111 protein-coding genes, 1 other RNA gene and 1 pseudogene (2 of these 113 running past the window's edge) are annotated in these 113841 nt (G+C 55.2%); 81 read left to right on the top strand and 32 right to left on the bottom strand.

Annotation, left to right across the window (positions count from 1 at the left end; genetic code table 11):
* The 5 genes from ABNP46_RS12695 to ABNP46_RS12675 form a co-directional block, all read left to right on the top strand.
* Positions 1–176 carry the end of a hypothetical protein gene (locus tag ABNP46_RS12695; protein ID WP_349918234.1) on the top strand. 313 nt of this gene lie to the left of the window's left edge, so 176 of the gene's 489 nt are visible here — the last part of the coding sequence; its start codon lies off the left edge, out of view; its stop codon occupies positions 174–176.
* Positions 177–330: 154 nt separating this feature from the next.
* The gene (locus tag ABNP46_RS12690) at positions 331–792 is read left to right on the top strand and encodes a hotdog fold thioesterase (protein ID WP_349918232.1); all 462 of its coding nucleotides are present in this window, start codon (positions 331–333) and stop codon (positions 790–792) included.
* A gap of 179 nt (positions 793–971) precedes the next feature.
* Entirely contained in the window at positions 972–2867 is a 1896-nt protein-coding gene (locus tag ABNP46_RS12685) for a DEAD/DEAH box helicase (RefSeq protein WP_349918230.1), read from the top strand.
* A gap of 188 nt (positions 2868–3055) precedes the next feature.
* A complete protein-coding gene (locus tag ABNP46_RS12680) occupies positions 3056–3973 on the top strand; it encodes a LysR family transcriptional regulator (protein ID WP_349918229.1) in 918 nt (305 codons plus the stop codon).
* A gap of 102 nt (positions 3974–4075) precedes the next feature.
* Positions 4076–5287 carry an MFS transporter gene (locus ABNP46_RS12675; RefSeq protein ID WP_349918228.1) on the top strand — a complete coding sequence of 404 codons (1212 nt, stop codon included), beginning with the start codon at positions 4076–4078 and terminating at the stop codon, positions 5285–5287.
* A gap of 75 nt (positions 5288–5362) precedes the next feature.
* On the opposite strand, the gene ABNP46_RS12670 is transcribed toward ABNP46_RS12675, so the two are convergent.
* Positions 5363–6685, bottom strand: a complete 1323-nt coding sequence (locus tag ABNP46_RS12670; RefSeq protein ID WP_349918227.1) for a Na+/H+ antiporter family protein — start codon at positions 6683–6685, stop codon at positions 5363–5365.
* Between the two features lie 268 nt (positions 6686–6953).
* Positions 6954–7610, bottom strand: coding sequence for a ribonuclease T (gene rnt / locus ABNP46_RS12665; protein WP_349918226.1), 657 nt, complete (start codon positions 7608–7610; stop codon positions 6954–6956).
* Positions 7611–7811: 201 nt separating this feature from the next.
* Here rnt and ABNP46_RS12660 point away from each other — a divergent pair, with 201 nt between their 5' ends.
* Positions 7812–8687 (top strand): flagellar protein MotY, encoded by an 876-nt coding sequence (locus tag ABNP46_RS12660; protein ID WP_349918225.1) that lies wholly within the window; start codon positions 7812–7814, stop codon positions 8685–8687.
* 206 nt (positions 8688–8893) lie between these two features.
* Here ABNP46_RS12660 and suhB read toward each other — a convergent pair whose 3' ends face one another.
* Entirely contained in the window at positions 8894–9697 is an 804-nt protein-coding gene (gene suhB / locus ABNP46_RS12655; RefSeq protein ID WP_349918224.1) for an inositol-1-monophosphatase, read from the bottom strand.
* Positions 9698–9896: 199 nt separating this feature from the next.
* On the opposite strand from suhB, the gene ABNP46_RS12650 reads away from it, so the two are divergent.
* Together ABNP46_RS12650 and ABNP46_RS12645 are read left to right on the top strand one after the other, a co-directional pair.
* On the top strand, positions 9897–10358 hold the full coding sequence (locus tag ABNP46_RS12650) for a hypothetical protein (protein ID WP_349918223.1): 462 nt from the start codon (positions 9897–9899) through the stop codon (positions 10356–10358).
* Between the two features lie 186 nt (positions 10359–10544).
* Positions 10545–10805 carry a hypothetical protein gene (locus ABNP46_RS12645; RefSeq protein ID WP_349918221.1) on the top strand — a complete coding sequence of 87 codons (261 nt, stop codon included), beginning with the start codon at positions 10545–10547 and terminating at the stop codon, positions 10803–10805.
* 25 nt (positions 10806–10830) lie between these two features.
* Here ABNP46_RS12645 and ABNP46_RS12640 read toward each other — a convergent pair whose 3' ends face one another.
* The 5 genes from ABNP46_RS12640 to ABNP46_RS12620 all read right to left on the bottom strand — a co-directional run bounded on the left by ABNP46_RS12640 (position 10831) and on the right by ABNP46_RS12620 (position 15517).
* Positions 10831–11142: a hypothetical protein gene (locus ABNP46_RS12640; protein ID WP_349918220.1), complete on the bottom strand. Its 312-nt coding sequence runs from the start codon at positions 11140–11142 to the stop codon at positions 10831–10833.
* A 5-nt stretch (positions 11143–11147) separates the two neighbouring features.
* Entirely contained in the window at positions 11148–11423 is a 276-nt protein-coding gene (locus tag ABNP46_RS12635) for a hypothetical protein (protein WP_349918218.1), read from the bottom strand.
* Between the two features lie 548 nt (positions 11424–11971).
* Positions 11972–14671 carry a tail fiber domain-containing protein gene (locus tag ABNP46_RS12630; RefSeq protein ID WP_349918216.1) on the bottom strand — a complete coding sequence of 900 codons (2700 nt, stop codon included), beginning with the start codon at positions 14669–14671 and terminating at the stop codon, positions 11972–11974.
* A 167-nt stretch (positions 14672–14838) separates the two neighbouring features.
* The gene (locus tag ABNP46_RS12625) at positions 14839–14973 is read right to left on the bottom strand and encodes a hypothetical protein (RefSeq protein WP_349918214.1); all 135 of its coding nucleotides are present in this window, start codon (positions 14971–14973) and stop codon (positions 14839–14841) included.
* A gap of 34 nt (positions 14974–15007) precedes the next feature.
* Positions 15008–15517, bottom strand: coding sequence for a glycoside hydrolase family protein (locus tag ABNP46_RS12620; protein WP_349918213.1), 510 nt, complete (start codon positions 15515–15517; stop codon positions 15008–15010).
* Positions 15518–15562: 45 nt separating this feature from the next.
* Here ABNP46_RS12620 and ABNP46_RS12615 point away from each other — a divergent pair, with 45 nt between their 5' ends.
* Entirely contained in the window at positions 15563–15967 is a 405-nt protein-coding gene (locus ABNP46_RS12615; RefSeq protein ID WP_349918212.1) for a hypothetical protein, read from the top strand.
* Here the strand turns inward: ABNP46_RS12615 and ABNP46_RS12610 are convergent.
* Positions 15964–16218, bottom strand: coding sequence for a hypothetical protein (locus ABNP46_RS12610; protein WP_349918211.1), 255 nt, complete (start codon positions 16216–16218; stop codon positions 15964–15966). The two genes, ABNP46_RS12615 and ABNP46_RS12610, sit on opposite strands and share 4 nt — an antisense overlap.
* 149 nt (positions 16219–16367) lie before the next feature.
* Here ABNP46_RS12610 and ABNP46_RS12605 point away from each other — a divergent pair, with 149 nt between their 5' ends.
* The gene (locus ABNP46_RS12605) at positions 16368–17600 is read left to right on the top strand and encodes a HEPN/Toprim-associated domain-containing protein (RefSeq protein ID WP_349918210.1); all 1233 of its coding nucleotides are present in this window, start codon (positions 16368–16370) and stop codon (positions 17598–17600) included.
* 67 nt (positions 17601–17667) lie between these two features.
* On the opposite strand, the gene ABNP46_RS12600 is transcribed toward ABNP46_RS12605, so the two are convergent.
* On the bottom strand, positions 17668–18462 hold the full coding sequence (locus ABNP46_RS12600; RefSeq protein ID WP_349918209.1) for a toll/interleukin-1 receptor domain-containing protein: 795 nt from the start codon (positions 18460–18462) through the stop codon (positions 17668–17670).
* Between the two features lie 1125 nt (positions 18463–19587).
* On the opposite strand from ABNP46_RS12600, the gene ABNP46_RS12595 reads away from it, so the two are divergent.
* The 15 genes from ABNP46_RS12595 (at position 19588) to ABNP46_RS12525 (ending at position 32063) form a co-directional block, all read left to right on the top strand.
* Complete coding sequence (locus ABNP46_RS12595; RefSeq protein ID WP_349918207.1) at positions 19588–19986, top strand: P27 family phage terminase small subunit; 399 nt, start codon at positions 19588–19590, stop codon at positions 19984–19986.
* Positions 19987–20018: 32 nt separating this feature from the next.
* The gene (locus tag ABNP46_RS12590) at positions 20019–21767 is read left to right on the top strand and encodes a terminase large subunit (protein WP_349918206.1); all 1749 of its coding nucleotides are present in this window, start codon (positions 20019–20021) and stop codon (positions 21765–21767) included.
* Positions 21768–21807: 40 nt separating this feature from the next.
* Positions 21808–22959 carry a phage portal protein gene (locus ABNP46_RS12585; protein WP_349918204.1) on the top strand — a complete coding sequence of 384 codons (1152 nt, stop codon included), beginning with the start codon at positions 21808–21810 and terminating at the stop codon, positions 22957–22959.
* Between the two features lie 26 nt (positions 22960–22985).
* Complete coding sequence (locus ABNP46_RS12580) at positions 22986–23582, top strand: HK97 family phage prohead protease (protein WP_349918202.1); 597 nt, start codon at positions 22986–22988, stop codon at positions 23580–23582.
* 40 nt (positions 23583–23622) lie between these two features.
* The gene (locus ABNP46_RS12575) at positions 23623–24861 is read left to right on the top strand and encodes a phage major capsid protein (RefSeq protein WP_349918201.1); all 1239 of its coding nucleotides are present in this window, start codon (positions 23623–23625) and stop codon (positions 24859–24861) included.
* A 213-nt stretch (positions 24862–25074) separates the two neighbouring features.
* On the top strand, positions 25075–25611 hold the full coding sequence (locus tag ABNP46_RS12570; RefSeq protein WP_349918199.1) for a hypothetical protein: 537 nt from the start codon (positions 25075–25077) through the stop codon (positions 25609–25611).
* Positions 25611–25943, top strand: a complete 333-nt coding sequence (locus ABNP46_RS12565) for a phage head completion protein (protein ID WP_349918198.1) — start codon at positions 25611–25613, stop codon at positions 25941–25943. The genes ABNP46_RS12570 and ABNP46_RS12565 overlap by 1 nt, the downstream gene beginning before the upstream one ends.
* A 2-nt stretch (positions 25944–25945) precedes the next feature.
* Positions 25946–26512, top strand: coding sequence for a hypothetical protein (locus ABNP46_RS12560; protein ID WP_349918196.1), 567 nt, complete (start codon positions 25946–25948; stop codon positions 26510–26512).
* Complete coding sequence (locus ABNP46_RS12555) at positions 26509–26880, top strand: hypothetical protein (RefSeq protein ID WP_349918195.1); 372 nt, start codon at positions 26509–26511, stop codon at positions 26878–26880. Before ABNP46_RS12560 ends, ABNP46_RS12555 begins: the two co-directional genes overlap by 4 nt.
* A 42-nt stretch (positions 26881–26922) precedes the next feature.
* Positions 26923–27351 carry a hypothetical protein gene (locus ABNP46_RS12550; protein ID WP_349918193.1) on the top strand — a complete coding sequence of 143 codons (429 nt, stop codon included), beginning with the start codon at positions 26923–26925 and terminating at the stop codon, positions 27349–27351.
* A gap of 96 nt (positions 27352–27447) precedes the next feature.
* Complete coding sequence (locus ABNP46_RS12545; protein WP_349918192.1) at positions 27448–27777, top strand: hypothetical protein; 330 nt, start codon at positions 27448–27450, stop codon at positions 27775–27777.
* Positions 27778–27794: 17 nt separating this feature from the next.
* Entirely contained in the window at positions 27795–28232 is a 438-nt protein-coding gene (locus ABNP46_RS12540; RefSeq protein ID WP_349918190.1) for a hypothetical protein, read from the top strand.
* Positions 28232–30775, top strand: coding sequence for a hypothetical protein (locus tag ABNP46_RS12535; protein ID WP_349918188.1), 2544 nt, complete (start codon positions 28232–28234; stop codon positions 30773–30775). Before ABNP46_RS12540 ends, ABNP46_RS12535 begins: the two co-directional genes overlap by 1 nt.
* A gap of 67 nt (positions 30776–30842) precedes the next feature.
* Positions 30843–31661, top strand: a complete 819-nt coding sequence (locus ABNP46_RS12530; protein ID WP_349918186.1) for a DUF2971 domain-containing protein — start codon at positions 30843–30845, stop codon at positions 31659–31661.
* A gap of 21 nt (positions 31662–31682) precedes the next feature.
* A complete protein-coding gene (locus ABNP46_RS12525; protein ID WP_349918184.1) occupies positions 31683–32063 on the top strand; it encodes a hypothetical protein in 381 nt (126 codons plus the stop codon).
* 102 nt (positions 32064–32165) lie between these two features.
* On the opposite strand, the gene ABNP46_RS12520 is transcribed toward ABNP46_RS12525, so the two are convergent.
* Positions 32166–32750: a hypothetical protein gene (locus ABNP46_RS12520; protein WP_349918183.1), complete on the bottom strand. Its 585-nt coding sequence runs from the start codon at positions 32748–32750 to the stop codon at positions 32166–32168.
* A gap of 626 nt (positions 32751–33376) precedes the next feature.
* Here ABNP46_RS12520 and ABNP46_RS12515 point away from each other — a divergent pair.
* From ABNP46_RS12515 to ABNP46_RS12505, 3 genes are all read left to right on the top strand, one after another.
* Positions 33377–33523, top strand: a complete 147-nt coding sequence (locus ABNP46_RS12515; protein ID WP_349918181.1) for a hypothetical protein — start codon at positions 33377–33379, stop codon at positions 33521–33523.
* A gap of 183 nt (positions 33524–33706) precedes the next feature.
* Positions 33707–35107 (top strand): hypothetical protein, encoded by a 1401-nt coding sequence (locus tag ABNP46_RS12510; RefSeq protein WP_349918180.1) that lies wholly within the window; start codon positions 33707–33709, stop codon positions 35105–35107.
* Between the two features lie 682 nt (positions 35108–35789).
* The gene (locus ABNP46_RS12505; RefSeq protein ID WP_349918178.1) at positions 35790–36125 is read left to right on the top strand and encodes a hypothetical protein; all 336 of its coding nucleotides are present in this window, start codon (positions 35790–35792) and stop codon (positions 36123–36125) included.
* An 8-nt stretch (positions 36126–36133) separates the two neighbouring features.
* Here the strand turns inward: ABNP46_RS12505 and ABNP46_RS12500 are convergent, their stop codons facing one another.
* On the bottom strand, positions 36134–36520 hold the full coding sequence (locus ABNP46_RS12500) for a hypothetical protein (protein ID WP_349918177.1): 387 nt from the start codon (positions 36518–36520) through the stop codon (positions 36134–36136).
* Positions 36521–36738: 218 nt separating this feature from the next.
* Between ABNP46_RS12500 and ABNP46_RS12495 the strand changes: the two genes are divergently transcribed.
* The 4 genes from ABNP46_RS12495 to ABNP46_RS12480 all read left to right on the top strand — a co-directional run bounded on the left by ABNP46_RS12495 (position 36739) and on the right by ABNP46_RS12480 (position 38267).
* Complete coding sequence (locus ABNP46_RS12495) at positions 36739–37209, top strand: HNH endonuclease signature motif containing protein (protein WP_349918175.1); 471 nt, start codon at positions 36739–36741, stop codon at positions 37207–37209.
* Positions 37210–37231: 22 nt separating this feature from the next.
* A complete protein-coding gene (locus ABNP46_RS12490) occupies positions 37232–37438 on the top strand; it encodes a hypothetical protein (RefSeq protein WP_349918174.1) in 207 nt (68 codons plus the stop codon).
* On the top strand, positions 37435–37821 hold the full coding sequence (locus ABNP46_RS12485; protein ID WP_349918172.1) for a hypothetical protein: 387 nt from the start codon (positions 37435–37437) through the stop codon (positions 37819–37821). Before ABNP46_RS12490 ends, ABNP46_RS12485 begins: the two co-directional genes overlap by 4 nt.
* Positions 37822–37910: 89 nt before the next feature.
* Positions 37911–38267 (top strand): hypothetical protein, encoded by a 357-nt coding sequence (locus tag ABNP46_RS12480; protein ID WP_349918170.1) that lies wholly within the window; start codon positions 37911–37913, stop codon positions 38265–38267.
* A gap of 46 nt (positions 38268–38313) precedes the next feature.
* Here ABNP46_RS12480 and ABNP46_RS12475 read toward each other — a convergent pair whose 3' ends face one another.
* Positions 38314–39015 carry a hypothetical protein gene (locus ABNP46_RS12475; RefSeq protein ID WP_349918169.1) on the bottom strand — a complete coding sequence of 234 codons (702 nt, stop codon included), beginning with the start codon at positions 39013–39015 and terminating at the stop codon, positions 38314–38316.
* Between the two features lie 142 nt (positions 39016–39157).
* Between ABNP46_RS12475 and ABNP46_RS12470 the strand changes: the two genes are divergently transcribed.
* Genes ABNP46_RS12470 through ABNP46_RS12455 form a run of 4 tightly spaced genes read left to right on the top strand, consistent with a single transcriptional unit; the run spans position 39158 to position 44345 of the window.
* A complete protein-coding gene (locus ABNP46_RS12470; protein WP_349918167.1) occupies positions 39158–39730 on the top strand; it encodes a hypothetical protein in 573 nt (190 codons plus the stop codon).
* 2 nt (positions 39731–39732) lie between these two features.
* Entirely contained in the window at positions 39733–40269 is a 537-nt protein-coding gene (locus ABNP46_RS12465) for a hypothetical protein (protein ID WP_349918165.1), read from the top strand.
* Between the two features lie 2 nt (positions 40270–40271).
* On the top strand, positions 40272–40700 hold the full coding sequence (locus ABNP46_RS12460; RefSeq protein ID WP_349918163.1) for a DUF6950 family protein: 429 nt from the start codon (positions 40272–40274) through the stop codon (positions 40698–40700).
* A gap of 27 nt (positions 40701–40727) precedes the next feature.
* On the top strand, positions 40728–44345 hold the full coding sequence (locus ABNP46_RS12455; RefSeq protein ID WP_349918161.1) for a fibronectin type III domain-containing protein: 3618 nt from the start codon (positions 40728–40730) through the stop codon (positions 44343–44345).
* A 1226-nt stretch (positions 44346–45571) separates the two neighbouring features.
* On the opposite strand, the pseudogene ABNP46_RS12450 reads toward ABNP46_RS12455, so the two are convergent.
* Positions 45572–45844 (bottom strand): annotated as a pseudogene (locus tag ABNP46_RS12450) (type VI secretion system PAAR protein); the annotation flags it as partial.
* Between the two features lie 82 nt (positions 45845–45926).
* A complete protein-coding gene (locus ABNP46_RS12445) occupies positions 45927–47690 on the bottom strand; it encodes a recombinase family protein (RefSeq protein ID WP_349918159.1) in 1764 nt (587 codons plus the stop codon).
* A gap of 125 nt (positions 47691–47815) precedes the next feature.
* On the opposite strand from ABNP46_RS12445, the gene ABNP46_RS12440 reads away from it, so the two are divergent.
* Entirely contained in the window at positions 47816–48424 is a 609-nt protein-coding gene (locus ABNP46_RS12440; RefSeq protein WP_349918157.1) for a glutathione S-transferase family protein, read from the top strand.
* A gap of 47 nt (positions 48425–48471) precedes the next feature.
* The gene (locus ABNP46_RS12435) at positions 48472–49137 is read left to right on the top strand and encodes a glutathione S-transferase family protein (protein ID WP_349918156.1); all 666 of its coding nucleotides are present in this window, start codon (positions 48472–48474) and stop codon (positions 49135–49137) included.
* 109 nt (positions 49138–49246) lie between these two features.
* On the opposite strand, the gene ABNP46_RS12430 is transcribed toward ABNP46_RS12435, so the two are convergent.
* The 6 genes from ABNP46_RS12430 to ABNP46_RS12405 all read right to left on the bottom strand — a co-directional run bounded on the left by ABNP46_RS12430 (position 49247) and on the right by ABNP46_RS12405 (position 56131).
* Positions 49247–50392, bottom strand: a complete 1146-nt coding sequence (locus ABNP46_RS12430) for a Gfo/Idh/MocA family protein (RefSeq protein ID WP_349918154.1) — start codon at positions 50390–50392, stop codon at positions 49247–49249.
* Positions 50389–51471: a sugar phosphate isomerase/epimerase family protein gene (locus ABNP46_RS12425; RefSeq protein WP_349918153.1), complete on the bottom strand. Its 1083-nt coding sequence runs from the start codon at positions 51469–51471 to the stop codon at positions 50389–50391. The genes ABNP46_RS12430 and ABNP46_RS12425 overlap by 4 nt, the downstream gene beginning before the upstream one ends.
* 82 nt (positions 51472–51553) lie before the next feature.
* On the bottom strand, positions 51554–52534 hold the full coding sequence (locus ABNP46_RS12420) for a substrate-binding domain-containing protein (RefSeq protein ID WP_349918152.1): 981 nt from the start codon (positions 52532–52534) through the stop codon (positions 51554–51556).
* A gap of 70 nt (positions 52535–52604) precedes the next feature.
* Positions 52605–53597: an ABC transporter permease gene (locus tag ABNP46_RS12415; protein WP_349918150.1), complete on the bottom strand. Its 993-nt coding sequence runs from the start codon at positions 53595–53597 to the stop codon at positions 52605–52607.
* Positions 53578–55065 (bottom strand): sugar ABC transporter ATP-binding protein, encoded by a 1488-nt coding sequence (locus ABNP46_RS12410; RefSeq protein WP_349918148.1) that lies wholly within the window; start codon positions 55063–55065, stop codon positions 53578–53580. Before ABNP46_RS12410 ends, ABNP46_RS12415 begins: the two co-directional genes overlap by 20 nt.
* A 49-nt stretch (positions 55066–55114) precedes the next feature.
* Positions 55115–56131 (bottom strand): LacI family DNA-binding transcriptional regulator, encoded by a 1017-nt coding sequence (locus ABNP46_RS12405; protein ID WP_349918146.1) that lies wholly within the window; start codon positions 56129–56131, stop codon positions 55115–55117.
* 729 nt (positions 56132–56860) lie between these two features.
* Between ABNP46_RS12405 and ABNP46_RS12400 the strand changes: the two genes are divergently transcribed.
* The 5 genes from ABNP46_RS12400 (at position 56861) to emrD (ending at position 63087) form a co-directional block, all read left to right on the top strand.
* Positions 56861–58387: an ABC transporter substrate-binding protein gene (locus ABNP46_RS12400; protein ID WP_349918144.1), complete on the top strand. Its 1527-nt coding sequence runs from the start codon at positions 56861–56863 to the stop codon at positions 58385–58387.
* Positions 58384–59346 (top strand): ABC transporter permease, encoded by a 963-nt coding sequence (locus ABNP46_RS12395; protein ID WP_349918142.1) that lies wholly within the window; start codon positions 58384–58386, stop codon positions 59344–59346. The genes ABNP46_RS12400 and ABNP46_RS12395 overlap by 4 nt, the downstream gene beginning before the upstream one ends.
* Before the next feature lie 2 nt (positions 59347–59348).
* Positions 59349–60185, top strand: coding sequence for an ABC transporter permease (locus ABNP46_RS12390; protein ID WP_349918141.1), 837 nt, complete (start codon positions 59349–59351; stop codon positions 60183–60185).
* The gene (locus ABNP46_RS12385; protein ID WP_349918139.1) at positions 60182–61609 is read left to right on the top strand and encodes an ABC transporter ATP-binding protein; all 1428 of its coding nucleotides are present in this window, start codon (positions 60182–60184) and stop codon (positions 61607–61609) included. Before ABNP46_RS12390 ends, ABNP46_RS12385 begins: the two co-directional genes overlap by 4 nt.
* Positions 61610–61887: 278 nt before the next feature.
* Entirely contained in the window at positions 61888–63087 is a 1200-nt protein-coding gene (gene emrD, locus ABNP46_RS12380; RefSeq protein WP_349918137.1) for a multidrug efflux MFS transporter EmrD, read from the top strand.
* A gap of 226 nt (positions 63088–63313) precedes the next feature.
* Here the strand turns inward: emrD and ssrS are convergent.
* Positions 63314–63495: non-coding RNA, 6S RNA (gene ssrS / locus ABNP46_RS12375), on the bottom strand.
* A 16-nt stretch (positions 63496–63511) separates the two neighbouring features.
* Positions 63512–63844, bottom strand: coding sequence for a cell division protein ZapA (zapA, locus tag ABNP46_RS12370; protein WP_349918136.1), 333 nt, complete (start codon positions 63842–63844; stop codon positions 63512–63514).
* Positions 63845–64017: 173 nt separating this feature from the next.
* On the opposite strand from zapA, the gene ABNP46_RS12365 reads away from it, so the two are divergent.
* The 7 genes from ABNP46_RS12365 (at position 64018) to ABNP46_RS12335 (ending at position 72798) form a co-directional block, all read left to right on the top strand.
* Positions 64018–64587 carry a UPF0149 family protein gene (locus ABNP46_RS12365; RefSeq protein ID WP_349918134.1) on the top strand — a complete coding sequence of 190 codons (570 nt, stop codon included), beginning with the start codon at positions 64018–64020 and terminating at the stop codon, positions 64585–64587.
* 196 nt (positions 64588–64783) lie between these two features.
* On the top strand, positions 64784–66004 hold the full coding sequence (gene ubiH, locus ABNP46_RS12360) for a 2-octaprenyl-6-methoxyphenyl hydroxylase (RefSeq protein WP_349918132.1): 1221 nt from the start codon (positions 64784–64786) through the stop codon (positions 66002–66004).
* Between the two features lie 84 nt (positions 66005–66088).
* Entirely contained in the window at positions 66089–67321 is a 1233-nt protein-coding gene (locus ABNP46_RS12355) for an FAD-dependent 2-octaprenylphenol hydroxylase (RefSeq protein ID WP_349918131.1), read from the top strand.
* 401 nt (positions 67322–67722) lie between these two features.
* The gene (gcvT, locus tag ABNP46_RS12350) at positions 67723–68820 is read left to right on the top strand and encodes a glycine cleavage system aminomethyltransferase GcvT (protein WP_349918129.1); all 1098 of its coding nucleotides are present in this window, start codon (positions 67723–67725) and stop codon (positions 68818–68820) included.
* Between the two features lie 81 nt (positions 68821–68901).
* A complete protein-coding gene (gene gcvH, locus ABNP46_RS12345; protein WP_349918127.1) occupies positions 68902–69291 on the top strand; it encodes a glycine cleavage system protein GcvH in 390 nt (129 codons plus the stop codon).
* A gap of 278 nt (positions 69292–69569) precedes the next feature.
* A complete protein-coding gene (gcvP, locus tag ABNP46_RS12340) occupies positions 69570–72446 on the top strand; it encodes an aminomethyl-transferring glycine dehydrogenase (RefSeq protein WP_349918125.1) in 2877 nt (958 codons plus the stop codon).
* Between the two features lie 145 nt (positions 72447–72591).
* A complete protein-coding gene (locus ABNP46_RS12335; RefSeq protein ID WP_349918123.1) occupies positions 72592–72798 on the top strand; it encodes a hypothetical protein in 207 nt (68 codons plus the stop codon).
* Between the two features lie 285 nt (positions 72799–73083).
* On the opposite strand, the gene ABNP46_RS12330 is transcribed toward ABNP46_RS12335, so the two are convergent.
* The gene (locus ABNP46_RS12330; RefSeq protein ID WP_349918121.1) at positions 73084–73566 is read right to left on the bottom strand and encodes a VOC family protein; all 483 of its coding nucleotides are present in this window, start codon (positions 73564–73566) and stop codon (positions 73084–73086) included.
* A 312-nt stretch (positions 73567–73878) separates the two neighbouring features.
* Between ABNP46_RS12330 and ABNP46_RS12325 the strand changes: the two genes are divergently transcribed.
* A complete protein-coding gene (locus tag ABNP46_RS12325; protein WP_349918120.1) occupies positions 73879–74628 on the top strand; it encodes a class I SAM-dependent methyltransferase in 750 nt (249 codons plus the stop codon).
* A gap of 135 nt (positions 74629–74763) precedes the next feature.
* Here the strand turns inward: ABNP46_RS12325 and ABNP46_RS12320 are convergent, their stop codons facing one another.
* Positions 74764–75009: a hypothetical protein gene (locus ABNP46_RS12320; RefSeq protein ID WP_349918118.1), complete on the bottom strand. Its 246-nt coding sequence runs from the start codon at positions 75007–75009 to the stop codon at positions 74764–74766.
* A 120-nt stretch (positions 75010–75129) separates the two neighbouring features.
* Between ABNP46_RS12320 and ABNP46_RS12315 the strand changes: the two genes are divergently transcribed.
* Positions 75130–76425, top strand: a complete 1296-nt coding sequence (locus ABNP46_RS12315; RefSeq protein WP_349918116.1) for an MFS transporter — start codon at positions 75130–75132, stop codon at positions 76423–76425.
* 87 nt (positions 76426–76512) lie between these two features.
* On the opposite strand, the gene ahpF is transcribed toward ABNP46_RS12315, so the two are convergent.
* From ahpF to ABNP46_RS12300, 3 genes are all read right to left on the bottom strand, one after another.
* Complete coding sequence (gene ahpF / locus ABNP46_RS12310; RefSeq protein WP_349918114.1) at positions 76513–78099, bottom strand: alkyl hydroperoxide reductase subunit F; 1587 nt, start codon at positions 78097–78099, stop codon at positions 76513–76515.
* A 148-nt stretch (positions 78100–78247) separates the two neighbouring features.
* A complete protein-coding gene (gene ahpC, locus ABNP46_RS12305; RefSeq protein WP_349918113.1) occupies positions 78248–78814 on the bottom strand; it encodes an alkyl hydroperoxide reductase subunit C in 567 nt (188 codons plus the stop codon).
* Positions 78815–79437: 623 nt separating this feature from the next.
* Positions 79438–79884, bottom strand: a complete 447-nt coding sequence (locus ABNP46_RS12300; RefSeq protein WP_349918112.1) for a CBS domain-containing protein — start codon at positions 79882–79884, stop codon at positions 79438–79440.
* A gap of 339 nt (positions 79885–80223) precedes the next feature.
* Between ABNP46_RS12300 and queA the strand changes: the two genes are divergently transcribed.
* From queA to nlpI, 7 genes are all read left to right on the top strand, one after another.
* Positions 80224–81276 carry a tRNA preQ1(34) S-adenosylmethionine ribosyltransferase-isomerase QueA gene (queA, locus tag ABNP46_RS12295; RefSeq protein WP_349918110.1) on the top strand — a complete coding sequence of 351 codons (1053 nt, stop codon included), beginning with the start codon at positions 80224–80226 and terminating at the stop codon, positions 81274–81276.
* A gap of 120 nt (positions 81277–81396) precedes the next feature.
* Complete coding sequence (tgt, locus tag ABNP46_RS12290; RefSeq protein WP_349918108.1) at positions 81397–82533, top strand: tRNA guanosine(34) transglycosylase Tgt; 1137 nt, start codon at positions 81397–81399, stop codon at positions 82531–82533.
* A 51-nt stretch (positions 82534–82584) separates the two neighbouring features.
* Entirely contained in the window at positions 82585–82920 is a 336-nt protein-coding gene (yajC, locus tag ABNP46_RS12285) for a preprotein translocase subunit YajC (RefSeq protein ID WP_100858982.1), read from the top strand.
* An 18-nt stretch (positions 82921–82938) separates the two neighbouring features.
* Positions 82939–84792 carry a protein translocase subunit SecD gene (gene secD, locus ABNP46_RS12280; protein ID WP_349918107.1) on the top strand — a complete coding sequence of 618 codons (1854 nt, stop codon included), beginning with the start codon at positions 82939–82941 and terminating at the stop codon, positions 84790–84792.
* A 9-nt stretch (positions 84793–84801) separates the two neighbouring features.
* Positions 84802–85749, top strand: a complete 948-nt coding sequence (secF, locus tag ABNP46_RS12275; RefSeq protein ID WP_349918105.1) for a protein translocase subunit SecF — start codon at positions 84802–84804, stop codon at positions 85747–85749.
* A gap of 108 nt (positions 85750–85857) precedes the next feature.
* Positions 85858–86226: a rhodanese-like domain-containing protein gene (locus ABNP46_RS12270; protein WP_349918104.1), complete on the top strand. Its 369-nt coding sequence runs from the start codon at positions 85858–85860 to the stop codon at positions 86224–86226.
* An 89-nt stretch (positions 86227–86315) separates the two neighbouring features.
* Positions 86316–87257: a lipoprotein NlpI gene (nlpI, locus tag ABNP46_RS12265; protein ID WP_349918102.1), complete on the top strand. Its 942-nt coding sequence runs from the start codon at positions 86316–86318 to the stop codon at positions 87255–87257.
* A gap of 64 nt (positions 87258–87321) precedes the next feature.
* On the opposite strand, the gene ABNP46_RS12260 is transcribed toward nlpI, so the two are convergent.
* The gene (locus ABNP46_RS12260) at positions 87322–88194 is read right to left on the bottom strand and encodes a U32 family peptidase (RefSeq protein WP_349918100.1); all 873 of its coding nucleotides are present in this window, start codon (positions 88192–88194) and stop codon (positions 87322–87324) included.
* A gap of 79 nt (positions 88195–88273) precedes the next feature.
* On the bottom strand, positions 88274–89269 hold the full coding sequence (gene ubiU / locus ABNP46_RS12255) for a ubiquinone anaerobic biosynthesis protein UbiU (protein ID WP_349918099.1): 996 nt from the start codon (positions 89267–89269) through the stop codon (positions 88274–88276).
* 188 nt (positions 89270–89457) lie between these two features.
* Between ubiU and ubiT the strand changes: the two genes are divergently transcribed.
* The 21 genes from ubiT (at position 89458) to ABNP46_RS12150 (ending at position 109415) form a co-directional block, all read left to right on the top strand.
* Positions 89458–89973: a ubiquinone anaerobic biosynthesis accessory factor UbiT gene (ubiT, locus tag ABNP46_RS12250; RefSeq protein WP_349918097.1), complete on the top strand. Its 516-nt coding sequence runs from the start codon at positions 89458–89460 to the stop codon at positions 89971–89973.
* A gap of 366 nt (positions 89974–90339) precedes the next feature.
* Positions 90340–91065 (top strand): tRNA (cytosine(32)/uridine(32)-2'-O)-methyltransferase TrmJ, encoded by a 726-nt coding sequence (gene trmJ, locus ABNP46_RS12245; RefSeq protein WP_349918095.1) that lies wholly within the window; start codon positions 90340–90342, stop codon positions 91063–91065.
* Between the two features lie 93 nt (positions 91066–91158).
* Positions 91159–91662 carry a Fe-S cluster assembly transcriptional regulator IscR gene (gene iscR, locus ABNP46_RS12240; protein ID WP_349918093.1) on the top strand — a complete coding sequence of 168 codons (504 nt, stop codon included), beginning with the start codon at positions 91159–91161 and terminating at the stop codon, positions 91660–91662.
* A 56-nt stretch (positions 91663–91718) separates the two neighbouring features.
* Complete coding sequence (locus ABNP46_RS12235; RefSeq protein WP_349918092.1) at positions 91719–92933, top strand: IscS subfamily cysteine desulfurase; 1215 nt, start codon at positions 91719–91721, stop codon at positions 92931–92933.
* Positions 92934–92986: 53 nt separating this feature from the next.
* Complete coding sequence (iscU, locus tag ABNP46_RS12230) at positions 92987–93370, top strand: Fe-S cluster assembly scaffold IscU (RefSeq protein WP_005299770.1); 384 nt, start codon at positions 92987–92989, stop codon at positions 93368–93370.
* Positions 93371–93385: 15 nt separating this feature from the next.
* Positions 93386–93709 carry an iron-sulfur cluster assembly protein IscA gene (gene iscA / locus ABNP46_RS12225; protein ID WP_042076614.1) on the top strand — a complete coding sequence of 108 codons (324 nt, stop codon included), beginning with the start codon at positions 93386–93388 and terminating at the stop codon, positions 93707–93709.
* Between the two features lie 86 nt (positions 93710–93795).
* Entirely contained in the window at positions 93796–94314 is a 519-nt protein-coding gene (hscB, locus tag ABNP46_RS12220; RefSeq protein ID WP_349918091.1) for a co-chaperone HscB, read from the top strand.
* 28 nt (positions 94315–94342) lie between these two features.
* Entirely contained in the window at positions 94343–96190 is a 1848-nt protein-coding gene (hscA, locus tag ABNP46_RS12215; protein ID WP_349918090.1) for a Fe-S protein assembly chaperone HscA, read from the top strand.
* Between the two features lies 1 nt (position 96191).
* A complete protein-coding gene (gene fdx / locus ABNP46_RS12210; protein ID WP_349918088.1) occupies positions 96192–96530 on the top strand; it encodes an ISC system 2Fe-2S type ferredoxin in 339 nt (112 codons plus the stop codon).
* Positions 96531–96698: 168 nt separating this feature from the next.
* Complete coding sequence (gene pepB, locus ABNP46_RS12205) at positions 96699–98003, top strand: aminopeptidase PepB (protein ID WP_349918087.1); 1305 nt, start codon at positions 96699–96701, stop codon at positions 98001–98003.
* 100 nt (positions 98004–98103) lie between these two features.
* A complete protein-coding gene (pepB, locus tag ABNP46_RS12200; RefSeq protein WP_349918085.1) occupies positions 98104–99387 on the top strand; it encodes an aminopeptidase PepB in 1284 nt (427 codons plus the stop codon).
* A 279-nt stretch (positions 99388–99666) separates the two neighbouring features.
* Complete coding sequence (gene ndk, locus ABNP46_RS12195) at positions 99667–100095, top strand: nucleoside-diphosphate kinase (protein ID WP_349918083.1); 429 nt, start codon at positions 99667–99669, stop codon at positions 100093–100095.
* A gap of 167 nt (positions 100096–100262) precedes the next feature.
* Complete coding sequence (locus ABNP46_RS12190; RefSeq protein ID WP_349918081.1) at positions 100263–101366, top strand: bifunctional tRNA (adenosine(37)-C2)-methyltransferase TrmG/ribosomal RNA large subunit methyltransferase RlmN; 1104 nt, start codon at positions 100263–100265, stop codon at positions 101364–101366.
* 11 nt (positions 101367–101377) lie between these two features.
* Positions 101378–102169, top strand: a complete 792-nt coding sequence (gene tapF, locus ABNP46_RS12185) for a PilW family type IVa pilus biogenesis/stability lipoprotein TapF (RefSeq protein ID WP_349918079.1) — start codon at positions 101378–101380, stop codon at positions 102167–102169.
* The gene (rodZ, locus tag ABNP46_RS12180) at positions 102159–103118 is read left to right on the top strand and encodes a cytoskeleton protein RodZ (protein WP_349918078.1); all 960 of its coding nucleotides are present in this window, start codon (positions 102159–102161) and stop codon (positions 103116–103118) included. Before tapF ends, rodZ begins: the two co-directional genes overlap by 11 nt.
* 10 nt (positions 103119–103128) lie before the next feature.
* Entirely contained in the window at positions 103129–104244 is a 1116-nt protein-coding gene (gene ispG / locus ABNP46_RS12175; RefSeq protein ID WP_349918077.1) for a flavodoxin-dependent (E)-4-hydroxy-3-methylbut-2-enyl-diphosphate synthase, read from the top strand.
* 152 nt (positions 104245–104396) lie between these two features.
* Complete coding sequence (gene hisS / locus ABNP46_RS12170; RefSeq protein ID WP_349918075.1) at positions 104397–105674, top strand: histidine--tRNA ligase; 1278 nt, start codon at positions 104397–104399, stop codon at positions 105672–105674.
* Between the two features lie 3 nt (positions 105675–105677).
* Positions 105678–106328: a YfgM family protein gene (locus tag ABNP46_RS12165; RefSeq protein WP_349918074.1), complete on the top strand. Its 651-nt coding sequence runs from the start codon at positions 105678–105680 to the stop codon at positions 106326–106328.
* Positions 106321–107505, top strand: a complete 1185-nt coding sequence (gene bamB / locus ABNP46_RS12160; RefSeq protein WP_349918073.1) for an outer membrane protein assembly factor BamB — start codon at positions 106321–106323, stop codon at positions 107503–107505. The genes ABNP46_RS12165 and bamB overlap by 8 nt, the downstream gene beginning before the upstream one ends.
* A gap of 74 nt (positions 107506–107579) precedes the next feature.
* Positions 107580–109088: a ribosome biogenesis GTPase Der gene (gene der / locus ABNP46_RS12155; protein ID WP_349918071.1), complete on the top strand. Its 1509-nt coding sequence runs from the start codon at positions 107580–107582 to the stop codon at positions 109086–109088.
* 96 nt (positions 109089–109184) lie between these two features.
* Positions 109185–109415 carry a zinc ribbon domain-containing protein gene (locus ABNP46_RS12150; protein WP_349918070.1) on the top strand — a complete coding sequence of 77 codons (231 nt, stop codon included), beginning with the start codon at positions 109185–109187 and terminating at the stop codon, positions 109413–109415.
* Positions 109416–109447: 32 nt separating this feature from the next.
* Here the strand turns inward: ABNP46_RS12150 and ABNP46_RS12145 are convergent, their stop codons facing one another.
* Both ABNP46_RS12145 and mltF read right to left on the bottom strand, forming a co-directional pair.
* Positions 109448–109591 carry a hypothetical protein gene (locus ABNP46_RS12145; RefSeq protein WP_349918069.1) on the bottom strand — a complete coding sequence of 48 codons (144 nt, stop codon included), beginning with the start codon at positions 109589–109591 and terminating at the stop codon, positions 109448–109450.
* 166 nt (positions 109592–109757) lie between these two features.
* A complete protein-coding gene (gene mltF / locus ABNP46_RS12140; RefSeq protein WP_349918068.1) occupies positions 109758–111263 on the bottom strand; it encodes a membrane-bound lytic murein transglycosylase MltF in 1506 nt (501 codons plus the stop codon).
* A 149-nt stretch (positions 111264–111412) separates the two neighbouring features.
* On the opposite strand from mltF, the gene purL reads away from it, so the two are divergent.
* Positions 111413–113841, top strand: partial view of a phosphoribosylformylglycinamidine synthase gene (purL, locus tag ABNP46_RS12135; protein ID WP_349918067.1) — the 5' portion only. 1465 nt of this gene lie beyond the right edge of the window; the window shows 2429 of its 3894 coding nt (coding positions 1–2429); its start codon is at positions 111413–111415; its stop codon lies beyond the right edge, outside the window.

The following is a 113841-nucleotide window of genomic DNA, read 5'->3' as shown; positions in this document are numbered from 1 at the left end:
CGGAGGTGGAGGTGGAGATCTTCTTCTGGAAGGTGGCCGGGGCGCCGCTGACCGATGCCGAACTCGAGGACGAGCTGCGCGACTGGCTGGGGAAGGTCTGGCAGTGGCGAGCGCCTTGCCTGCCGGGACGGGAGATCCCCTGGGATGCGTGGCCGGGGGTCACCTACCCTTGGTGAACCCGGGCAGCATCCTGCCGAGTCCTGCCTGTCTCAAGATGCCCCGATAGCGGGGCATTTTGTTGTCCCGCTTTTGCGCTTTACGCGGCAGTTTTGATATCGTCAGTGGCAAGCCATTGATCATGTTCGTTAATTCATAAGGAGTCTGCTTGTCATGAGTCAAGAGAACGCCCCCATCTGGCGCAAGCCCATGAGCCTCGAGGGGCTCAACGCCAGCTCCCGCAATACCCTGATGGCCCACCTCGATATCCACTACACCGCCTTCGGCCCCGACTGGCTGGAAGCCACCATGCCGGTGGATCACCGCACTCATCAGCCGCTCGGCATGCTGCACGGGGGCGCCTCCGTGGTGCTGGCGGAGACGCTGGGATCCTTGGCGGCCAACATGGCGGTGGGGGCGGAGTACTACTGTGTCGGATTGGAGGTCAATGCCAATCATCTGCGGGCCAAGCGGGAAGGGGTGGTGACCGGGCGCTGTTCCCCCCTGCATCTGGGGGCCAGCACCCAGGTGTGGCAGATAGAGATCCGCGACGAGCGTGGTCGTTTATTGTGCACCAGCCGACTCACCATGGCGGCGCTCAGGCACAAGCAGGACAAGGGATCCGGCGAGAAGTGATCGGCAATAACGCACCATGAGCGAAAAATAAGCAAGCCATAGTCGCGAGATCCCTCTATAATTGCCAACGTCTTGAGAGGCTTATCACATTTTTCAAGACAGCAGAACAAAGTGGCGCTATAATCGCCGCCTTTTGCTATTCCGCGGTGTTAGCCGCCTGCCTTAATCTGGAAGAATCTATGTCTGATACCGAACAACTGCCCCTTTTTAGTGAGCTTGGACTGGCCGCGCCTGTATTGAAAGCGCTGCAGGACGTGGGCTATGAGCGCCCGTCTCCCATCCAGGCCGCAGCAATCCCCCACCTGATGGCGGGACACGATCTGCTGGGGCAGGCACAAACCGGTACAGGGAAGACCGCTGCTTTTGCCTTGCCTCTGTTGTCTCGTCTGGAAGCTGGTAACCGTAACACCCAGATCCTGGTGCTGGCGCCGACTCGCGAACTGGCTCTGCAGGTGGCTGAAGCGTGCCAACGCTACGCTCACCACATGCCCGATTTCCACGTGCTGCCCATCTACGGCGGCGCCTCCTACGAAACCCAGACCCGCGCCCTGCGCCGTGGTGCCCAGGTTGTCGTCGGTACCCCGGGCCGCGTGATGGATCTGATCCGTCGCAAGAACCTGGATCTCTCCGGTCTGAAAGCCCTGGTGCTGGATGAAGCGGACGAAATGCTGCGCATGGGCTTCATCGACGACGTGGACTGGATCATGGATCAGTGCCCGGCCGGTCGTCAGGTTGCCCTCTTCTCCGCCACCATGCCGGAGCAGATCCGCCGCGTGGCCCAGAAGCACCTGAAGCAGCCCAAAGAGATCAAGATCGCCTCCAAGACAGCCACTGCCACCACCATCCGTCAGCGTTACTGGCAGGTGACCGGTCTGCACAAGCTGGACGCCATGACCCGCCTGCTGGAAGTGGAGCCATACGAGGCCCTTCTGGTCTTCGTGCGCACCAAGAACGCCGCCGAAGAGCTGGCCGGCAAGCTGGCCGCCCGTGGCCATGCCTGTGAAGCCCTGCACGGCGACATCCCGCAGAAGCTGCGTGAGCGTACCGTCGACAAGCTGCGCCAAGGCCAGCTGGACATCCTGATCGCCACCGACGTGGTCGCCCGTGGTCTGGACGTCGAGCGCATCACCCACGTGGTGAACTACGACATTCCGTACGATACCGAATCCTACGTTCACCGTATCGGCCGTACCGGTCGTGCCGGCCGCAAGGGTGAGGCCATCCTGTTCGTGGCGCCGCGTGAGCGCCGCATGCTGCGTGCCATCGAGCACGCCACTCGTCAGGCCATCGAACCGATGAAGATGCCGAGCACCGAGGACATCAACCAGCACCGTCTGGCCAAGTTCAAGGAGCGCATCCGCGAGACCATGATGGGTGAGGAGCTCGAGATCTACCACAACCTGGTGAACGAGCTGATCCAGGAAGACTCCGCCGATCCGCTGGAACTGGCTGCCGCACTGGCCAAGCTGGTGCAGGGTGACCAACCGCTGCTGCTGGATGACTCCATCCCGGATCCCCTGTTCAGCAACAACAATGATCGCGGCAACTTCGAGCGTCGTGACTTCAACGACCGTGGCCCCCGTGATTTCGGTGACCGTGGCGATCGTCCGGCCCGTCGCATGCCGTCCCTGGAGCCGCGTCCGCTCAAGGACAACCCGGACGTGGAGATGGAGCGCTATCGCGTCGACGTGGGTGCCCATCACGGCGTCAAGCCGGGCCAGATCGTGGGTGCCATCGCCAACGAAGCGAACATCGAGAGCCGTTTCATCGGCAACATCGACATCGCCGATGACTTCTCCACCGTCGATCTGCCCAAGGGCATGAGCGCCGAGGTGCTGGAAGTGATCAAGAAGGCCCGTGTCTGCCAGCGTCCGCTGCAGATCGCGCGCTACACCGAGGTGCCGGCCGGTGGCAACACCAGCAGCCGTCCGCCCCGTGGCGACCGTCCCTTCAACAAGGAGCGCACCTTCAACAAGGATCGCCGCCCCCAGGGTGACCGTCCCTTCAACAAGGATCGCCGTGAAGGTGGCTTCGACAAGGGTCGCAAGTTCGGCGGCAAACGCCGCGACAGCTAAACCCGGATCGCACTGATAAAAGACCGCTCATCGAGCGGTCTTTTTTATGGTCGTCGATCAGGCGAAGTACCCAGCTTCGCTGTGGGCGACAGAGCGGCTTGGCGGCAGGACATTGCGAGCTGGCTTGTGCGGGTGGCACGGTGCTAACGTGTGCCGACATCGTGCAATGGAGTGGTGAAGGGGGACAGATGGACAGACTGGGGGCGATGGAGGTGTTCGTGCTGGCGGTGGAGACGGGCTCCTTTTCGGCGGTCGCAAGGCGTCTGGGGCTCGGCCAGCCGGCCGTGTCCAAGCAGATCGCCCAGCTGGAGGCACGCCTTGGGAGCCCGCTGCTGCTGCGCTCGACCCGCGGCCTGACTCCGACCGAGGCGGGGGAGGCTTACTACCTGAATGCGAAACGCATCCTGGTTGAGGTGGAGGAGGCGGAAGCTCAGGTAGGGCAGTGCCGCACCGGCCTCACTGGGCGCCTGCGCATCTCTGCCCCCGTTACCTTCGCCCGGTTGCACCTCATTCCTCATCTGCCCGCTTTTATGGCGGCGCATCCCGAACTGGAACTCGAGATCCTGCTGGATGATGACAACCTGGATCTCATCGCGGCGGGCATCGATGTGGCCCTGCGGCTCGGCCCCCAACCCGACTCCGCCCTGGTGGCCCGCCACCTCGCGCACTGTGCCCGGGTGGTGGTGGGAACACCCGCCTGTCTCGCCGCGGCGGGTCGGCCGCAGTCTCCCGGTGATCTGCAGGGGCAGGCGCTGGTGATCTACAGTCCGAGGCCCGGTCTTGGGCACTCCTGGTCATTCAGCCGGGGGGATGAGCGGGTCGACATAGCGGCCCGTGGCCGGATCATGGTCTCCGCCGCCGAGGGAATGCGCGCCGCGGTGCTGGCCGGGATTGGGCTTGGCATCAGCTCCGAGTGGATGTTTGCCCCCGAACTGGCCAGCGGGGAGGTGGTGAGACTCTTGCCGGAGTGGCAGTTGCCGAGGCTGGATCTCTGGGCCCTGTTGCCTGCGGGGCGAGGGCCCAGTGCCAAGGCGAGTGCCTGGCTGGCCTTCGTGAGCGGCCTGCCCGGGTTGCAAGCGGCGCGGACCCATTCCCCGGCGGAATAACCGTTATGGCGTGGGGACGGCTACTGCCGTCCCGGCTCCGGGGGTAGTCTCTTCATCCAGCCCGGCCTGTTGCCGGCGCCTTGCATCAATGAGGATGGCATCATGACATCACCGAGCGTCTCCCCAACGGCGGCCCAGCCTGCCAGGGCGCTGACCCCCACATTCATCTTCGCCATGGCGCTCTGCTGCGGTCTGGCGGTCGCCAACATCTATTACAACCAGCCCATGCTGGCGGTGATGGCACGGGATTTCCCCGGCCATTCAGCCATTCCTCTCATCGCCGTACTGACCCAACTCGGCTATGCCCTCGGCCTCTTGCTGCTGGTGCCCCTTGGCGATGTGCTGGTTCGGCGCTGGCTCATCGTCGGGCAGTTCGTCCTCATCGCCCTTGCCTCTTTGCTGGCGGCCCTGGCCCAGGGGACCACCATGTTGATGCTGGCCTCGGTACTGCTCGGCATCGGGGCAACGGCGGCCCAGCAGATTGTGCCCGTCGCGGCGACGCTGGCGGATCCCGCACGGCGCGGCGCCGTGGTGGGCACTGTGATGAGCGGTCTGCTCGGTGGCATCCTGCTCAGCCGCACCCTGGCGGGTGTTGTCACTGCCTATGCGGGCTGGCGCACCATGTTCTGGCTCGGTATTCCGCTGGCGCTGCTGGGGGCCCTGCTGATGGCACGCACCATCCCCCTCCAGTTGCCGCGCGTCACCCTCACCTATGGGGCCTTACTGCGCTCTCTCGTCACCCTCTGGCGGGAGGAGCCGGCTCTGCGCCGTGCCGCGCTGACACAGGGGCTGTTGTTTGGCTCCTTCAGCGCCTTCTGGACCGTGCTGGCGCTCTATCTGGCGCACTCCTCCTATCGGCTCGGAGCACAGTGGGCCGGCCTGTTCGGGGTGATAGGGGTGGTCGGTGTCCTCGCGGCCCCCCTGGCCGGGCGGCTGGCGGATCGGCAGGGGGCCAGGCCCGTGGTGTTGAGCGGGGCCCTGATGGTGGTACTGGCCTGGATAGTGTTCGAAACCTGGCACAGCCTGATCGGATTGGCGGTGGGCGTCATCTTGCTGGATCTGGGGGTGCAGAGCGCGCTCATCGCCCATCAGCAGCTCATCTATGGATTGAGGGAGGTGGCGAGGGGGCGGGTCAATACCCTCTTCATGGGGGCCATGTTCCTTGGGGGGACGCTGGGTTCCAGCCTCGCCATGCTGGCCTGGCAGAAGGGAGAATGGTCCGGGGTGGGGATGGTCGGACTGCTGCTGGCCTTGCTGGCCCTCATCGGCGGGCTGACGGGCCGGGGTCGCCAGCGGGTATCCGAACCTGCCTGAGCATGGCCGAACATGAGAGAGGCGACCCTGGGGTCGCCTCTTGCATTGCATTCATCTGTGTTGCCAATTGCGTGCTTAGAGCACCATGGCGGCAATCCAGCCGAAGATGATGAGCGGGATGTTGTAGTGGATGAAGGTGGGCACCACGCTGTCCCAAATATGATCGTGCTGACCGTCGGCGTTGAGGCCGGAAGTGGGGCCGAGCGTCGAGTCCGAGGCGGGGGAGCCTGCATCCCCCAGGGCACCGGCAGCCCCCACCAGGGCGATGGTCGCCATGGGGGAGAAACCCAGATGGATGCACAGGGGCACATAGATGGTGGCGATGATGGGCACGGTGGAGAAGGAGGAACCAATCCCCATGGTGATGAGCAGCCCCACCAGCAGCATCAGGAAGGCCGCCATCCCCTTGTGGCCGGCCATCATGCCGGAGACCGCCTGCACCAGGCTATCCACCCCGTGGGTCTCCTTCATCACGGCGGCGAAGCCGGCGGCGGAGATCATGATGAAGCCGATGAGGGACATCATGCGCACCCCCTGAGTGAAGGCATCCTGGCTCTCGCGGAACTTGATGACGCCGCCACAGGTGAAGATGACGAAGCCTGCCAGCGCGCCCAACACGATGCTGTTGGTCATCAGCTGCAACCCCAGCGCCACGGCGATGGCCAGCAGGGCGACCCAGATGTGGTTGAGGTTGAGTTGCACGGTTTCCGGCTCGGCGGAGAGGATCTTCTCCAGATCATACTGGCGCGGCTTGCGGTAGGTGAAGAAGACCGCGATGAGCAGGCCGATGAACATGCCAAACACCGGGATCGCCATGGCCATGGGCAGCTGGCTGTGCTCCACCGGAACCCCGTTGTCGATCAGGTTCTTGGCCAGGATGTTGTTCAGGAAGATGCCACCAAAACCCACTGGCAGCAGCATGTAGGTCGCGGTCAGGCCGAAGGTGATGACGCAGGCCACCTGGCGACGGTCAATCTGCATCTGGGCCATGACGTGCAGCAGCGGCGGGATCAGGATGGGGATGAAGGCGATGTGCACCGGGATCAGGTTCTGGGAGGAGATGGATACCCCCAGCACAGAGGCGAGCAGCAGGCTCTTGACCCAGAGGATGCGGGAGGAGCTGGCATCCTTGCCGAGTTGGCTGATCACCTTGCGGGCCAGCAGATCCGTGATGCCGGAGCGGGAGATGGCGACCGCAAAGGCGCCCAGCATGGCGTAGGAGAGGGCGATCTCGGCGCCGCCACCCAGGCCACCGGTGAAGGTGCTGAGGGTCTGCTCGAGTGAGAGGCCGCCGATGAGGCCGCCGACGATGGCACCGATGGCGAGGGAGACCACCACATTGATCCGCAGCAGGCTGAGCACCAGCATCAGCGCTACCGCGATAACAACAGGATTCATTTGCTTTCCTTATGGTATGTGTTGCTGTCTGTCTTCTGAAAGGCCGTTAGTTTGCGAAAAATGTGACAAATGTCGAGAAAAAAATCAGCTAAAACCGCTTGTCGGCAGCATCTTGTGACACAAAGTTGATCGAAACCGGGATTTGTCTCCACCTTGGCACAAGAGCCCTGCCTCGCGGGCTGCTGGCCCAACCAGCCGGGCCGGTACGGGACTGAAAACAATCAGGCTGCCACTGGGCAGCCTGATTGTCTGGATGCATATCCATTCATTACTCGGCGTCGTCCGCCGTGTCATCCACCTCGGCGGGGGGCCAGCCCCCCAGGCTCTTCCAGCGATTGACGATGTAGCAGAAGAGATCCGTGGTGCGCTCGGTGTCATAGAGGGCGGAGTGCGCCTCTTTGTTGTCAAAGGGGATCTTGGCGCTCTGGCATGCCTTGGCCAGCACCGTCTGACCCAGGGCCAGGCCCGAGAGGGCGGCGGTGTCAAAGGTGGCGAAGGGGTGGAATGGATTGCGCTTGAGGCCGGCCCGCTCGGCGGCGGCGGTCACGAAGCCGTGATCGAAAGTGGCGTTGTGGGCCACGATGATGGCACGGCCGCAATCCTGCTCCTTCATGCCCTTGCGCACTCCCTTGAAGATCTCGGTCAACGCCTCTTTCTCGCTGACGGCACCCCGCAGTGGATTGAAGGGATCGATGCCGGTGAACTCCAGCGCGGCCTTTTCCAGATTGGCGCCCTCGAAGGGTTCGACGTGGAAATGGAAGATCTGATCGGGCACCAGCCAGCCTTGCTCATCCATCTTGAGGGTATGAGCGGCTATCTCCAGCAGGGCATCGGTACGGGCATTGAACCCGGCGGTTTCAACATCGATGACGACGGGGTAAAAGCCACGAAAGCGGCCCTTGAGGGTGTGAACGGCGTCGGTCATGGTATCTCGGTCGGCGTGAATGTAAGGGCGCATTATGGCAAAAAAGCCGGCCCTTGTCCCTCCTGAGCAAGGCGTTTCTCCCGGGGCAGCCCGATGAGTGCGGTCGCTTATTGAGCACTCTCTTTGTCCGCTGCGTTTAGTTGCTAAAGCTTGCCTGACCCCTGCCGATAGTTAATCCGAGATCGTATGGAGGACAAGCCGTTGAATGCTTGGGTGTTAGGGTTGGTCAGCATATCCGTGAGTATGCAGTTGCAGGCGGGGGTCACCGAATTTGGTGCCGGCCTGGATCAATCCGTCTGGCGCTTGACCTCCGACTCCCAGGTGGAGTGCCGCCTCGAGCATCCCATACCCCGCTGGGGCACGGGGGCTTTCGTGAGTCGCGCCGGCCGCAAGATCAATCTGGATTTCGAGCTGAAGGGGCAGCGTCCCCAGGCCCGCACCCAGACGGTCTCTCTGGGGATCATGCCACCCAGCTGGCGCCCCGGCGTGGCGGGCAGGCAGATAAGCCAACTGCAGTTTTATCAGCAGTTTGACGGCCTGGTGGCCGGTCAGACCGCCTGGACCATGCTCGATGAGCTCGAAGGGGGCCGCATGCCAACCTTCCAGTATCGAGACTGGTATCGCCAGGACAGGCCGGTGCGGGTCTCTCTCTCTTCGGTCAATTTCCGGGTCAAGTATCAGGCCTTCATGGATTGCCTGACCGGCCTCTTGCCCTACAACTTCAACGACATCGCCTTCAGCGTGCTCTCTTATGACAAGAACAGCGATCAGCTATCGCCCGCATCCAGGCGTCGACTGGCGATGATCAGCGAGTATGTGAAGGCAGACAAGAGCATCGATGTGGTGGTGATCGACGCCTATAGCGATAGCTATGGCGGCCGCTGGCCGAACCAGAAGCTCTCCGAGAAGCGGGCCGATGCCATCAAGCAGGTGTTCGTGGATCTGGGGATTGAGGCGGGCAAGATCTCGGTGGAAGGCCATGGCGAGAAGCAACACGTGGCTTCCAATGAGACGGAAGGGGGCCGGGCCAAGAACCGGCGTGTGGTGATCAACATGGGACGCAATGGCACCATCTGATTGGGCAGTGATTTTCACTGCCTTTTTAAGTCATGGATGTGGGTTGTGCTGTTCTATTCGGCAGGGTGTTGATTCATGCTGCCATTCGGGGCCCAGGACGCGGATCTCGCCATTCGACAAGCGCCATTTGTTCCCACTTCCTGCCGCTGAGACATAAAAAATGCCAGTCGGCGGAACCGACTGGCATTTTTCACAATGGTGCGGGCTTATTTGGCCAGAGATTCCGGCAGGTGCTCGCGGATCTTGCCGAGCATCTCTTTGAGGACGCGCGGGTTGGCGACAACCAGGTTGCCGGAGTTTTCGTAGTTGTGACCACCCACGAAGTCGGTGACGATGGCGCCCGCTTCCTTGGCCAGCAGCTCACCGGCTGCGGTTTCCCACGGCTTCAGACCGATTTCCCAGAAGCCGTCGATGCGACCGGCAGCCACATAGGCCAGATCCAGGGCCGGGGAGCCGGCACGACGGATGTCGGCACACTCGATGAACATGCTCTGGAACATCTTCAGGTAGGGCTCGATGTGGTGCTTCTGCTTGAACGGGAAGCCGGTCGCCAGCACGGTGCCAGCCATCTCGCGGGCCTTGCCCACACGGATGCGGTAGCCGTTCAGCTGGGCGCCGTTACCGCGGGTGGCGGTGAAGAGTTCGTCGCGAATGGGGTCGTAGACCACGGCTTGTTCGGTCTTGCCTTTCACGCGCAGGGCGATGGAAACGGCAAAGTGCGGAATGCCTTTGACCAGGTTGGTCGTGCCATCCAGTGGGTCGATGATCCATTGGTAATCCGGATTGGTACCGGCAATCTCACCAGACTCTTCAGACACGATGCTGTGTTCCGGGTAAGATTTTTTGATGGTATGAATGATGGCCGCTTCGGCGTCGCGGTCAACGTTGGTCACGAAGTCATTGCTGCCTTTTTGCATGGCCTCGATGTTCTCGGGCTGGGAGAAGGCTTTTACTACAACTTGACCGGCGTTGCGCGCAGCGCGCACGGCGATATTCAGCATCGGATGCATAGGTTCACCACTGGATGTTAAAGAACGGGGGATAAAAGGACGCGATATCTTACCAAGATATTCTGGAATGGCAACCATTGCCAACGGCAATCATCAGATTAATAACTGCCAGATCTGGCGGTTCCAATAAAGGCCCGTCATGAGCTAGTCTTATCGCGACAGCCGAACACAGGCTGTGGTGAGCATAGGGAAATGAACCATGAATCTGTCATTAGTCAGTCAAAAACCGTTAGCCGCAACAGCACAGGGAGTGCTGGCCGCATTGCGCGCCTCTAATGGATTTGATCATTACTTCAATGAAGTACGTGTGGCACAACCTGGTCAGTGGCAGCCGGGGGCCCAGGAAGTGGCCATCCTGCTGCTGGAGGAGGGGGACGCGGTCTGGCCCGCATTCAGCTGGCCGGGGGACAGCCATGCCGGCCTCGGACTGCCAGTCTTGCCGCTGCTGGTGCACAAGCGCAGTGAGGGGGCCCCCCTGACCGGACCGGATGTGCGGGATCCGCACCTCTACTTTGTCTCCAACGGCATCATGCTGGATGAAGCCGATCTCGCGGATCCCGCCTGTAGTCGCGTCCTGCAGAGCAAGCTCGAATCCTACTTCCCGCTGCTTGCCCGCCTCAGCCTGCTCCGTCAGCGCCAGCCCCAGGGGCTGTGCAACTGATCTCCCCCTCCTGGTGGACTGTTCAAACGGCGCAATATTTGTCATAAGGAACAGGGAAAGGTTTTAAGACAAAGCTAATGCACAAAACCCCTGTGAGTACTTAGCTCACAGGGGTTTTTTATGCCTGGTGTTGATGTGTGATTCCATATGAGTACAATTGAGAGGGTTCTACAGAAGGGATAAATCATGGTTTACGATAGAAATAGTCCAGAGCGTATTGAAAATGGTTTATATGAAATTGGTGGAGTGCTTTGGTATAGCATCTGGACATTTAAGAATAAGTTAGGAATTGTTCCAAACAACAACAGTGCAAATCTAAAAGATGCAATAGATATATCTAGTGCTTTTAATGATGACCATATAACAATCATTCCTGATATCGGTAACTTCGGACATGTTAAAGGTTTCAGGGAACAGAATCTGAAAGATTTTTACAGAGTGGAATGATTAGCCACTAAAAGAAAAGGCTCCATCAGGAGCCTTCTTTTTTATTCATATTTTCTAAAGTACTAGCAAGACGAACTAAGCTAAGGTTCAGTTCGTTCAAAGTCTGGTTCAACTTCTCTAACTGTCCATCGGTCTTATCTTGTGCTTTTTCTAGTACATCTATCCTAGAATCTACCTTTAGTTCATTCTTCTCTAATGTAATTAGTTTATCTTGGTAGATGTTTAGCCTAATCTCGTGTTGTCCAACTTGGGTATATGCAACATAGCAAGCACCGAAGATGCTTAACACTAAGATGACGGCCTTTAGGTCTAAAAAACCCTTCAATTTCTCAAGCATAGTACTTACCCAATCACCCGAATCCGACCATACACAAGTACAACAGTATCATTGTTACTATCTAGTCCTGTGACTTTGAATTCATGATCACCTTTAGTAAATCCACTAGTGTTAGATATAAGTAGCTCTATGTGTTCATCCGTTGCTGTTACTGTCATTCTGTTTTTACCCGCCCAGAATGAACCATTGTTAGCTATAGTCAGAAAATCTTGTAGGTCTTCCCTTGGTATTCGTTTTCGAAAAGTACCACCACTCACGATGGTGTATGTTTCTTGTTTCATTTATAGTTCCTTTTTAATAATTGTTATTCGACTATATTTGTATTTAGACTATCGAGTTAATGTAAGAAGAAGCTCATATATAACTGCACCACCATTAGTATTTGAGAACTGATAGAGTGCTTGTACTGATGTTCCTGCGGTGTAGTTATAGGCACCCCGCATTGTGGTATCAGGTAGAAACCAAGTACTAGGGGAGCAATTGCTATAACCCACGGCACCAGAACTTGTGATAATCCGGCACCATGGGATCCCCGTGAAGATTTTCTTGTTGTAATATCTCTCTGTTGTTCCAATCTGACCGTTGTAGTGCTGCCACACGGAACCCGCTTCTGATACATGGATCCAAGAGTATGAGTTAGCTATTCGACAGGTGATCGATTGTGTTAGTCCATCAACCCGAGTGATTGCAGAGCGACCAGCTAGATCGCTCATCATACCCGTTGCGGGTAGTCCTGCTGCCGTTCGTATCGCTTGAGCATTTGTAGGAAGAGGCAACCCGTATTCGGCTGCCGCTTGGCTGAAATAAAAGGGAATGTTAGGTACTGCCATTACTCTGTACCTCCCTCTAGCTTCTTCACTCTCGCTGTAAGCTCCTTGATGGCTTCTATGAGCAATGCTGTGAGCTGGTTATGGGAGACGCTAAGATAACCATCAGAATCTTCTCTAACAGCTTCTGGAAGCACTTGTTGAACATCCTGTGCCATAACTCCCGCCTCACGTTGTTCGTTCTTGGTGTAGACATAACCTGTTAGTCTCAGAACTTTGTCTAAAGCATTCTCAAGAACTACAACATCAGACTTCAATCTACGATCAGAAACTACTTGGAAGTTATTTGCTCTAATATCCATATCAGCACGTATACCACCGGTTGTATAAAAACTGTCAGCAACAGCGGCAGCTATGTGAACCTTCTTACCACCATAGGAACGGATCCAGTCAGTATCACTCATCATCCAGCCACCGCCGTAAGTCTCACTATACCAACCAGTGGCCCCCGTAGTTCTTAGCCATCCACCAGTAGTTAAAACATCATTGGAAGTTAAACGGCTAGATAAAGTTAGATTTGCTGAATCCTTGTCAAACTTCTTTGCAAGTTCAGTATCAACATAAGTAAGATCACTTTTTAATACTAAAGCTGCATTGATTTGAGAAGTTGATAGAGTACCAACATCAGTAGCAGTGGGTTTATTGGCTGATGTATAAACTTCTGCGGTGTTATGCAGAAGTTTGCCAGAGCTGTGCAATGTCAGTGGAGCGATGTTTGAGCCAACATTGATTGCACCAGTTGCAACAACACGATAAATCATTTGAGTGTTACCACGTGCACCAGTTTCACCAAGAGTTGAATAGAGGCCATGGTTTGCAGAGCTATCATAGAGATATATTGTCCTTCCATCACGACGAACACCATTCTTTGGTTCTGTATTATCACGTTCAATAAGTAGATCACCGTTATTATCACCAAGTTCACCCATTGTTGGCTTGAAACTAGTGTTATAAACCTTTGCACTTCCATTGTAGAAACCAGAGCCCTTAGTAAAGTTAGCAAGAGTAATGGTTTTTGTATTTCCTGATTCTTGACCGTTAACCTTGTATATTGATGTTCCAGCTTGAATATCTTTACCTGTGCACTCAATGTTAACACCAACAGGAACTTTTAAAGTTATAGGGAAAGCTCGAACCTCTACATAGAAAGCATACGTATTAACAGATTCAGATGGCCCATGGATAGAGTGGATTGCACGTTCTGCCATATCATATGCAGTGAATTGACCGGATGCGTATGAAGTATGATCACCCCATCCAGACGCACGAACAATTCCATCAAATGAACAGTTGTTCATTGGATAGCTTCCACTGTTGCCAGTAGTTGAGATATAAATCTCTGGATTGGTGTATGAGTATTGTCTAATCAAAACTGGGATATAGCCAGTTGTGGGAGAACCAGCCGGAAGATCTATTACTTGAACTTTAGAACCAGTACCGACTTTGATGATTTCAGAATCAACATAATCCTTTCGTGTTAATGCCTCTGGTATGTTCGCTTGTGCCACTGACAATACAGGGTTTTTGTTGAAGATAGTTACACCGTCTTGACGGGTGATCTTTAATGCAGAACCACGAAATGACCCATCATTGTTATAATAGAAAATGTTAAAATCAGAACCACCGTTAGTTGCATTTTCCGCCGTCGCATCACGGGAAATAATCCAACGCATAGAACCCTTATTCAAGAGTCTAACTTGGCTATCAAAACCATTCGAATCAATGGCAAGAATACCAGTTGTGGATTGGTTAGATATGACGATGTTTCCAGATAGAGCACCGCCAGATAGATTTAGTTTCTTACCTAGTTCAGTATTGATCTCAGCAGTTGTCAGAGTCCCAACATCAGATGCGGTAGGTTTATAAGAGGTGGTATAGATCTCAATCCAACTAGCCCATGATCCGTTCACATTCACACGGGTGAAGGTACGGGAAGGATTGCTATGGCTGTAGTAAGTCTGGGTGATCCAATAGCCAGATCCTGTACGTCCATCAGTACTGGAAACGAACATATGACCATAGCCGGGTTTATACCCATCAGTACCAACAGGGCCATTGGTTAGTACTGCCCCGCCTTGATAGTGACCTGGGAGAGTTGCTGTGTTTAGATCTGATACTGCCCCTCTGTTGTGCCAATAGGAGTTGTCGTTGAGGTTAACCCCGTTGAGTTCACCAAGAGTGGGCATGTTCCCACGATGCAGAATGTCATATCTAGAAGAACCCCAAACAACCTTTGGATTCTCACCCTGAGCCATGTTGAGGCGTAGGAGAGAGAGGGGAGTACCAAACCATCCAGACAACATTAGAGATTGGTCAGTGGCAGTTCTATCTGTCTTCCCTGCTTGGAGATATCCAGTACTGCCTGAGAACACCTGACGCATTCCATAACCAGCAGAATCTATTAGTTCTACACTGGAGCCAGTAGTGATCTTGCCTGTACTGGTTAGAGGGCCTTCCATTGTTTGTGGGCCTAGCTTGAGTACAGCTTTCCCAACTTCTGCTTTGGCTTCTGCTGCTGCTGCCTTTGCCTCAACGGCTGCGGCTTTTGCCTCGTTGTATGCAGTACTGCCGATGTTGGTATCTTCTACGACGATTACCTTGGTGGTCTTGCTCCCAATGCTTGCATATTCAGAGACAAGAACTTTAGTACTGTTCAATCCTTGTAAGTTTGAATATTCATTAACTATTACTTTGTATCCCATTTAAAAACCTCTTTTATTATTATGTGTTTGAGGTATTTATCTGGATAAAAGAAAAGGGACGTACCGAAGTACATCCCTTGATTGTTATTTATACTTGTTGCTTGTGAAGGCCCGTAGCATCTCAAGAATGATTGCAAGCCAATCTTTGGAGTTGAATGATACTTTCATCATGCAATGCCAAAGTAAGTTGCAGCACCAATTGCAGCGAACAGAACAAAGACAATTGCACCTTTAGCAATGACATGCATCTTTGACCCTAGTACTTTATCAATCGCACCTTTTAGGAAAACACCTATACCCATGATGGATACCTCTTTAGTAGTTATTATGAAGTATTTATTTAGTGGGGTAGTGTTGAGTTGAACCAGTTCTTAGAGTCTCCATTACACGACGAGCCCTGTTAGGTGTTTGCTTGAACCAAGTACTATCTAGTCCCTGACGATATGCCTCATTCCAATTACCAACTGCAATGGCTGCCCACATCCTCTTGAAGTTAGCAACACCGCGAACACCCATCTGGAATACCATATTCTGGATTGAACCCTTACGTTCAGAATCTAGACCCCTGTAAACCGCATAGAAAGAGCTAGATTCAATTCCTTGCTTAACTGCGGCTAAGTCCTTCTGGAAGAGATAGGATGCCTCAGATGCAGTTATACGCCCATCTGGGGCGATAGGTGATAGTAGTTCTCTAGATAGAATCTCAATGGCTCGTACTTTGGATATTGTATTGTCTCTCACAATCAGATGACCAATACCAACAGTCCAATATCCCTCTGTGTCTCTGTACATCTGCAACTTACAGCCCTCATCGTACTTAAGTTGTTCCTCAATTGTCTTACTCATTTTCATTACCTCATAAATATTCATATGCAAATATTTAGGGGTGCTATGAATAGTCAGAACAAATGGGGAATAGATGAATCAATAATCAGTAACTACATTGGATTCATCTACAAACTAACTAATACAAAAACTGGTGAGTGGTACATAGGTTCAAAGAACTTCTATTCACACAGAAAGGAAACAAAGAAGTCATCACCGAAGTACGGTAAGAAGGTAAAGAAAGAGAGTGATTGGAAGACCTACCAATCATCCTCTGTTGTCGTCTCTCAGTGGCCCTCAGAGGATGTTCTGTGTGAGGTGCTATATCTCTGCATGAGTAAGTATGAAATGGCTTACCGAGAGACGCAGGCACTCATGGAATGTGAGGCCCTGAGAGACAGGCTATCACTGAATGTGATGCTGGGAAGTAAGAGCATTGGGAGATGCCCTGAGTCATTCAAGATAAATTAATATGGATGGAATTTTAGTGCGTCATTAATGATCTCACATGTGCAATCAAAGCTTGGAGATAACTTATCAGAGTTATTTTTCTCAACAGTGCAAAGGACTCCATCCTTATACTGCTCAAAAAGTCCTGTCTCGGCATTTGGCATGAAGTCACCAAAGGTTATTTTTTGTCCATTACATGAGACAGTGACTGAGCCAGAGAGATATGCATCTTCATTTATATGTTCATTCATTTGGTTGTGAGAGTAGTACATTTTACTTTCCTTTTGTTGTTAATGTTTTTAGTTGCTGCTTGCAACTGCATTCATTATACAGTGAGTCAGAGGTGTATTGAATTTTGTTTTTGAGGGGCCTTTCAGTAGTGCTATGATGGGGTAACATTTGGGGCTGAGAGGGTTAGTGGATGAGTAGCTTTTCGGATATTAAAATTAATGGCCATGAATTAGAATGCTGGCAAAATAGTTATTATGAATGGTATTTCAAGAACGCAGATAGAATTCGGGAAATTCGTTCTTTTGTAGATGAAAGCGGTAATGACCGTTTTATTGGATATAGAGCAACTGCCCGTACTATTCGCCGTAGATTGCAACTCGATGGCCACACTTTAGAATCAGCAAAGCAAGACTTTGATCAAACGCGAGAAGTTTGGATCAATGATATGAGGGATTCACTAAATTATTATGAAATAACAAAAGGTGAGGGTTCAAGTAGTAGTGTAGAATTTTATGAGACAATAAAGAGACAGTTGGAGACGGTAAAGAACACCTCTTTTCAAGAGTGGACTGCGAAAATTATAGAGGGCCAATCCAAAAGGATTGAGTATCATAACTATAGTTTTAGCTATGAAGAAGTAGTAATTGAAAATGAACCGCTGCTTTCATTGATGCTGTCGCCTCTATTTGGAGTGACTGATAATAACATGGGTTTCAAGGGCTCTCTTTTCCCTTGTATGGAACTAGAGTCATTTGCAATTGTGCTTCTTGATATGTGTAAAGATGATGATATCTGTGAATTGGATATCACGGATATAGTTGATGGTGGGTGGGTAGACGATTTTGAGGACATTGAGCAAATTCAAGATGGTAAGACATATTTCTATAAGATATTTGAAAACTCATTGATTGAGCTGACTGATATAAATCTCGATGAATCAACACCAGTTCTTCAACGGATGATCTTCTCTAGTGTGATAACTGCAATGGAAGCATATCTATCAGACACTCTAAAGAAGAATGTACTAAACAGAGATGCAATCAAGAAACGATTCGTTAAGAACAGTGAACATTTAAAGAACAGTGGAAAGATATTTCTTAATGATATATTTGATGAGTTAGGTAAGTTAGATGAAAAGATAATTGGTGAGATTGATAAGATATCTTTTCATAACGTAGGTACAGTAATAAATCTTTACAAAAATGTTCTATTATGTAATTTCCCTAATGATAAGAAAGCACAGCTAAGTAAGAGTGTTGAAATTCGTCATGACATAGTACATAGGAATGGTAAAACCACTGATGGTTCAATTATTCACATTGCTAAAGAGGATGTAGAAAATCTAATAATGTTAGTAAGTGATGTAGTAAGTCACATAGACAAACAGATACTAGATGGACTTTTATATACTGGAAATGAATGAACTGCTGTATTAGTATAATATAAAGGAAGCCAGTTAAAGTTTATACTGGCTTCGTTATCGTAAATATTCAATATATCTTTCGTATCTTCAGTGGTAATGCTTTTACAATTTCTCTTAGCATTTCTAAATCTGTACTAGGTTGTTTCCATACGAACGGACGAAGGAGCGGAGGAACTTCAACATCACCAAGTGTGATGGTTATTATTTGAAAGTCATCTTTTTTGGCTCTCTTTTCTTCAATGGCGTAATCAATCTCTGACTCTATGTAGTGCTCATCTTTAAACTCTGGTGTGACAAAAAAGACAACAGCACAAGACTCACTAAAGCCTTTTCTAATAGCTCTTTCAAGTTTATCCCCTGCACTCATGGCATCTTCATCCAGCCATGGATGAAAACCAAGAAGCTCCAATGTCTTCTTAACATCTCTAACTAGCTCTTTGTTCTCACTCTTATGGCTTAAAAAAATCTTTATAGGTTTTATGTTCATAGCGGCTTCATGTTTCTTCAGCAACTGTTCCAGTTCATCATTAAACGAGATAGATGAAGACATAAAGATAACCCCATCTTTATCATTCAGCTCATAATAGGTTTCTAATCGTTCTCTTACTATATCTTTATTTGTCTCATTGATACTATCAAATCCAATAATGTGATGTGGTAATTCACCTAGACCTGCTATCCGAAAGACCATTTGTGAGTTAGTTTTATGCTTAAAGATATCAATTCTACAACCATTATAAGAGGCTGGTTGTACGTTTATATTACCACTCAATAATGGCCAATGATTTATCAGTTTAGAGTGATGTTTAGTGACTAATGCTTTATAACTATTTATTATTGCTTGAAAATATGGGTCTATCATAATCCTACCTATTGTTTTTGAAAAAAGAGCTAATGAATCCCGCTCTTAAATTATTATGATAATCAATCAATAATATTTTTTCTATAAAAATCATTAGAAAAAATGATTTGGTGAAATTTTAGGCTAAGTTGTCAGTCATTATACTTATATGAAATATAAATATATATGGGTGATTTAACATCGAATCTATAAATGGGGGGGGTATCTTCGGCGATCTTCGCCAATATGATACCCAACTCGTCCCACTTTGTACGCCAATTTAATTTATAAACTTTTTCCCGCCATTGACTGAATCACTAAATCACCGCAGTAAACGCCTCCAGGAGCTCCAGTACTAACACCAGAACAAAACGTAAATTACCCCACACGAAAATCATACGAACGCACAGAGAGCGTTACAGAGCGTTTGGTGAGGCATTAGAGAACAACAAGAATTACAGCAATGAAGAAGAAGTGCCTACACAAGACTTGTACGAACATTATCCCATACAAAGATAGATACTGTTCTGAACACATAACAAGAAACAGAACACAACAACCGCTAGAGAAGTTCCCAGAAGAACACAAGTTCTACAACTCCAAAGCTTGGAGAGACTTGTCTAAGCGAACCCGCGAGAAGTATCCCATCTGTCAGAAGTGCAATCACAACCTTTCCGCAGTAGTGGATCACATCTACGAAATCCGATACCCCAACGGGATGAAGTACAACTTACATCCTCATAATGTCATGGCTTTGTGTCATGGCTGTCATAACGTAAAGACGAACGAGGTAGCGAAAACCATAAAACTAATTGGAGATAAAATTGAACTTACTAGAAAAACTTTCCAGTACCTCAAAGGGTATTTGGTTACACATCAACAATTGGATCTCATTGAGAAAATCCAAGATAAGCACGAACAAGAAGAAGAGAGCAGAAGCCAAGGCAGCAGCGAAGATCCAGAAATACAATAAATCTGTCTATTTCACTATGTCTGTATCAAAGGACTCCAATCACATTGTTGTACTTGATAATCAAGCCTATCGTCTTTTCATCACCGAAGAATCAATAGATTGCCTTGATGGTAAGGGCCATGCAGTACAAGATCAAGAATTACTGATACGGATACTGCGAGAGGTTAAGACTAATGGCGTATTCTAACAGTAAAGCGGAAAAGGCATTACTCGCAAAGATCCATAAATCAGGCTCTATAAAAATCAATAAAATTGAAGATGCTCTAGTTGAACTGATTGAGTCTCAAAGAACCATAAACTACACAGACATGATCCTAGTACAGCAACTAGCGGCACAACTCTATGTTAACCAAGAGTGTCTGAAAGATATCATCACTAATGGTTCAACTATTGAAACCACAAGTAGGGGTGAGCAAGTCATTAAGGAAAATCCGAATAGTCGGAACTTTCAGACTAGTTCAACTCAAATACAAAAACTATTCAAACAACTGGGGTTAGATCCAATCCCTGTTGAAAGTACAGAAGATGAAGACACATCTGTTGATGATGCCTTTAAACAAATCAGGAAATAAGCATGGAGTAGTGATTACAGGAAGTAATAGAAGTGAATGACCATAACAATAAAAAATATAGAGACTATCCAACTAAGTTAGAGGATATGAACTTTAAGACAGAGTTCTATCACCAAGGATGGGAAAGTGCATTTCAGTATGTCTATGATGTTCTAAACGGAATCAGGAATGCCAGTAAATCAGAAAAAGAATTCTGCCAACGATTTATCGATGATCTTCAAAGAGAAGACCTAAAACTAAACCTAACCATTTATAACTTTGTGGTGGTGGTTGCAAACAGTCTCAAACATACCAAAGGCCCAATTGGTGGTAAGCCTATTCTTCTAATGCCATGGCAGCACTTTGTCTTACTCAATCTTTTCTGTTGGTACTACAACGATAATGCCCATGAACAGTTACGAGGGTTGAGACGTTTTACAAAGGCTTTTGTGTTCCTTCCCCGAGGTAATGCTAAAACTCAGTTGGCGGCGATTGTTTCTATATGTTCATTGTTACTGACTGAAAACAAGAACCCAGTAGTTACAACTTCTGCCAGTTCCAGAAAGCAAGCCACTATCTGTTTTGATGAGATCAAAGGGCAGATTAAAAGTAGTACTAAAGCTATAAAATCAAAATTCAGCATTAGAGCAAATGACATAGTACTGAAAGTGGGTGGCTCAATCTTCCCAACTTCATCAGAGGCTGATTCCCTTGATGGTCACAGGATTACCACAGCAGTACTTGATGAAGTACATGCCCATAAGAATCGAGACGTTCACGATGCAATTGCATCCTCTCAGAGTAGTTCTAAAGACCCGATCCTATTCATGATCACTACTGCTGGGACTAACGTTAGAAGTTTCTGTAAAGAGATGTACGACTATAGCAAGGGTTTGCTATTCGATGAGTACCAGAATGATCAGTTCCTCTCGATTGTGTATGAGAGCGATATTGAACAACACGATTCCACAGATGGCTTTGAGCAGGCCAACCCCAGCCTAGGCCATGCCGTATCACTGCAATCCCTTCGCTCTAAGGCTCAAGAGGCTGGCATGAGCGAGGCGGCCATGAGTGCCTTCGCAACGAAACACCTCAACAGATGGTACAGCTACGCAGAGAACGGCCTGATCTCTCAGTCCCTCATTGATACCGCATTCCAAGGGCCATTCCCGAACGATGTAGAGCTTTCCACAATGAAGGCGTACATGGGGTGTGATATAGGGGCCACAAGCGACTTAACAAGCCTTGTGAGCGTATTCGTTGGCTCAGACGGCACACTCTATGCCAAGTCCAAGAACTTCATCCCAGAGGCCGCCTATGATGCCTTGCCCAGCAATTACACCGCCCTCTACACCGAGGCCATTAACAGTGGTTCCCTGTTCCTGGCTGGTGAGCTAGTCACTGACCTGGAAGAGGTGGCCGACAACCTGAATCACATGAAGGACACCTTCAAACCCAAAGAGATTGGCATAGACGGGGCGGCGGGCGGTCTCCGATTCGCAGAACAGTTCAGGGCTAAGTACAGAAAAGAGCTATCAGCCGTCCCCCAAGGGTTCGGCCTATCCAGTGCGGCAATCACCTTCATTCGTTTGATGGCAGAGGGGAAGATCAAGTTCAGTCCAAATGACACCCTAATGAAGTGGTGTATCGAAAATGCCCGTGTACGAGAAGGACAGCAAGGGGACATTGCAGTAATCAAAAGCAGCAATCACAACTTAAAGATCGATGCATGTATTGCATTGCTAATTGCACTAACACTAATCCCAGTAGTTGAGAAACAAGTACAAGTCAGAACCCTGTAACACATAAATACAAAAACAATATAGTTACAAGGATAATTAAATGTTTAATAGACCAAGAAAAACAAAAGGGTTCTATCCTAGTTCTAGTGGTGCTCCATTTCAGTTAGATATTCCAAACTGGATCCAAAACAATGAGATACTAAATGAGCCAACAGTTTTAGCTTGTTTAAGATTGATTAGTGGTTCCATTACCTCAATGCCAATCACGGCAAAAACAAGAAATGGTGAGTACTTCGACCGATACAGTAATGTACCAATTCCCCCAGAATTGAAGCTCGTACTAATTTCTCCAAACGATAATGAAACCATCATTCAGTTCTTGAGTAATGTAGTAGGGCAGTTAGTACTATATAACGAGTGCTTCATTCAAGTTCGAAAAGGTGGCATTGGTACTACAGGGACAATCAAAAGTTTTGAATGCATAGAGCATGGACAAGTACAGCGAGTAAAGGATACATCTGGAAAATGGAAATACTATGGTACTGATAACTCCAATCAGGTAGTGATAGATTCAGAGATCCACTATCTCACCACAACTAGGTTTGGATTTGAAACCCTTAGAACCCTAGATAGAGCTAAACAAGTCATTGAACTGGCAAACAACAGTATCAATCACGCCAAGGAATATTACAGTACTGCACCCCGCAATAGTGGATGGTTCACTTCTGAACAACAGTTAGATGATGAACAGTACAACCGACTCAAAGAACAGATAAATATTCAATCCCAGCAAACAGGTTATGGACTGATTGAGGGGGTTACATACTCCCAAAACTCCTATTCATTTAAAGATGCAATGTCAGCAGAGACACGCAAACAAACCACAATGGATATCTGTTCTATTATGGGGGTGCATCCTGCATTGCTTGGTTTGGATTGGGCCGCTGGTAATAGCCTAGATGAAATCCGTTCTGTGTTCCTAAGTACAACAGTGAATCCCATCGTTCTAGCCATTGAAGAGTTTTATAACAATCTTCTTCTAGATAAGAGTATTGAAGTTGATCTAGATGAGTCTGGATTACTCAATGCTAGTTACATCGAGAGAAGTAAATTAGCAATGGAACAATACAAGCTAGGTTTACTCTCCAAGAATGAAGCCCGTGTAGATCTTCCAGAACTAAAAGAGGGTGGTGATCAGTTCGTTGTTGATTCCAATAACCTAACAATGGGAACCCTAAATAACAATAATTAATAACAAGAAGAGGTTATACAAAACCCATGAAAGTAAAGTTAATGAGGGCGGTTAAGTCCTATGAACTTAAAGATGAAGAACTAGGTAGTTTTACTTGTTATGGTTCAAAATTTGATGTTGTAGATCAGGCCAATGAAGTAGTGGTTAAAGGGGCATTCACTGAATCTCTCGAACGCCACCAAGAACTAGGCACAATGCCTATCTTCTTATGGAACCACGATGATGATGAAATCCTAGGTAAGTGGATTAGTGCAGAAGAAGACGAAGTAGGTTTAAAGCTTACTGGTCAATTCAATCTAAACACTGCCGAAGGTAAACGCAGATATGAAGAACTTAAGCACGGTGATCTAAATGGGTTCAGTATTGGGTACTGGATTAGTCTAGAAGATACCGAAACAATCGATGGTGTTACCTATCTAAAGAGAGTACAGCTTAACGAAGTCTCTCTAGTTCCCTTCCCATGTAATGAACTTGCCCAAGTTCTAGAAGTTAAATCAGTAAACACCGACGAAGAAGAAGTACAGGTTCAGGAAGAACCTAAGTACATCCCTCTTTTCAAACGTTCTGATGTTGAAGCTTTTGCAAAGCGTCTAAAAGGTATTGCCAATAAAAACAATAAATAAAAATAACTAAAACATAATAATAATAAGGAAATTTTTGATTATGTCTAAATCTCTAAAGGCTATGTTAGCCGCTAAGAAAAACGCTGTTAAAGCTGATGAAGTTGTTCAGGATGAAGTACTAAGTACCGTTGTTGATGCTGTTGAGGAAATGCAAACTTCCGTTTCTGAATCTGCCGCTATCGTTGAACGTGCTGCCGAAGTAATCGCAGAACTAGAATCCAAAGTACAAGCACAAGACGCAGAACTAAAAGCTCTAAAAGAAGCTTCTGTAGAAGATGAAGATGAAGTTCAAGCCGAAGCTAAATCTATCACTAAGATTATCCGTGAAGCCGTTGCAGGTAAGAAAAATGTTCCTCTTATTGTTGAAGGTAAAATTCAAGGTATCAAATCCTCAGATGGTAAAGTAGCTGGTGCTATCATCCCTGAATTCTCCAAACAGATTGTTGAACGCATTGTAGAAACCTCAACCCTAGTTAGTCTATTTGATGCAATGCCAGTGGGTAATACTGAATTCCAACTTCCAGTTAGTACCGGAAGCACTGGTGCCCAGCTAGGTACAGCTTACACTGTTGGTAATGGTGATATTGCTTGGAACAAAGGTTCTTTCTGTGTTGGTACTGCTAAACCTGTTCTATCTGACAACCAAATCAATGATGCATTCTTCCCTGTAGTTCCATGGGTTCAGAAACAAATCTCTGATGACTTTGGTACTCTCTTTGCTCAACAAGTAATTGCTGGTAATGGTACTGGTGAGGAAATGGAAGGTTTCTTACACTTCTTCGATAAGACCAAAACAACCGATGTTGCCCGTGGCACTAAGTTCTTTGGCGTTGTTGATCTAAGTGCAGAGGTTGATTATGACCGTTACGCACTAATGGATAAGCTAAATGAAATGGTTCTAGACCTACCAACTAAATTCAAGGCTGGTGCTTCTTGGGTTATGAACCGTAAGAACTATCTAGCTATCGCTACTCTACGCGATGAAAACGGCCAGCCACTAATGCAACGTTCAGCCCAAGACGCTAACGTAATGGCTCTTCATGGTTATCCTGTAGTTCTAGATTTACTACTCCCAGAAGATGCACCAGTACTATTTGGTGACTATAAAGAGGCGTTTGCACTACTAACCCTAGCCAATTCTCTAACCCTAAAAGTGAACGAATGGCAAATTGATGGTCATACATCTTTCCCAAGCCAATTCCGTGCGGGGGGTGTTGTTAAGTCCAACAAGGCTGTTATCGGTCTAGCTATGCCAACTTCTATCAAGAAAGCTGCTTGAGGTAGTACCGCTGTAGAGCCAGTACAGTTAAAAACTACTGCGAGAAAGCGAAGTACTAAATAACTAAAATAAAAAGAAGTTCAATCAATAGCAAAGTTCAATAAGAATTATAATAAAGAAACTTGAACACACTTTTTAGAGCACTACCTTTCGGGGTGGTGCTCTTTTTTTGTCTCTAATAAATACAGATAATAACAATAATAGGAATTGCATATGATCGAATACATAATTGAATTTAGAGATGACTCGTTAATCGATGTTCTTATATCAAACGAACTTCTAAGAGAACATCTAATACTAATTGATGATGAATCAGAACTGTTGGGACTCTATAAAGAAGCTGCAATAGCAAGTGCTGAGAGGTTCATGAACCGTCCACTACTAAAATCAAAAATCATCCTCAGTACTGATACCCCAAACTTTAGAATCCCGTATGGTGGGTACTTAATTAACAGTGCAGTTGATGCCAGTAACAATCCAGTACAATACAAACTTGATAGAGTTTCTAAGAAGGTACAAATCCAAGGTGCTCCAACCTTCCCAGTACAGTTTGAGATTCAGTGTGATTTCAATGCCAGTGGGAACAATGATGTTCCTCAATCGATAGTACTTGGACTATGTATGTACGTAGCTACGATGTTCCAGAACAGAGAGTCCATAGTACTTGGTATCAGTGCAACAGAAATACCCCTCAACCATCAGGCTATCTTTAAGCAGTACCGCTTGCCCAATAATGCAGGGGGTATCTGATGAATACAGGAAACATGCGAAATAGTGTAAAGGTATATCATCTTGTTCAAACACAAAATGAAGTAGGGGAGTTTCAAAACACCAAAGAACTGTTTGTAGAAATGAAAGCAGAAGTGCAATTTGAAAAAGTACAGGATTCTGGTTCTAAGTTTGACAAAGCTTGGGCAAACAGATTGGTGATTAAAACTCGCTATAGTAAATCCCTGACCCCGTTGATCGATTCTTGTAGTGGGTTCGTGATGGAGTTTCAAAACAAGACATACAAAATAGTTAGTTATGAATCTTGGAATATGGTTCAAAAGTTCATTACCTTCTACGTAGAGAAGGATTAACTATGGCAAGAGATAGTAAACATATAAAAGGTTTAGACAATCTAAACAAACTTCTCGACTCCCTTACAGATCCAAAGTTCAGAGCCCGAGCCCTACGTAATGCCGCCAAACAAACCTTAGCCCCAGTGAAAGAAGCAGTACAAGCAGCAGCCCCCGCAATGCTAAAGGATGATGTAGTAATTAAAACTACTGTAAATACTAATAAGAAGATCAAGATCCCCAAGAGTGGTTACATCCCTGATAAGAAGTACAACGAACTTTATGCAGAAGTCACCTTTGATATGAAGAAGGGAAAGTACGGCACTGAAAGTGCATACGGTATGGCAATGATCCTGGAACTGGGTAGGCGTAACCCGCTCGCCCGTGCAGGTAAAGGGAAAGGCTTCAAGGTGTTTGGTAAGGTAACGGATGAAGCATTCCGGTACATAGGAACAACTAAGGGTTTGTACTTTGTTGAACGTATTCGACACCAACAAGAACAGGCTATGGAAGAGAACTTTAAGAAGTTCCTACTTCAAGAGATTGAGAGCGAGATAAGGAAGCAAGATAAGAGGAATAGTAAGAAGTGAGTATAGAATCAGAACTAATGGGGGTTCTTAAAAAATACAAGCAAGGTAATATCACAGTATATCCATTTGAAGTTCCAGATAGTGATAAAGCCAAAGAGGCCATTGCATTTGAACATCTAAGTTCAAGAGTTGATACCCGCTATTACAACAAAGATAAGGAAGTAAGGAATACTCTTTTTCATGTTGTGAGGGTTTGCTCTAGCTATCTAGAACTATGTGATGATAGTGCTTTCGAATCCCTCTTAAATAAATACATTGGGGGTTCAGTATTGAACATTAAGATCACAGATACATCAGATCATAAACTACAAAATTGTTTTGAACGGTTATACAAAATTGAGATTACCCATGTAGTGAACTTCCAATAAATAAAATAACTATAACAATAAAATAATAATAAGGAAATTTATATGTCTGCAATTCCAGATATTAACATTGGTCTTTATATCGATCTAGAGATTGATGGTGTTGTCGTGACTGACATTCAAACTATCACGGGCGGAACCATCACAGCAAACATCGTGGAAGTTCAACATTACAATGAGCCCGAGAAGCGGAAACTTGTTGCGGGTAAGAGTGTTGATCCCTATGAGATCGTTTGTTCTTACGTTCCTGCATCTGCTTCATACAAAGCTCTAGCTCTACTTGCAAAGAACAGCAAAAAAGTTGTGTGTGAGCTAACCCTTAAAGGTGGTGCTGATACCGCAAGTGGTAGTCAGGTTTTAACTTTCACTGGTATCGTTTCTAGTAAGAGTATTTCAACAGAGGCTGAAGCTGTTCGTACTGTTACATATACATTGGTTGTTGATGGTGGCATTACCGAGACTGATGGTGTTTAAGTAAGTCAATAATACGTTTAGGCAGTGGGTGAAAACCTGCTGCCTTTTTTATTTCCATTAAATACTGTATCTATAATAATAACAAGGATTATAAAAATGAATTTTTTGGATAAGTACGGATTGAAACCTTATAAACTAACCATTGAATTGGATGGTAAAGAACATAAATTCTATGCAAAACATATCTCATACAATCTTGCATCTGCCCTTAGTACACAGTATCTAGAGGGTATTCGTGAACTTGCAATAATCAAGTATTGCCTATGTGAAGAAAATGGGAAAATGGTTTTTGATGAAATGACAGAGCTAGCCGAAGTGGGAGACAAGATTAGTTATGAACTTATCATCCTCATTGCAACAAAGATTGCCGAGATTAGTGGCCCACAGAAGCGAGTCGAAAACATAAAAAAAAAGCAAGAAGACTGATTAATGATCATGATGAAATGTTTCTCTTCGATCTCAGTATTGCCCTATCAGTACCAATTCATGAAATAAAGCAATGGCCTATAACTATCATAGACCAGTACAAGGCATACAATCATTTACGCCATTTCACTAAGAATACTGATCATGAACTAACTGGATTCATCATAGAACTTTTGAGAAATCAGAACATAACTAAAAAGAGTGATTACAAAACGGCAAAACAAATGATGCCTTTCTTAAGTGGTGAGCTTCCAGACTATCTAAATGATCCTAGAATTTTGAAAATGAGAAGGCAGTTATCAACACCTAATTTACCAAAGCATGTAATAGATAAGTTCTTTGTTGATCTTCTTGAACACATACAAGACGAAATCGGGAAAGAAGATAAGGATCAATACTACATTGAGGAACTAATTAAGATTTACCAAGAACATAATAATAAGGAAGATGAATAATGGCGGGTGTGAATATACCAATTACTGCAAATGCTCTTAAGGCCAGTGCAGAAATTGAGCGATTTAGGAAGCAAAGCAACTCTGCTTTCAACAACATAGGGCAGGGTGCCCAGAAGATGGGGCAGGGGGTGGCTGCTGGGTTCAGTCATCCCCAGAGTGCGATACAGGGCTTTCTATCACGCCTTGGGCCAGTGGGTGGTGTTGCTGCTGGTGTGGGGATTGCCCTTGGTGGGATGACTGCCGCAGCATTGGCAGCGGGTAATGCCGTAATGGTGCCTCAGAAGCAGTTAGAGGCCATGGCTAAAACGTCCGGCCTCACTGTTGAGGCAATGAACCAACAGGCGATAGCGGCTCATACAGTGGGTGTATCGATGGAGCAATTGGGCGATATCCTCAAGGATGTGAACGACAAGACAGGGGATTATCTCAGTACTGGGGGCGGAGCCCTACAGGACTACCTCGACGTTATCCACGGTAAGATAAACCGTACTGCTGATGATTTCAGGGGCTTGGGTTCCATGGAAGTACTCAAGATGGTACAAGCAGACCTGGATCAAGTCGGTGCCTCCACAGCACAACAGACGTTCGTCCTTGAATCCCTTGCATCAGAGGCCAGCAAGTTAGGGCCGCTTCTCAGAATGAATGAGCAAGAGATCAAGAACATGTTAGATGGATATGCCGTTCAACGTGCCACTCTTTCCCAAGACACCATAAGCGATATTCAGAAGACACAAAGTAATATCGACATGCTGCAAAACAACTTCAATGCAGCCCTAGCCAATAGTTTTAGTGGTTTGATATCGCTCAGTTCTGAAATGAGTAAACGAGTCTCTGATCTGTTCTATGAGGTATCAGAGGGTGCTAAATCTAAGAACGTCGTCAGTTCATATGTGAATGATGGTACTGGGGTAAATGCAAAAAATGCGGGCGACATTATCAGCAATGCTGATGCAATCCGTCAGGGCATAATCTCCAAAAGCGTTAAAGATAACGATCCGGCTTTCACAGCTCAGCTAGAGGGACTATGGGAAAACGGCTTTGATGACTATGGCAAGTGGTTACGTGCTCAAGGTCAGGCCGCAGCAGCAGATGCCCTAGCGAAGTTTGATGCAGACCTAGCCAAGGCACAGGATTTCAAGAACGCCGAGACTATCAGCTCTAAGAGTACAGGCACAGCAGGAGCAGCCAAGGCCCCTGACACCTCAACCGCGACCGCCTCTATTGTTTCCCTCAAGAGCCTACAGGAGCAGCGTACCAGCCTCATGAAGGAGCAGGGACGCTTAGAGACGCAGTTACAGAACACTCAAGGCGAGGAATCACGCAAAGCCCTGGAAGGCCAGATAAGCAATCAGAAGGCCCTCCTAGAGACGAACGCCGAGAACATCAAGGCAGTGAATGCCAAGATCGCCGGATTCAATACAGAGGCTTACAGCAAGCGTCAGGCGGCATTGTCGAGCCTTGCAGCTACCGAACAGCAGATAGCTCAGTACGGGTATGAACAGCAGCTAGAAAAGCTCAAGAGCTACTTACAGGAAGGTTCCCTTACTCAATCAGAGTTCAATGAGGCAAAGCTCATTGCTGAACAAGCACTATCAGACAAGTTAGTTGATATCAAAAAGAAAGAACTTGATGAAAAGAGGAAGTTAGCCCAGCAGGAATACAATGATCGTGTTTCTCAGATGAACACCCTAAAGGACTTTTCCACAACACAAGAGGGTGTAGCTAACCAAGAGTTGCTAATCAAGAGGGCCGCAATTGAAGAGGCATTTAGATTAGATCAAGAGAAGGGTGAGTACAGTATTGTTACTGAACAGGACAAGAATAATAAACTTGCAGAGATTGATCGAGAATATGAACTTCAAAAAGTAGAACGTCAAAATGAACATATGGCCTCAAGAGAAGAAGCCCAAGTTCTGTACTATGAGCAAGAACGGGCATTACTTGAGGAACAACGTGCAAATGGTCTGATTTCCCAAGATGAATACAATACTCAGATACTAGATTCAGATAAGAGCCTAACATCAGCAAAACGTGATTTGGCTATGTCTCAGTTAGGAACTATTTCTGAACTGTTCAGGAACAGTGCTCAACTAGCTGAACAAGGTTCAAAGCAGGCGAAAATACTATTCGCCATGGAAAAGGCTAGTACCATTGCTTCTCTTGGGATTGAAATGTGGGAGAAGTGGGGCAAGGCTGAAAACTGGGGTGAGAAGGCAATGGTTATTGCTCAATACGGCGGTGCAATTGCTAGTGCTGGGGCGGTAACGCTAGGACAGTTCCACAGTGGGACAGATGAAGTATCAGAGACTGGATCATACATTTTGAAAGCAGGTGAGCGAGTGATTGCCCCTGAACAGAACAAAGATCTAACTTCATACCTATCGGATAAGAAAGGTTCAGGGGAGGGGATTGTAATCAACTCCGATCTAGTTGTTCAGGGTGATACCAGTATTAGCCCCGAGAAGTTCGATAGTATGTTAGCGAAACATCGAGATAGCCTATTGCAGTTCACCAACTTAGCCAGACGCGAACAGGGTATGTGATGTGCTTTTTCTTATCAGCGTTTTGAGGTAGTATCCATTTAGGACACAGCTAATTCATGGTGCTGATATGATGGATGTTGATAACGATAAGCAGTTCTTTAGGTACAAGTATATTCCATTTGGTGTCGATAAATTAAGTCTCAACATTATCACCAAAGGGACTATTAAGTTCACTTGCCCATTAGATTTTAATGATCCTTTCGACTGCCAGCCTTTGGTATCTACTGATCTTTTACATGAGACTAGAGGGTTCAAAAAAGCAGAGTTATTGTTATTGGAACAAAACTATAATTATTTTGAACTTAAATTAAAAAGAGATGAAATTATTAGTAAACTTAAACGCAGAATAAAATCTGGTGATTTCATATCCGAATTGCTTAAAGGTGTTGGTGTTTTAAGTTTAAGTCGTCAGTATGACAATGCTCTTATGTGGTCACATTACGCTGACTACCATAAAGGATTTGTAGTTGGGTTTAGATACTCGAAACCTGAAGACTTACAAGAGTATGTGGAAGATCCGATAGCTGAGAGTCTCATTCCATACAAAGTTGAGTATTCTAAAGATAAACCTGTATATACACTATCTTCCAACGATTTTGATATGTCAGTATTACTTACAAAAGATGACATTTGGAAATACGAAGCAGAAGAAAGGGCTTTTACTTGTGGTGAGAAGCCAGGGATTTATGAATATGACCGAGCTAAAAGACTTCATTGTGTCATTGCTGGAGCTAAAATTTCAAAAGATGATTTAACTTTATTAAAGAACGCAGTTCAACAGGCATCCAAAGAACTAGGTCGGAAGATAAAGTTTAAACAAGCTAAATTATCAGAAAAGACATATGACTTGGAATTTGTAGATATCAAGTATAAATATAAAAAATAATAATAATAAAGGAATATGATAATGATACAACGAGGGAAGTTAGACATAGAGATCTATCGCGGGGATAGTCAAGTACTAGAGTTCTATTATCTAAACATAGACAATCAAACAGGCGTAGAGAGCATTTACGACTTATCAACTGTCAATGTAAAAGCACAAGTTAGATACAATGCAGATTCAGATATTTGGCTGGATCTTGCACCGCAGATCGTGGATGCAAGTAAGGGACTCATAAGAATAGTTATTACTTCAAACATGAGTGCTAATGCTGCACCACCATCACAACCTAATGCACCAGTACAGGGGGTATGGGATATGCAGTTTGTCGATAAAACAAACAGTTCCATCGTCTTCACGACAGTTATGGGGAGCTTTAACGTTCACCGTGACATTACTAGGTGATAGGGTGTTAGAGATAACAAATTATAAGAACAAGAAAGGGGCCCATGATGGCCCCCTTCTTTTTACGTTCTGACTCTAGCGTGTGTTCAGTATTTGTACTGGTTAGGCTGCTTGAGCCTTTACCTTGGCGATGTAGTCGGCGAAGGTTTCTGCAATCTCAGCAGGTGAGGACTTGGACAGTGATTCTTTTGTGATCTTGTCCTTGGTGGCCTTACCTTCATTCATGCGGCTAACTTCTTGGAAGAAGTCATAGGTATCTGTTGCTTCACCCTCTTTGGGTTTGGCAACTGCACCTCTCTTACCAACGGTCACACTAACAACAGCACCTTTGAGATCCACAATTTTAGTGGTGATCATTTCTTTTTCAGTGCTGGGTTTAGTTCCTTTTTTATTTTTTGCATTTCCTCGACCCTTCTCTACGATAGAGAAGTCTGCACCATACCTTTCTCTAAGGTCGGCCAACTCAGCCAGCAACTGTTTCTTTTTATCATCAGCCTCTTTTTCTTTGAGGTGAGCTATGATTTTAACTGCTTGATTGATAAGCTCTTGGTATTCCTCAATCTTCTCTGGTATGCGTTTACTCTTATCAAAGAATACTGCATGAAGTTCTTTCTTAAGCTGTTCGGTATTGAGGGCCAAGAAATCTTTCTCATTGGTGTTAGTACCGTTGATAGTTTCATTGCTCATGATTCAGTTCCTTGTCAGTACAGAGGTTGAAGTTGTCTTACGGAACCTACAGTAACTACTACTAAAAGAATGATCAAGTACTATCTACAAACATATGTACTTTTCTAAGATACCTCTAAAACCTTGTTCTTTTTACTAGGTATCTGAACCCTATAGATACTCTCTGAACCTTATTGTTTTTGAAAGTATTCACTAGAGTAAATATTCTAAAGTAAAGTAATTTATCGTTTGTCTTGCAGTTTTCGGGCTGGCATTATGACTACACAGAAAGAGAAGGGCAGCAGAACAAGGAAGGGCAGGAGCGGCACTCGTTCTACCTGGACAGAGAATCATTAGTTAATGTAATCATGACTGTTATAAAGTTTCATTTTAAAATGCCTTCATTTGAGCCGCTTTTCTAATTCATTTTGATAAATAAAACTGATGGGAAAGAGTAAAAATAAAACTCTACCATCTATAATAGAAGTATCCTCCAAAAAAGATAGAGAGTGAATTTTCAGGTTCGTGACATTGCCTGGTTCCTTCTTCACTCTCACCAAAACTAGTTTAGTTTTATACCCCCTGTGCAATGCAGGGGTAATTTTCACTCTGAAAAATAGGAGGATTGTCGGGCATAAGGAAGCAATATGACAACAAAGAAAATCGGGCGGGCCGATGTTCGTCTCACACCTGCACAACAGGCATACCTTGAGAAGCAAGTACTAGATGGTAAGGCAAAGACAGTATCTGATGCAGTACAGCAACTCATAAACAAAGCAATGATTGGCCTGTAATCACTAAACAACAGGCACAAAAAAGGGCAGCCTAAGCTACCCAATGTTGTGTACAAAGTACCATAAATCAAAACCAACAATGTATTTATGGTTTTCATGTGCACGTAAGTAAACATAAACAAGAGGTAATGAAAAAGGGTGCAGGAAGCACACCTGAGTTACAGTAGTAAGGAAACTATAATAATGAAATTAGGATATAACAGTGGAAGTTGTGGAAGTGGCAAGACCTCAGCAGTATTCAAGATAATCAATGAAGTTCTAAAGATTAAACAACATAACTTCATCATTGTTCAAGGTACAAAGATACTCATTAATAGTTCAGTGCAGACATTGCAAACAGTATATGGTATCTCAGCAACTGCAATATACAGTACTGGATTACCAGATGATAACGTAATGGATAGGGTCACTGATTACATCAAAGCACCAACAAGTAATGTTTTGTTCATCACCGACAAGATATTTTGGAGACTTAACCCATCAGTACTAAAGAACTTTACTGTATATGTTGATGATGTAACAACTTCTCTTGAGTTTGATAAAATCAATGATATAAGTCCATACCTCAAGCAATCAGCAAGATATGAGGTCTTTGATGATATCACTAGCTTCAATAGTTCATATGAGTATGTAACTGCAACGTCAAAAGAACAAGATGGTGATATACTTATTGAAGTGAGGAAGAAATTCAAAGTAACAGAACAAAATGATAAGTTCTTTATGAATCGCTCATGGTTCGATGATGAGAAGGTTGATCAATTACGTATCCTTGCCTATAAGGATCTAACTAAGTATCTAGGTCTAGATATCACGTTCATGGCAAATGATTTTGAGAATACTCTAATCTATCTTGCCAACAAGGATATCTTTGAGAAAGTAGAACTAGAACTACGAAAAAGGAAAGTACCATATCAAGATAGAATTGTTGTTAAGTATTTTAGTAATTCGAAGTTAACTACCTCATATAAGAACAAGAACCAAGATAAACTAAAGGCAGTGTATGACTATCTCAACAAAGAATTAAATGGTAAGAAGTTCTATTGGACGAATAATAATAAGGATGGAGATCAGTATTCTCTCGTTGGTGATTACATCAGCCCCAATAGTAGGGGACTAAATGAATATCAAGATTATAGTGCTTGTGTGTGGCTTGCATCTATGCATCCCGATGACTCAGAGATAAAGAGTCTTGAATATCTTTTTGGAATTACTCGGGAACAAGTACTACAAGCACGAGAATATGAAATGCTTCACCAGTTCATAATGCGTGGGTGTGTTCGTAAGTATGATAGTGCTGATACACAAGTTATCTATGTATTTGATGAACGCCAAGCAAAGAGTCTTGTTGCAAATCCAGAGTATATTGATATTGGAATTGATGATGATGTTGTTGTGAAGAAGAACGGAAGACCACCTAAAGCGAATGCATTAGATGCAAATAGGAGAAAACAAGTAAGTAGATGTTTAAAAACTAATCCATCGCTACCTGAGTTTTTGAAGTGGATGGATGATATTGGTGCAACTGCAATAGAGAGAGGTGAGTTAATGAAGAGGTTTGAGAAGAAACAAAACAAGGGCACTTAGTTGTGCCTTTTCTTGAAATACCCAATGCGACAGACACCATTATGGATATCCTTGGTAAAGATCCAAAGTGTCACAAAAAGGGGTATATAATACTATAAAGGGGTTTTTGTGACATTTTTAGAGATGTGAAAATCACCCTTGTGCAGTATTGATTGTACTTTTTGTACTTTTTGTACTTTGATAGTTCCATGAGTAGTACTTTAGCGAGTGCTTCCACAGCCGAGCGACCCTATGACTTATGAACGGAGTGAGTTAGTCATCCAACAAGCAAGGCGTAGCCGAAGTGCGGCAGTTACTACAGAAGAAGATACCCAGTTAACTATTAAGAAGTAGTGAATCACTTATACAGTATTCATTACTTGTATTCATATATTGAATATCGAGATATCGCATTCGCTCTATCTCTCTAGTTCTCAGCAATCCGAGCAAGTCGGATTACTTCAAACACAAACTTTGTTTGTCGTTAATTGTAGATCACTTAAATTATGATCCCAAAGATAGACTGACTCACAATGGTGTCTGTCGCATAGCCATTAGTACTATCACATTTATAAAGAGCAACTAGTTGCGAAAAGCAGTAAGTGAACTGCTTGCAGGAACGAAACGGCTTGAGTGTTTAAGGACGAGTTCGCGAGTCCTTAAACTTGTAAATCTATAAACAAAACTATAAGGAAAACATACTATGAGTAAAAAGCAACAATACAATAAGGCAATGGCAGATGTGAAGTTTGCAGAGAAAATGGCAATTGAGCATTACCAGTACGAACGTATGGATGATTATGCCGCACGCGATGCCACGTTAAAAATGCTCAATCACCACCATGGTAGGGGAACTATGCGGCACATTGGAAACACTTTTAAAGTTCATGCAGGGAAGTATATTAACTTCTCAGTATCCTCTGATAATGAAGTAGTGATGACAGTTATGGAATCAACAGATTCTATCTGTAAGCACGGTAATAGGATTTGTTTTTGTGGTGAGTGGAGTATCTCATCTAGGGTCATGACTCGGATCTAAGCAACAGCTCATCTATGCCGAAGTTCATCTTCATGATGCCGCCATGCAACCTGTGTTGGTGAGGATGGGTTAGTACTGTCTGACAAAGAGAAGCTATCACTACTGTATTCATCTTCTTCAACTACATCGCTTTCATTCATCTTGAAATCTTTCTCAAGGTTTTCACTAATACTAGACATAGGAGCACTATCAACAGTAATCCCATGTTCAAAATACTGTGCCTTCAAGTTGCTTGATATTTTCGACAATGAACCTATAAGGAACAATATACCAACACCAAAAAAGAATACTGAATAGAAGCCTAACAGCATTACAGCGATAGATAGTAAGTAGTACTTCGCTGCTCTATCACTGGTGTAACCGTAGTGTTGATCAATCTCACTCTTACTCAGCATCGTGAAGACTCCAAGACGATATTGGGCCGATGATATCAGAAACTGGCAACAGTGATAAATCAAAAATAATTATCAAAACACCCTCTATTTGACCCCATTTAGAGAACCTAAACACTAAATACATATGTAGAGAACAATCTTTGTTCTCTTTTCAAAAACCTCAATTAGGAAACCCTAGCTAAACAAGAACCAGCTACAACATACAAGGATGTATAACTATGAAAGCTACAATCGTTATCAATGGATTAGAAACTAACTATACCATCGACAAGAACACGCAGGAGGTTCAGAACATAACAACAGGCTTAGTCCTAAAGCAGAACTATGCCAACAACGGGTATCTAAAAGTCACGCTATGTCTTCCAAACAAAGAGCAACACACGATCAGTGTTCATCGTTTGATGGCTATGCACTTTATTCCAAAACCTGATGATAGTAATAACTACGTCGTCGATCATAAGAACGGAATAAAAACTGATAACAGTTATTCAAACCTTCAGTGGATCACGCAGTCCCAGAATTGTCAGAAAGCAAACAGACCATCTGCATACACCCGCTTAGATTGTGAATTGAAGGACAAGTTAAACGAGCTGTATCAATCCGGCAGTAAAGGTAAAGAACTATCAGAGCAGTACGGAATACCCCTCAGTACTATCTACACAATTTGTAATCGTAAGAAGTATAAGTAATTAACTATAAGGAAAAAATAAAATGTCAAAACTACTAATCACAATCGCAGCGGCACTGTTCATCAGTGCCTGTACCCCAGAACCAAAGCAACCTTATGAGTGCTTCAACCTAGAGCAACCTGAAAGCGAATGGCGTTGTACATACCAAGGAACGCCGCTAACCCTAGAGGAACAGGCGAGTTTCAACCTCAACATCAAGAACGGTATGAAGGGACGGGCAGCAGAATGAAGACACAAGAAATCCATGTTGCGTTCAACTGTCTAGATGAAACTACTCATCTAAGCCGCTCATCCACGATAGAAGGCATTCAGCGACCAGACCAACCCCATGACATTCAGTTAGTGAGAATCATCTTTGAGGATGGTTACATGCTTCAAATTGACGATGAAATGACGGTCATACAAAAAGGGGAATTCAAGATTACCTATCTTAACAGTGAACCAACCAACCTTGTGATCCATGGTGACTGTAAGAGCCAAGAGCCCGCAGGGTATGACGGGGATGTGATGGATCTACTTTCACAGTACAAGTGTCCCATCAGTGCAACTGACCTAGTGATGATGCGTTCTGCAAGAATGAAAGTAATAGTTCACCTTAAACCTATAGCGTGATCACGGGTTCGGATCAAAATGATCTTGACAGTATCGCAAGGATCCGTTTAGATCCCCGATCATCAATAACAACAAAGGTAAAAGCAAGGATGAAACCCCATATCAAGGTGAGTCTAAAAGTTCTTTTCTTTATCGGATGGACAGGGTTAGCAGCGATTGCCGGAGGTGTTCATACCTTTGAAGATATCCGGCAAAAGCAGATAGAAGGGGACTATCTCGGAACCCGTTCTTTGAACTGCTTCTATCTTGATCTTCCCAGAGTGTTTTGGAGTTGTAATCTCAAGAACAAGAAACTTCGGAACTTTGAAATGACTGAGTTGTTAGGGATGATAGATAAGAGTGGATTTGATAGTGATCTTAAAGAAACTGTTTCTATCATGCGATTTGAACTGTCCAAGTACAATGATGCAACAGAAGATGTTCCAGTGAAGGACTTCTTTAGATAAAACTTTAAAACAGCCCTGAACCTAAACATTCAGGGCTTTTTCATATCTACAACGCCAAGAGATATAGGATCTGATACTTAAATATAAACGATATCAAAGATAGGGATGCTATAAAATATGGTAATGATATATCTAGGTACTCAGGCTGTCTAAACATCGCATTTTTTTGGTGTTCAAACTCAATCTTTAATAGTTCGTATAAATCTCTTTTTTTCCAGTTCTCATCGAATCGATTAAGGTTGATATTTTCTATTGTTACTTCGTAACCATGATTGCAGTCATAAGTTATACCTCTCTTTAGGATTCCATTTATTATGTACTTTGGTTCTATTTTGTATTTTTCAAAATCATGGCCTTCAATACTATGTGAACACAAATCATTCTTGAACTTGCTTAACAGTCCGTGAGGAATATAATCATTTGATTCTTCACCATCAAAGTAATAAACAAATACCCTTCTATCTTGAACCATTTCGTTAGCCCAAACATCGTACAGGTAAGCGTGATACTTGAAAGCTAATGAGTAGTACCTAATAATTAGAACAATCACACCAAAGAACACCATCCAACCAAATGCAGCAGAATTTGAGAAATCAATTTTGAATATGAAGGTATTGGCTTCTTTGAGTTGTGCGTCTGATAGGCTCATTGCCATTAACAAAACACTTATTGCAATCAATTGTTTTCTTTTAGACTGGAATTCACTATCATTCTTCATTTGATCCTTTATTGACGAATTATCTTCCATCTCGTATTCCTTGATGACTAAAGCTGATTGATGAAAATTCTACCATATACCATAGTTAACTGTACCGATTTAAAATTCCTAGGTACATAGTTTTTTATAAATTCATAAATACCTCATACAAGAATTACAAACGAGGTATTCAATGCAAACAATTTCAGTTAATGACTGGTTCATATCAGATGTAGAACTAACTCAAGAAACACCAGTTTTTTATTCAGAAAGTATCAACCAAAAAGGTAATGCCATCGGCACAGGACTTCACAGAATCCTATGCAAATTCACGATCACAACCGAAACAGCAGCAGATACAAAACTACTACAAGCATTACTACTAAACATTCGTGGACAACTATCACCTTTTGAGCTAGACCTAGGTTCAGTCTATGGATGGTTCAACCCACTAACAACCCCAAATGCAACGAATGTTATAAACACTGCTCAAGTATTACAGGGCTCAACAACTATGACCCTGAACAATACTACCATCCCAGAAGGTTCATACTTCCAGTTTACAAACGATACGAAACTCTATGTTGTAACTACTAAATCCGGCAGTAACTACAATTTCTTTCCCGCTGCACGTTTCACGACTGCCGCAACATCAAGAATCAACTTCAGTAATCCTAGATTACGCCTCAGACTGGATAGTAACTCTTTCAGTATGAAGATGGGTAGAGCCGAATCAATCACGCTATCTGCCAAAGAGGTATTATAAGAATGAATATAGCAAGTACAGTATCAATCGATCTAAGAATTCTTCCAGAGGTTAATCAGATCGTCAGATGGACTACCGCACCACTAGATCTAAAAGATAGTAATGGTGATTTATATCTAAGTTACGGCTCATTACTCGCAATAGACAAGGTGACTATAGATAACACAATCAAGGGAAAACCCCTGACACTCACGCTGACGGGCTTGGACACCTCAGTATTGAATCTAATGCAAAGTATTAGTATCAACAGGGTGAGGGTAACGATCCAGCGAGTATTCTTTGATGATTCCTCAAACAACATAATTTCCAAAGAAGTGTACTTCAAAGGGTTTGGAACAGCACCAGAACAGCAAGTTAATTACAGCAATAAAACCCCCTATGTAGCTCTGCAAATGGAATGCTACAGCATCTTTGATTTAGATAAGAAACCTTCACTGATGAGAGCCAATCAACAAACTCACCAGTTCTATAACTCAACAGATGAGTTTTTCAAATATGCAAACATAGACCAAGACGATGATGTAATGTGGAAAAAATAGTAATGGATATAGAACTAAACAAAGGAAACTTATGTGACCGTCTAATCACAAAATACAGGGGCCAGGAACGCATCCCTAGCAAGCTATGTTGCTTCACACTACTTATTGAATGGATATCGACCCCAGAGGCACAAAACGCATTACAGCTCATCTCAGGACGTTTCAAGACGGTTAGGGGAGCTAAGAAGGTTTTACCTGAACTACTTCAACACAAAGACCTAGAAAGCTTCATGGCTGCAAATGGTGTTGAATCGATTGATCCAAACTTCATCCAAGAAGGGGATCTGTTGGTAGTCAGTGGATACCATACCTTGATCTATCACAGTGGGTATCTCTTTGGTGTTCTCGATTCTGGGACATTCGATTATGTGCAGTTCAGTACTGTTACCAGCAGCAACAAGGATCTAAAGGCATTCAGAAAGTTAAATTAATAAAAGAATAATAAGGAAGTTTTTTCAATGGGCTTAGAAATTTCAGCCATCGCGGCCATTGTTTCGGCTGCTATTAGTGCCGTATCACTCGCAATATCTTTAACAGCAAAACAACCAAGCATGGATCAGCAAGATTATGGCGTAGGTATAGATCGGAGAGGGCAAGATAACCCAATCTTGATCCCCTTCGGTGATTGTCTGCTTCCATGTGCTCAGGTTTACAACAACGTCAATAACTTCAATACAAACTACTTAGCACAGTTGTTCTGCATTGGGCTTGGTGAAGTCAAGAGTATCAATCAGATCTATATTAATGGTGTTCCGTACTTCAATAACACTCTCCCGCAAACGATTGGATGGCACACATACAGTACTAGTGCGAACTTCCCTAACGTCTCAGTGGGCCTAAAGAAGGGATTAGCAACTGAAACCGCAATGTTCAGTCAGATAATTCAAAACTCTGATGGTGAAGTATCAGCGAACTTTAGAGGTGATGGTATTGCCAGTTTATCACTACTTGCTGAACGATGGGTTTCAACAGGTGGTGATAATGAGCTCCGATTTATCAACCCCAAGAACAAAGTAGAAGCATTAGTAAGTGGGATCGCAGTAATTGATCCCAGAACAGATCCAAACTGCCTAGGTCGTGATGATAAATCTAAGCGAGTGTGGGGTAGTAGTTATACCAATCCAGCATGTTGTATTTTGAGTTATCTTTTAGACCCAGTTTGGGGCATGGGATTAGAGGTTGAAGATGTAGATATTACCTCTTTCATTCTATTAGCGAACTACTGCGATAACAAACTACTTAAGTTTAATGGATTCGTAAATCAAGATTCCACATTCGGAGAAATCCTAAAGGACTTTGCAGCAAGTTTTGATGGGGAAATCTACTTAGAAAGTGGACTTGTGAAAGTACGACCTATTGATGTTACTGCCTCGCTAGTACATCTTAATGAATCCAATATGCATTCTGAAATTCGTGTTCTTAACAAGGGTGGGGAAGACTATGCAAACACAATAATTGTTGAGTACCTGAATAAAGATTCTAACTATTCCCAAGACAAGTACGTAATTCCTAAGAATCAAAAGACTGATCCAGTAATCCAAAAAGATGGATACATAAAAGAGAAGACTTTGAAGTTACCATTCTTAGTCGATGGTTCAGCAGGGGATTATGCAAAAGTAAAATGGTTCGCCAATAGAGCTTACAAACGAGCCCAACTACAGAAGAAGTCAATCAGTTTCAAAATTGATAATACAGTAACAAAACTAAAACTTGGTGATGTGGTTGAGATCAGTAACGTCATGTTCAACATGGATCATAAGAAATTTAGAGTCGTTTCCATCAAAAGTTCCATGGATGAGAAGATACTGATTTCTGATATTGAGGCTGTTGAATATCTCCCAGAAGTTTTTGATACATCTGATTACCAAAGTGGTGGAAGTTCTGGTTCACTCCCTGATCCATCCCTGATCATTAATCCACCAAATAACTTAGTGTTCACTCAGAATACTGGAACAGTACAGGGACATGGTGTTCTTACTTGGAGCAGTCAATACAAAGGTGAACAACGAAATGAAGTTCAATACCGAAAGACAGGTTCCACCACATGGGTTAGCTATCAAACTGTATCGGCAGAATCAGTAACTATTACCAATCTCCAAGCTGGTACTAACTACGATTTCAGAGTTAGGACAATGGCCGCTGTTGGCTATTCACGGTTCACTGAACTACTAAACCAACGAATTGCAAAGGTTCTTACTTTACCTGCTGTTACTGGTTTAACTGGGGACTTCACAGGCAAGGATGCAATCATCAGATGGAATCCAGTTAAGGGAGCTATCCCGAATCTTGGAAATCCGGTTGCTGGCCATACAGACCTATCAGAACTTGTTAGTTACTATCAGGTACAAATTGCACATACCACAGTAGGGAACATAAAGAGCAATCACGTAGTAACTGACCCCAGTTTCACTTACACACTTGAACAAAACCGAAAGGACGGACTATCACGTAATGTATGGGTCATTGTGACGCCTGTAAGCATTTTTGCAGACGTTGGGGCATCGGTACAGGTGAATCTATATAACGAGCCCATGAGTCAACCAGCGAGCGTACAGGCACGTTCAGAACTTATCAATTTAACCATCGAATGGCTAAACCCCTCAGAGACTGTGAAGGATTATGAAGCGACTGATATTTGGGTAACTCAAAGTAAGATTATCCCCCCAACAAGTGCAGAGTATGTCTCAAGTTCTTCTGTAGGATGGTGGACTTCTGTACTTGGTGGTAAGGCACCTAAAAGCGGTTACGCATGGATTGCCCATCGCGATTACTACGGCCATCCCAGTTCAGGGCCAGTGTATTCTATACCTGTTTGGTACTCTCAAACCTCAATAGATGAACTTTTAAGTGATAGTCCATCTTTCCAAGAGGTGGAACAGAACTTGGATGCAGCGAAGAAGGAACTAGCAGAGCAGGGCGGCGAGATAACAGAACTTCAAGATAAGGTAGCCTTACAAGAAACCGCAATTACAAGTAATAAAACATTAATTGAAACCACTAACACTAAGTTGGCTCAAGTTGATAGTACTGTTCAAGCTCAAGGTGTGACTATCACAGAACAAAGCCAAGCTATCAGTACTGTTGGTGGAACGGTATCTGGATTACGCACAATAAAACTAGACGTAAATGGCAAGGTGTCGGGTTTGCAGTTAGGAAATGATGGAACCACTAGTACTGTAGATTTCTTAACTGATGTATTCAGAATTAGTTCTAGTGCTGGAACTGCTAGCGTCTTCGAAGTTAGAAACGGCAAGACAATGATTAAGTCATTACTTGTGGGAGATATCACCGCATCACAGATTTCCGCAGATGCAATCAATGGCAACCACATTGCCGCGAACAGTATTGTTCAGGCTGGCTCAGGAAGCTCCAGTGTCACCCTGAACGGTTCAGATCCAACGTGGAGAATCTACGCAGGTTCAGTAACCGCCGCTAGTGCACCTTTCCGTGTAACCGGTTCTGGTACTGTCTACATGGATAACGCCGTGGTTTCAGGCCAAGTGAATGCTACATCAGGCACGTTTAGTAACTCACTTACTGTGAATGCACGGCTCAATATGACAGGTGGTTATCTCGATGGCAGAGCAGGACAAGATACCCTGAACTTCAATTCAGGAAGAACCCGAATAGATGCCAATGGAACCTTTTACTGCAACGACGCCGTGATACGTGGGACGCTACAGGTACAGGATCTTGTTGGCGACATAACAGAGGTGTTCACTGGTACAGGAACATCTATCAGTATTGGAAGCAGTACTAGACCTAGAAACATCATTCAGGTGATTGAGAAATATGTTTGCTTCTGCTCAGTCGCAGCAGGGCCAGGGGTTTTAGGTGTACGATTCCAAGCTCTTCTGAATGGGGCTGTTATCGGTGAAAGTGTAACAACAGCTAGTACCACGAATGGTACAAACAACTATGCATTATCAGTCTATCTAACGGATATAGTTGGTACTTGTCCTGCTAATACTGTTGGCACACTGACTTTTAGAGTTATTGCGTATAATAGTAACACCTCTGCGATAAACAATATTTCGTATTCAGGTACGCATGGCTGGTTGACGGCTGTGAAGTAACCATAAAACAAAAGCCCCTCATGGGGCTTTTTTCTTTTCTTCAAGTTTTATGCAACTTTCATTATTAACTGCATATGTTGTACTAGAGAAGCGAGAGCTTAGTCTATGTAGCTTGTCACATTCAACATAGCCACTAGCTCTTTGCTGCATCACTTCCTTCAAAGCAAAAGATAGAAGGGGAGCTATTATCACACAACTTACTAAAATTCCTTTCCTTAGGAATGATGCTGATGGCTTCCTCTTTAGAATCTCAACTATACAATAGAAAATTATAACTAAGCTGGACAGGAAGCCAGAGAATATGGCCCAATAGTTCAGAATTCCATTTATAACATATATGTCTTGCTGAGTGCCAAAAGCTTTTTTTAGTATATCCCATCCAAAGAATACACAAACGAAAACTATAATGCTGAAGAAAAGCACCCTTATATAATTCACTCTAGAACCTCTTTAATTTTTCCATTGAGAGATTTTGTATATCCGTACTGCTCATCAAGATAGTCTAAAAGCTGGCCTGTCAGGAATGAAGAAAATGCAAATACAAAGCCAGTAGCAATAACACCAGCAGTAGCAGGAACCATCACAACGGCGAGGCCAGCAACTCCTAGGCTGATTAGTCCCTTTGTAAGATCCCCAGATGTATTACCGACAAATTCAGCAAGGGTAGCATCATCACGCATGATGAAGTCAACCGCATTCACAGCAGTTGCAAACACAATCTCTACGCCGACATTGACCTTTGCATATCGAACTGCCCCCTTCACATCATTGATACCAATGCCTGCTTGAACCACCTTAGGGTTGCTGGCCTTCCACTTGTTCCCCTTCATCAAGGTTTGAGCATGGCGGCGATAGTTCTTGATGATCACATAGTCAACGCCTTTGATGTTCTTCGTATAGGCCATCACGCCCATACCACCAAGCCCCCTTGCCGTTTCAACAGTAGTTTTGAGGCCGTCATAGAGGCCATGGTAAGAGTTGATCTTACCGATGGTATCTTTACCGCCAGCCTCATCGTATAGGTTGTGTAGCAGCTCGTTTGCTTCTTCTAGGGTCAGTACTGCAAAGTCATTAGGTGGCGTCACGTATACGACTTCAAGATACTTACCCTGGGCAAAGTCATAAGGCGGCCAGTACGCATTTTTAGCGGGGATCTCTACTGGTGCGGCAGGTTGTGGGGCCATTGCCATTGTCCGGGCTACTGGGGCTTGATCCCCGACAATGACAGTTCCTGAACCGATAATCACACCGCCACAATCCACGGCACCACCAGTGATAGCCAGAGGCTTGCCATTCACGAGCACAGTTGATGAGCCAGAAGCGATAGTACGGGGATGAGGGGGGTTATTTGGCTTGTCATGAGGGGCTAGGGGATCACCGACACGAGCGGCGGGGATACCGTCAATGAACACATCAGGCGAACCCGCTGTAATGGCCGTGGGATGGAACCCGTCATGGTCTGTACCAATGTCTCCGATCTTAGCTGCGTTCTTACTCAAAACAACAATTCCTTGTGCATCGTGTGGTAAATGGAGGACACCCTACCACACTGCACCGATTGAGACCATTAACAGAAGCTGATTAGATTGACAGATTATTCTTAGCCATATCAATTGCTAGAGTGCCTGCTTTCTCAAACATTTCTAACCACAGTTCAAGGGCAATCTTATCTTCGTCCCTTAGCTCTGCTCCAGTTATAAGCAGCTTCCCTGTTTTTATATCAATGCTACCTGCATCAAAATAGAAAACCCCATCATTAGTAATACAGGTTTTGCTCACCATATCTTTTTTCTTGATGTCAAAAATCAGAAGGTGGCTGACATAGTCCGTGTAATACTTAATCCAGCACTGAACCAAGTTGCCATCACGAACAATAGCTATTTGTTTTATAACCTTTCTTAACGCAACATTGGTATCTTGTCTGAGGTGTGTATTAGCCTGATCATGAACTAACTCTAAGTCAGGGTTAAAAGCAACATTACCATCACTACTACTAGCCATTAGACCATTTAACTCTGATACTAAGTCATTCAGAATGCCCTTGTTCTTTTTGATTATTCGAATAATTCTAACTTCAAGGTCATCATCTTCTAAATCAATTAGTTCTTTGTTGAGTTCGCTGATCTTACTTTCAACATCTGCTATCTTCATGCGACATTCATTGATAGTATCAGTAGTGTCATTCTCTCTGGTGTAGATTGCAGACCAGTTCAATTCTTTGATGTGCTTTAAGATGGATGTTTCAAACTGATAGTAGTTCACCCCCACATTTATACACGTTTTTTCAGAGCGACGACCAAGGCAGCTATAGAAAGATGTTCCCCGCCCATTGGTGCAAACAATAAATTGATTTCCACATACACCACAAAAACTAATCCCGTTAAACAAGTTTCTCATTAACTTGGTTGTTTTGGGTTTCTGTTTTCCATGTTTGGTTGGGTTAATCTTACTTTGGACTCGGTTAAACAGTTCTGGATCCACAACAACTGGAAATGCATTATCAACAGTAATTAAATTGTTATTGAATGATTCTCTTTGTTTGTTTTGTTCTTCTTCGCTTTTACTTGTATCAACAATCCTTTGTTTTCCAATAACCATCTTTCCAGTAAGACGCTCATCTTTTAGTACTTTGTGAAGTGTAAGGGTGTTCCAAGGTTTGCCATTGTTTAGTTTACCCTCATCATTCAATCGACGGACAATTGCAGAGCTTCCATGACCATCTAGGTACTGCTGATGAATTGAAAGTAATATCGCTGCTTGCTCAGTATCGAGTATGTACTTACCGTCTTGTACCGTTAACCACCTCGGGCAAATCTTAACGCTCGCCTTACCCTCATCCCTCAACTTAGTAATTCTGTTCGCCCAAGTCTTTTGACCCATATTGGACTTACGTTTGGACTCGTTATGAGCCCGTGAAATACTCATGTTCAGGATTGAGTTTGACTCAGGTATCCGGTCAGAGAAGCATGTACCTGACTCAACTTCGATGATATCTATCCCATGGGTGATCAGGGTGGTGAGTTTATGTGCAGCTCTGTAGTTAGATAGGCGGGTCAATCGGTCGATGTTCTCAACTATCAAGACACCACGAGTAATACGTTTGTTGATCACATCATCGTAGAACCTGCCAAGGTTGCTATCTGGTTTCCAGTTGTTACCCCTGAAAGCTGACTTACCTATGTCAGATTCAAGAATCTCGTAATCGTTCGGGTCGAGTTGGTAGCCCAAGCGGCTATCGAGTACTGCATTCTCTAAAAAGTCTGTTACAGTCTGAATCTGTCGGTCGATGCCAAACCCTTGCACTTGTTGAAGGCTGCTGATGCGGGTGTAAAGGTATGATTTCATTAGCGATAGTCCTACTGATGATATGTCTTAAATCATATCACAGTTACAACTGACCGGTATTGCGCCGTCGTGATCCGTATATTGCCGGGATCACGGCACAGGAAGTCTTGTCCACGGAGAGTGATATGAAGGTTTATGAGCTAAGGCGTGCCCCCAATGCCCGTCGCGTCAGGATGTTCCTGGCGGAGAAGGGTATCGAGATGACCTATCAGCAGGTCGATCTGGGGGCCGGGGAGAACCTGGGCCCTGACTTTCTGGCAAAGAATCCGGCCGGGCGTATTCCCGTGCTGGAACTCGACGATGGCACCTATCTCAGTGAAACCCTCGCCATCTGCCGCTATTTTGAAGAGCTTTATCCCGAACCCAACCTGTTTGGCAGCACACCCCTGGAGCGGGCCACCATAGAGATGTGGAGCCGCTTCATCGAGTTCAACCTCTGGCTGCCGACCGGCATGGCCTTTCGCCATATCACGGGTTTTTACAAGGACAGGGAGACCCCCTTCCCCGAGTGGGGGGAGGAGTGCAAGAAGAACGCCATGCTCTGGTTCGACAAGCTCGATGCCAGGCTGGCAGAGGTGCCCTATGTCGCTGGCGAACGCTTCACCATCGCCGATATCCTGGCCCTGTGCACCATCGACTTTGGCAAGGTGGTGGAGCTGCGTATCGCACCCGGCCAGGTTCATTTGCAGGCCTGGCATGAGCGGGTCAGTGCCCGCCCCAGTGCCCAGGCCTGACTGCCCTATTCCCACCAAGAGTCCGTTTCCATGAAAAGGAGTCCAAGATGATCGATCTCTATACCGCCGCCACCCCCAATGGCTTCAAGGTCACCATAGCGCTGGAAGAACTGGGATTGCCGTACCGAGTGATCCCGCTGGATCTGTCGGCACTGGATCAGAAGCAGCCCGATTTCCTGGCCATCAACCCCAATGGTCGCATCCCGGCCATCGTCGATCGGGACAACGATGACTTCGCCGTGTTCGAATCCGGCGCCATCCTCATCTATCTGGCCGAAAAGGCGGGCAAGTTGCTGCCCCAGGATCCCAAGCGTCGCTCCCAGGCCCTGCAGTGGCTGATGTTCCAGATGGGAGGGGTCGGTCCCATGATGGGGCAGGCCAATGTCTTTTATCGCTACTTCCCGGAGAAGATCCCCGCCGCCATCGAACGCTACCAGAAAGAGGGGCGCCGTCTGTTCGAGGTGTTGGACGGCCATCTGGCCCATCACGAATACTTGGCGGACGAGTACAGTATCGCCGACATCGCCACCTGGCCCTGGGTGCGGATCCACGAGTGGAGCGGCATCTCCATCGAGGGGTTGACTCATCTGCAGGCCTGGATGGATCGCATGGGCGCAAGACCCGCTTGCCAGAAGGGCATCAACATCCCCCCGCGCAAGGAGGAGACCCCGGAAGAGGCGGCCAAGCGGGTACAGTCGATGATGACTCGCTAGACGAGGGTGAGGGCTTTCTCCGGTTGACGGAGAAAAGGCAACACTGAAACAGACCGGGCGGCGCCTTGTGAGGGGCCGCCCGGTCTGTTTTGTTTGGTCAGGCGCTATGTCAAGAGAGCTGCTGCCAGCGCCCATCGGCGGCATGGCTGGCCAGGCTGGCTTCGATGAAGCGCATCCCCGCCACCCCATCCTCGACCGTGGTGAGCGCCAGACTCTCGGGGGGAGGCGGGAGCCCGCTCTCAAGGGCGCGGATCTGCAGGGCCGCGTCCGTGTAGAGCTGGGCGAAGGCCTCCAGATAGCCCTCGGGATGACCGGCGGGCACCCGGCTGGCGTGCTGGGCCGCCGGGCTCGTCACCCGGCCCCGGGTCAGCCGCTGGCTGGTGCCGCCGGTCGGGGTCAGCCAGAGCTCGTTCGGCGCCTCCTGGCGAAAGACCAGGCTGGCCTTGCTGCCATAGAGGCGGATCTGCAGCCGGTTCTCCTCGCCGCTGGCGACCTGGCTCGCGTTGAGCGACCCGCGCATCCCATCCGGATAGCGCAGCCAGATCTGCAGATGGTCATCCACCAAGCGCCCCGGCACGAAACTGTGCAACTGGGCGGCGAGTTCGTTCGGCAACTGCCCGCTGATAAAGGTCGCCAGCTGGTAGGCGTGGGTGCCGATGTCGCCGAGGCAACCCGCCCGCCCGGCGCGGGCGGGATCCCCGCGCCAGTCCGCCTGCTTGTTCTGGCCGGGGGGGATGGGGTTGGCGAGCCAGTCCTGCAGGTACTCCACCTGCAGATAGCGCAGCTCCCCAAGGGCCCCGGCGGCGACCAGCTCGCGGGCGTGGCGCACCATGGGGTAGCCCGAATAGGTGTGGGTGAGGGTGAACAGCCGCCGCTGCTGGCGGGCGAGGCGGGCGAGTTCTTCCCCCTCGGCCAGGGTCAGCGCCAGCGGCTTGTCGCAGATGACGTGGATCCCGGCTTGCAGGAAGGCGCGCGCCACTGGGGCGTGCAGGTGGTTCGGGGTGGTGATGGCCACCACCTCGATGCCGTCGGCTCTGGCCGCCTCCGCCTGGGCCATGCGGGCGAAATCCTCGTAAGCACGGGTCGGATCCAGCCCGAGGGCGAGGGCGCTCGCCCGGGCGTTGGCGGGGTCGGCGGAGAGAGCGGCGGCGAGCAGCTCATAGTGATCGTCCATACGGGCGGCCAGCCGATGGACGGCGCCGATGAAGGCCCCCTGGCCGCCCCCCACCATGCCCAGACGCAGTCGTCTCGTCATGAGGTTTCTCCTCCCTTGCCGGTGGGGGCTGTGAGTCCGAGCAGGTTTCGCAGCGCCGCTGGTGCCAGGCCGCTGCCGGCGAAATCATCGAAGGGGTGTTCGGCGACCCGGATGATATGGCGGCGGATGAAGTCGGCCCCCTCGGCGGCACCGTCTTCCGGATGCTTGAGGGCGCATTCCCACTCCAGCACCGCCCAGCCGGGGTAGTCGTACTGGGCGAGCTTGCTGAAGATGGCGCCGAAGTCTATCTGGCCATCTCCCAGGGAGCGAAAACGTCCCGCCCGTCCCAGCCAGGGGGCGTAGCCGCCGTAGACGCCCTGGCGCCCCGAGGGTCTGAATTCGGCATCCTTCACGTGGAAGGCGCGCACCCGCTCGTGATAGAGGTCGAGGAAGGCGAGGTAATCGAGCTGCTGCAGCAGCATGTGGCTGGGATCGTAGAGCACGTTAACCCGGGGATGCTCGCCGGTGGCGTCGAGGAAGCGCTCGAAGGTCGCACCGTCGAACAGATCCTCTCCCGGGTGCAGCTCATAACAGAGGTCCACCCCGGCTTCGTCGAAGGCGTGGAGCAGCGGTAGCCAGCGGCGGGCGAGCTCGGCGAAGGCCTCCTCGACGAGCCCGGCGGGGCGCTGGGGCCAGGGGTAGAGATAGGGCCAGGCGAGGGCACCGGAGAAGGTGACATGGGCACTGAGGCCGAGCCGCCTGGAGGCGATGGCAGCGGCCTTGAGCTGATCGGCGGCCCACCGGGTGCGGGCGGCGGGATTGCCGCGCACCGCCGGGGGGGCGAAGCCGTCGAACAGGCTGTCATAGGCGGGGTGGACCGCCAGCAGCTGGCCCTGTAGATGGGTGGAGAGCTCGGTGATGACCAGCCCCCGCTCGGCCAGCAGACCGCTGATGTCGTCGCAATAATCCTGGCTGGCTGCCGCCTGGGTCAGATCGAACAGGCGCGAGTCCGTCGGCAGTTGCAGGCCGCGAAAGCCGAGGCTGGCGGCCCAGTCCGCCAGGCCGGTGAGGGTATCGAATGGCGGCTTGTCCCCCATGAACTGGGCGAGGAAGAGAGCCGGTCCCTTGATGGTCTTCATGGACACTCCTGCATCAAAGCGTGGTGTAAGGGATGAACTGACCGCCACTTGGCGACCGGCGGGGCCGGTCGCCAGCGGTTGCTTAGAACGGGGAGTCTGGGAAGTAGAACTCCTTGGCCGTCTGCGGGGTGATCAGCACCGAGGGAATGATGGTATTGGTCGGCAGCGGCTCACCCTTGAGACGAGCCTCGGCGGTGAGCATGATGGCGTCATACATGAACTTGGGGGAGTAGGAGACGTTGGCCTGGATGCGGGGATCGCTGCCATCCATCAGGGTCTTGATCGCTCCCTTGGCACCGGCGCCGCCAAATACAAGCTTGATGTCGGTGCGCTTGGCCTGATCGATGGCCTTGAGTGCCCCCACCGCCATGTCGTCATCGGCAGCCCAGACCGCGTCGATGTGCTTGAAGCGGGTCAGGAAGTCCTGCATCACCTTGAAGGCGTCGTCCCGGTTCCAGTTGCCATATTTGGCGTCAAGGAGCTTGATGTCGCCGTGCTGCTTCATCACGCCGGTGAAAGCGTCGAAACGCTCGTTGTCCAGGGTGGTGGGAATGCCGCGAAGGGCGACGATGTTCCCCTTGCCATTCAATGTCTTGGCCATGAACTCCGCCGGCAGTTTGCCAAAGGCGGTGTTGTCACCGGCCACGTAGGCATCCTGGGCACTGGTGTCGGTGAGGCCCCGATCCACCACGGTGACATAGACCCCCTTCTGCTTGACCTGGGCCACCGGCTTGGTCAGGGAGGCCGACTCGAAGGGGAAGATGACCAGGGTATCTATCTTGTTGACCGTCAGCAGATCCTGCAGCTGGTTGGCCTGATCCGGCGCCGTGGCGGCGGTCTTGACGATCACCTTGAGGTCGGGGTGTGCCTTCTCCAGATCCTCCTTGGCCTTGTTGGCCCACCAGACGATCCCCGCCGTGAAGCTGTGGGTCGCGGTCGGGATGGAGACTCCCAGCGTCATCTTCTCGGCTGCCGAAACGCTGCTGGCACCGAGCAAGAGGGCGCAAGCCCCCAGAGTGTGTAGCATCTTGTTCATCTTGATCGCCTCTTGACTGTTGGGCATCTGCCCGTTCCGTGTCTGGCGAGATAAGCCCCGCCGTGCCTGTTACCCGTTCTCGCTTTCTTCTATTCGCTCAACGCCTGCGTTGCATGAAGGCGACCATGATGATCACCACCCCTTGTACCGCGGCATTGAGATAAACGCTGATGATGCTGGTCAGATTGAGGATGTTGCTGATGACCGACAGGAGAATGGCTCCTACCAGAGTGCCGAAGATACGTCCTTCACCCCCCTTGAGGGAGGTCCCCCCCACCACCACGGCGGCGATGGCTTCCAGCTCCCACAAAAGCCCGGTGGTGGGGGTGGCGGAGCCCAGACGCGGCACATAGAGCAGGGTGGCGATGCCGACGCAGACCCCGAGCAGTGCATAGGTGAGCAGCTTGACCCGATCGACCCGGATGGCGGCGTAGCGCGCCACCTGCTCGTTGGAGCCGATCGCCTGTACGTGGCGGCCGAAGGCGGTGCGGTTGAGCAGCAAACCCCCGGCCAGCGCGACCAGCAGCAGGACCCAGACCGGAATGGGGAGCCCCAGCAGGCTGCCGTAATAGACGGGGCTGTAGACGTTGCCGAGGGTATCATCCAGGGTCAGGGCGCCCCCATCGGCCAGGTAGGTCAGCACGGCCCGGAAGATGCCGAGGGTGCCGAGGGTGACGATGAAGGGCTCAATCTTGCCGCTGGTGATGAGCAGGCCGTGACCGGCCCCGAATAGCAGGCCGAGTATCATGGCCAGTGCGATACCGAGGCTCACCACCAGCAGGGGGGCATCCGCCAGTATCCCGGTGCCGAGCTGGTTCATGATGAGGATCATGGCCCCGGCGATGAGGGCCGCCATGGCGCCGACCGAGAGATCGATGCCGCCGGACATGATCACGAAGGTCATGCCCACAGCGATGATGCCGATGAAGGCGGTGCGGGTCAGCACGTTGAGCAGGTTGTCCAGGGTGGCAAAGTCGGGGTTGAGCAAGGTCCCGAGCAGGCATAGCAGGATAAGCCCCAGCAGCGGACCCGTGCCCGAGAGCAGGGTGGAGAGCCGCGCCTTGCGGGTATCAGTGAGTGCCGGTTGCATGAGCGATCAACTCCTCTTCGGTCAGATGATGGGCAGGCAGCACCGCCTGCAGGCGGCCAGCCCGCAGCACGGCCACCCGGTGGCACAGGCCGATCAGTTCAATCAGCTCGCTCGAGATGACGATGACGGCGCGTCCCTCGGCGGCGATCCGCTGGATCAGAAAGTAAATGTCCCGCTTTGCGCCGACATCGACCCCCCGGGTGGGCTCGTCGAGCACGATCACCCGAGGGTCTGGGTGCAAAAATTTGGCCAGGGCCAGTTTTTGCTGGTTGCCCCCCGACATCATCCGGGCCCGGATGGAAGGGGCCCCTGCCCGGATGCCGAACTCCTCGATGGCGCGATCGAGGGCCGCCCGCTCCGCCCCCTTGTCCAGCCAGGGGTGGGCATAACGCGCCAGGGTCATCAGGGTGAGGTTCTCGGTCAGCCCGAGGTCGATGTGCAGCCCCTTGCCCTTGCGATCCTCCGGCAGATAGGTGAGGCCCTGCGTCGCGGCGGCGCGCGGGCTGTCGATGTGCACCTCCCTGCCCGCCAGCCAAAGGCTGCCGGCCCGGCGCTCGCGCAGGCCGAGGATGGCCTCGAAGGCCTCGGTGCGCCCGGCCCCCACCAGGCCGGCGAAGCCGTAGATCTCGCCGCTTTGCACCTCGAAACTCAGATCCTCGACCCAGCCGGGGACGCAGAGCCCTTTCACCGCGAGGGCGGTGTCGTTGCCTTGCGGGGGAGAGAGCCTTGGAGGGAACATGTCGGACATCTCGCGTCCCACCATCAGGTTCGCCATCTGCTGGCGACTGAGGGAGGCCGTCTCTTCGCGGCTGACGAAACGGCCGTCGCGCATGACCACCACCTCGTCGGTGACCCGCTGCACCTCGTCCAGCTTGTGGGAGATGTAGATGATGGTGGTGCCCTGGGCCTTGAGCCGGGCGATGAGGGCAAAGAGCCGCGTCGTCTCGCCAGGGGTCAGGGTGGCGGTCGGTTCATCCATGATGAGCAGTCGCGCCTGCCGGGACAGGGCCTTGGCAATCTCCACAAGTTGCTTCTCCGCCACGATAAGCTGCCGTACCTTGGTAGAAGGATCCCGCTGCAAGCCAACCTGCTCCAGGTAGTGGCGGGTCTGGCTGGCCATGGTGGCTTCGTCCAGCAACCAGCCCCGCTTCAGCTCATGGCCGAGGAACAGGTTCTGGGTCAGGGTCAGGTGTTCGGCCAGGTTGAGTTCTTGATGGATCAGCACTATGCCTGCCTGCTCTGCCTCACGGGATGAGGCCCACTGACACAGCTTGTCATCGATGCGGATCTCGCCGGCGCTGATGGACTCGTAACCGGCGAGCATCTTCATCAGGGTGGATTTGCCCGCGCCATTTTCCCCGAGCAGGCCATAGACGCGTCCCGCCGTCAGGCTGAAGTCGACGCCGTGCAGCACCCGGATAGGGCCGAACTCTTTGTAGACACCGCGAAATTCGACACTGAGGCTCATCCGTTTTTTCCTATGGCAATCGCCCCATGGGGCTGCTGGTGAAGGGGCATCAGGCGCTGCCTCTGATGACGAGGCTGTGCGGGAGCAGGCGTCCTGGGGGTGGGCTGCCAGGGGTATTCAAGCGCTGCAGCAACAGCCGGACCGCCTCGGCCCCCAGTTCGTCCATGGGCTGCGCCATGGTGGTGAGGGGAGGGGATAGGTGCCCGGCCAGGGCGATGTCATCGAATCCCATGATGGCGATGTCCTCCGGGATGCGCAGACCGGCTTCCTGCAGTCGTTGCATCAGGCCGATGGCCAGGGCATCGGCGACCGCGAAAACGGCCGTCGGGCGCGCCGGACTGTCGAGCAGTTGCTGCGCCACCTCGGCCCCCGCCTGAAAGCTGAAACTGCTGACCCGGATGTTCCACTCTTCTGCCAGGACCAGCCCCGCTTCCGCCAGGGCCTGGTGAACACCGGCTTCCCGTTGGCGGGCATAGAGATAGGCGGGGTCTGCGCCGATGAGTGCGATGCGGCTATGGCCGCGGCCAAGCAGATAGCGAACCGCCTCGGCCGCCGCGCCCTGGTTGTCGATGCCCACATAGGGGACGGGCATGGCGGGATCAAACTCGCAGCAGGCCACCCAGGGCAGGGCATTGATCTCCTGGCTCAATCCCTGCTGGATGGAGTCGGGATCCAGACAGATGGCGCCATCGGCCCTGTGGGTGCGCAGCAGCTCGAAGGCCGAACGTTCCCGACCCGGATCTGCGCCGGTGTCGCACAGCAGCACGAAGTAGCCGTGCTGACGGGCGACCCTGTCGATGCCCCGCACAATCTCGATGTAAAAGGGGTTACCGAGATCCGGCACCATGATGAGCAGCAGCCCGCTCTTGGCGGTGCGCAGGCTGGTGGCGAGCTGATTGACCCGATAACCGAGCTCATCGATCGCGCGGTTGACCTTGGCCCGGGTCTTGGCGGTCACCCCTTCCTGCTGGTTGAGTACCCGGGAGACAGTCGCGACCGATACCCCGGCCCGCGCCGCCACGGCTGCCATGGAGACGGGATTGACGGGGGCGGAGGCTCGGCTCATTGGGATTTCCTGTGTGAAATGTAATCGATTACATTTCTAGATGAGGGAAGGTGAGTTCGCAAGTTTTTGGTAACAAAAAATAACAACAATTTATGTCTTTGATTTAATGGCGATCTATTGGGCTGAACTTGCATGCACTTTAGGGGATTAGCCAAGAATCCCGGTTCGGGGAAGGGGGCATCACGACACATCTTCATATTCTGAGTGAGACATTGTTGGCATGGGCCGGTGAAAAGGGGCGTCTCTTGTGTCATGCCAGATGGGGAAGTCTGGCCGTCGGTGTCTTGAGGGCCCTCGTTTAGCGGCTTCTGAATGTCGTGCAAGCGCCCTCTGGACGTTAGCCTCCAATCATGAACACCCGGGATTGTCGTATCTCGCCCTGTATTCATCCGGCGCGGCCTGGCTGGCTCACACAGGGCCCAGAAAATGTGTGAAACGAAGACTTTTCCGGTGTTGCATTCCCGCTGCTCCGCTATGCCAGGGACGGCGCCCAGCAACGCCAGCGACGATAAGAGTGAGCCGCAATGCAGGCAAGCCAGGTTTTTCGTTGCCACATCCATTCTTGTTCCTTCTCGAGTGCGCCCATGCCAGAGGGTGAGTCCCGCTCATCTGCCCCGCGTTGGTTGGCCATATCCATCGATGTTGAAAAACATTTCTGTCATGTTTTATTGTTATGTTATAACGAATCGTTTTTTTCAACTGGTAATGATTTTCGTTTGGATGGACAGGATGACAAACAGATACAGGCATGCAGTATGGTGCGCCCTGGCGCTGATGGCAGGGGTCAATAGCGCCCATGGCAAACCGCTTTCCATGGTGGGACCCTGGGAGATCCACAGCATAGATCCCGCCAGCAACGGGGTCTTCTTTACCCGCATGCAGGTGGCAGAGACGTTGGTCGAGGTCGATGGCAAGGGGGCCTTGCTGCCCGGTCTGGCGAGCGCCTGGTCTGCGTCGGAAGATGGTCTGCAGTGGCGCTTTACCCTGCGCCCTCACGCCCATTTTCACGATGGTTCCGAGGTGAGCGCCGCGCAAGCTGCCTGGGCTCTGCAACAGGCCTGGCGAAAACCTGGGGTATTGCAAAGCGCGCCCATCGCGGCCATCGAAGCCAGGGAGGGGGCCCTCATGGTCATCCTGCACGAACCATTTGCTCCCCTGGCCGCCGTGCTGGCCCACCCCAGCACCCAGATCCTGGCCAGGGCTGCGTATGACGACAAGGGGCAGGTGACCCGGGTCATCGGCTCGGGGCCTTATCAGGTAACCCGGTTGCAGCAGCCCCAGCGGGTCGAAACCACCCGTTTCGATGGCTGGGATGGACCCAAGCCTGCCATCGAGAAGGTAAGTTATCTCACGGTCGGGCGTCCCGAGAGCCGCACCCTGATGGCCGAGAGTGGTCAGGCCGATATCGCATGGGGGCTGGATCCGGTGAGCATCCGCCGTCTGCAGCAGGCACCCCGGGTGGAGATCGCCTCGGTCACTCTGCCGCGCACCATTCAGCTCAAGTTGAACGGCTCCGACTCGCGCCTGAGCGATCCCGCCGTACGCCGTGCCCTCAGTCTGGCGACCGATCGGGTCGGCATGGCAACGGCGCTGCTGCGCGATCCCGAGATGGCGGCGACCCAGCTCTTCCCCCCGAGTTTGCGTGACTGGCATCAGCCAGGGCTGAGCCCGCTGGCCTATGACGTCAAGGCGGCCGAGGCGGCCTTCGCGGCGGCGGGCTGGCACAAGGGGAGTGACGGCGTGCTGCAAAAAGGGGGCGAGCGTTTTGCTCTGACCCTGCGCACCTTCCCGGACAGGCCGGAGCTGCCGCTGCTGGCCACCGCACTGCAGGCCCAGTGGAAGGCGGTGGGGGTCGATCTCAAGGTGGCGGTGGGGAACTCGAGCGAGATCCCGGCGGGCCATCAGGATGGCTCCCTCCAGCTCGGTCTCTATGCCCGCAATTACGCCCTGGTGCCGGATCCCCTGGTGACCCTGCTGGGGGACTTGGCCCCTGGCGGTGCCGACTGGGGGGTGATGAACTGGCAATCCTCCACGCTGACCAGCCAGCTTGCCGAGCTTGGGCGGGGCAAGCTGGCCGCTGACGAAGCCGCCCTGCTGCGCCGGGACATCGCCACCACCTTGCAGCAGGAGCTGCCGCTGCTGCCGCTTGCCTGGTATCGCCAGAGTGCGGCGGTGAGCCGGGATCTCAACGGCTTTGAACTGGATCCCCAGGAGCGCAGCTACTACCTGACCCAGCTCTCCTGGAGCCAGAAATGAGCAGCATCTCGATGAGTGCCGTGATGGGGATCCTGAGCCAGCGCTTGCTGCAGGCCATGATGGTGGCCCTGCTGGTGGCGGGTCTCTGCTTTCTGATGGTGCAGTCCCTGCCCGGGGATATCGCCTTTCGTATCGCCGCCGGTCGCTATGGCTATGACTATGTCACCGCCGAAGCTGCCGCTGCGGTGCGCGCCGAGCTTGGGCTGGCGGGATCGGCCCTCGGTCGCTTCGGCGACTGGCTCTGGGCATTGCTGCAGGGGGATCTGGGCAACTCACTGGTGACGGGCGCGCCGGTGGCGGGGGAGATAGCCCATCACCTGGGGGCGACCCTCTCCCTGGCGCTGACGGCCGTGGCCCTGGCACTCCTGTTGGCCCTGCCGCTGGGCAGCCTGAGCGCCTTGCGCCCGGGCGGGATCTGCGATCGCCTGACTCTGGGCTGGAGCGTGCTGATGCGCGCACTGCCTCCCTTCCTGCTCGGTCTGGTGCTGATGGTGACGATCTCCGCCAAGCTCGGCTGGCTCAGTGCTGCTGGTCACGGGGAGGGGCACAACATCTGGCTGCCCGCCCTGACCCTGGGGCTCGGCCTCTCCGGCGTGCTGGCCCGGGTGGTGCGCGAGAGCGTGCTGGGGGTGGTGACGTCTCCTTACTATCGCTTCGCCCGGACCAAGGGGCTCTCTCCCTGGCGGGTCTTCTGGCGTCATGGTCTGCGCAACAGCGGGGTCAGCGTCATCGCCTACACCAGCGTGCAGTTGGTGCTGCTCATCGAAGGGGTCGTGGTTGTGGAGAGTCTGTTTGCCTGGCCCGGCATCGGCCACGCCCTGGTGCATGCCGTCTTCTGGCGCGATGTGCCCATGGTACAGGGCACTGTGCTGGTGCTGGCGGCGCTCTTCGTGCTGCTCAATACCCTCACCGACCTGCTTTGCCTGCTCATCGATCCCCGCGGTTCCAAGGAGTCCTGATCATGTCCTCTTCATTCAAGGCAGGCCTGCTCCTGCTGTTGCTGATGGTGCTGTTTGCCCTGCTGGCGCCCCTCGTCTGGGCCGATCCGGCGGCGCAGGATCTCTCCCGCTTCCTGGCCGGTCCCTCCTGGCAAGAGCCTTTGGGGCAGGATCAGATGGGGCGCAGCCTGATGGCGCGGCTGGCTGCGGCCACCCGCCTCTCCCTCACTCTGGGGTTGCTGTGCGTGCTCACTGCCGCCTTGCTCGGCTGCCTGCTCGGTTGGCTCAGCGTCTGGCGCGGTGGCTGGCTGGACGGCCTGTTGCGCAGTCTGGCTGACGGCGTGCTGGCCCTGCCCAGCCTGCTGCTGGTGCTGCTCTTCTCCGCCATGGCCCAGGGCGGTTTTGCCATCCTCTATTTCGGTCTGGCCATGGCCCAGTGGGTGGAGTACTACCGGGTGGTGCGGGCCCGTAGTCGCACCCTGCTGGCCTCTCCCCAGGTGGAGGCTTCCCGTCTGCTTGGCTTCGGCAATGGCTATGTGATCCGTCGCCACCTCTGGCCCGAACTGGCTCCCCAACTGCTCACCATGATGGCCTTCGGCCTCGCCGGGGCCATCCTGACCCTCTCAACCCTGGGCTTCGTCGGGGTGGGCATTCAACCCCCCACGCCCGAACTCGGGCTGATGATGACGGAGGCACTGCCCCATTATCAGGAGGCGCCCCGCCTGCTGCTGGCCCCCATCGCCGTGATGGGATTGATGTTGCTGTCCCTGGTGTTGCTCACGCAGGGCGCGAAGCGCCAAGAGAGTGAGCCATCCCCGTTGGGGTCAATGCAGCCAGTGAATGCAGGAGTAGCGTCATGAGCGTCATACATATCGAAGGTCTCAAGGTCGACGATGGTCACCGGGTGCTGTTGCAGGAGCTTGACTTGCAGCTCTCGCCGGGGCAGGCCTTGACCCTGATCGGGGAGAGCGGCTCCGGCAAGTCCCTGCTGGCCCATGCCCTGATGGGCACCCTGCCCGAACCGCTCGGCGCCCAGGGGCAGCTGTCGCTGGCGGGGCGGCACTACAGCCTGGGGGCGCCGGAGCGGCTACGCGCCCTCTGGGGACGGGAGCTCGCCATGCTGCCCCAGGAGCCGGTGCTGGCGCTGGATCCTACCATGGGGCTGCTGCGCCAGGTGGAGGAGGGGTGGCTCGGTGGGCGGCAGGAGGCCAGAGTGCGGGCCAGGGCCGCCTTGTCAGGGCTGGGGCTCGATGGGCGCGAGCGCCACTTCCCGCACCAGATCTCCGGCGGCATGGCCCAGCGAGCGGCCTTTGCCGCCGCCACCCTGGGGCAGGCGCGCCTGCTCATCGCCGATGAACCCAGCAAGGGGCTCGACAGCCAGGCCCGTGCTCACTTGCAGCAACGGCTGCAGGGCTACCTCGCCGAGTCCCGCCACCTGTTGACCATCACCCATGATCTCGCCCTGGCCAGGGCCCTGGGGGGCTGGGTGCTGGTGATCCGGGGCGGGGAAGTGGTGGAGCAGGGGCCTGCCGAGCGGGTGTTGCACCACCCCCTCCACCCCTATACCCGCCAGCTGCTGGCGGCGGAACCAGCGGCCTGGCCCGTGCCCCGCTTCCCGGCCAAGGGGGAGTGGCTGCTCAAGGGGGAGGGGCTCGGCATGGGGTACGGGGAGCACACCCTGTTCGAGGGGCTCGACGTGCAGATAGCCGAGGGGGAACGACTGGCCATCATGGCGCCGAGTGGCGTCGGCAAGAGCACCCTCGGCAATCTGCTGCTCGGGTTGCAACGGCCGCGGGCCGGGCGGGTACGGCGCCGGGAAGGGATTGAGGCCCATCGCTGGCAGAAGCTCTATCAGGATCCGGTGCAGGCCTTCGCCAGCCGGGTGAGCCTTGGCACCCTGTTCGAGGATCTGCTGCGGCGCCACCGCCTCTCCGGCGCCGTGCTGGACGCCTATCTGGAACAGCTCGGGCTCAGCCCCCGGCTGCTCGCGCGGTTGCCGAGTCAGGTCTCCGGCGGCGAGCTGCAGCGGCTCTCCCTCATCCGGGCCCTGTTGCTGCGCCCCGTGCTGCTGTTTGCCGACGAACCGACCTCGAGGCTGGATCCCCTCAGCCAGCAGCAGACCATGGCCTGCCTCGACGGGGCCCTCGGCGAGATAGGCTGCGCCCTCTTGCTGGTGACCCACGACGAGGATCTGGCCATCAAGATGGGGGAGCGTTGCCTGCGCCTCGGCCAGGGGGCCCAGCCAGCCGCATCCGCCCGGCCCGCTCTGGCGGCCTGTGGATGAGCGGCGACCCGGAAGAGGCACAGATAACCCGCTGATTTTCAGCATCGACGGGGCCATGAGCCCCGTCACATTAGAAAAACTAGGGAAAGAAGATTATAAAGATTCGTTCGTTTTTTGTGACATGAATCACTAATATTACCGCTGCCAGCAGAGCGTCCTGCTCCTGGCAGGTGCGGGTCCTCCGCCTTGTGTGTTTACCCTCAGTGACCTTGTTTGGATCCCCTTGCAGCCCTCTGCCAGGGGCGTGGCAGCATTTTGATGATTTGCGGACAACAGCTATGAATCGGCACAGCTTCTATCCCCTGTTTTTCCTGACCATATTGATGGTCGCCGTGGGTCAGATGACCCAGACCCTGTATGTCCCCTCCATTCCCATGATGGCGGGGGACTTCCACGTGGCCTCCGGCCAGCTGCAGGCGGTGATGGCTTGCTACCTCATCCCCTACGGCCTCTCCCAGTTTGTCTACGGGCCGCTCTCCGATCGCATCGGTCGCCGCCCGGTGTTGATCATCGGCATGATGGTGTTCCTGGTGGGTACCCTGACCATCCAGCTGATCCCGCACTTCGCGGCCCTGCTGGCCGGCAGCTTCATCCAGGGGCTGGGCACGGGGGCGGGCGGCGCCATGAGCCGTACCGTGATGCGGGATCGCTACAGCGGCGCCGAACTCAACCGGGCCAACAGCCTGGTGAGCATGGGGGTGATCTTCTCCCCGCTGCTGGCGCCGGTGCTGGGGGGCTGGCTGACCGAACTGTTCAACTGGCGCGCCGGTTACTGGTTCCTGTTCGGCTTCGGTGCCTTGACCACATTGGCGCTGCTGCTCTGGTTCGCCGAGACCCTGCCCGAGGCTGCCCGCCAGCAGCCGCTGCGGGTCAGTGCCGCCTATCGCCACGTGCTCGGCAATCCGCGCTTCCAGGGCAACCTGCTCTGCCTGATGGCGACCTTCGCGGGGCTGGCGGTGTTCGAGGCGGCGGCCGGGGTGCTGCTCGGCGATGTGCTCAAACTGAGCGCCCGCACCGTCAGCGTGCTGTTTGTGCTGCCGCTGCCCGGCTACCTGTTCGGCGCCTGGCTCTCGGCTCGCCTGAGCTATCGCCTGAGCCAGGGCAAGCTGATGCGCCTTGGCATCGCCTTCCTGGGGCTGGGGTCGCTCATCATCCTGTTGCCGGGTCTGTTCGGGCTGGTGAGTGCAGCCTCCCTGGTGGGCGGTGCGGCCGTCTACTTCATCGGCAGCGGCATTCTCTATCCGACCGCGACCTCCTGCGCCATCGAGCCCTTCCCGGGTCAGGCGGGGACGGCCGGTGCCATCCTCGGCGGCATGCAGAACCTGGGGGCGGGTATCGTCACCCTGCTGGCGGCCAGCTTCCCCATGCAGGGTCAGCTGACCCTGGGGGCCATCATGACGGTGATGGTGCTGATCGTGGCCTTGAGCTTCCTCTGGTTGCGCCATCATGGCTCACCCCACGAGCAGATGGCCGTGTGACAGCCGCTTGAATCCCCAAGCCCGCCCCTCAACCGGCGGGCTTTTTTATGCGCCGACCCCGTGGAACGGCGGGAATGGGGGCAGAGTGAAGCAGAGTAAAACGCTGCCTTAAGGCAATATGGCAGTCATGGGTGGCTGGTTTTTGGTGGGATAGTGGTGGACATTGCCATGCAGGCAGAAATCAGGCAAAGAAAATGCCCGTCAGATACTGACGGGCATTTTGAGTTGGCACCCCGGAATGCCGTTGCCGGTTTGGGCCCTTGAACCGTCGGTTCAAGGCGGGGATCGAGTCTGACCGCAGGCTTCTCGGTCGAGCCGAGCATGCGCAATAGCCAGAAGGCAGATCCCCTGTTTGGTATGAATATCGGCTCGGGGACTTGAACCGGCTGACAAACACTCCAGGGAATTTTAAAACGGGTGGCGATTAGGGCTGCAGGCCCTCTTCATTGGACTCGCCATATTGTCCGTGCTCGATCAGGGCTGCTTCTATGGTGCGTTGCAGCATCTTGATCCGCTTGTCCATGGTCTCAGAGTATTGGTGGTTTTTCTCTTTTTCAAGGCAAAGCTCATGACAGAAGTTGAGCGCCGCCATCACCGCCAGCTGTTCGTTGCTGGAGACCTTGGAACGCTGACGCAAGTCGATGAGCTTGTCCGACAACTGGTCGGCGGCCTGGCGCAGGGCGTCCTGTTGTCCCAGGGGACAGGATACTTTGTAGGGACGTCCCAGAATGACGATTTCTACGGCCTCTATGCTCATGCCTTCCTCAATACGGCGGGGCTTTTCTCCGCCTTTATCCACGTGGACAACTGGGCGGGACTATATAGCGCAGATGCAGAAGTTTCAAGGCCTTGCTGGCTCTGGAAGGGGGAGAATGCTAGGATCCTGACCATAAATTTCGCATATTTGCCTGAACTTTGAGCGGATCTTAGATGAGCAAAACAACCCCCCTGAAATACGCGGCCGTGGCCGACCTGATGGAGCAGCACGAGCTGATGGCGACGGCTGTCGAGGCCCATGGCGTCATCTGTGGTCTGATCTGCGGTGGCGTGGTGCTGGACGACAAGAGCTGGCTGCCGCCCTTCAACGATCTGGTCAACGACGGTTTCGGTCTGCCGGCCCCGGTGCGCCAGGTGATGACCGATCTCTATCAGGGCGTCATCGAGAGCCTGATGGCCCAGAAGGGCGTCGAGCTGCTGCTGCCAAGCGATGAGGCTCCCCTCGATGAGCGCATCGATTCGCTGGTGGACTGGTCCCAGGCCTTCCTCGCCGGTTTCGGTGTGGTGCAGCAGGAGCTCTCCCGGGCTTCGGAAGAGCTGCAGGAGATGATCCAGGACATCGCCAGCATCACCCAGGTGAGCGCCGAGTTCGATCAAGAGGACGAGGAGAACGAAGCCTCCTTCCTGGTGCTCTACGAGCACGTGCGCCTCGGCGTCATGATGGCGTTCGAGGAGTTTGGCAAGCGCCCGCAGACCCCGAGCACGCCGCCGACCCTGCACTGACCCCTCGCCAATCGTTGAACGGAGCGCCCCTGTGGCGCTCCGTTTTTTTGCGCCATTGCCTATGGCGATGCGCAGGTTCCGGCAGGACGCTTGCTTAAACGCCGGTCGCCGCTGCGCTTTTTGCCCGCGCCGTCGCATCCTGCCCCCGGGCTTTGTGGTAGCATTGCTCCACGTTTTCAGCTTTCTTCCTCATCTCATGTCTCAATCCTCTCTGGTTAACGTCGATGTGGCTATCGTCGGCGGCGGTATGAGCGGTGCCGTGCTGGCACTCTCCCTCGCGGCCCTGCGCGGCGCGGATGGCGAGCCCCTGCGAGTCCTGCTGCTGGAGGCGAGCGCCCCCGAACTCAATGCGCATCCCGGCTTCGACGCCAGGGCCATCGCCCTGTCGGCCGGTACCTGCGAGGCCCTTGTCCGGCACGGGATCTGGCCGCGCTTCGCCCCCCACTGCGCCCCCATCACCCATATCCATGTCTCCGACAAGGGCCACGCCGGCCAGACTCACCTCACCGCGGCGGAGTACGGCTTGCCAGCGCTTGGCCAGGTGATCGAACTGTCCGCGGCCGGGATCACTCTGCAACAGGGGATGGCACAGTGCCCGCACATCCGGGTCTGTTGCCCGGCCCAACTGGCGGACATCGAGCCGCTGGAGGAGGGGGTCAGACTGCGCCTTGCCAGCGGCGAGTACTACCAGACCCGGCTGCTGGTGGCGGCCGATGGGGGCAACTCCACCGTGCGCCAGCACTTCAAGCTGCCGGTGACGCGCCACGACTACGGCCAGAGCGCCATCATCGCCACCGTCAAGACGGCCGAGGATCCGGCCGGCCGCGCGTTCGAGCGTTTCACCGAGGGGGGGCCGCTGGCCTTGCTGCCCATGCAGGAGGGACTCTCCTCCCTGGTGTGGAGCGTGCAGCGGGATCAGGCAGACGCCCTGATGGCCCTGGATGAGCAGGCTTTTCTCGCCCAGTTGCAGCAGGCGTTCGGCTGGCGGCTCGGGCGCTTCCTGCAAACCGGGGTTCGCCATGTCTACCCGCTGGCCCTGGCGGCCACCGACTATCCCCTGGCCCAGCGTACCGTGCTGGTGGGCAATGCCGCCCATCTGCTGCACCCCATCGCCGGCCAGGGTTTCAACCTCGGCATGCGCGACCTCGACCTGCTCACCCAGGCGCTGGCCAGGGCGCTGGCCGCCGGGGAGGACATCGGCAGCTTCGAGGTCTTGAACAGCTATTGGCGCCAGCGCCGGGACGATCAGGCCCATACCATCTGGCTGACTTCGTCTTTGGCCCAGCTCTTCTCCAACGGCCATGGCCCCCTGGTGGCGGGCCGCAATCTGGCGCTCTCCCTGATGGGGCGCCTGGGCTGCCTCAAGGCGCCGCTGGCGAACCAGACTCTGGGGTTCGTCAGCCAGACGACGAGATGAGGGAAATGCTGCCAACGAGCAGGCTCCCCGCTAATTGATTGATGATGCCGGTGGCCACGGCGGCCGGTCAGAAGGAACAAGAAGATGCAAATGCAGACGGTGGATGTGGTGATCGTGGGGGGCGGCATGGTGGGCCTCGGACTCGCCGCCGCCCTCAAGAACAGCGCCCTGAGTGTGGCCATCGTCGAGGGGCAACTGCCCGAGACGACGCTCGGGGAGGCGCCGGACAACAGGGTCAGTGCCCTGAGCCTTGCCAGCCAGCGGATCCTGCAGGCCGTGGGGGCCTGGGATGGCATCGAGGGTCGGCGCCTGCAGGCCTACGACAAGATGGCGGTGTGGGAGCAGGACAGCTTCGGCCACATCGATTTCGATGCCGCCAGCCTGCGCCAGTCCGCCCTTGGTCACATCGTCGAAAACCGGGTCATCCAGCTTGCGCTGCTCGATGCCATTCTTGATGGCAATGGTGGCGCCGGCAATATCCAGCTGCTGAGCCCGGCGCGGGCCAAGAGCCTGCAAGTGGGGGAGGCGGGGGCGGTGCTGCTGCTGGAAGATGGCCGCGCCCTCTCGGCCAAGCTGGTGGTGGCGGCCGATGGCGCCCACTCCTGGGTGCGCCGTCAGGCGGACATTCCCCTCACCAGCTGGGATTACGGCCACCACGCCCTGGTGGCGACGGTGCGCACCATTGAACCCCACGAGGGGGTGGCCCGCCAGATCTTCACCCCGGATGGTCCGCTCGCCTTCCTGCCCCTGTGGCAGCCGGATCTCTGCTCCATCGTCTGGTCCATTCCCGCTGCCCGGGCCGAGGCCCTCTGTGCCTGCGACGAAGCATCGTTCAATCGCCAGCTCACGGCGGCCTTCGACGGCCGGCTTGGGCTGTGCAAGGTGGAAGGGGCCCGTGGCGCCATCCCGCTCACGGCGCGTTATGCTCGCGACTTTGCCCGCGAGCGGCTGGTGCTGGTGGGGGATGCGGCCCACACCATACACCCGCTGGCAGGGCAGGGGGTCAACCTCGGACTGCTGGATGCGGCGACCCTGGCGGAGCAACTGCTCAAGAGCCAGCGCGCCGGCGCCGACATCGGCCTGCTCGCCAACCTGCGCGGTTACGAGCGCTGGCGCAAGAGCGAGGCCGCCCGCATGCTGGCGGCGATGGAGGGGCTCAAGCGGCTGTTTGGCGGTGGTCACCCCCTGAAGAAGCTGGTACGGGGCGCCGGACTGCGGATGGTGGATACCCTGACGCCCCTCAAACAGGGGATGATCCGGGCCGCCATGGGGCTGGACGGAGAGTTGCCGGCCCTGGCCAAGGGTGAAAAAATCTAATATTACCCAGGCTTTATCGCAATAAAACTAATCTGACGAGGCTGAATGCCCCCATGGAGCACCAGCCTTTAATGTTGGCGTAGACGGAAACGTTTTTCTGTAAATTGTGACGAAACGGTAAAAACCAACATTTAATCTCGCAAAAAGCCGGTTGATACTGTTTTTATCACTGTTTTTACCTTAGTGTCTGGTGTCAGTTTAAAGAGTGTGGATTAGTTTTTTTTGAGCGGAGGCATTCTGCTCTTGTCATATAATCCGCACCGTTCACGGAATCACTCTTGCCCTGCAAGGGCGAGAACGAGCGCAGACCTGGCGAGCCAGTCTCTCTCCTGTACCGGAGCGAGGAAGAGGCCAGGTGTTGTCGCCAACGCTTTAGGGCTCTTTGCTAAGGAAAGAATGCGATGATCCAGACTACAGTACTGCATCCCAAGCACCTGGAAGCGGGCGCCAAGATGGTGGATTTCCACGGTTGGGAAATGCCCATCAACTACGGTTCCCAGCTGGAAGAGCACCACGCGGTGCGCACCGATGCGGGCATGTTCGATGTCTCCCACATGACCATCGTCGACCTCACCGGCGAACGGGTCAAAGCCTTCCTGCAACACCTGCTGGCCAACGACGTGGCCAAGCTCACCGTCTCCGGCAAGGCCCTCTACAGCGGCATGCTCAATCCGGATGGCGGCGTCATCGATGACCTCATCACCTATTACCTGACCGATACCTTCTACCGCCTGGTGGTGAACTCCGCCACCCGCGAGAAGGATCTGGCCTGGATCCGCCATCACGCCGCCGATTTCGGGGTGAACGTCACCGAACGTCCCGAACTCGCGATGATCGCGGTGCAGGGCCCGCAAGCCAAGGCCAAGGCAGCCAAGGTGTTCAGCCCTGAGCAAAACGCCGCAGTGGAAGGCATGAAGCCCTTCTTCGGCGTGCAGGCCGGGGATCTCTTCATCGCCACCACCGGCTACACCGGCGAAGAGGGCTACGAGATCGTGGTGCCGCAAGAGCAGGCGTGCGATCTGTGGCAGGCACTGCTGGATAACGGCGTGGCTCCCTGCGGCCTCGGTGCCCGGGACACCCTGCGTCTGGAAGCGGGCATGAACCTCTACGGTCAGGACATGGACGAATCCATCTCTCCACTGGCCGCCAACATGGCCTGGACCCTGGCCTGGGAGCCGGCGGATCGCCAGTTCATTGGCCGCGCCGCCCTGGAGGCCCAGAAAGCCGCCGGCACTAGCCCCAAGCTGGTCGGTCTGGTGATGGAAGAGAAGGGCGTGCTGCGTGCCGGCATGCCGGTCACCTTCACCAGCGCGAGCGGCGAGAGCCGGGAAGGGGTGATCACCTCTGGCTCCTTCTCCCCGACCCTGGGTTACAGCATCGCCCTGGCCCGTGTCCCCCGCGACATCGGTGCCGAGGCCCAGGTCGAGATCCGCAAGAAGCTGGTCACCGTGAAAGTCACCAAGCCAGCGTTCGTGCGCAACGGCCAGCCGCTGGTGTAATTCTTGATTGCGGTGAAGGCGTTACCCCTTCGCCCGTTACTTTTGTTGAAGCGATCCAAGCACATCATAAAGGAAGCAGAAATGAGCCATATCCCGAGCGAACTGAAATATGCCACCTCCCACGAGTGGATCCGTGTCGAAGCCAACGGTGAGGCCGTGGTCGGTATTACCGAGCACGCCCAGGATCTGCTGGGGGACATGGTGTTCGTGGATCTGCCGGAAGTAGGCAAGCAGGTCAGCGCCGGTGAGGAGTGCGCCGTGGCCGAGTCGGTGAAAGCCGCCTCCGATATCTACAGCCCGGTGAGCGGCGAGATCCTGGCCGTCAACGAAGAGCTGGAAGGCAGCCCCGAGCTGGTCAACTCCGATCCCTACGACGCTGGCTGGCTGTTCCGCATCAAGCTGAGCGACGCCAGTGAGCTCGCCAACCTGCTGGACGCCGACGGCTACCAGAACGTGGTGGACGAAGAGTAAGCATGCCGGGCCCTGCAAGGATTTGCAGGGCCTTTTTGTTTGGCCGCCAGTTGCAGCTGCTGCCCTGGTGGCCGGGTGAAGTCGCCCGCGCCAGCCCGCGAGTCCCAGCCGGATGAGACGGGCAGGCCGCCAGAATCGCGACCCCCGTCGATGCCCCTTGCGCATCTCGTGCCTGCCCGCTGGGCGGTGCACCGAACATGAGTGGAGTCGGCGCCGCCGGCTCGAGAATATCTATCAGGGCTTCTTTAGCAGGACCTATTGATCAGGAAATCAGGGAAATGACCCAGTCACTGTTTGAACTCGAACAAAAAACCGACTTCATCCGCCGCCACATCGGCCCGGGTGAGGAAGAGCTGCGCGCCCTGCTGGCCGTGGTGGGCGCCGAGAGCCTGGACGATCTCATCGATCAGACCGTCCCCGCCGCCATTCGCCGTCCGGGCCCGCTCGGCATCGGTGCTCCCATGACCGAGGTGGAGGCCCTGGTCAAGCTCAGGGGCTACGCCGCGAAGAACAAGATTGCCAAGAGCTACATCGGCATGGGTTATCACGACACCCACGTGCCCCATGTCATCTTGCGCAACGTGCTGGAAAACCCGGGCTGGTACACCGCCTACACCCCCTATCAGCCGGAGCTGGCCCAGGGCCGTCTCGAGGCGTTGCTGAACTTCCAGCAGCTCACCCTTGATCTCACGGGGATGGATCTCGCCAGCGCCTCCCTGCTGGATGAGGCCACTGCCGCCGCCGAGGCCATGGCCCTTGCCAAGCGCATGGCCAAATCCAAATCCAACCTCTTCTTCGTGGCCGACGACGTGCACCCTCAGGTGATCGACGTGGTCAAGGAGCGGGCGGTGCACTTTGGCTTCGATGTCCAGGTGGGCCCCGCTGCCGAGGCGGTGAGCGAAGAGGTGTTCGGTGCCATGTTCCAGTACCCGACCACTACCGGCAGCGTCACCGATCTGCGTGCTCTGATCGCCGCCGTCCAGGCCCAGAAGGGTCTGGCCTGCGTCGGCGCCGACATGCTCTCCTTGCTGCTGCTCAAGTCCCCCGGCGAACTGGGGGCGGACGTGGTGTTCGGCTCTGCCCAGCGCTTTGGCGTACCCATGGGTTACGGTGGCCCGCACGCCGCCTTCTTCGCTACCCGCGATGCCTACAAGCGCTCCATGCCGGGCCGCATCATCGGCGTCTCCAAGGATGCCCGCGGCAAGGCTGCCCTGCGCATGGCGATGCAGACCCGTGAGCAACACATTCGCCGCGAGAAGGCGAACTCCAACATCTGTACCGCCCAGGTGCTGCTGGCCAACATGGCGAGCTTCTACGCCGTCTACCACGGCCCGGTGGGGCTGAAAACCATCGCCTCCCGCGTCCATCGCCTGACCTCCATCCTGGCGCTGGGGCTGACCGCCAAGGGCGTGGCCCTCAAGCACGACAGCTGGTTCGATACCCTGACCGTGCTGACTGCTGACAAGAGCGGACTGGTTGCCAAGGCCGAAGGGCTTGGTATCAACCTGCGCGCGGATCTGGACGGCGCCGTAGGCATCTCCTTGTCCGAGACCACCACCCGCGAAGACGTGGCCGAGCTGTTTGATCTCTTCCTCGGCCAGGGTCATGGCCTCGACGTCGCCGCCCTGGATGCCAAGGCGCAGGCGCACCACGCCATCCCGCAGGATCTGCTGCGCACCGATGCCGTGCTGACCCACGAGGTGTTCAACAAGTACCACTCCGAGACCGAGATGTTGCGCTACATCCACCGTCTCGAGGCGAAAGACCTGGCCCTGAACTACGCCATGATCTCGCTCGGCTCCTGCACCATGAAGCTCAACGCCACCGCCGAGATGATCCCGGTGACCTGGCCCGAGTTTGGCAAGCTGCACCCGTTCGCGCCGCTGGCCCAGACCCAGGGCTATCAGCTGCTGCTGGCGGATCTGGAAGATTGGCTGGTGAAGGTGACCGGCTACGACGCCGTCTGCATGCAGCCGAACTCCGGCGCCCAGGGTGAGTACGCGGGCCTCCTGGCCATTAAGAAGTACCACGAGTCCCGCGGCGAGGGGCATCGCGATGTGTGCCTGATCCCGGCCTCCGCCCACGGCACCAACCCGGCGTCTGCCCAGATGGCGGGCCTCAAGGTCATCGTCACCGCCTGCGACAAATTCGGTAACGTGGATCTGGACGACCTGCGCGCCAAGGCCGCCGAGGTGGGGGATCAGCTCTCCTGCCTGATGGTGACCTATCCCTCCACCCACGGGGTGTACGAGGAGACCATCAAGGAGGTGTGCGACATCGTGCACCAGTATGGTGGTCAGGTGTACCTGGACGGCGCCAACATGAACGCGCAAGTGGGCCTGACGGCGCCCGGTTTCATCGGCGCGGACGTCTCTCACCTCAACCTGCACAAGACCTTCGCTATCCCCCATGGCGGTGGCGGTCCCGGCATGGGACCCATCGGCGTGAAGCAGCATCTGGCGCCGTTCGTGGCCGGTCACGCCGTGGTCAAGACCGACAAGGAGAGCCGTGACAACGGCGCCGTGTCGGCGGCCCCGTTCGGTTCGGCCAGCATTTTGCCCATCAGCTGGATGTATATCGCCATGCTGGGTGACGAGGGTCTGAAGAAGTCCACTCAGGTGGCCATCCTCAACGCGAACTACCTGGCCAAGAAGCTGGGGGAATCCTTCCCCGTGCTCTACACCGGTCGCAACAACCGCGTCGCCCACGAGTGCATCCTGGACATTCGTCCGCTCAAGGAAGCCTCCGGCATCAGCGAGATGGACGTGGCCAAGCGGCTGATGGACTACGGCTTCCACGCACCGACCATGAGCTTCCCGGTGGCGGGCACCCTGATGGTCGAGCCGACCGAATCCGAATCCAAGCGCGAGCTGGATCGCTTCGTCGAAGCCATGACCCGTATCCGCGCCGAGATTGCCAAGGTGCAGGACGGCCACTGGAGCCTGACCGACAACCCCCTGGTGCATGCGCCCCACACCCAGGATGACGTGATGGACGAGCAGTGGGCTCGCGGCTACACCCGCGCTGAGGCGGTATTCCCGTCCGACGCCGTGCGCGCCAGCAAGCTGTGGCCTGCCGTCAACCGCATCGACGATGTGTACGGGGATCGCAACCTGTTCTGCTCCTGCATCCCGACCGAGGATTATCTGGACTGATCCCTCGTCCGATCACGGTCAGCACATGACGACAAGGCCCTGCATCAGCAGGGCCTTTTTATTTGCATCGATGACGCACTCGGCACAGATGCCGAGCATCCGGCCTGTGCAGAGGGGCGTGTCATTCCTCCGGGAGAGGGGAGGCGTGTTTGCGAGCGCGTCTGCTCGTTCTGGAAATGGCCAAAAAGACAACGCCAAGGGTCATGAAAGAGGGACCCAGCGTCCAGAAGATGTCCAGCTGGGTGGTCAGACCCACCACCATGAAGGTGATGCCGTTGGTGAGAAATACGAAGCCGAGTATCAGAAGGTTCCGGATCGAAAACATTGTGCTGCCTTGCAAATCGCCATGTGAGATGCCCCATAGTCACATGATGTGACGGATTGTGCCATCTCCGTGCGGGGCTGGCGGGAGATCACCGGTTGTGGATCAGAAGCCTCCAGATGAAGGCACACCTCGTGGATCCTGAGCAGCGTGGCGCCCGCTTGCCTGAGTCTCTTCAGTGCCCTGCCGGTGAACCTGTCCCCGGACATCGGCAAGACGCAACATCGAGTTCGAACAGGGTCAGTCAGGGGCGAGCAGGCCCTGCTTTACAGGGCCTGCTCATTCTGGGGGGGGTGGGGAAACAGGGATAGGGGCTCAGCCCTGCCTCGCCGCTTCGATGGCGGCGATGTCTATCTTGCCCATCTGCATCATGGCCTCGAACACGCGCCGGGCGACGGCCGGATCGGGGTCGGCCAGGGCCTGGGTCAGGGCAAGGGGGGTGATCTGCCAGGAGAGACCCCACTTGTCCTTGCACCAGCCACATTCGCTCGCCTGGCCGCCGTGGTCGATGATGGCATGCCAGTAGCTGTCCGTCTCGGCCTGGGTCAGGGTGGTCACCTGAAACGAGAAGGCTTCGCTGTGCTTGAAGCAAGGCCCGCCGTTGAGCCCGAGGCAGGGGATCCCCAGCACGGTGAATTCGACCGTCAGCAGATCCCCCCGCTTGCCCGAGGGGAAGTCGCCCGGGGCATAAAACAGCGCCCCGACGGCGGAGTGGGGGAAGAGGCTGGCATAAAACCGGGCGGCCTCTTCGGCATCGTTATCGTACCAGAGACAAATTCTGTTTATGGCATCTTTCATGATTGGATTCCTTCGTTAGTCTGTGTCTTGGTGGTGTTTTTGACTGCCTCTGGCCTTTGTGGGGACACCGCGGAGCCGATGTCATCGCCCAGGGCCGCGACCTTGGCGAGCCACATCAGGTCGGTTGCATGTCTCCCTGCCATCCTGGCTGGCCGAGGTTCCGTTCCCTCGCTGGGCACGCAATATTTCGCCATCAGACGGGGCCGGGCTGTCATCGGAACCTGACCCGGCGCCCGTCTATTGATATGGTGGGTATAGATGGCCCGGGCGCATTGCGACAGGGGCGGGTGACAATCAAGAGAGGAGTCTGGCATGGACAGTACCCAGCGTTTTTCGGCCCGAGTCGAGGCCTATGTGAAGTATCGGCCCGGCTATCCGGCGGCCATGCTGGATTATCTGGCGACCGATCTCGCCATGGGGCCGGATGCCAGCGTGGCCGACATCGGGGCCGGAACCGGCATCTTGACCGCCTTGCTCGCCCCCAGAGTGAAGACGCTGTGGGCGGTGGAACCCAATCCCGACATGCGGGGCGCGGCCGAGCGGCTGCTGGCGGGGGTCGGCAATGTCCATTGGCTGGGGGGCAGCGCCGAGGCGACCGGCATTGCTGCGGGGACGCTGGATCTCGTCACCGTGGCCCAGGCGTTTCACTGGTTTGATCGGGCCGCCTTCAAGCAGGAGTGCCGGCGCGTGCTCAAACCCGGTGGCTCGGTAACGCTCATCTGGAACGACAGGCTGACCGACACCGATTTTCTCAAGGCGTATGAGGCGGGGCTGCGGGCCTATTCCGGGGATTACGAAGAGGTCAATCACCGCAATCTCGATGACGCCGACTTCGCAGCCTTCTTCGAGGGAGCATATCGCCTCGAACGCTTCCCCAACCGGCAGCTGTTCGATCTGGCAGGGGTCATGGGGCGGCTCAACTCCTCGTCCTATGCTCCCGCCATCGGGACCCCGGCCTATGAACAGCTGGCTGCCCTGATCCAGCGGGAGTTCGAGCGCTGGGCGCAGGATGGGCAAATTGCCTTCAACTACCAGACCCTGGTCTACAGCGGCCGGGTCTAGGGACGCAGACGCCGCGTGGTGGACGCCCCGAAAGGGGCGAGCCGCGGGTCGGCCAGCGAGCCTGGCGCCGATACAAACAGGCCCTCATCGGTGAGGGCCTGTCTGTTTTTAAGCGGTGCTTGAGCCCGCTGGGCGTTACCCCTTGTCCAGGCCGAGCAGGGTGATGGCCTTGGCCAGGGTATCGACGGATTCCTGATGCTTGCCCGCCTTGTGCAGGGCTTCACCTTCGGCCCTGAGCTGCTTCACCTCGGCCAGTTGCTCGGCACTGAGCACGGGGTCGGTGGCCAGGGCATCATCGATCTTCTTCATGTCCATCGGACAGTGAAAGGCGAGGGCACTGCCAGCGAAGAGCAGGCCTGCCAACAACAACACGACTCTCATCTTGACGACCTCCATGTTGGGATCCCGTTAAGGATAGCCTCTCAAAAACGGGGCAAGCCGGTTGAAGGGGGCAAGAGAGCGGGGCTACCATGACCCTTCAACCCTGAGAAAGGAGCGGCTATGGCACTCACGAGATTGTTGTCCCCCCTGACCAGTCTGGTGATCTTCATTCTGGGTCACGGCATGTTCAACACCCTGCTGACGGTGCGACTCTCGGCCGAGCAGGTGTCGGCCCAGGCCATCGGTCTGGTCTCTGCCGCCTACTTTGGGGGCCTGGTGCTCGGGGCCTTCGTCAATGCCCGCCTCATCATCCGGGTGGGGCATATCCGGGCCTATGCGGCCTATGCTTCCCTGCTCTGTTTCCTGTTCCTGCTGCACGGCATGGTGGTGGAACCCGTCACCTGGGCGGGGCTGCGCCTGCTCGGGGGTTTTGCCACCGGCGGCCTGTTCGTGGTGCTGGAGTCCTGGATGCTGGTCTCCAGCACCCCGGCCAATCGGGGGCGGTTGATGTCCCTCTACATGATCCTGCTCTACGGCTCCCTGGCGCTCGGCCAGTTGCTGCTCAAGTGGGTGGATCCCCTGGTGCTGACGCCCTTTGCCCTGTGTGCCATGGCCGCCACCCTGTCGGTGGTGCCGCTCGCGCTCTCCCGGGTGGCAACCCCCGCCATGGTGGCCCCCCAGCGGGTCGGCGTGCTGGAGCTGGTGCGGCTTACCCCGGCGGGCATGGGCAGCAGTTTCACCTCTGGGCTGCTGCTTGGCGCCATCTACGGTCTGCTGCCCCTCTATTTCACCGACAGCGGTGCATCGCTGGCGCGGGTGGCGGACATGATGGCCCTGGTGATCCTGGGGGGCATGTGCCTGCAATACCCCATCGGTCGCATCTCGGATCGCTATGACAGGCGGCTGGTGATCTTACTGCTCTGCGTGGCGCTGGTGGTGCTGGCGCTGTTGATGGTGATGTTACCGCAGAGCTGGCGTGAACCCGTGGCCGGGGGGCTGGTGTTCCTGCTCGGCGGCATGGCCTTCTCCATCTATCCCTTGAGCCTCAGCCACGCCTGCGATGAACTGCGCCCGGATCAGGTGCTCGGAGCCAACCAGGGGTTGCTGCTCGCCTACAGCCTGGGGGCCATGATAGGGCCCCTGCTTGCGCCCTTCGTCATGATGCACGTTGGGCCAGAGGGGCTCTTTGTCTATTTCGCCCTGTGTGGCGCCCTGTTGGCCTCTTATCTCGGCTGGCGCAAGCGGCAGCGGGCGCCCATTCCTCTGGCCGAGCATCAAGTGTTCATTCCAGTGCCCCCCAACACCCCCATGACTCCGGAGCTGGAGCCGAGAACGGATCTGGCGGGGGAGGCGGTGCCCGCAAGCTTTGCCACCCCGGATGAGGGCGTGGATGAAGAGCCCCCAACTCGCAGTTAGGGTGCCAAGCGCACCGAGGTACAACAAGCGTGAGACATGAAAAAAGCCGACTCCAGGGAGTCGGCTTTTTGTCGGACGCTGAGCCTATCAGGCGGTTACGGCATCGGCCTTGGTAGCCGCCGCTTCTGGCGCTGCATTGCGAATGAGGTAATCAAACGCACCCAGGGCTGCGGTGGCACCGGCACCCATGGAGATGATGATCTGCTTGAACGGCACGGTAGTGGCGTCCCCTGCGGCGTAGACGCCGGGCAGGGAGGTGGCGCCCTTGGTGTCGATCTCTATCTCGCCAAAGCGGGTCAGGGCTACGTCGCTCCCTTTCAGGAACTCGGTGTTCGGCACCAGACCGATCTGTACGAAGATGCCAGCCACCGCCAGGTGCTTGATCTCACCCGTGGTACGGTCTTCGTAATCCATGCCGACCACCTTGCTGCCGTCACCGATCACTTCGGTGGTACGGGCGCTCATGATGATGTCGATGTTGCCCATGGAGCGGGCCTTCTTCTGCAGCACCTCGTCGGCACGCAGGGTATCGGCGAACTCCACCACGGTGACGTGCTCGACGATGCCAGCCAAGTCGATGGCCGCCTCGATGCCGGAGTTACCGCCACCGATCACCGCAACCCGCTTGCCCTTGAAGAAGGGGCCGTCGCAATGGGGGCAGTAGGCCACGCCCTTGGTGCGGTATTCCACTTCACCCGGCACGTTCAGGTCGCGCCAGCGGGCACCGGTGGCCAGGATCACGGCGCGGCTCTTCAAGGTCGCGCCGGAGGCGAGATCCACGTTCACGTAGCCATCCTTGCTGATGGCGGCGGCGCGCTGCTCGGTGATCACTTCCACGCCGTACTGCTTGACGTGCTGCTCCAGGCTGGCGGCCAGCTTGGGGCCTTCGGTGTAGGGCACGGAGATGAAGTTCTCGATGCCGACGGTGTCCATCACCTGACCACCGAAGCGCTCGGCAACGATAGCGGTACGAATGCCTTTACGGGCGGCATAGATAGCGGCGGCTGCGCCAGCCGGGCCACCGCCGACCACCAGGACGTCGTAGGGGGCTTTTTCATTGAGCTCTTCGGCCTTGCGCGCGGCGGCGCCGGTGTCGAGCTTGGCGACCACTTCTTCCAAGGAGATTCGACCCTGGCTGAACGGCTGACCGTTCAGATAGACGTTCGGCACGGCCATGATCTGGCGCTCGGCAACCTCATCCTGGAACAGGGCGCCGTCGATCATGGTGTGGGTGATGCCGGGGTTCAGGGTCGCCATCAGGTTCAGGGCCTGTACCACGTCCGGACAGTTGTGGCAGGACAGAGAGATATAGGTCTCGAAGTGGAACTCGCCCTTCAGGTTCTTGACCTGCTCCAGCACGGCCGGGTCGGCCTTGGAGGGGTGGCCGCCGCTTTGCAGCAGGGCGAGTACCAGGGAGGTGAATTCATGACCCATGGGGATGCCGGCAAAATGCACGCGGGGGGCTTGACCCTGGGGCGCGATGCTCATGGAAGGCTTGCGGGCGGCTGTGCCATCAGTCATGGAAATTTTGGGGGACATCTCGCTGATCTCGGTGGCCAAAGCCAGGAGTTCGGCGGATTTGTCGCTGTCGTTGCCAGACACGCTGATCTCGATGGGATTGACGATGTACTGCAAGTAACCGTTGAGTTGTTGTTTGAGGTTGGTATCTAACATGGTCGAATTCCTTCTTGCTGAATGCGGTCGGCACTATGAGAGGGCACAGAATACGGAGAATACTGGGCCAGAAAGCAGACCGGCACGTTTGAAGTGGGCCGGAAAACAGACCGGCCCTTGAACGGGCCGGTCTTTAGAGCGGGGAGGCTTAGATTTTGCCTACCAGATCCAGGGACGGGGCCAGAGTGGCTTCGCCTTCTTTCCACTTGGCCGGGCAAACTTCACCCGGGTGAGCGGCAACGTACTGGGCAGCTTTGACTTTGCGCAGCAGTTCCAGGGCGTCACGACCGATGCCGCCGGCGTTGATCTCGACGATCTGGATGATGCCGTTCGGGTCGATAACGAAGGTACCACGGTCAGCCAGACCAGCTTCTTCGATCATCACGCCGAAGTTGCGGGTGATGGCACCGGTGGGGTCGCCGATCATCGGGTACTGGATCTTCTTGATGGTGTCAGAAGTGTCGTGCCAGGCCTTGTGAGTGAAGTGGGTGTCGGTGGAGACGGCGTAGATCTCGACGCCCAGCTTCTTGAATGCTGCGTAGTTGTCTGCCAGGTCGCCCAGCTCGGTCGGGCAAACGAAGGTGAAGTCAGCCGGGTAGAAGAACACCACGGACCACTTGCCTTTCAGATCAGCGTCAGACACCTGAACGAATTTGCCTTCGTGGTAAGCGGTAGCGTTGAACGGCTTGATTTCAGTGTTGATATAGGTAGACATGTATTTGCTCCTTGGTGATGTACATATGCCTGTCTGGCCAGGCCAGTCGAGGCGTTTAACTTTCGATGGAGGCATCATAGGGCTTTTCGCTAATCGGTCAAAGCCACAATTTTGAATCACATAAATCTATTTATTAGATAACCCATCACAACTGTACTCAACATGAATATCTCAGGACTTCACAGATAACTCATTGTCGAAGTTCAATTTCTGTCCTGCGGGTCACATTTTCAAGTCCCGGATGGGATCTTGTTTTACCCATGGGATGAAAGCAGGGAAAGATGAAGGTTCGTCGGGGAGGGCGAAAGAGAGACAAAAAAATCCCGGCGTCATCGCATGAGGAGGCCGGGTCATCAAACAAGGAATGGCGATATATAAAATGCTTTACAGCAAAGACTTACTACGGGGTGTGCAAACTTGCAGACATATGAAGGGAAGAGTACGGGTGCACAATCCTCATCTTCCCCTCGGCAAACATTGCATGAGAGACATGATAGTGTGATGGTGATCACAAAGCAAGATTATGATGTAATTTTCCATCCAAAATGAAAGGCTTTTAGTTTTACGGTCGATTATTTCGACTGAAAACGCTTTTAATGTAATTTTATTACGAGATTTTGTGATCAGGAATCCGCTTGAGGCTCCTGCTCTTCAAGCAACTCCAGCAGATTGATGGCCACCGCAATGAAATCAGACTCGGTGACGATGCCCACCAGTCTCTGCCCCTTGATGACCGGCAGGCAGCCATATTTGTGGCGTTGCAGATAAAGTGCCGCCTCCTTGATACCGGCGCGGGGATCCACGGTTGCCACCTGGCGAGTCATGATGTCGTCGAGCTGCACGCTGTCGGTGAACTCCGCCTCCCGTTCCGGATTGATCAGCAGCAGTTTGGACTCACGGGTGGCGAGGATGTCGGAGAGGGTGACCAGTCCCAGCAGATGATGATACTCGTCGACGATGGGAATGTGGCGGATCCGCTCCTGCTGCATCAGGTCCATCGCCTGCTTGACGCTGTTCTGTGGACCCAATGTGAAGGGGTGTTCGGTCATGATTTCAGACAGTGTCATCATGGTGGCCTCCTTGTGTCTCTGATCCCACCCTAGCCCAGCCGTCGCAGTCAAAACCTGATCAGGGTCAATACAGATCGTTAAACAACCATTCACTCCCAAGAGCGGCAGATGCGACTCAGTCCATTGTGTGTGATGCCGTGGCTTCGTGGCCCGATGCCTTGTCTCTAACCTGGTTTGGCGCGCACGCCGACGCCGCTGCGCGCGTGATGACATGCCAGAAGATCCTTGTGCTCACAAAAGCGCCCGCTATCCCTTGTCTGCCTTGGGTTTTTGGTCTTTTGGGTTGCCTTGAAGTAAGGGGATAACTAGACTAGCCGCCGATTCCCCCCGAGGTGAAAGATGCAAGTATCCGATTTTCATTTTGATCTGCCAGACGAGCTGATTGCCCGCTATCCCATGACGCAGCGCACCGCCAGCCGTCTGTTGCAGCTCGATGGTCAAAGCGGCGCCCTGCGCCACGGTCAATTTGTGGATGTGCTGGACCAACTCAATCCCGGCGATCTGCTGGTGTTCAACAACACTCGCGTCATTCCGGCCCGCATGTTTGGCCAGAAGGCCAGCGGCGGAAAGCTGGAGGTGCTGGTGGAGCGCATTCTGGACGAGCACAGCGTGCTGGCTCACGTTCGCTCCTCCAAGTCCCCCAAGCCGGGCACTCGCCTCATTCTGGATGGTGGTGTCGAAGCGGAGATGCGTGCCCGTCACGACGCCCTGTTCGAGATCCACTTCCTGGACCCGCGCCCGGTGCTGGAGATCCTGGAGGCCATCGGTCACATGCCGTTGCCCCCCTATATCGACCGCCCCGACGAGGATGCCGATAAAGAACGCTATCAGACCGTTTACAACGAGAAACCGGGCGCCGTAGCTGCTCCCACTGCCGGCCTGCATTTTGACGAGCCCTTGCTCGAGCGGATCAAGGCCAAGGGAGTGGAGCTCGCCTTTGTCACCCTGCACGTAGGGGCAGGCACCTTCCAACCGGTGCGGGTGGACAAGATTGAAGATCACCACATGCACTCGGAGTATGCCGAGGTGCCACAAGCCGTGGTGGACGCGATCGCGGCAACCCGCGCCCGCGGTGGCCGCATCGTCGCCGTCGGCACCACCTCGGTGCGATCCTTGGAGAGCGCCGCCAAGGTGACGCTGGCCCAGGGCAAGCCGCTGGCGCCATTTTTCAGCGACACCGACATCTTCATCTTCCCGGGCTATCAGTTCCAGGTCGTCGATGCCATGATCACCAACTTCCACCTGCCGGAGTCGACCCTGATCATGCTGGTCAGCGCCTTCGCCGGGTATGAGCACGTGATGGCGGCCTATCAGGCGGCGGTAGCCGGACAATATCGCTTCTTCAGCTACGGGGACGCCATGTTCGTCACCCGTCGCCGGGACGAGGCTTGATGCCTCGCCCTTCAGAACCTGTTCAAGATCGCTGAGTAAGATCGCGCGCAGCTTCTTATATACGGGCCCTCGCTGGGCCCTCAACTGTCGGACTGTTTCTCTGACTGCATCGAGGTAGCAATGAAATTTGAACTGAAAACCACCGATGGTCGCGCCCGCCGCGGCCAGCTGGTATTCGAGCGTGGCACCGTCCAGACCCCGGCCTTCATGCCGGTCGGTACCTATGGCACCGTCAAGGGGATGACCCCGGAAGAGGTCCGTGAGACCGGCGCCCAGATCCTGCTTGGCAACACCTTCCACCTCTGGCTGCGGCCGGGGCAGGCGGTGATGCGCGCCCACGGGGATCTGCACGATTTCATGAACTGGCAGGGGCCCATCCTGACCGACTCAGGCGGCTTCCAGGTGTTCAGTCTGGGCCACATCCGCAAGATCACCGAAGAAGGGGTACATTTCCGTCATCCCATCAACGGCGAGAAGATTTTCCTCGACCCCGAAAAGTCCATGGAGATCCAGTACGATCTGGGCTCCGACATCGTCATGATCTTCGACGAGTGCACGCCCTATCCGGCCACGTACGAAGAGGCGCGCAAGTCCATGGAGATGTCCCTGCGCTGGGCCAAACGCTCCCGGGACAAGTTCGATGCCCTGGGCAACAAGAACGCCCTGTTCGGCATCATCCAGGGCTCGGTCTATGAGCCGCTGCGGGATGTCTCCCTGGACGGCCTGCTGGAGATTGGCTTTGACGGCTATGCCGTCGGCGGTCTGGCGGTGGGTGAACCCAAGGAAGACATGCATCGTATCCTCGATCACGTCTGCCCGAAGATCCCGGCGGACAAGCCACGCTACCTGATGGGGGTGGGCAAGCCGGAGGATCTGGTGGAAGGGGTGCGCCGTGGCATCGACATGTTCGACTGCGTGATGCCGACCCGCAACGCCCGCAACGGCCATCTGTTCACTACGGACGGGGTGGTCAAGATCCGCAATGCCAAGTATCGCGAGGACACCAGCACCCTGGATGCGGAGTGCGATTGCTACACCTGCAAGAACTACACCCGCAGCTATCTGTACCATCTGGACAAGTGCAACGAGATCCTCGGCGCCCGTCTGAATACCATCCATAACCTGCGTTATTACCAGCGGGTGATGCAGGGTTTGCGGGACGCGATCGAGCAGGGTAAATTAGACGACTTTGTAACTGAGTTCTACCGTCGGCAAGGGAAGCCTGTGCCTCCATTAGCTGAAAACAACGCTAAATAACAACGAGTTATCAGCTATTCATCAAATCTACATCAAACAAGAGGTTGTTAAATGAGCATTATCTCCAAGGCATATGCAGAAGGCGCGGCTCCGGGTGCACAGGGTGGTGGCATGGAAATGATCATCATGCTGGCCGTCTTCGGCCTTATCTTCTATTTCATGATCTACCGTCCCCAGGCCAAGCGTGCCAAGACTCACCGTGATCTGATGAGCTCCCTGGCCAAGGGTGACGAAGTGCTCACCTCCGGTGGCCTGGTCGGTAAAATCGCCAAGGTATCCGCCGACAGCGAATACATTGTGCTGGCCCTGAACGATCAGACCCAGGTCACCATCAAGCGTGACTTCGTCTCTGCCGTTCTGCCCAAGGGCTCTATCCAGTCCCTCTAATCTCCCGAGGAGCACAGCGTGTTAAATCGCTATCCGCTGTGGAAATACCTGATGGTGGTCGTGGTGATCGCCATCGGTTTTCTATATGCAGCCCCCAATCTTTACGGCGAAGACCCGGCCTTGCAGGTATCTGCCAGCCGTGGTGCCGAAGTCAAACTCGAGACGCTCGATCAGGTGAAGGAGACGCTCGACGCGGCCAAGATCCCGGTCAAACATGCTGCCTTCGAGCACGGCTTCATCCTGGTTCGTTTCAATAACACCGAAGATCAGTTGAAAGCACGTGATGTCGTCGCCAACAAGCTGGGCGACAACTTCATCACGGCCCTCAACCTGGCCCCGTCCACCCCCGCCTGGCTCGAAGCCATCGGTGCGGCACCCCTCAAGCTCGGTCTTGACCTGCGCGGTGGTGTGCACTTCCTGATGGAAGTGGACATGGCCGAGGCGCTGACCAAGCAGCAAGAGCAGATGGTGCAGGATTTCCGGACCGAGCTGCGCACCCAGAAGATCCGTTACTCCGGCGTGCGCCGGGTCGGCGATCAGGTGCAGGTAGTGTTCCGCGAAGAGGAAGATCAGTCCAAGGCGGTCTCCTTCCTGCGTCGCCAGAATCCGGATCTGACCTTTACCACGGAGCAGAAGGGGGATGACTTCATCCTGCTGGCCTCCTTGAGTGAAGCCAAGATCAAGGAAGTGAAGAAGTACGCCCTCGAGCAGAACATCACCATCATCCGCAACCGGGTGAACGAGCTGGGGGTGGCCGAGCCGCTGGTCCAGCAGCAAGGTGCCGAGCGCATCGTGGTGGAACTGCCTGGGATCCAGGACACCGCCCGTGCCAAGGAGATCCTGGGCGCGACCGCGACCCTGGAATTCCACATGGTCGATGAGACCGCCGATATCCAGGCCGCCGCCAGTGGCCGGGTACCGCCGAGCTCCAAGGTGTACAACGATCGCAACGGTCGTCCCGTGGTGCTGCAAAAGCGCGTGATCCTGACCGGTGACCACATCGTGGGTGCCCAGTCCGGTTTCGATGAATACAGCCGTCCCCAGGTCAACATCAAGCTCGACAGTCAGGGCGGCAACAAGATGGCCAACTTTACCAAGGACAACGTTGGTAAGGGCATGGCGACCGTCTTCATCGAGTACAAGCCGGTGGGCCAACCGGGTCCGGATGGCAAGCGCAAGTTCCGCAAGCAGGAAGAGGTGATCAACGTCGCGACTATCCAGTCCCGTCTGGGTAGCCAGTTCCGCATCACCGGCATCGACAACGCCAACGAAGCCCACAACCTGGCGCTGCTGCTGCGTGCCGGTGCCCTGATCGCCCCGATCCAGATCGTGGAAGAGCGCACCATAGGCCCGAGCCTGGGTCAGCAGAACATCGACAGCGGTATGGAAGCCATCGGCTGGGCCATGCTGGTGATCGTGCTGTTCATGGGGATCTACTACCGCGCCTTCGGCTGGGTGGCCAACCTGGCGCTGACCATGAACCTGGTACTCATCGTCGGTATCATGTCGATGATCCCGGGGGCCACCATGACCCTGCCGGGCATCGCCGGTATCGTCTTGACGCTGGGCATGGCGGTGGATGCGAACGTGCTGATCTACGAGCGTATTCGTGAAGAGATCCGCAATGGTCGCGGGGTGCAGCAAGCCATTCACATGGGCTTTGATCGCGCCTTCTCCACCATCGCCGACTCCAACGTTACCTCGCTCATCACCTGCGTGATCCTGTTCGGTATCGGTACCGGCGCCATCAAGGGCTTCGCCCTGACGCTGGGGATTGGTCTGACCGCCTCCATGTTCACCGCCATCACGGTATCCCGCGCCATTATCAACCTGGCCTGGGGTGGACGGCGCATCGACAAGCTGCCGATCTAAGGAAGAGACATGTTTCAAATTCTACATTTTGAAAAGCCCATCCCCTTCATGCGTTTCGCCAAGACGGGTATGGTGCTCTCTGCTCTGGTGACGGTGTTCGCCCTCTACATCCTGTTCGATCGCGGCCTGAACTGGGGCCTGGATTTCACCGGTGGTACCACCATCGAAGTGGGGTTCCAGCAATCGGTGAGCCTGGACAAGATGCACGAGGCGCTGGATCAGCAGAAGATTGAAGGGGCGACCCTGCAATTCTTCGGCTCCAGCCGTGACGTTCTGGTGCGCATGGCTCCGCAAGAGGGGGTCAAGGTCGAACAGCAGGGCAATGAAGTGCTGGCGGCCGCCAAACTCATCGACGAGAGTGCCGTGCTCAAGCGCGTGGAGTTCGTCGGTCCCTCAGTGGGTGACGAGCTGGCGACAGACGGGGCGCTGGCCATGCTGGCCTCCATCCTCTGTATCCTGATCTACGTGGCGGTGCGCTTCGAGTGGCGTCTGGCGACGGGGGGGATCCTCTCCCTGGCCCACGACGTCATCATCACCCTTGGCATCTTTGCCTACTTCCAGTACGAGTTCGACCTGACCGTACTGGCGGCGTTGATGACGCTGGTGGGTTACTCGCTCAACGATACCATCGTCGTGTTCGACCGGGTACGGGAGAATTTCCGCAAGGTGCGCAAGGGGGATACCGCCGAAATCATGGATCTCTCCATGACCGAGACCCTGAGCCGGACCATCATCACCTCTGGTCTTACCTTCGTGGTGGTGGTGGCGCTGCTGCTCAAGGGCGGTCCGCTCATCCACGGCTTTGCCATCGCCATGGTGATCGGGGTGGCCTTCGGGACCTACTCCTCCATCTATGTGGCGAGCGCCTCTGCCATGTTCCTCGGGATCAAGCGGGAGCACATGCTGCCGACCCAGGTGGAAAAAGAGGGCGCGGATCAGCAAGAGATCCTGCCGTAAACGACAAGGGCGCCGCAAGGCGCCCTTTCTCTTATGGCTCGACTGAGTCATGATACTCGGCGACAGTGAGCAATCCGCTCGGGCTACAACGAGTGCAAGGAGCAAGCCATGCAACATAACCCCCGTTTTCTGGCACTGGTCGAGGCCATACGCCCGCAAGTGAAAGAAACTGACGTACATCAGATCAAGCGCTGGCAGGATGAGGGCCGCGACTTTCATCTGGTCGACGTGCGCGAGGAGAGCGAGTGGGCGAGGGGCCATCTGCCGGGGGCGACCTACCTCGGCCGCGGGGTGATAGAGCGGGATATCGAAACGCGCTATCCCGACCCCGCCACCGAGCTCTACCTCTATTGTGGGGGGGGATTTCGCTCCATTCTGGTGGCGGAGAACCTGCAGAAGATGGGCTACACCCGAGTGGTCAGTGTCGATGGAGGCTTTCGCGGTTGGAGTGACGCCGGATACCCTGTCGAATCCTGATTTATTTGAGGGAGAGGGGCTCAGCCACATGACAAAGTCTCGGCTGACCTTTACCATATGCGGGTCAAGCGTAAGCGTCGGAGTGTTCATTGAACGTCAGGATAGGGATTGGATACCTCACGGGTATCCTGTTGTTGCTCCCCATGTGGGGTTGCAGCAGTAGCAGTCAGGTTGCAGCTCCTCAAGTTCCCAAGCCGCAACCCGCTTCGCTGGTATTGGCGACCCCCTTGCAGGTCTCCTACCAGAGCGAGTTGGCGCTGGCGCGACTCGGGCAGATGCTCAGTGAAATGGAGTTGACGACGGAACAGCGTGCCGAGCTGTTCTATGAGCGTGCCGTGGTGTTTGACAGAGTGGGGTTGCGTTCCCTGGCCAGACTGGATTTCAACCGCGCCCTGCGGGAGAAACCCGATTTTGCCGAGGCGTACAACTTCATCGGTGTCTATCTGGTGCAGCAGCAGAACTATGACGAGGCCTACGAGGCCTTCGATTCGGCGCTGGAGCTGGCCCCGGATTATGATTATGCCTATCTCAACCGTGGCATTGCGCTCTATTACGGCAATCGTCCCGAACTTGCGGCGGCCGACATGAAGCGCTTCTACGAGGCGCAGCCGGAAGATCCCTACCGGGTGATCTGGCTCTATCTGGCCGAGCAGAAGCTGGATGCCTCGGCGGCCATGAGCCGGATGCGCGAGCGCCTCAACAAGTACGATGACGACGCCTGGAACTGGGATCTGGTTCGCCTCTACACCGGCGAGATCAATGCGACCCAGTTGATGGGCAACGTGGTGAAAGGGGTGAAGGACAACCGGGAGCTCGCCGAGCGCCTGTGCGAGACCTACTTCTACCTCGGCAAGTTTGAACTGGCCAAGGGCAACCGCAAGGAAGCCATCAGTTATTTCAAGCTAGCCCTTGCCAACAACGTCTACGACTTCATCGAGCATCGTTATGCCCTGCTGGAGCTGGAGTTGATGGCCCGCAAACCCGTGCCGCCCGGCGCCCCGAGCGCACAGAAGAGCAAGCAAGCCTCCTGACCCCGGAGGTAAGCCGTAAAAAAGGCCTCATCACGAGGCCTTTTTGCTGTCTGCGCGTTGGCGGTTATCCCACCAGGCTCATGCCGGGGATCTGGCGCCAGTAGCCGTTGCAGTCGTGCTCCTGCTGCAGGGAAAGCGGTGCCTGACCCTGCTGGTTGGCCTTGAAACGAGCCAGCATATCCAGGGTGTCCATCCCCTCGGGGGAGAGGCGCACCACGTCCACCAGGTCTGCCATTCCCTTGAGATCGTTGCCGAGGTTGTAGCAGTAGCCGGACTGGGTCTGGATGCCGTTGAGGTTGAACACCTTCTGCCCCTCGCGGCTGTGGGCGAGACGGCCGTTGGGATAGTGGATGCAGGCGAGCTCGCAGTTGTCTTTGGGCTTGTCGAGGGAGCGGGCGGTGAAGCAGCGGGCCGAGTAGGCGAGCGGCAGGTGGCCGTAGGCAAAGACTTCCACCTCGAAGCGCTGGCGATCGGCCCCCAGATCCTGCACCAGCTGCACCAGCCAGTCCCGGGAGAGTTCCACCGGCATCACCCAGCGCTGCATTCCGCTTCTGAGCAGCATGCGCAGCACATCGGCGTTGTAGGCGTTGATGGCCGGGCCGCAGACAAACGGCAGGTCGGCCTCTCTGGCGAGCTGGACGGTGCCCAGATCGTTGGCCTCAATCAGCAGGTCGCCGTTGTCTACCAGTCGCTTGACCTCCTTGAGCTCGGACGGGGCCGAGATGAGCGCCAGGGTGGAGAGCACCGCCTGTTTGCCCGAGCTGGCTACCTCGCGGGCCAGGGCAATCCACTCATCCGCCTTGAGTTCGCGGCGCTTGCTGCACACCGTCTCCCCCAGATAGATGATGTCGGCCTGACTCCGGGCGGCGGCCTCGTAGAATGACTGGGTGTCGGCCTTGGGCCAGTAGAAGAGCAGGGGGCCGAGAGAGAATTGCATTAGTTGTGCTCCTTGCTGTCATGAAAGCAGTGAAAAATAGGCCAGCCTTGATGGGGGGAACGGAGCATGGGGCCTCCTGTCATTGCCATTGGCGATGGTAGGCACCCAGGGTCGTCTGGCTGCCTTCGGAGACACGGGCGAGCTGGGCATCCCATTCGCTCCTGACGCTGTAGCCCTCGGGGTTGGCGAGATAGCTGTCGATGGCGGCGCGCCAGACCCGGGTTACCTGCTCCACGTAGGCGGGGCTGCGCTGACGCCCTTCAATCTTGACCGACTGGATCCCGGTCTGGCACAGCTCGGGCAAGAGGCCCAGGGTGTTGAGGCTGGTGGGCTCTTCCAGGGCGTGATAGGTCTGACCGTCCACCTCGAAGCGCCCCTTGCACAGGGTCGGGTAGCCGGCGTTCTCCCCCGGGCCGTAGCGATCGATCAGCACCTCGTTGAGGCGGGATTCGAGGCCGCCGGGGGTCTCTTCCCAGCGCACGTATTTGGCCGGTGAGCAGGCTCCCACGGTATTGGGGCTCTCGCCGGTCATGTAGGAGGAGAGGTAGCAGCGCCCCTCCGCCATGATGCAGAGGCTACCGAAGGCGAACACCTCGAGGCCGACGTCGGTCTCGCGGGCCAACTGCTTGACCTGATGCATGGAGAGCACCCGGGGCAGCACCACCCGGCCGACGTTGAAGTGATCCTGATAGAAGCGGATGGCGGCGGCATTGGTGGCGCTTGCCTGCACCGAGACATGCAGCTCCATGTCGGGGTAGCGGCGGCTGGCGTAATCGAGCACGGCGAGATCGGCGATGATGAGGGCATCGGCACCGAGGGCCGCGCCTCTGTCCACCGCCTGCTTCCACCTCGCATCTGAGCCCGGGTGGGCGAAAGTATTGATGGCGATGTGCAGCTTGCGGCCGTGCTGGTGCACGTAGTCCACCGCCTTTTCCAGCTTGCTGTCGGTGAAGTTGAGGCCGGCGAAGTGGCGGGCGTTGGTGTCGTCCTTGAAGCCGATATAGACGGCATCGGCGCCGTTATCCACGGCGGTCTTCAGTGCCGGCAGGCTGCCTGCCGGGCAGAGTAATTCCATCGGTACGCTCCGAGAGGGCAAAAATGCAAAAGTGGCCCGATTGTATGCACGGGCGCGCTCCCACTTTTTGACCTGAGGCAGCTTTAGGTGGCTTTACCCTTCTAGAGGTAAGTGGGCGCAAGTTTGATTTTCAACAGGATCCTGCTCATCTCCCTGTGTTTGAATGCGCAAAAAACTGGGAGTACATCGTGTTTCAACAACTGCAACGTCGCCTGGTCGAACAGGCCCCCCGTCTCTTGCGTCGACCCCTCAAACTGGTGCCCTTCAGCGCCCAGCAACACCTGATGGAGAGCCTGCTGGCCCAGGTGTTCAAGGAAGCCATTGCGGATGGTGATTTCGCGTTCCTCGCGGGCAAGTGGCTCAAAGTCGAGGTGACGGATCTCGAACTCTGCTGGTTTATCAGCGAGCGGGAGGGAAAGCTGGTGGTGGCCCGCGACTGCGAGCAGGCGGACGTCTGCTTCAGTGGCTGCAGCCAGGATCTTATCCTGATCGCCGGCCGGCGGGAGGATCCGGATTCCCTCTTCTTCCAGCGCAAGCTGAAGATAGAGGGCAATACCGAGCTCGGCCTCGAGGTGAAGAACCTGATGGACAGCCTGGATCTCGACGGTTTGCCCGCCCTGATGAAGTATCCGTTGATCGACATGGCGACCCTGATCGAACGCGCCCGCTCCGTGCAGGAGCCTGTGGCCGCGCCGGCGACCTGAATTGCGCCACAGATGCGGCGCCACTCCCTGCGTGTGGTGCCTGTGCTGACGCCGGGCCCGGAAGCCGCAACCGTCCCTGGGGCAAGGTAGCCGGGTATTGGGATATGCCGGGCAGATGCGGCAGTCCGGCGCAGACCCGCAGATAGCACGCGGGCCGTGACTCAGCACGTCGGGGAGGGGAGATGAGGAGGGCGCCGAGTGATCCATCCCGGCCTGCCAGGGTTCACCTGCAACGCTCCTCCTCTCATGCCCTCTGGTTATACGCGTGGTCATTTTTGTTCTGAAATCCGGGCTCAGAAGCGGTGCCAAAATAGCGATTGGTTATGTTACAATTGCGCGCCATTTTTGACTGAAGATTGACTGGGCATGTTGGATCAGATTCGTATCATCTTGGTAAACACCTCTCACACCGGCAATATGGGCTCCGCGGCGCGGGCCATGAAGACCATGGGATTGACCCAGCTGGTACTGGTGGATCCCCAGGAGATGCCGGATGAGAACGCCGTTGCCCTGGCGGCCGGTGCCAGCGACATCCTGGCCAATGCCCGCATCGTCCCGACTCTGGAAGAGGCTATCGCCGGTTGCGGCCTGGTCATCGGTACCAGCGCGCGCTCCCGCACCCTGAGCTGGCCCATGCTGGACTCCCGTGAAGCGGGGGATAAAGCCGTAATGGAGGCTGCGATCCACCCGGTCGCCCTGGTGTTTGGCCGTGAACGCACCGGTCTCACCAACGACGAGCTGCAAAAGTGCCACTACCACGTCGCCATTCCGGCTAATCCCCAATACAGCTCCCTCAATCTGGCCATGGCGGTGCAGACCCTCTGCTACGAGGTGCGCATGCACTGGTTGCAGACGCAGGACTCCGTGGTGGCGGAGCCCGAGCTCGACTACCCCACGGCCGAGCAGCTGGAAGGGTTCTATCAGCACCTGCAGCAGACCCTGCAGCAGACCGGTTTCATCAGTGACGACCACCCCGGTCACGTGATGAGCAAGCTGCGCCGTCTGTTCAACCGGGCCAGACCGGAGACGGTGGAGCTGAATATACTGCGCGGCATCCTGACCTCGGTGAACAAATCCCGACCGCAAGGATAATCCCGACTAATTTACTCAAGCATATACTTGACTGATTTAGTCGGGTATGTGACCATGTGCCCATATTGATTTGTTCGCAAGACGGTAAGGCATATGAGACTGACCTCAAAAGGACGTTACGCAGTGACCGCCATGCTCGACGTGGCGTTGCATGCAGAGCAGGGGCCCGTACCCCTTGCCGATATTTCAGAGCGCCAGGGCATCTCGTTGTCCTATCTGGAACAGCTGTTTGCCCGCCTGCGCAAGCATGGACTGGTGAGCAGCGTGCGCGGCCCGGGCGGTGGTTATCGCCTCGGTCTGGCACCCGGCGACATCTCGGTCGGTCAGGTGATCACCGCGGTGGATGAGTCGGTCGATGCGACCAAGTGTCTGGGCAAGGGGGGCTGCCATGGTGGTACCCAGTGTCTGACCCACTCCCTGTGGCGTGACCTCAGCGAGCGTATCTCCAGTTTCCTCGGTGACATCACCCTGGCGGAGCTGGTTGGCCAGGCCGATGTGCGTCGCATCGCCGGCAAGCAAGATGAACAAATGAAGACCGTGTTGTCCCTAGTTGAACGGGCCGAACGCGGTGATGTGAGCTTAAAAGTCCAACTATAAACAAACGTGCTTTCCACGACGGGTCGCTGTGTGACCCCGTCGTAACGGAGAAAAACATGAAACTGCCTATATACCTTGATTATTCGGCAACCTGTCCGGTGGACCCGCGTGTCGCAGAAAAAATGATGCAGTGCCTCACCATGGACGGCCTGTTCGGCAACCCCGCCTCCCGCTCCCACCGTTTCGGCTGGCAGGCCGAAGAGGCTGTCGATCTGGCCCGTAATCAAGTGGCAGAACTGATCGGTGCAGATCCGCGCGAGATCGTCTTTACCTCTGGCGCAACCGAATCCAACAACCTGGCCATCAAGGGCGTCGCCCATTTCTATGCTGGCAAGGGCAAGCACATCATCACCTCCAAGACCGAGCACAAAGCGGTACTCGATACCTGCCGTCAGCTGGAGCGTGAAGGCTACGAGGTGACCTACCTCGAGCCGATGCCGAACGGCCTGTTCACCATCGAACAGATCGAAGGTGCCCTGCGCGATGACACCATACTGGTGAGCATCATGCATGTGAACAACGAGATCGGTGTGGTGCAAGACATCGCCGCCATCGGCGAGCTGTGCCGCTCCCGCAAGATCCTGCTGCACGTGGACGCGGTCCAGAGCGTGGGCAAGATCCCGGTCGACGTGGAAGCGCTCAAGGTTGACCTGCTCTCCATGTCCGCTCACAAGGTATACGGCCCGAAAGGGATCGGTGCCCTGTTCGTGCGTCGCAAGCCCCGTGTGCGCCTGGAAGCCCAGATGCACGGTGGCGGCCACGAGCGCGGTATGCGCTCCGGCACCCTGCCGACTCATCAGATCGTCGGCATGGGCGAGGCCTTCCGCATCGCCAAGGAAGAGATGGTGAGCGAGAGCCAGCACATCATGGCCCTGCGCCAGCGTCTGTGGGACGGCATCAAGAATATCGAAGAAGTCTATATCAACGGGGATCTGGACCAGCGCGTCCCGGGCAACCTGAACGTCAGCTTCGCCTATGTGGAAGGGGAATCCCTCATCATGGCACTCAAGGATCTGGCGGTCTCTTCCGGTTCTGCCTGTACCTCCGCCAGCCTGGAGCCTTCCTACGTGCTGCGCGCCCTTGGTCTGAACGACGAGCTGGCACACAGCTCCATCCGCTTCAGCATCGGTCGCTTCACCACGGAAGAAGAGATCGACTACGCAGTCAAGCTCATCTGTGACTCCATCGGCCGTCTGCGCGAGATGTCCCCCCTGTGGGAGATGTTCAAGGACGGTGTCGATCTGAACACGGTCGAATGGGCTCATCACTGATCCCTTGCCAGCGGCAAGGGTTGAGTGAACAACAGAATTAGCAGGAGTTAGATATGGCTTACAGTGAAAAAGTAATCGACCACTACGAGAATCCCCGCAACGTGGGTGGTTTTGACAAGAATGATCCCAGCATCGCGACCGGCATGGTCGGTGCCCCGGCCTGTGGCGACGTGATGAAACTGCAACTGAAGATCAGCGACGACGGCATCATCGAAGACGCCAAGTTCAAGACCTACGGCTGCGGCTCCGCCATCGCCTCCAGCTCCCTGGTGACCGAGTGGGTCAAGGGCAAGACCCTGGACGAAGCGGCTGGCATCAAGAACACCGACATCGCCGAAGAGCTGGCCCTGCCGCCGGTGAAGATCCACTGCTCCATCCTGGCGGAGGATGCCATCAAGGCCGCCATCGCCGATTACAAGCAGAAGAAAGGTCTTTAAGGTTCGGAGAGCAGTATGGCCATAACCATGACAGATGCCGCAGCGGCACGGGTTTCCTCTTTCATGACCAACCGGGGCAAGGGCATCGGCCTGCGCCTCGGCGTCAAGACGACCGGCTGTTCGGGTCTTGCCTATGTGCTCGAGTTCGTGGATGAGCTGGCCGCCGAAGATCAGGTCTTCGAGCAGAAGGGTGTCAAGATCATCGTCGATGCCAAGAGCCTGATCCATCTGGATGGCACCGAGCTGGACTTCGTCAAGGAGGGCCTCAACGAGGGCTTCCAGTTCAACAACCCCAACGCCAAGGGCGAGTGTGGTTGTGGCGAGAGTTTCAGCGTCTAAATGATGGAGCCGGCAGCCTGCTGCCGGCTCTGCCGTTCAAGGTTGATGGTGAGCAAGGCGCAAGCCTTCGAGTCTAAGGACACAGAATGAATCATTTCGAGCTGTTCGGGCTGGCACAGGGCTTCGAGCTCGATACCCGCCAACTGGCCGACACCTACCGCCAGTTGCAGACCCAGTTCCACCCCGATCGTTTCGCCACCGCCCCCGAGCGGGAGCAGCTGGCCGCCGTGCAGCGTGCCGCCCAGATCAACGACGCCTTTACCACCCTCAAGTCCCCCCTGCGCCGGGCCGAATATCTGCTCTCCCTGCGGGGCACCGACATTCGTGGCGAGCAGCAGACCCTGCAAGATACCGGTTTCCTGATGCAGCAGCTGGAGTGGCGCGAGCGTCTGGCGGATCTCAAGGGCGAGGCGGATCCTGAGGGCGCCATCGAAGATTTTCGCCGCGAGATAGGGCATGATCACCGCGCCCTGATGCAGCAGCTGACCCAGAGCCTGGCCACGGGCGAGGATCTGGACGCCGCCGACTGCGTGCGCAAACTCAAATTTGTCGACAAGCTCCTCGAGGAGCTGGAACGGTTCGAAGACTCGTTGTTCGAGTCTTGATCCCCTAACGCTGGAATTGTGATTACCCATGGCATTACTGCAAATCGCCGAGCCCGGCCAGAGCGCCGCCCCTCATCAGCATAAACGTGCCGTCGGCATCGATCTCGGCACCACCAACTCCCTGGTCGCCGCCGTGCGCAGCGGTCAGGCAGATACCCTCTGCGACGAGCAGGGGCGCGCCTTGCTGCCCTCGGTGGTGCACTACCAGGAGGCGGCCATCCGGGTCGGCTTCGACGCCAAGCGCGAAGCGGCGCAAGATCCCCACAACACCATCGTCTCGGTCAAGCGGATGATGGGCAAGGCACTGGCGGACATTGATACCCGCCAGCAGCCCTATGAATTTGTGGCCAGCGACAACGGCATGCCCCAGTTGCAGACCCGTCAGGGGCTGGTCAACCCGGTCCAGGTGTCAGCCGAAATCCTCAAGGCCCTGGCCGCACGCGGCGCCGCCGCCCTCGGTGGCGAGCTCGACGGCGTGGTCATCACGGTGCCCGCCTATTTCGATGACGCCCAGCGTCAGGGTACCAAGGATGCGGCCCGGCTGGCGGGCCTGCACGTGCTGCGCCTGCTCAACGAACCCACCGCCGCGGCCATCGCCTACGGCCTCGACTCCGGTCAGGAAGGGGTGATCGCGGTCTATGACCTCGGTGGCGGCACTTTCGACATCTCCATCCTGCGCCTGCATCGCGGCGTGTTCGAGGTGATGGCCACCGGCGGCGACTCGGCGCTTGGCGGTGATGACTTCGATCACCTGCTGGCGGACTGGATCAAGGAACAGGCCGGCCTGAGTGGTCAGCTCGACGCCCGCACCCAGCGCGAACTGCTGGATGTGGCCGCCAACCTCAAGCACGGCCTGACCGATGCAGACAGCGTGTCCTGCACCTTTGCCGGCTGGCAGGGGGAGATGACCCGCGCCCAGTTTGATGCCCTGATCCTGCCGCTGGTCAAGCGCACCCTGCAGGCCTGCCGCCGCGCTTTGCGCGATGCCGGGCTCGAGCAGGTGGAAGTGCTGGAAGTGGTGATGGTCGGGGGCTCCACCCGGGTGTCTCTGGTGCGCGAACAGGTGGGGACCTTCTTCGGCCGCACCCCGCTCACCAGCATCGATCCGGACAAGGTGGTAGCCATCGGCGCCGCCATCCAGGCGGACATTCTGGTGGGCAACAAGCCGGATGCCGAGATGCTGCTGCTGGATGTGATCCCGCTCTCCCTGGGGCTCGAGACCATGGGGGGCCTCGCCGAGAAGGTGATCCCGCGCAACACCACCATTCCGGTGGCCCGTGCCCAGGAGTTCACCACCTTCAAGGACGGTCAGACCGCGATGGCCATTCACGTGGTGCAGGGTGAGCGCGAACTGGTGGCAGATTGCCGCTCCCTCGCCCGCTTCACTCTGACCGGCATTCCGCCCATGGCGGCGGGCGCCGCCCACATCCGGGTCACCTTCCAGGTGGATGCGGATGGACTGCTGTCGGTCAGCGCCATGGAGAAATCATCCGGTGTGCAGGCCGAAATCCAGATAAAACCCTCTTACGGCCTGGGGGAGGAGGATATTCTCAGCATGCTGAGCGCCTCCATCGCCAATGCCCAGCAAGACATGGATGCCCGCATGCTGGCGGAGCAGCAGGTGGAAGCGGATCGGGTGGTGGAGAGCCTCAATGCCGCCCTGGCTGCCGATGGCGAGGCTCTGCTCAATGCCGCCGAGCGCGCCGAGATCGATGCCGCCATTGCTCATCTGCTGGCCATGCGTGCCAGCGGCACAACCAATCAAATCAAAGATGCCATCGAGGCGGCGGATGCTGCCAGTGGCGAGTTTGCGGCCCGTCGCATGGATGCCTCCATTCGCAAGGTGCTGACCGGCCAAAACGTCAACAAGGTGTAATATGCCAAAAGTGATCATTCTGCCTCACCCCGAACTCTGCCCGGAGGGCGCCGCCCTCGAAGGACAAGTCGGTGAGACCATCCTCGACATCGCCCTGCGCAACGGCATCGAGGTCGAACACGCCTGCGAGAAGTCCTGTGCCTGCACCACCTGTCACTGCATCGTGCGTGAAGGCTTTGACTCCCTCGAACCGAGCGATGAGCTGGAAGACGACATGCTGGACAAGGCATGGGGACTGGAGCCCGAGTCCCGCCTGAGTTGCCAGGCCCGTCTGGCGGATGAGGATCTGGTGGTGGAGCTGCCCAAGTACACCCTCAACCTCGCCTCCGAGCGCCATTGATGCGCCGTTAATTACACATGAGTGAATTGCACGTGCAGCATCGGGCGGTGCAATGATGATATGGTGAAGGCCGACCCTCTCGGGGGACGGCCTTTTTTGTATGCCCGCATTCCCCAGGTTGAACGACTTCGATCGAATAAATAGTGCCGAGAAAAGGAAGCAAGCTAAATGGCAGAGAAGATGAAAGTCCTGTTGTCCACCGACGCCGCCGCCGCCCACTGGGGCGAGGGGGCATCACTCAGTTTCAGCGGCGATGAGGCCCTGATCCACCTGGGAGCAACCACCCAGGAGAAGGAGGTGCTGCGCCTCATCCAGCGCGCCGCCCGCCGCCTCGAATCGAGCGGCATCAAGCGGGTCGAGCTGGCCGCCGGGGGCTGGGATCTGGAGCGGCGGTACGCCTTCTCCCAGGGCTTCTATGCCGCCAAGGGAGAGCGGGTGCTGGCGTTTGGTGAGCAGGATGATGCCGAGGCCGCTGAGCTGGCGGCCCTCGTCAAGGCGACCCGCTGGGTGCGCGAGGTGACCAACGGCTGCCCCGAGGCCATCTACCCCATGAGCCTGGCGGAGTCCGCCCTGCTGCTCATCCGCGGTCTGGCGGGGGACAGTGTCACCGCCCGCATCACTGCCGGTGAGGCGCTGCGCGAGGCCGGTCATATCGGGATCTGGTCCGTGGGTCGGGGCAGCGAGCGGGAGCCCGTGCTGCTGGAGCTTGACTACAACCCGACCGGGGATGCCAACGCCCCGGTGACGGCGGCCCTGGTGGGCAAGGGGATCACCTTCGACTCCGGTGGCTACTCCATGAAGTCCTCCGACAACATGCTGCCGATGAAGTCCGACATGGGGGGGGCCGCCATGGTGACCGGCGCCCTGGCGCTGGCCATCAGCCGTGGCTTGAACAAGCGGGTGAAGCTCATCCTCTGCTGCGCCGAGAACCTGGTCTCCGGCCACGCCTTCAAGCTCGGCGACATTCTGACCTATCGCAACGGCATCTCGGTGGAGATCCAGAACACGGATGCGGAAGGTCGCCTGGTGCTGGCGGACGGTCTGCTGGCCGCGAGCGAGAACGGCGCCGCCTATATTCTGGACGCCGCTACCCTGACCGGCGCCGCCAAGACGGCGCTGGGCCGCGACTACAACGCCGTGTTTGCCCTGGATGAGGCGGAGCAGGTGCGTGCCCTGGCCGCCGCCCGGGCAGAAAACGAGAAGGCCTGGGCCTTGCCGCTGGAATCCTGGCATGCGGGCCAGCTCACCTCGGCCTTCGCCGATCTGGGCAACGTCGCGTCTGCCGAAGGCACTGCCGGTGCGACCACCGCGGCGGCCTTCCTGTCGCGCTTCGTGCGCGGCGAAGGGCAGGGCTGGGTGCACTTGGACCTGGCTGCCTCCTACCAAAAATCCGGCAACGATCTCTGGGCCACCGGCGCCAAGGGCCATGGCCTGCGCACCATCGCCCGCTGGTTGCAGGAGGTGGCTGAATGAACATGAGTTTGTACTGCGGGTGGAGCCCTGAAGGGTATTCCCTGCTGGCAGGCCGGGCCTGCGCATCCCTGATTGTCCCCAGGTTGAAGGAGAAGGCGGAATGAACATCTGGCTGAGCCGTGAATTTGCCGCCCCCGAGTGGGGAGAGGGCGCCCTTTTGTCCCACCGTGCCGATGGTGCCGTGATCCATCTGGTGACCGCCAGCCCCTTGCTGGATATCCAGCAGGCGGCTCGTCGTCTGTGCAGCCAGGGGATCCAGAAGGTCGCCCTGTGCGGTCACTGGGAGCGTGAGCAGCAGTGGGCTTTCGCCCAGGGTCTGCAGACCCCCAAGGCCGAGGTGGAACTGCAATGGGCCACCTCGTCCGAAGAGGACAGGGAGGAGCTGGAGGCGCGCTGGCTGTGCGGGCGCTGGGTGCGGGAGGTGACCAACGCCACCCCGGAGCAGCTGGGACCGCTGGATCTGGCGGTGGAGGCGGCAGCCTTCATCACCGAACTGGCACCGGATCGCGTCAGCCACCGCATCCTCAAGGGAGAGGCGTTGCAGCAGGCGGGCTGGGTCGGCATCTACCAGGTCGGCCGCGGCAGCGATCGCGAGCCCGTGCTGCTGGAGCTTGACTACAACCCGAGCCGGGATCCCAAGGCGCCGGTGGCCGCGGCCCTGGTGGGCAAGGGCATCACCTTCGACTCCGGCGGTTACTCCATGAAAACCTCCCAGGGCATGCTGACCATGAAGCATGACATGGGGGGGGCCGCCATCGTCACCGGCGCCCTGGCGCTATCCATCCTGCGGGGGCTGGACAAGCGGGTGAAGCTCATTCTCTGCTGCGCCGAGAACCTGGTCTCCGGCCATGCCTACAAGCTGGGTGACATCCTTACCTACAAGAACGGCACCACGGTGGAAATCGTCAACACCGATGCCGAGGGGCGTCTGGTACTGGCGGATGGCCTGCAGCTCGCCGGAGAATCCGGTGCTCCCCTCATCATCGACGCCGCCACCCTGACCGGAGCGGCCGTGATGGCGCTGGGGGGGCGCTACAATGCCCTGTTCGGGCTGGACAAGGGGCTGGTGAGCCGGGCCATGGCCTATTCGGATGCAGAGCAGGAGCCGGCCTGGCCGCTGCCGCTCGAACCCTGGCATCGCCAGCAGTGCCCGTCCCACTACGCCGATACCGCCAACAGCCGACCGGTGCCGGGGGGCGGCCCGGGCGGGGCCTCCAACGCGGCGGGTTTCCTCTCCCGCTTCGTGCCGGGCGAGGGGCAGGGGTGGCTGCACGTCGACCTTGCCGCCTGTTTCAGCGACAACGGCGACAGCCTCTGGGCACCCGGAGCAAACACCCTGGGAATGCGCACCATAGCGCACACCCTGCTGGCGGAGACTCGCTAAGTAGCATGACGTATCGCAAGGGCACCGGACGGTGCCCTTTTCCATGGCGCCGGATAAATGAGCGTTAGCGTCACTTTTAACTGGTTAAGCAAGCTATCGTGCGCAAGCGCACATTTTTTCCTGCTGCCCTGGGACAAGATGAGTCACCATGTTGTTTCAAAGAGGCATTTGTTTAATAAAAAGTTGCTTTTTTGTGTGTTGTTTCGGTTTTTGTTTACGTATAATCGCCGCCGAACATGGATTCCTACAATAAAACTCTGTAGTTAAGGAAAGAACTCAATGGCTATCGAACGTACCTTCTCTATCGTCAAGCCGGATGCGGTCAGCAAGAACCTGATCGGCGCCATCTACAGCCGCTTCGAGAGCGCCGGTCTGAAAATCGTCGCCGCCAAGATGCTGCACCTGACCAGCGAACAAGCCGCCGGTTTCTACGCCGAGCACCAGGGCAAGCCTTTCTATGACGGCCTGGTGGCCTTCATGACTTCCGGCCCCGTCATGGTACAGGTGCTGGAAGGGGAAGACGCCATTCGTCGTCATCGCGAGATCATGGGCGCCACCAATCCGAAAGAGGCCCTGGCCGGTACTCTGCGTTCCTGCTACGCCGAGAGCATCGATCGCAACGCCGTCCACGGCTCCGACGCCCCGGCCTCTGCCGCCCGCGAAATCGCCTACTTCTTCTCCGAAGGGGAAATCTGCCCCCGCGGCTGATTGTCACCCAATATCATCAAGGGAGCCTCGGCTCCCTTTTGTTTTTTGGTCATTTGCGCCATATCCACTTATTCTCCAGGTGGAAAGCCAGACCCATTATTTGTACAATGCCGCCCCCTGACATCGGTCAGCCAATAATTTATGAAGTGTGTGAGCTGAGGCCCTTGATGAGCGCAACAAAAACCAACCTGCTGGATCTCGATCGGGATGCCATGCGTGCCTTCTTCGTCGAACTGGGCGAGAAGCCGTTCCGGGCAGATCAGATAATGAAGTGGATCTATCACTTTGGTTGTGATGATTTCGATCAGATGAGCAACGTCAACAAGGCGCTGCGCGAGCGTCTCAAGACCATCGCCGAGATCCGCGCCCCCGAGGTGAGCCGCGAGCAACGCTCCACCGATGGCACCATCAAGTGGGCCATGCAGGTGGGGGATCAGGAGGTGGAAACCGTCTATATCCCCGAGGCGGAACGCGCCACCCTGTGCGTCTCTTCCCAGGTGGGCTGTGCCCTGGCTTGTACCTTCTGCTCCACCGCTCAGCAAGGCTTCAACCGAAACCTGAAAGTCTCCGAGATCATCGGCCAGGTCTGGCGCGCCGCCAAGATCGTGGGCGGCAAACGCCCCATCACCAACGTGGTGATGATGGGCATGGGTGAGCCGCTGCTCAACCTCGCCAACGTGGTACCGGCCATGAAGCTGATGATGGATGACTTCGGTTTCAGCATCTCCAAGCGTCGCGTGACCCTCTCCACCTCCGGCGTGGTACCGGCCCTGGACATGCTGGGCGACCAGATTGACGTGGCGCTGGCGATCTCCCTGCACGCACCGAACGACAAGCTGCGCTCCGAGATCATGCCGATCAACGACAAGTACAACATCGAGGACTTCCTCGCCGGGGTACGCCGTTATCTGGCCAAGTCCAACGCCAACGGCGGTCGGGTGACCGTGGAGTATGTGCTGCTCGATCATATCAATGACGACATGCAGCATGCCCATGAGCTGGCCAAGGTACTCAAAGACACCCCCTGCAAGATCAACCTGATCCCGTTCAACCCCTTCCCGGGCAATCCGTTCGGCAAGCCGAGCAACAGTCGCATCGACCGTTTCTCCAAGGTGCTGATGGAATATGACCTGACCGTCATCGTGCGCAAGACCCGCGGGGATGACATCGATGCGGCCTGTGGCCAGCTGGTGGGGGAGGTGATTGACCGCACCAAGCGCACCATGAAAAATCGGATGCAACAGGATGGGATTTCCGTCAAAATGGTTTAACCGCTAAGCCATTGTATAGTCAGGGAATGGATATCCGTACATTGATCATAGTGGCAGCGCTCAGCGCGCTGCCCGGCTGTGTTACCGAAACCACTTACGCTGGCCAGAATTCGACCCAGCGCGAGGTGGGCCCCGATCTCAAGGCGGCTGCCCAGACCCGCCTCGATCTGGGTATCCAATATCTTCGCCAGGGCAATGCCGAACAGGCAAAGTTCAATCTCGACCGCGCCCTCCAGTACGATCCCGGCAATCCTCAGGTCTATATCGGCTTCGCCTACTTCTACCAGCAGGTGGAAGATTTCAAGGCGGCCGAAGAGAGCTACAAGAAGGCGCTCTCCATGGATCCGTCCAATGCTGACGCGATGAACAACTACGGTGCCTTCCTGTGCAACCGTGGCCGCTTCGATGAGGCGGACAAGGCATTCCTGCAGGCGGTCAGCCAACCGGATTACGTCAAGATCGCCGATACCTACGAGAATGCGGCGCTCTGTTCACTGCAAAATCATAGAAATGATAAGGCCGGCGAGTACTATCGTCTGGCCTTGGGGTATAATCCCCGCAATCCAAGGTTATTGCTGGACATGGCCGAGCTTTCCATGAAAGATGGCAAGCTGCCTGATGTGCAGTCTTACCTCGTGCGCTATGCCGATGTGGCAGAAGAGAACGAGGAGAGCCTCTGGCTCCGGCTGCGGCTGGCCCAGGCCATGGACAAACCGGCATTACTTCACCAATTCGGGACTGAGCTGGTAAGGCAATATCCCACTTCGCAACAAGCCAAGCGTTACTTAGCCAATGACTACTGAACAGCCACACGATTCTCAAGACGACTCCCAGGCAGTGGGCCCAGGCCAGCTGCTGCGCAACGCCCGTGAACAGCTCGGCTGGACGCGAGAGCAGGTTGCGTCCCGCATTCACCTTCGTCTGACCCTGATCGCCGCCATCGAGGCGGATACCTACGACAAGCACACCTCCCACACCTTCATTCGCGGCTACCTGCGCGCCTATGCCAAGCTGGTGGGGATCCCGGAAGAGACCATTCTCTCGGCCTACGAACGGCTGGGTCTGACGCCGCCGGACAACATCGACATGCAGAGCTTCTCCCGCCGCTCCCGCCAGCAAGCCAACGACAGTCGGCTCAAGGTCGTGACCTGGCTGGTGATCCTGGTCTTGATCGGGCTATCCATCGCCTGGTGGTGGCAGAGCACGGCCCGTCGCTCCGCCGGTGAAGAAGCCCTGGCCGCCACCGAAATAAGTGCAACAGAACAGGCCCCCAATGACAGCCTCACGCCTCCCACCGTGGATGTGGCTGCCCCTGAGCTGCCCGCCGCCTCTGATGCGGTAAGCACCGAGGCAACCGATGTTGCCGTGAGCGGCGCTGTCACCACGGATCCTGTGCTGGCCGATGCGGGCAATGCACCGAGTGCGAGTGCCGCACAAGACACTGAGGCGGCATCAGCCGCTGCCGCGACCACGGCCCCCGCAGACGAGGCCGCGACCGAGTCGGCCGGTGTGCCCCAACTCAAGCTGAGCTTCACCGCCGACTGCTGGCTGGATGTCAAGGATGCTAACGGCAAGACCCTGTTCAGCGGTCTGAAGAAGGCGAACGACGAACTGGTGCTGGAAGGACCCGAGCCACTCAAATTCATCATTGGCGCGCCCATGGCAGTCAATCTCGAATACAAGGGCAAGTCCTTCGACATGAGCCGTTACAACAACGGCCGGACTGCTCGCTTCTCACTGCCGCAGGAGTAATCAGTCCGTCATGTCCGCTCACGAATCCCCGATTATTCGCCGCAAATCCAAGCAGATCATGGTCGGCAAGGTGCCGGTTGGGGGCGATGCTCCCATCACGGTGCAGACCATGACCAACACCAAGACCACGGACGTGGCCGCCACCGTCGAGCAGATCCAGCGGATCGAGCGGGTGGGGGCGGATATCGTCCGGGTCTCGGTGCCGACCATGGAGGCGGCGGAAGCCTTCAAGCTCATCAAGCAGCAGACCAATATCCCCATCGTCGCCGATATCCACTTCGACTACCGTATCGCCCTGAAAGTGGCGGAGTACGGTGCCGACTGCCTGCGCATCAATCCGGGCAACATCGGCAACGAGGAGCGGGTGCGCGCCGTGGTCGACTGTGCCCGCCACTACAACATCCCGATCCGCATCGGGGTCAACGGTGGCTCGCTGGAGCGGGACATCCAGGAGAAATACGGCGAGCCGACTCCGGAGGCCTTACTCGAGTCGGCCATGCGCCACGTGGACTACCTGGATCGCCTCAACTTCGACAACTTCAAGGTCAGCGTCAAGGCTTCCGACGTCTTCCTGGCGGTCGGTGCCTATCGTCTGCTGGCCAAGCAGATCGATCAGCCCCTGCACCTTGGCATCACCGAGGCGGGTGGTTTTCGCGCCGGCGCGGTCAAGTCCGCCATCGGCCTTGGCATGCTGCTGAGTGAAGGCATCGGTGACACCCTGCGCATCTCGCTGGCCGCCGATCCGGTGGAGGAGGTGAAGGTGGGCTTTGATATCTTGAAATCCCTGCGCATTCGCGCCCGCGGCATCAACTTCATCGCCTGCCCCTCCTGCTCCCGTCAGGAGTTTGACGTGATAGGCACGGTCAACGCTCTGGAAGAGCGGCTGGAAGACATCATCACCCCCATGGATGTCTCCATCATCGGCTGCGTGGTCAACGGTCCCGGCGAGGCGCTGGTCTCCGATCTCGGCCTGGCCGGGGCGGCCAACAAGAGCGCCTTCTACGAGGGTGGCCAGCGGGTCGACCGGCTCAGCAATCAGGATCTCATCCCCGTGCTGGAGCGCCGCATTCGCGCCCGGGCGGCCATGCTGGATCCGGCCAACCAGATCCCGCTGGACAAGGGTTGACTCACCAACGTGTTGCAAAGTGGGGCCACCTGAGGTGGCCCCGGCTTTAGGTAGTTGATTTTACACCCCGCATCCGGGCACCCTGATTTTACCTCGGGGTCGAAAATCCCTATAATGCGGCCCAAATTCACGTCTTTTTCTCGAGTAGCAACGTGGCAAAACAGATCCAAGCAATTCGCGGTATGAATGATTGCCTGCCGGAGCAGAGCCCGGTATGGCAGAAAGTGGAACAGATCCTGCGCCAGGTCGTGGCCAGCTATGGCTACAGCGAAGTGCGCATGCCCATCGTCGAACAGACTCATCTGTTCAAACGCGCCATCGGTGAAGTGACCGATGTGGTCGAAAAAGAGATGTACACCTTCGAGGATCGCAACGGCGACAGCCTGAGCCTGCGTCCCGAAGGCACCGCCAGCTGTGTGCGGGCAGGTATCGAGCACGGCCTGCTGTATAACCAGGAACGCCGGATGTGGTACATGGGTCCCATGTTCCGTCACGAGCGTCCCCAGAAGGGCCGTTATCGCCAGTTCCATCAGTTCGGGGTCGAACTGTTTGGCATCAACGGGCCGGATATCGACGCTGAGCTCATCATGCTGACGCACCGCCTGTGGCGCCTGTTCGGCATCCAGGATCACGTGACCCTGCAGCTCAATACCCTGGGTCAGAGCAGCGAGCGCGCCGCTTACCGCGATGCCCTGGTCGCCTACCTGGAGCAGTACAAGGATCAGCTGGACGAAGAGAGCCAGCGCCGCATGTACAGCAATCCGCTGCGGGTGCTCGACTCCAAGGACGAAACAGTCCAGGCCATTCTGGTGGGGGCTCCGCGCCTGTTCGATCACCTGGGGGAGGAGAGCCTGGCGCACTTCGAGGGCCTCAAGCGTCTGCTCACTGCCGCCGGCATCCAGTTCGAGGTGAACGAGCGTCTGGTGCGCGGCCTTGACTACTACAACCTGACCGTGTTCGAGTGGGTCACCAACAGTCTGGGTGCCCAGGGCACCGTCTGCGCCGGTGGCCGTTACGATGGCCTGGTGGAGCAGCTCGGCGGTCAACCGACCCCGGCGGTAGGATTTGCCATGGGGATGGAGCGTCTGGTGTTGATGCTCGAAACCCTGGAGCTCAACGGCGACATTCGCCCGGCGGTGGATGTCTATCTCGCCATGGTGGGTGAGCAGGCCGAGCAGGCTGGCTTCCAGCTCGCCGAGCGGCTGCGTGACGCCTTGCCTTCCTTGCGTCTGATGAGCCACTGCGGTGGTGGCAACTTCAAGAAACAACTCAAGCGTGCCGACAAGAGCGGCGCGGCCATTGCCCTGATCCTCGGTGAGACCGAGGTGCAAAACGGGGAGATCACCATCAAGTATCTGCGTGGCCAGGCCGAGCAACAGACCCTCAAGGTCGATGCCGCCATCGCCCTGCTGGCAGCTAAAGGAGAGTAAGCTGTGGAAGTTTATACCACCGAAGAACAACAGGTTGAGGTCATCAAGAGCTGGTGGAAAGAGAACGGGACCTCGGTACTCGCCGGGACCGTGATCGGTCTGGTGGGGCTGTTTGGCTGGCGCTATTACAACGAGCATCAGCTGGCCAACCAGGAGGCCGCCTCCTCGGCTTATAACACCATGACGGCCCAGCTCGCCAAGGGTGATGCTGCGGCTATCGAGCAGGCGAAGAGCTTCATCAGCGCCCACAAGGGCGACTCTTACGCCGATCTCGCTGCCCTGGAGCTGGCCGCTGCCGCGGTCAAGGCCAACCAGCTGGATCTCGCTGCCCAGCAGCTGACCGAGGTCGCCACCAACGGTGACGACGCCATCCGTCCCATCGCCGCCCTGCGGCTGGCCCGGGTGCTCAACGAGCAGGGCAAGGCCGACGAAGCCCTGGCCCAGCTCGCCAAGATCGACAACGAGGCTTTCAAGGCCCAGGTGGCCGAAGCCCGCGGCGATGTGCTGCTCAAGCAGGGCAAGCCGGAAGAGGCCCGCGATGCCTATCAGGCGGCGGCGGATGCCGGTGGCCTGCAGGCGAGCAGCGAGCTCAAGCTGAAGATGGACGATCTGGCACTGCCAGCGGTGACCACGGGTGAGGCTCCGGATGCGTAATCTGTACAAACGACTGGCGCTGGGGGCGGCTGTCTCCCTGGCCCTGCAGGGGTGCTCCCTGTTCAGCTCGGAAGAAGATCTGACCCCGATGGCGCCGCTGCCGGTGGTGGAATCGGCCTTCACCGCCGATACCCAGTGGTCCTCCTCCGTCGGGGATGGCATCGGCGACTTCTACTCCCAGCTCAAGCCGGTGGTGGAAGAAGATCACATCTATGCCGCCGCCCGCGACGGTGATGTGACCGCCTTCGATCGCAACACGGGCAAGGTGCTGTGGAGCGTGGATCTGGCGGATCTGCCCATCAACGCCGACAAGCGCAGTGCCCGCCTCTCCGGTGGCCTGGTGTCCCGCTACGGCAAACTGTTCCTCGGCTCCGAGAACGGGGTGGTCTACGCCCTGAACGAGACGGACGGGGAAGTGCTGTGGCAGACCAATGTGCCCGGTGAAGTGGTGGCGAGCCCGGCGGTGGAAGATGGCCGCGTGGTGGTGCTGACGACCTCGGGCCGTCTGATTGCCCTCGATACCGATGAGGGCAAGCAGCAGTGGACCCTGTCCGAGGAGCAACCGCCGCTGACCCTGCGCAGCGCCGGCGCCCCCGTCATCACCAACGGTGCCGTGCTCTACGGCCGCGCCGATGGCAAGGTGGGCATCGCCCTGCTGAGCAACGGCCAGCCGGTGCGTCAGTCCAAGGTGGCGGATCCCCGCGGTGCGACCGAGCTGGATCGCATGGTGGACGTGGATGCCACTCCCCTCATCGCCGGTGATGAGCTTTATGCCATCGCCTACAATGGCCAGTTGATGGCCCGCAAGCTGATGAGTGGCGACGAGGTGTGGAAGCGCAAGTATTCCGGCTATCGCGATCTGGCGGTGACCGGCAATGCCATCGTGCTGACCGACAGCCGCAGCCACCTGTTCGCGGTGGACCGTCGCAACGGTCTGGAGCTGTGGTCCAACACCCAGCTCGAAAACCGCACCGTGACCGCCCCCGTCATCCTGGGTGACTATGTGGTGGTCGGCGATGTGGAAGGTTACCTGTATTGGCTGGATCGTACCGATGGGTCCATCAAGGCCATGCAGCAGCTCGACAGCAGTGGTCTCTATGCCGCCCCCTTGGTGGACGGTGACACCCTGTATGTGCAGAGCCGTGGTGGCAAGTTGTACGCTTTGCAGCGTCCCTGATCACCCGTCAATGTGAATATCCGGCTCCTGGTCTTCGGACCCGGAGCCTTTGTCGTCTTGAGAATGAGGCTTTTATGACTCCTGTAGTTGCCCTGGTGGGCCGCCCCAACGTGGGGAAATCCACCCTGTTTAACCGCCTGACCCGTACCCGGGACGCCCTGGTCGCCGACTTCCCCGGCCTGACCCGGGACCGCAAATACGGCCAGGCGAAGCTGGGCGAGCTGGAATTTATCGTGGTCGATACCGGCGGTATCGATGGCACCGAGGAGGGGATCGAGCTGAAGATGGCCGAGCAGTCCCTGCTGGCCATCGAAGAAGCCGATGTGGTGCTGTTCATGGTGGATGCCCGTGCCGGTTTGACCGCTGCGGATCAGGCCATCGCCGAGCACCTGCGCAAGACCCACAAGAAGGTGTTCCTGGTCGCCAACAAGACCGACGGCATCGATGGCGACTCCGCCGTCTCCGAGTTCTACGGCCTGGCGCTGGGCGAGGTGTACCAGATGGCGGCCGCCCACGGTCGTGGCGTACTGAGCCTGCTGGAGCTGGCGCTTGCGCCCCATCTGGAAGAGCTGCTCAAAGCCGCCGGCACCGATGTCGAGGCGCAGGATGAGCTGGACGAGGACTTCGACGAAGAGGCCCTGCTGCGCATGGTGGCTGCCGGTGAGCTGGATACCAAGGAAGACACCAAGGAGACCCCGTTCGCCGACTTGCCCATCAAGTTCGCCATCGTCGGTCGCCCCAACGTGGGCAAGTCGACCCTGACCAACCGCCTGCTGGGGGAAGATCGGGTCATCGTCTACGACATGCCGGGCACCACCCGCGACTCCGTCTACATTCCCATGGAGCGCGACGAGCAGAAGTACGTGGTCATCGACACCGCAGGTGTCCGTCGCCGTGGCAAGGTGCACGAGACGGTGGAGAAGTTCTCCGTCATCAAGACCCTCAAGGCCATCGAAGACGCCAACGTCTGCCTGCTGGTGATCGACGCCCGCGAGACCATCACGGATCAGGACTTGAGCATCCTGGGCTTCGTGCTCAACTCCGGCCGCTCCGTGGTACTGGTGGTGAACAAGTGGGACGGCCTGGATCAGAAGGTGAAGGAAGATGTGAAGAACGAGCTGGACCGCCGCCTCGGTTTCATCGACTTCGCTCGGGTGCACTTCATCTCTGCCCTGCACGGCAGCGGTGTCGGCCACCTGTTCGAATCCATCCAGGAGGCGTATCAGTCCGCCACCCGCCGTACCAGCACCGCCATGCTGACCCGCATCATGCAGATGGCCCAGGAAGATCACCAGCCGCCCATGGTGAACGGTCGCCGGGTCAAGCTGAAGTATGCCCACGCCGGTGGCTACAATCCGCCGCGCATCGTCATTCACGGCAACCAGTTGAACGATCTGCCGGACTCCTACAAGCGGTATCTCATCAACTACTTCCGCAAGTCCCTGAAGATCATGGGTACCCCGATCCGGGTCGAGTTCCAGGAGTCGGTGAACCCGTTCGAGGGCAAGAAGAACAACCTGACCCTGAGTCAGGAACGGCAACGGGATCGCCTGCTGAAGGCGCGCACCAAGTCCAAGAAATAACGCTACAACGGCTGCCTCTGGTAGCCGTTTCTTTTTTAAATGCCGGGGGAGGGCAGTTGATCTGTTCAGACCCCTGATCATGACGAGGAGTCCAGCATGAACCCCTTGATGTGTCCGGCCTGCGGCTGCGGGCTGGACAGCCGCAGTGACCAGACCCAGTGTCCCCAGTGTCAGACCGCCTATCGGGTGCAGGCCCTGTGCCCCACCTGCCAGCAGGAGCTGGAGCGCCTCAAGGCGTGCGGCGCCGTGGATTACTTCTGCAACCACTGCAATACGCTGGTTTCCAAGCGGGCGGTGCAGTTCGCGTTGACGCCGCTCGCGTCATGAACCGCCATTAAAAAACCCGGCCTTGGCCGGGTTTATTCTGTGTGCTCCGCAATCAGCAGGGTGAAGGAGCGGTTCCTGCGCCATATCTTGCGCTTCATGTCATTGAGTCTGAGTTTTCGTCTGGGGCTCCAGGCGCTCTTGGTCTTCTTGACCAGCAATCTTTTTCGGGCTCGCATCTGGTTTCTCCTGTCTGCTCGTCCAGTGTCTCTGGCATGGCTTGTCACTCGTCCCCATGGATATCACAAGCAGATGAATAAACTGGGATAACGGGTGTTTTAACAAGCCTTTTACAGTGAGGATGTTAACAGAGAATCACGCCGGAAAACACACCAGACTCTTCTGTCAGGGGGTGATGATCTGCTTGACCACCTCGGCGATGATGGTGGGGCGCTCCGTGCTGGCCACCGGGGTCGCCGGTTCGCTGCCATCATCCTCTCCCTGGGCTTCGCGCCGCTGTGCCTTCTGCTGCTCGTTGTCGAGCCAGAGCAGGCTCTGGTAATACTGGCGCACGTTGTTGACGTAGTTGCGGGCCTCGCCGCCGCGGGCGTAGCCGTAGCGCACCTTGCGATGCCAGCGGGCCTGCTGCAGCAGGGGCAATATCTCTTTCACGTCGCTCCAGGCATCAGGGTTCTTGCCCTGCTGTTTGGTCAGTCGGCGGGCATCCATCATGTGGCCGTAGCCGATGTTGTAGGCGGTGAGGGCAAACCAGACCTTCTCATCCTCCGGCACCGAGTCCGGCACCTTCTCCATCATCTCCTGCAGATAGCGGGCGCCCCCCTTGATGCTCTGCTCCGGGTGCAGGCGATCGCTGACCCCCATGGCCTTGGCGGTGGGGCCGGTCAGCATCATCATGCCGCGCACCCCGGTATAGGAGCGCGCCTGAGGGTCCCAGTGGGATTCCTGATAGCTGATGGCCGCCAGCAACCGCCAGTCGACGATATCCTTGGCGTGGGCCTGGAACAGCGGCTGGTACTTGGGCAGCAGGCTCTTGGCCCGTTGCAGGAAGGTGCGGGTGTCGACGAAATCGAAATTCTGCACGTGGCCGAAATACTTCTCGTCCAGCTTGGCGATGGAGCCATCCATGAAACGCTGGCCGAAGAAGTCGATGACGCTGGCGTAGAGGCTGTCGTCCGGCAGCTTGGTCATGGCCCAAGCCACGGCCTGCTTCTTGGCCAGTGTCATCCCTTCGGTGAGCTCGGGGTAGTAACGCTGGGTACGGGCCAGCACGGTGTCCTGCACCACTGTGTAGTCCACTTCGCCATCCGCCACCTGCTTGAGCAGCTCTTCCACGTCCGCATCCCGGTTGATGCTCCAGTCGAGGTCGGGGTGCTGCTTGGCGATCTCCTTCATCAGATCCTCGCCGGTGGAGCCGGCGGGCACCACGATGTGGCCCTTGAGATCCCCGAGATCCTTGGGTCTCGGGGAGCCATTGCGATAGACCAGTTTGGGGGCGACCTGGTAGAAGCCCGGGCCGAAGCGAAACAGCTTGCGCCGCTCCGGCGTCACCACGATGGCGGCGGCGGCGAGATCGAGTTTTCCCTTCTCCAGCATCTCGACGAGCTCGGCGGTGCTGTAGGCCGGGATGATGGTCAGTTTGACCCCCAGCCAGTCGGCATAGTGCTGCGCGAGCTCATAGTCAAAGCCCTGGGCGATGTCGTCTCGCTGGTAATAGGAGGTGGGGCCATAGAGGGTGCCAACCCGGATCTCGCCCCGTTGGCGGATCTGCTCCAGCTGGCTGGAGGGGGAGTAGAAGTCACAACCGGCCAGGGCCAGGGCCAACAACATCCCGATGAACAGTCGAAAAATGCAGCGCAAGTAGGTGAGTACCCTTGTTGAAAAAATCGGCATTTGTCAAAAAAGAGGCTCCTTTATACCAGAGAGTGTGGAGGGAGTCACATCGCTCGCGATGAGAAAAACGTTTGTCCGTGGTGGGCCTGATCCCTATAATACGCGCGTCTCAAATCCCCCCACACTCTAAAACTTGGTGAGAAAGGTATATGGAAATCTTGCGTGGTGCCCCAGCACTGTCTGAGTTTCGTGTCCACAAGCTGCTGCAAAGCTGCGTGCAGAGAGGAGTAGAGATAGAGAGCGTCTATGCCGAATATGTGCACTTCGCCGAGCTGTCGAGCCCCCTGTCGCCCCCCGAGCGAGCGACCTTGGGCCAGCTCCTGCGCTACGGCCCGACCATCCCAGAACACACCCCAAGCGGTCAGCTATTCCTCGTTACCCCCCGTCCCGGCACTATCTCCCCCTGGTCTTCCAAAGCAACCGACATCGCCCACAACTGTGGCCTGACCCAGGTCAAGCGGCTGGAGCGCGGCATTGCCTATTATCTGCAACCCAAGGGTGAACTGACGGCGGCCCAGCGTGATGAGGTCGCCGCCCTGCTGCACGATCGCATGATGGAAGTGGTGTTTGGCGAGCTGACCGAGGCGGCCGCCCTGTTTGCTCACCACGAGCCGCGCCCCTTCACCCAGGTGGATGTACTGGGTGGCGGCCGCGCCGCTCTGGCCTCTGCCAACATCGCCCTTGGCCTGGCGCTGGCCGAGGACGAGATCGACTATCTGGTCGAGAACTTCACCCGGCTTGGTCGCAACCCCAACGACATCGAGCTCTACATGTTTGCCCAGGCAAACTCCGAGCACTGCCGTCACAAGATCTTCAACGCCGACTGGACCATCGACGGCGAGCAACAGCCCAAGTCGCTGTTCAAGATGATCAAGAACACCTTCGAGCAGACGCCGGACCATGTCCTGTCTGCCTACAAAGACAACGCTGCCGTGATGGAAGGCAGCGACGGTGGCCGCTTCTTCCCGAGCCCCACCAGCGGTGAGTACCAGTACCACCAGGAGCGGGTCGACATCCTGATGAAGGTGGAGACCCACAACCACCCGACCGCCATTTCTCCCTTCCCGGGGGCCGCGACCGGCTCTGGTGGTGAAATTCGCGACGAGGGGGCGACCGGCCGTGGCGCCAAGCCCAAGGCAGGTCTGGTGGGCTTCTCCGTCTCCAACTTGCGCATCCCCGGTTTCGAGCAGCCCTGGGAGCAGGATTTCGGCAAGCCGAGCCGCATCGTCAGCGCTTTTGACATCATGCAGGAAGGCCCCCTTGGCGGCGCCGCCTTCAACAATGAGTTCGGTCGTCCGGCCATCCTGGGTTACTTCCGTACCTTCGAAGAGCAGGTACCGAGCCACAACGGCGTCGAAGTGCGCGGCTATCACAAGCCCATCATGCTGGCGGGCGGGATCGGCAACATCCGCACCGAACACGTGCAGAAGGGTGAGATCCCAGTCGGCTCCGCCCTCATCGTGCTGGGTGGCCCGGCCATGAACATCGGCCTGGGTGGCGGCGCGGCATCGTCCATGGCCTCCGGCCAGTCCGCCGAGGATCTGGATTTTGCCTCCGTGCAGCGGGACAACCCCGAGATGGAGCGCCGTTGTCAGGAGGTGATCGACCGCTGCTGGCAGCTTGGCGATGACAACCCCATCGTCTTCATCCACGATGTGGGTGCCGGCGGCCTCTCCAACGCCATGCCCGAACTGGTCAATGATGGCGAGCGCGGCGGCAAGTTCGACCTGCGTGCCATCGCGAGCGACGAGCCGGGCATGAGCCCGCTCGAGATCTGGTGCAACGAATCCCAGGAGCGCTACGTGCTGGCGGTGGCTCAGGACAAGCTGCCCCTGTTCAAGGCCCTGTGCGAGCGCGAGCGTGCCCCCTATGCGGTGATCGGCAGCGCTACCGAAGAGAAGCATCTCACCCTCTCTGATGCGCACTTTGACAACCAGCCCATCGACTTGCCGCTGGACGTGCTGCTCGGCAAGGCCCCCAAGATGCACCGCGACGTCGCCAGCCTGCCCGCCCAGGGCAAGGCGCTGCAACTGGACGGCGTGACCTTGAACGAGGCCGCCGAGCGGGTGCTGCGTCTGCCGACGGTGGCGGAGAAGTCCTTCCTCATCACCATCGGCGATCGCTCGGTGACCGGTCTGGTGAATCGCGACCAGATGGTCGGCCCCTGGCAGATCCCGGTGGCAGATTGCGCCGTCACCGCCGCCACCTATGACGGCTATCACGGCGAAGCCATGTCCATGGGGGAGCGCACCCCGGTGGCGCTGCTCTCCCACGCCGCCTCCGCCCGCATGGCGGTGGCAGAGGCCCTGACCAACCTGGCCCCTGCCCACATCGGGTCGCTCAAGCGGGTCAAACTCTCCGCCAACTGGATGGCCGCCGCCGGTCACCCTGGCGAAGATGCCGGTCTCTACGAGGCGGTCAAGGCGGTGGGAGAGGAGCTCTGCCCAGCCCTCGGTATCACCATCCCGGTGGGCAAGGATTCCATGTCCATGAAGACCCGCTGGCAGCAGGATGGGGTGGATCATAGTGTCACCTCGCCGCTCTCCCTGCTCATCAGCGCCTTCGCCCGGGTGGAAGA

Source organism: Aeromonas veronii (assembly GCF_040215105.1).
Lineage (GTDB): Bacteria > Pseudomonadota > Gammaproteobacteria > Enterobacterales > Aeromonadaceae > Aeromonas > Aeromonas veronii_G.
The sequence above is the reverse complement of the archived record's forward strand: the minus strand, read 5'-3'. Positions and strand labels throughout refer to the sequence as shown.

Excerpts from the sequence above, each read along its gene's own strand:
- ABNP46_RS12410 (WP_349918148.1), bottom strand. The coding sequence starts at position 55,065 with ATGAGCCTCAGTGTCGAATTTCGCGGTGTCTACAAAGAGTTCGGCCCT.
- ABNP46_RS12405 (WP_349918146.1), bottom strand. The coding sequence starts at position 56,131 with ATGAGCCGAGCCTCCGCCCCCGTCAATCCCGTCTCCATGGCAGCCGTG.
- ABNP46_RS12395 (WP_349918142.1), top strand. The coding sequence starts at position 58,384 with ATGAGCAGCATCTCGATGAGTGCCGTGATGGGGATCCTGAGCCAGCGC.
- ABNP46_RS12495 (WP_349918175.1), top strand. The coding sequence starts at position 36,739 with ATGAAAGCTACAATCGTTATCAATGGATTAGAAACTAACTATACCATC.
- ahpC (WP_349918113.1), bottom strand. The coding sequence starts at position 78,814 with ATGTCTACCTATATCAACACTGAAATCAAGCCGTTCAACGCTACCGCT.
- queA (WP_349918110.1), top strand. The coding sequence starts at position 80,224 with ATGCAAGTATCCGATTTTCATTTTGATCTGCCAGACGAGCTGATTGCC.
- hscB (WP_349918091.1), top strand. The coding sequence starts at position 93,796 with ATGAATCATTTCGAGCTGTTCGGGCTGGCACAGGGCTTCGAGCTCGAT.
- iscA (WP_042076614.1), top strand. The coding sequence starts at position 93,386 with ATGGCCATAACCATGACAGATGCCGCAGCGGCACGGGTTTCCTCTTTC.
- ABNP46_RS12575 (WP_349918201.1), top strand. The coding sequence starts at position 23,623 with ATGTCTAAATCTCTAAAGGCTATGTTAGCCGCTAAGAAAAACGCTGTT.
- der (WP_349918071.1), top strand. The coding sequence starts at position 107,580 with ATGACTCCTGTAGTTGCCCTGGTGGGCCGCCCCAACGTGGGGAAATCC.
- ABNP46_RS12515 (WP_349918181.1), top strand. The coding sequence starts at position 33,377 with ATGACAACAAAGAAAATCGGGCGGGCCGATGTTCGTCTCACACCTGCA.
- pepB (WP_349918087.1), top strand. The coding sequence starts at position 96,699 with ATGGCAGAGAAGATGAAAGTCCTGTTGTCCACCGACGCCGCCGCCGCC.
- ABNP46_RS12565 (WP_349918198.1), top strand. The coding sequence starts at position 25,611 with ATGAATACAGGAAACATGCGAAATAGTGTAAAGGTATATCATCTTGTT.
- ABNP46_RS12535 (WP_349918188.1), top strand. The coding sequence starts at position 28,232 with ATGGCGGGTGTGAATATACCAATTACTGCAAATGCTCTTAAGGCCAGT.
- secF (WP_349918105.1), top strand. The coding sequence starts at position 84,802 with ATGTTTCAAATTCTACATTTTGAAAAGCCCATCCCCTTCATGCGTTTC.
- ABNP46_RS12315 (WP_349918116.1), top strand. The coding sequence starts at position 75,130 with ATGGCACTCACGAGATTGTTGTCCCCCCTGACCAGTCTGGTGATCTTC.
- ABNP46_RS12690 (WP_349918232.1), top strand. The coding sequence starts at position 331 with ATGAGTCAAGAGAACGCCCCCATCTGGCGCAAGCCCATGAGCCTCGAG.
- pepB (WP_349918085.1), top strand. The coding sequence starts at position 98,104 with ATGAACATCTGGCTGAGCCGTGAATTTGCCGCCCCCGAGTGGGGAGAG.
- ispG (WP_349918077.1), top strand. The coding sequence starts at position 103,129 with ATGTCCGCTCACGAATCCCCGATTATTCGCCGCAAATCCAAGCAGATC.
- ABNP46_RS12610 (WP_349918211.1), bottom strand. The coding sequence starts at position 16,218 with ATGTACTACTCTCACAACCAAATGAATGAACATATAAATGAAGATGCA.
- ABNP46_RS12145 (WP_349918069.1), bottom strand. The coding sequence starts at position 109,591 with ATGCGAGCCCGAAAAAGATTGCTGGTCAAGAAGACCAAGAGCGCCTGG.
- ABNP46_RS12550 (WP_349918193.1), top strand. The coding sequence starts at position 26,923 with ATGTCTGCAATTCCAGATATTAACATTGGTCTTTATATCGATCTAGAG.
- ABNP46_RS12425 (WP_349918153.1), bottom strand. The coding sequence starts at position 51,471 with ATGAAGACCATCAAGGGACCGGCTCTCTTCCTCGCCCAGTTCATGGGG.
- mltF (WP_349918068.1), bottom strand. The coding sequence starts at position 111,263 with ATGCCGATTTTTTCAACAAGGGTACTCACCTACTTGCGCTGCATTTTT.
- ubiU (WP_349918099.1), bottom strand. The coding sequence starts at position 89,269 with ATGGAATTACTCTGCCCGGCAGGCAGCCTGCCGGCACTGAAGACCGCC.
- ABNP46_RS12540 (WP_349918190.1), top strand. The coding sequence starts at position 27,795 with ATGTTTCTCTTCGATCTCAGTATTGCCCTATCAGTACCAATTCATGAA.
- ABNP46_RS12445 (WP_349918159.1), bottom strand. The coding sequence starts at position 47,690 with ATGAAATCATACCTTTACACCCGCATCAGCAGCCTTCAACAAGTGCAA.
- ABNP46_RS12385 (WP_349918139.1), top strand. The coding sequence starts at position 60,182 with ATGAGCGTCATACATATCGAAGGTCTCAAGGTCGACGATGGTCACCGG.
- ABNP46_RS12545 (WP_349918192.1), top strand. The coding sequence starts at position 27,448 with ATGAATTTTTTGGATAAGTACGGATTGAAACCTTATAAACTAACCATT.
- ABNP46_RS12300 (WP_349918112.1), bottom strand. The coding sequence starts at position 79,884 with ATGATGACACTGTCTGAAATCATGACCGAACACCCCTTCACATTGGGT.
- ABNP46_RS12465 (WP_349918165.1), top strand. The coding sequence starts at position 39,733 with ATGAATATAGCAAGTACAGTATCAATCGATCTAAGAATTCTTCCAGAG.
- ABNP46_RS12645 (WP_349918221.1), top strand. The coding sequence starts at position 10,545 with ATGGTTTACGATAGAAATAGTCCAGAGCGTATTGAAAATGGTTTATAT.
- ABNP46_RS12355 (WP_349918131.1), top strand. The coding sequence starts at position 66,089 with ATGCAAATGCAGACGGTGGATGTGGTGATCGTGGGGGGCGGCATGGTG.
- ABNP46_RS12585 (WP_349918204.1), top strand. The coding sequence starts at position 21,808 with ATGTTTAATAGACCAAGAAAAACAAAAGGGTTCTATCCTAGTTCTAGT.
- ABNP46_RS12570 (WP_349918199.1), top strand. The coding sequence starts at position 25,075 with ATGATCGAATACATAATTGAATTTAGAGATGACTCGTTAATCGATGTT.
- ABNP46_RS12260 (WP_349918100.1), bottom strand. The coding sequence starts at position 88,194 with ATGCAATTCTCTCTCGGCCCCCTGCTCTTCTACTGGCCCAAGGCCGAC.
- tgt (WP_349918108.1), top strand. The coding sequence starts at position 81,397 with ATGAAATTTGAACTGAAAACCACCGATGGTCGCGCCCGCCGCGGCCAG.
- ABNP46_RS12625 (WP_349918214.1), bottom strand. The coding sequence starts at position 14,973 with ATGGGTATAGGTGTTTTCCTAAAAGGTGCGATTGATAAAGTACTAGGG.
- ABNP46_RS12455 (WP_349918161.1), top strand. The coding sequence starts at position 40,728 with ATGGGCTTAGAAATTTCAGCCATCGCGGCCATTGTTTCGGCTGCTATT.
- ABNP46_RS12605 (WP_349918210.1), top strand. The coding sequence starts at position 16,368 with ATGAGTAGCTTTTCGGATATTAAAATTAATGGCCATGAATTAGAATGC.
- ABNP46_RS12430 (WP_349918154.1), bottom strand. The coding sequence starts at position 50,392 with ATGACGAGACGACTGCGTCTGGGCATGGTGGGGGGCGGCCAGGGGGCC.
- iscU (WP_005299770.1), top strand. The coding sequence starts at position 92,987 with ATGGCTTACAGTGAAAAAGTAATCGACCACTACGAGAATCCCCGCAAC.
- bamB (WP_349918073.1), top strand. The coding sequence starts at position 106,321 with ATGCGTAATCTGTACAAACGACTGGCGCTGGGGGCGGCTGTCTCCCTG.
- ABNP46_RS12190 (WP_349918081.1), top strand. The coding sequence starts at position 100,263 with ATGAGCGCAACAAAAACCAACCTGCTGGATCTCGATCGGGATGCCATG.
- hscA (WP_349918090.1), top strand. The coding sequence starts at position 94,343 with ATGGCATTACTGCAAATCGCCGAGCCCGGCCAGAGCGCCGCCCCTCAT.
- ahpF (WP_349918114.1), bottom strand. The coding sequence starts at position 78,099 with ATGTTAGATACCAACCTCAAACAACAACTCAACGGTTACTTGCAGTAC.
- ABNP46_RS12525 (WP_349918184.1), top strand. The coding sequence starts at position 31,683 with ATGATACAACGAGGGAAGTTAGACATAGAGATCTATCGCGGGGATAGT.
- ABNP46_RS12480 (WP_349918170.1), top strand. The coding sequence starts at position 37,911 with ATGAAACCCCATATCAAGGTGAGTCTAAAAGTTCTTTTCTTTATCGGA.
- gcvP (WP_349918125.1), top strand. The coding sequence starts at position 69,570 with ATGACCCAGTCACTGTTTGAACTCGAACAAAAAACCGACTTCATCCGC.
- ABNP46_RS12485 (WP_349918172.1), top strand. The coding sequence starts at position 37,435 with ATGAAGACACAAGAAATCCATGTTGCGTTCAACTGTCTAGATGAAACT.
- ABNP46_RS12150 (WP_349918070.1), top strand. The coding sequence starts at position 109,185 with ATGAACCCCTTGATGTGTCCGGCCTGCGGCTGCGGGCTGGACAGCCGC.
- ABNP46_RS12500 (WP_349918177.1), bottom strand. The coding sequence starts at position 36,520 with ATGCTGAGTAAGAGTGAGATTGATCAACACTACGGTTACACCAGTGAT.
- ABNP46_RS12440 (WP_349918157.1), top strand. The coding sequence starts at position 47,816 with ATGAAGGTTTATGAGCTAAGGCGTGCCCCCAATGCCCGTCGCGTCAGG.
- gcvH (WP_349918127.1), top strand. The coding sequence starts at position 68,902 with ATGAGCCATATCCCGAGCGAACTGAAATATGCCACCTCCCACGAGTGG.
- ABNP46_RS12670 (WP_349918227.1), bottom strand. The coding sequence starts at position 6,685 with ATGAATCCTGTTGTTATCGCGGTAGCGCTGATGCTGGTGCTCAGCCTG.
- ABNP46_RS12330 (WP_349918121.1), bottom strand. The coding sequence starts at position 73,566 with ATGAAAGATGCCATAAACAGAATTTGTCTCTGGTACGATAACGATGCC.
- ABNP46_RS12490 (WP_349918174.1), top strand. The coding sequence starts at position 37,232 with ATGTCAAAACTACTAATCACAATCGCAGCGGCACTGTTCATCAGTGCC.
- ABNP46_RS12325 (WP_349918120.1), top strand. The coding sequence starts at position 73,879 with ATGGACAGTACCCAGCGTTTTTCGGCCCGAGTCGAGGCCTATGTGAAG.
- ABNP46_RS12615 (WP_349918212.1), top strand. The coding sequence starts at position 15,563 with ATGAATAGTCAGAACAAATGGGGAATAGATGAATCAATAATCAGTAAC.
- ABNP46_RS12420 (WP_349918152.1), bottom strand. The coding sequence starts at position 52,534 with ATGCCCAACAGTCAAGAGGCGATCAAGATGAACAAGATGCTACACACT.
- ABNP46_RS12415 (WP_349918150.1), bottom strand. The coding sequence starts at position 53,597 with ATGCAACCGGCACTCACTGATACCCGCAAGGCGCGGCTCTCCACCCTG.
- ABNP46_RS12620 (WP_349918213.1), bottom strand. The coding sequence starts at position 15,517 with ATGAGTAAGACAATTGAGGAACAACTTAAGTACGATGAGGGCTGTAAG.
- ABNP46_RS12560 (WP_349918196.1), top strand. The coding sequence starts at position 25,946 with ATGGCAAGAGATAGTAAACATATAAAAGGTTTAGACAATCTAAACAAA.
- ABNP46_RS12475 (WP_349918169.1), bottom strand. The coding sequence starts at position 39,015 with ATGGAAGATAATTCGTCAATAAAGGATCAAATGAAGAATGATAGTGAA.
- ABNP46_RS12595 (WP_349918207.1), top strand. The coding sequence starts at position 19,588 with ATGGCGTATTCTAACAGTAAAGCGGAAAAGGCATTACTCGCAAAGATC.
- ABNP46_RS12630 (WP_349918216.1), bottom strand. The coding sequence starts at position 14,671 with ATGGGATACAAAGTAATAGTTAATGAATATTCAAACTTACAAGGATTG.
- ABNP46_RS12530 (WP_349918186.1), top strand. The coding sequence starts at position 30,843 with ATGATGGATGTTGATAACGATAAGCAGTTCTTTAGGTACAAGTATATT.
- ABNP46_RS12510 (WP_349918180.1), top strand. The coding sequence starts at position 33,707 with ATGAAATTAGGATATAACAGTGGAAGTTGTGGAAGTGGCAAGACCTCA.
- ABNP46_RS12685 (WP_349918230.1), top strand. The coding sequence starts at position 972 with ATGTCTGATACCGAACAACTGCCCCTTTTTAGTGAGCTTGGACTGGCC.
- ABNP46_RS12365 (WP_349918134.1), top strand. The coding sequence starts at position 64,018 with ATGAGCAAAACAACCCCCCTGAAATACGCGGCCGTGGCCGACCTGATG.
- ABNP46_RS12505 (WP_349918178.1), top strand. The coding sequence starts at position 35,790 with ATGAGTAAAAAGCAACAATACAATAAGGCAATGGCAGATGTGAAGTTT.
- ABNP46_RS12635 (WP_349918218.1), bottom strand. The coding sequence starts at position 11,423 with ATGAAACAAGAAACATACACCATCGTGAGTGGTGGTACTTTTCGAAAA.
- ABNP46_RS12320 (WP_349918118.1), bottom strand. The coding sequence starts at position 75,009 with ATGAGAGTCGTGTTGTTGTTGGCAGGCCTGCTCTTCGCTGGCAGTGCC.
- ABNP46_RS12460 (WP_349918163.1), top strand. The coding sequence starts at position 40,272 with ATGGATATAGAACTAAACAAAGGAAACTTATGTGACCGTCTAATCACA.
- suhB (WP_349918224.1), bottom strand. The coding sequence starts at position 9,697 with ATGCATCCGATGCTGAATATCGCCGTGCGCGCTGCGCGCAACGCCGGT.
- ABNP46_RS12680 (WP_349918229.1), top strand. The coding sequence starts at position 3,056 with ATGGACAGACTGGGGGCGATGGAGGTGTTCGTGCTGGCGGTGGAGACG.
- ABNP46_RS12470 (WP_349918167.1), top strand. The coding sequence starts at position 39,158 with ATGCAAACAATTTCAGTTAATGACTGGTTCATATCAGATGTAGAACTA.
- gcvT (WP_349918129.1), top strand. The coding sequence starts at position 67,723 with ATGATCCAGACTACAGTACTGCATCCCAAGCACCTGGAAGCGGGCGCC.
- rnt (WP_349918226.1), bottom strand. The coding sequence starts at position 7,610 with ATGACCGACGCCGTTCACACCCTCAAGGGCCGCTTTCGTGGCTTTTAC.
- ABNP46_RS12640 (WP_349918220.1), bottom strand. The coding sequence starts at position 11,142 with ATGCTTGAGAAATTGAAGGGTTTTTTAGACCTAAAGGCCGTCATCTTA.
- ABNP46_RS12435 (WP_349918156.1), top strand. The coding sequence starts at position 48,472 with ATGATCGATCTCTATACCGCCGCCACCCCCAATGGCTTCAAGGTCACC.
- iscR (WP_349918093.1), top strand. The coding sequence starts at position 91,159 with ATGAGACTGACCTCAAAAGGACGTTACGCAGTGACCGCCATGCTCGAC.
- ABNP46_RS12520 (WP_349918183.1), bottom strand. The coding sequence starts at position 32,750 with ATGAGCAATGAAACTATCAACGGTACTAACACCAATGAGAAAGATTTC.
- ABNP46_RS12650 (WP_349918223.1), top strand. The coding sequence starts at position 9,897 with ATGAATCTGTCATTAGTCAGTCAAAAACCGTTAGCCGCAACAGCACAG.
- emrD (WP_349918137.1), top strand. The coding sequence starts at position 61,888 with ATGAATCGGCACAGCTTCTATCCCCTGTTTTTCCTGACCATATTGATG.
- ABNP46_RS12400 (WP_349918144.1), top strand. The coding sequence starts at position 56,861 with ATGACAAACAGATACAGGCATGCAGTATGGTGCGCCCTGGCGCTGATG.
- ABNP46_RS12675 (WP_349918228.1), top strand. The coding sequence starts at position 4,076 with ATGACATCACCGAGCGTCTCCCCAACGGCGGCCCAGCCTGCCAGGGCG.
- ABNP46_RS12235 (WP_349918092.1), top strand. The coding sequence starts at position 91,719 with ATGAAACTGCCTATATACCTTGATTATTCGGCAACCTGTCCGGTGGAC.
- zapA (WP_349918136.1), bottom strand. The coding sequence starts at position 63,844 with ATGAGCATAGAGGCCGTAGAAATCGTCATTCTGGGACGTCCCTACAAA.
- ABNP46_RS12600 (WP_349918209.1), bottom strand. The coding sequence starts at position 18,462 with ATGATAGACCCATATTTTCAAGCAATAATAAATAGTTATAAAGCATTA.
- fdx (WP_349918088.1), top strand. The coding sequence starts at position 96,192 with ATGCCAAAAGTGATCATTCTGCCTCACCCCGAACTCTGCCCGGAGGGC.
- trmJ (WP_349918095.1), top strand. The coding sequence starts at position 90,340 with ATGTTGGATCAGATTCGTATCATCTTGGTAAACACCTCTCACACCGGC.
- ABNP46_RS12580 (WP_349918202.1), top strand. The coding sequence starts at position 22,986 with ATGAAAGTAAAGTTAATGAGGGCGGTTAAGTCCTATGAACTTAAAGAT.
- ubiH (WP_349918132.1), top strand. The coding sequence starts at position 64,784 with ATGTCTCAATCCTCTCTGGTTAACGTCGATGTGGCTATCGTCGGCGGC.
- rodZ (WP_349918078.1), top strand. The coding sequence starts at position 102,159 with ATGACTACTGAACAGCCACACGATTCTCAAGACGACTCCCAGGCAGTG.
- ndk (WP_349918083.1), top strand. The coding sequence starts at position 99,667 with ATGGCTATCGAACGTACCTTCTCTATCGTCAAGCCGGATGCGGTCAGC.
- ABNP46_RS12270 (WP_349918104.1), top strand. The coding sequence starts at position 85,858 with ATGCAACATAACCCCCGTTTTCTGGCACTGGTCGAGGCCATACGCCCG.
- ABNP46_RS12390 (WP_349918141.1), top strand. The coding sequence starts at position 59,349 with ATGTCCTCTTCATTCAAGGCAGGCCTGCTCCTGCTGTTGCTGATGGTG.
- yajC (WP_100858982.1), top strand. The coding sequence starts at position 82,585 with ATGAGCATTATCTCCAAGGCATATGCAGAAGGCGCGGCTCCGGGTGCA.